At 72.4% G+C, this 115,343-nt stretch carries 69 protein-coding genes, 1 tRNA gene, 3 rRNA genes and 4 pseudogenes (1 of these 77 only partly in view); 17 read left to right on the forward strand and 60 right to left on the reverse strand.

Annotated features, from left to right (window positions below; translation table 11 throughout):
- From OG823_RS08920 to OG823_RS08950, 7 genes and pseudogenes are all read right to left on the reverse strand, one after another.
- Positions 1-591, reverse strand: the beginning of a protein-coding gene (locus OG823_RS08920; protein WP_371478923.1) for an ATP-binding protein. 1,989 nt of this gene lie to the left of the window's left edge; the window shows 591 of its 2,580 coding nt (coding positions 1-591); its start codon is at positions 589-591; its stop codon lies off the left edge, out of view.
- A gap of 171 nt (positions 592-762) precedes the next feature.
- The gene (gene kdpC, locus OG823_RS08925) at positions 763-1,392 is read right to left on the reverse strand and encodes a K(+)-transporting ATPase subunit C (RefSeq protein WP_371478924.1); all 630 of its coding nucleotides are present in this window, start codon (positions 1,390-1,392) and stop codon (positions 763-765) included.
- Positions 1,393-1,411: 19 nt separating this feature from the next.
- Entirely contained in the window at positions 1,412-3,523 is a 2,112-nt protein-coding gene (kdpB, locus tag OG823_RS08930; RefSeq protein ID WP_371478925.1) for a potassium-transporting ATPase subunit KdpB, read from the reverse strand.
- The gene (gene kdpA, locus OG823_RS08935; protein ID WP_371478926.1) at positions 3,523-5,184 is read right to left on the reverse strand and encodes a potassium-transporting ATPase subunit KdpA; all 1,662 of its coding nucleotides are present in this window, start codon (positions 5,182-5,184) and stop codon (positions 3,523-3,525) included. The genes kdpB and kdpA overlap by 1 nt, the downstream gene beginning before the upstream one ends.
- A 2-nt stretch (positions 5,185-5,186) precedes the next feature.
- A complete protein-coding gene (gene kdpF / locus OG823_RS08940) occupies positions 5,187-5,276 on the reverse strand; it encodes a K(+)-transporting ATPase subunit F (protein WP_033822604.1) in 90 nt (29 codons plus the stop codon).
- Positions 5,277-5,607: 331 nt separating this feature from the next.
- Positions 5,608-7,641 (reverse strand): APC family permease, encoded by a 2,034-nt coding sequence (locus OG823_RS08945; RefSeq protein ID WP_371478927.1) that lies wholly within the window; start codon positions 7,639-7,641, stop codon positions 5,608-5,610.
- 227 nt (positions 7,642-7,868) lie between these two features.
- Positions 7,869-9,733: pseudogene (locus tag OG823_RS08950) on the reverse strand (APC family permease).
- Positions 9,734-10,049: 316 nt separating this feature from the next.
- On the opposite strand from OG823_RS08950, the pseudogene OG823_RS08955 reads away from it, so the two are divergent.
- Positions 10,050-11,053: pseudogene (locus OG823_RS08955) on the forward strand (IS5 family transposase).
- 64 nt (positions 11,054-11,117) lie between these two features.
- On the opposite strand, the gene OG823_RS08960 reads toward OG823_RS08955, so the two are convergent.
- Positions 11,118-11,867 (reverse strand): class I SAM-dependent methyltransferase, encoded by a 750-nt coding sequence (locus OG823_RS08960; RefSeq protein ID WP_371478928.1) that lies wholly within the window; start codon positions 11,865-11,867, stop codon positions 11,118-11,120.
- A gap of 317 nt (positions 11,868-12,184) precedes the next feature.
- A complete protein-coding gene (locus OG823_RS08965) occupies positions 12,185-13,432 on the reverse strand; it encodes a hypothetical protein (protein ID WP_371478929.1) in 1,248 nt (415 codons plus the stop codon).
- A 408-nt stretch (positions 13,433-13,840) separates the two neighbouring features.
- Here OG823_RS08965 and OG823_RS08970 point away from each other — a divergent pair, with 408 nt between their 5' ends.
- A complete protein-coding gene (locus OG823_RS08970) occupies positions 13,841-14,425 on the forward strand; it encodes a site-specific integrase (RefSeq protein ID WP_371478930.1) in 585 nt (194 codons plus the stop codon).
- A gap of 175 nt (positions 14,426-14,600) precedes the next feature.
- On the opposite strand, the gene OG823_RS08975 is transcribed toward OG823_RS08970, so the two are convergent.
- From OG823_RS08975 to OG823_RS09005, 7 genes are all read right to left on the reverse strand, one after another.
- Positions 14,601-14,801 carry a hypothetical protein gene (locus OG823_RS08975; RefSeq protein ID WP_371478931.1) on the reverse strand — a complete coding sequence of 67 codons (201 nt, stop codon included), beginning with the start codon at positions 14,799-14,801 and terminating at the stop codon, positions 14,601-14,603.
- Positions 14,801-15,553: an SRPBCC domain-containing protein gene (locus tag OG823_RS08980; protein ID WP_371478932.1), complete on the reverse strand. Its 753-nt coding sequence runs from the start codon at positions 15,551-15,553 to the stop codon at positions 14,801-14,803. The genes OG823_RS08975 and OG823_RS08980 overlap by 1 nt, the downstream gene beginning before the upstream one ends.
- Before the next feature lie 32 nt (positions 15,554-15,585).
- Positions 15,586-16,833 (reverse strand): cytochrome P450, encoded by a 1,248-nt coding sequence (locus tag OG823_RS08985; RefSeq protein WP_371478933.1) that lies wholly within the window; start codon positions 16,831-16,833, stop codon positions 15,586-15,588.
- 10 nt (positions 16,834-16,843) lie between these two features.
- A complete protein-coding gene (locus OG823_RS08990; protein WP_371478934.1) occupies positions 16,844-17,059 on the reverse strand; it encodes an MbtH family protein in 216 nt (71 codons plus the stop codon).
- Positions 17,060-17,062: 3 nt separating this feature from the next.
- Positions 17,063-41,173, reverse strand: a complete 24,111-nt coding sequence (locus OG823_RS08995; protein WP_371478935.1) for a non-ribosomal peptide synthase/polyketide synthase — start codon at positions 41,171-41,173, stop codon at positions 17,063-17,065.
- Positions 41,174-41,277: 104 nt separating this feature from the next.
- The gene (locus OG823_RS09000; protein ID WP_371478936.1) at positions 41,278-43,524 is read right to left on the reverse strand and encodes an ATP-binding cassette domain-containing protein; all 2,247 of its coding nucleotides are present in this window, start codon (positions 43,522-43,524) and stop codon (positions 41,278-41,280) included.
- 244 nt (positions 43,525-43,768) lie between these two features.
- Positions 43,769-44,119, reverse strand: coding sequence for a DUF5132 domain-containing protein (locus OG823_RS09005; RefSeq protein WP_371478937.1), 351 nt, complete (start codon positions 44,117-44,119; stop codon positions 43,769-43,771).
- A 283-nt stretch (positions 44,120-44,402) separates the two neighbouring features.
- On the opposite strand from OG823_RS09005, the gene OG823_RS09010 reads away from it, so the two are divergent.
- The 3 genes from OG823_RS09010 to OG823_RS09020 all read left to right on the forward strand — a co-directional run bounded on the left by OG823_RS09010 (position 44,403) and on the right by OG823_RS09020 (position 47,254).
- Positions 44,403-44,570, forward strand: a complete 168-nt coding sequence (locus OG823_RS09010) for a hypothetical protein (RefSeq protein ID WP_371478938.1) — start codon at positions 44,403-44,405, stop codon at positions 44,568-44,570.
- Positions 44,571-44,726: 156 nt separating this feature from the next.
- Positions 44,727-45,761, forward strand: coding sequence for a 3-oxoacyl-ACP synthase III family protein (locus OG823_RS09015; RefSeq protein WP_371478939.1), 1,035 nt, complete (start codon positions 44,727-44,729; stop codon positions 45,759-45,761).
- A 152-nt stretch (positions 45,762-45,913) separates the two neighbouring features.
- A complete protein-coding gene (locus OG823_RS09020) occupies positions 45,914-47,254 on the forward strand; it encodes a glutamine synthetase (RefSeq protein ID WP_371478940.1) in 1,341 nt (446 codons plus the stop codon).
- 154 nt (positions 47,255-47,408) lie between these two features.
- Here the strand turns inward: OG823_RS09020 and OG823_RS09025 are convergent, their stop codons facing one another.
- Both OG823_RS09025 and OG823_RS09030 read right to left on the reverse strand, forming a co-directional pair.
- Positions 47,409-48,026, reverse strand: a complete 618-nt coding sequence (locus tag OG823_RS09025; RefSeq protein WP_371478941.1) for a GNAT family N-acetyltransferase — start codon at positions 48,024-48,026, stop codon at positions 47,409-47,411.
- Complete coding sequence (locus OG823_RS09030; protein ID WP_371484365.1) at positions 48,023-49,195, reverse strand: type III PLP-dependent enzyme; 1,173 nt, start codon at positions 49,193-49,195, stop codon at positions 48,023-48,025. The genes OG823_RS09025 and OG823_RS09030 overlap by 4 nt, the downstream gene beginning before the upstream one ends.
- Positions 49,196-49,784: 589 nt before the next feature.
- Here OG823_RS09030 and OG823_RS09035 point away from each other — a divergent pair.
- Together OG823_RS09035 and OG823_RS09040 are read left to right on the forward strand one after the other, a co-directional pair.
- Positions 49,785-50,006 (forward strand): hypothetical protein, encoded by a 222-nt coding sequence (locus OG823_RS09035; protein WP_371478942.1) that lies wholly within the window; start codon positions 49,785-49,787, stop codon positions 50,004-50,006.
- A gap of 399 nt (positions 50,007-50,405) precedes the next feature.
- On the forward strand, positions 50,406-51,356 hold the full coding sequence (locus OG823_RS09040) for a tyrosine-type recombinase/integrase (RefSeq protein WP_371478943.1): 951 nt from the start codon (positions 50,406-50,408) through the stop codon (positions 51,354-51,356).
- A gap of 508 nt (positions 51,357-51,864) precedes the next feature.
- On the opposite strand, the gene OG823_RS09045 is transcribed toward OG823_RS09040, so the two are convergent.
- From OG823_RS09045 to OG823_RS09070, 6 genes are all read right to left on the reverse strand, one after another.
- Positions 51,865-51,941: transfer RNA gene (locus tag OG823_RS09045), tRNA-Pro, on the reverse strand.
- Positions 51,942-52,105: 164 nt separating this feature from the next.
- Positions 52,106-53,365 (reverse strand): MFS transporter, encoded by a 1,260-nt coding sequence (locus tag OG823_RS09050; protein WP_371484368.1) that lies wholly within the window; start codon positions 53,363-53,365, stop codon positions 52,106-52,108.
- A 325-nt stretch (positions 53,366-53,690) separates the two neighbouring features.
- Positions 53,691-54,488 carry a DUF1684 domain-containing protein gene (locus tag OG823_RS09055; RefSeq protein WP_371478944.1) on the reverse strand — a complete coding sequence of 266 codons (798 nt, stop codon included), beginning with the start codon at positions 54,486-54,488 and terminating at the stop codon, positions 53,691-53,693.
- A 124-nt stretch (positions 54,489-54,612) separates the two neighbouring features.
- On the reverse strand, positions 54,613-55,473 hold the full coding sequence (locus OG823_RS09060) for an acyl-CoA thioesterase (protein WP_371478945.1): 861 nt from the start codon (positions 55,471-55,473) through the stop codon (positions 54,613-54,615).
- 172 nt (positions 55,474-55,645) lie between these two features.
- Entirely contained in the window at positions 55,646-56,269 is a 624-nt protein-coding gene (locus OG823_RS09065) for a transglycosylase family protein (protein ID WP_371478946.1), read from the reverse strand.
- Between the two features lie 322 nt (positions 56,270-56,591).
- Positions 56,592-57,338, reverse strand: coding sequence for a transglycosylase family protein (locus OG823_RS09070; protein ID WP_371478947.1), 747 nt, complete (start codon positions 57,336-57,338; stop codon positions 56,592-56,594).
- Positions 57,339-57,929: 591 nt separating this feature from the next.
- On the opposite strand from OG823_RS09070, the gene OG823_RS09075 reads away from it, so the two are divergent.
- The gene (locus OG823_RS09075) at positions 57,930-58,874 is read left to right on the forward strand and encodes a hypothetical protein (RefSeq protein ID WP_371478948.1); all 945 of its coding nucleotides are present in this window, start codon (positions 57,930-57,932) and stop codon (positions 58,872-58,874) included.
- A 110-nt stretch (positions 58,875-58,984) separates the two neighbouring features.
- Positions 58,985-59,602, forward strand: a complete 618-nt coding sequence (locus OG823_RS09080; protein WP_371478949.1) for a hypothetical protein — start codon at positions 58,985-58,987, stop codon at positions 59,600-59,602.
- Positions 59,603-59,853: 251 nt separating this feature from the next.
- Here the strand turns inward: OG823_RS09080 and der are convergent, their stop codons facing one another.
- The 3 genes from der to OG823_RS09095 all read right to left on the reverse strand — a co-directional run bounded on the left by der (position 59,854) and on the right by OG823_RS09095 (position 63,709).
- Positions 59,854-61,296 (reverse strand): ribosome biogenesis GTPase Der, encoded by a 1,443-nt coding sequence (gene der, locus OG823_RS09085; RefSeq protein ID WP_371478950.1) that lies wholly within the window; start codon positions 61,294-61,296, stop codon positions 59,854-59,856.
- 289 nt (positions 61,297-61,585) lie between these two features.
- The gene (gene cmk, locus OG823_RS09090; protein ID WP_371478951.1) at positions 61,586-62,299 is read right to left on the reverse strand and encodes a (d)CMP kinase; all 714 of its coding nucleotides are present in this window, start codon (positions 62,297-62,299) and stop codon (positions 61,586-61,588) included.
- Between the two features lie 324 nt (positions 62,300-62,623).
- Positions 62,624-63,709 carry a prephenate dehydrogenase gene (locus tag OG823_RS09095; protein ID WP_371478952.1) on the reverse strand — a complete coding sequence of 362 codons (1,086 nt, stop codon included), beginning with the start codon at positions 63,707-63,709 and terminating at the stop codon, positions 62,624-62,626.
- Between the two features lie 198 nt (positions 63,710-63,907).
- Between OG823_RS09095 and OG823_RS09100 the strand changes: the two genes are divergently transcribed.
- From OG823_RS09100 to OG823_RS09110, 3 genes are all read left to right on the forward strand, one after another.
- Positions 63,908-66,112: a DUF4139 domain-containing protein gene (locus tag OG823_RS09100; protein WP_371478953.1), complete on the forward strand. Its 2,205-nt coding sequence runs from the start codon at positions 63,908-63,910 to the stop codon at positions 66,110-66,112.
- 2 nt (positions 66,113-66,114) lie between these two features.
- A complete protein-coding gene (locus OG823_RS09105) occupies positions 66,115-67,659 on the forward strand; it encodes a mucoidy inhibitor MuiA family protein (protein WP_371478954.1) in 1,545 nt (514 codons plus the stop codon).
- 80 nt (positions 67,660-67,739) lie between these two features.
- Complete coding sequence (locus OG823_RS09110; RefSeq protein WP_371478955.1) at positions 67,740-68,102, forward strand: DUF952 domain-containing protein; 363 nt, start codon at positions 67,740-67,742, stop codon at positions 68,100-68,102.
- A gap of 46 nt (positions 68,103-68,148) precedes the next feature.
- Here the strand turns inward: OG823_RS09110 and OG823_RS09115 are convergent, their stop codons facing one another.
- From OG823_RS09115 to OG823_RS09160, 10 genes and pseudogenes are all read right to left on the reverse strand, one after another.
- Complete coding sequence (locus tag OG823_RS09115) at positions 68,149-69,129, reverse strand: helix-turn-helix domain-containing protein (protein WP_371478956.1); 981 nt, start codon at positions 69,127-69,129, stop codon at positions 68,149-68,151.
- 270 nt (positions 69,130-69,399) lie between these two features.
- Positions 69,400-70,779 (reverse strand): annotated as a pseudogene (locus OG823_RS09120) (pseudouridine synthase); the annotation flags it as partial.
- Between the two features lie 448 nt (positions 70,780-71,227).
- A complete protein-coding gene (locus tag OG823_RS09125) occupies positions 71,228-71,821 on the reverse strand; it encodes an SMC-Scp complex subunit ScpB (protein ID WP_371484369.1) in 594 nt (197 codons plus the stop codon).
- 497 nt (positions 71,822-72,318) lie between these two features.
- On the reverse strand, positions 72,319-73,251 hold the full coding sequence (locus OG823_RS09130) for a ScpA family protein (RefSeq protein WP_371478957.1): 933 nt from the start codon (positions 73,249-73,251) through the stop codon (positions 72,319-72,321).
- A gap of 262 nt (positions 73,252-73,513) precedes the next feature.
- The gene (locus OG823_RS09135; RefSeq protein WP_371478958.1) at positions 73,514-74,044 is read right to left on the reverse strand and encodes a hypothetical protein; all 531 of its coding nucleotides are present in this window, start codon (positions 74,042-74,044) and stop codon (positions 73,514-73,516) included.
- Positions 74,045-74,085: 41 nt separating this feature from the next.
- A complete protein-coding gene (locus tag OG823_RS09140; protein ID WP_371484371.1) occupies positions 74,086-75,144 on the reverse strand; it encodes a ParA family protein in 1,059 nt (352 codons plus the stop codon).
- Between the two features lie 512 nt (positions 75,145-75,656).
- Positions 75,657-76,775, reverse strand: coding sequence for an alanine dehydrogenase (gene ald / locus OG823_RS09145; protein ID WP_371478959.1), 1,119 nt, complete (start codon positions 76,773-76,775; stop codon positions 75,657-75,659).
- Positions 76,776-77,033: 258 nt separating this feature from the next.
- On the reverse strand, positions 77,034-79,331 hold the full coding sequence (locus OG823_RS09150) for an AAA family ATPase (protein WP_371478960.1): 2,298 nt from the start codon (positions 79,329-79,331) through the stop codon (positions 77,034-77,036).
- Positions 79,332-79,535: 204 nt separating this feature from the next.
- On the reverse strand, positions 79,536-80,183 hold the full coding sequence (locus OG823_RS09155) for an NUDIX domain-containing protein (RefSeq protein WP_371478961.1): 648 nt from the start codon (positions 80,181-80,183) through the stop codon (positions 79,536-79,538).
- A gap of 95 nt (positions 80,184-80,278) precedes the next feature.
- Positions 80,279-81,952 carry a CTP synthase gene (locus OG823_RS09160; protein WP_371478962.1) on the reverse strand — a complete coding sequence of 558 codons (1,674 nt, stop codon included), beginning with the start codon at positions 81,950-81,952 and terminating at the stop codon, positions 80,279-80,281.
- A gap of 782 nt (positions 81,953-82,734) precedes the next feature.
- On the opposite strand from OG823_RS09160, the gene OG823_RS09165 reads away from it, so the two are divergent.
- Positions 82,735-84,729 carry a glycoside hydrolase family 15 protein gene (locus tag OG823_RS09165; protein ID WP_371484372.1) on the forward strand — a complete coding sequence of 665 codons (1,995 nt, stop codon included), beginning with the start codon at positions 82,735-82,737 and terminating at the stop codon, positions 84,727-84,729.
- Positions 84,730-84,789: 60 nt separating this feature from the next.
- Here OG823_RS09165 and OG823_RS09170 read toward each other — a convergent pair whose 3' ends face one another.
- The 3 genes from OG823_RS09170 to OG823_RS09180 form a co-directional block, all read right to left on the reverse strand.
- Positions 84,790-85,956 (reverse strand): glycosyltransferase family 4 protein, encoded by a 1,167-nt coding sequence (locus tag OG823_RS09170; protein WP_371478963.1) that lies wholly within the window; start codon positions 85,954-85,956, stop codon positions 84,790-84,792.
- Between the two features lie 364 nt (positions 85,957-86,320).
- Positions 86,321-88,054 (reverse strand): DNA repair protein RecN, encoded by a 1,734-nt coding sequence (recN, locus tag OG823_RS09175; protein WP_371484374.1) that lies wholly within the window; start codon positions 88,052-88,054, stop codon positions 86,321-86,323.
- A gap of 78 nt (positions 88,055-88,132) precedes the next feature.
- On the reverse strand, positions 88,133-88,831 hold the full coding sequence (locus tag OG823_RS09180) for a YitT family protein (protein WP_371478964.1): 699 nt from the start codon (positions 88,829-88,831) through the stop codon (positions 88,133-88,135).
- Between the two features lie 152 nt (positions 88,832-88,983).
- On the opposite strand from OG823_RS09180, the gene OG823_RS09185 reads away from it, so the two are divergent.
- Positions 88,984-90,492 (forward strand): PLP-dependent aminotransferase family protein, encoded by a 1,509-nt coding sequence (locus OG823_RS09185; RefSeq protein ID WP_371478965.1) that lies wholly within the window; start codon positions 88,984-88,986, stop codon positions 90,490-90,492.
- A 107-nt stretch (positions 90,493-90,599) separates the two neighbouring features.
- Here OG823_RS09185 and OG823_RS09190 read toward each other — a convergent pair whose 3' ends face one another.
- The 5 genes from OG823_RS09190 to OG823_RS09210 form a co-directional block, all read right to left on the reverse strand.
- Positions 90,600-91,142, reverse strand: coding sequence for an MOSC domain-containing protein (locus OG823_RS09190; RefSeq protein ID WP_371478966.1), 543 nt, complete (start codon positions 91,140-91,142; stop codon positions 90,600-90,602).
- Between the two features lie 47 nt (positions 91,143-91,189).
- Complete coding sequence (locus tag OG823_RS09195) at positions 91,190-92,092, reverse strand: NAD kinase (RefSeq protein WP_371478967.1); 903 nt, start codon at positions 92,090-92,092, stop codon at positions 91,190-91,192.
- 116 nt (positions 92,093-92,208) lie between these two features.
- Positions 92,209-93,015: a TlyA family RNA methyltransferase gene (locus OG823_RS09200; RefSeq protein WP_371484375.1), complete on the reverse strand. Its 807-nt coding sequence runs from the start codon at positions 93,013-93,015 to the stop codon at positions 92,209-92,211.
- 60 nt (positions 93,016-93,075) lie between these two features.
- Entirely contained in the window at positions 93,076-93,360 is a 285-nt protein-coding gene (locus OG823_RS09205; RefSeq protein ID WP_371478968.1) for a hypothetical protein, read from the reverse strand.
- The gene (locus OG823_RS09210; RefSeq protein ID WP_371478969.1) at positions 93,353-94,381 is read right to left on the reverse strand and encodes a hypothetical protein; all 1,029 of its coding nucleotides are present in this window, start codon (positions 94,379-94,381) and stop codon (positions 93,353-93,355) included. The genes OG823_RS09205 and OG823_RS09210 overlap by 8 nt, the downstream gene beginning before the upstream one ends.
- A 168-nt stretch (positions 94,382-94,549) precedes the next feature.
- Here OG823_RS09210 and OG823_RS09215 point away from each other — a divergent pair, with 168 nt between their 5' ends.
- On the forward strand, positions 94,550-94,897 hold the full coding sequence (locus OG823_RS09215; protein WP_371478970.1) for a sterol-binding protein: 348 nt from the start codon (positions 94,550-94,552) through the stop codon (positions 94,895-94,897).
- Between the two features lie 121 nt (positions 94,898-95,018).
- On the opposite strand, the gene OG823_RS09220 is transcribed toward OG823_RS09215, so the two are convergent.
- Both OG823_RS09220 and OG823_RS09225 read right to left on the reverse strand, forming a co-directional pair.
- A complete protein-coding gene (locus OG823_RS09220) occupies positions 95,019-96,077 on the reverse strand; it encodes an HAD-IIA family hydrolase (protein ID WP_371478971.1) in 1,059 nt (352 codons plus the stop codon).
- A gap of 124 nt (positions 96,078-96,201) precedes the next feature.
- Positions 96,202-96,765: a tetratricopeptide repeat protein gene (locus tag OG823_RS09225; RefSeq protein WP_371478972.1), complete on the reverse strand. Its 564-nt coding sequence runs from the start codon at positions 96,763-96,765 to the stop codon at positions 96,202-96,204.
- Positions 96,766-96,862: 97 nt separating this feature from the next.
- Here OG823_RS09225 and OG823_RS09230 point away from each other — a divergent pair, with 97 nt between their 5' ends.
- Entirely contained in the window at positions 96,863-98,233 is a 1,371-nt protein-coding gene (locus OG823_RS09230) for a DUF1015 family protein (RefSeq protein ID WP_371478973.1), read from the forward strand.
- A 115-nt stretch (positions 98,234-98,348) separates the two neighbouring features.
- Here the strand turns inward: OG823_RS09230 and OG823_RS09235 are convergent, their stop codons facing one another.
- The 6 genes and pseudogenes from OG823_RS09235 to tyrS all read right to left on the reverse strand — a co-directional run bounded on the left by OG823_RS09235 (position 98,349) and on the right by tyrS (position 108,159).
- Positions 98,349-99,233 carry a tetratricopeptide repeat protein gene (locus tag OG823_RS09235; protein WP_371484376.1) on the reverse strand — a complete coding sequence of 295 codons (885 nt, stop codon included), beginning with the start codon at positions 99,231-99,233 and terminating at the stop codon, positions 98,349-98,351.
- 405 nt (positions 99,234-99,638) lie between these two features.
- Positions 99,639-100,580 (reverse strand): annotated as a pseudogene (locus tag OG823_RS09240) (hypothetical protein); the annotation flags it as partial.
- A 506-nt stretch (positions 100,581-101,086) separates the two neighbouring features.
- Positions 101,087-101,203 (reverse strand): 5S ribosomal RNA (gene rrf / locus OG823_RS09245).
- A gap of 134 nt (positions 101,204-101,337) precedes the next feature.
- Positions 101,338-104,459 (reverse strand): 23S ribosomal RNA (locus OG823_RS09250).
- Between the two features lie 285 nt (positions 104,460-104,744).
- Positions 104,745-106,268: ribosomal RNA gene (locus OG823_RS09255) — 16S ribosomal RNA — on the reverse strand.
- The 16S, 23S and 5S rRNA genes sit together here, the layout of an rRNA operon.
- Before the next feature lie 622 nt (positions 106,269-106,890).
- The gene (gene tyrS, locus OG823_RS09260; RefSeq protein ID WP_371484377.1) at positions 106,891-108,159 is read right to left on the reverse strand and encodes a tyrosine--tRNA ligase; all 1,269 of its coding nucleotides are present in this window, start codon (positions 108,157-108,159) and stop codon (positions 106,891-106,893) included.
- A gap of 282 nt (positions 108,160-108,441) precedes the next feature.
- Here tyrS and OG823_RS09265 point away from each other — a divergent pair, with 282 nt between their 5' ends.
- On the forward strand, positions 108,442-108,963 hold the full coding sequence (locus OG823_RS09265) for an HNH endonuclease (RefSeq protein WP_371484378.1): 522 nt from the start codon (positions 108,442-108,444) through the stop codon (positions 108,961-108,963).
- A 67-nt stretch (positions 108,964-109,030) separates the two neighbouring features.
- On the opposite strand, the gene OG823_RS09270 is transcribed toward OG823_RS09265, so the two are convergent.
- The 7 genes from OG823_RS09270 to OG823_RS09300 form a co-directional block, all read right to left on the reverse strand.
- Positions 109,031-111,043: a PQQ-binding-like beta-propeller repeat protein gene (locus OG823_RS09270; RefSeq protein WP_371478974.1), complete on the reverse strand. Its 2,013-nt coding sequence runs from the start codon at positions 111,041-111,043 to the stop codon at positions 109,031-109,033.
- Positions 111,044-111,208: 165 nt separating this feature from the next.
- Complete coding sequence (locus OG823_RS09275; RefSeq protein ID WP_371478975.1) at positions 111,209-111,514, reverse strand: 4a-hydroxytetrahydrobiopterin dehydratase; 306 nt, start codon at positions 111,512-111,514, stop codon at positions 111,209-111,211.
- Positions 111,511-111,717 carry a DUF1272 domain-containing protein gene (locus OG823_RS09280; RefSeq protein ID WP_371478976.1) on the reverse strand — a complete coding sequence of 69 codons (207 nt, stop codon included), beginning with the start codon at positions 111,715-111,717 and terminating at the stop codon, positions 111,511-111,513. Before OG823_RS09280 ends, OG823_RS09275 begins: the two co-directional genes overlap by 4 nt.
- Before the next feature lie 153 nt (positions 111,718-111,870).
- Positions 111,871-112,629 (reverse strand): sulfite exporter TauE/SafE family protein, encoded by a 759-nt coding sequence (locus tag OG823_RS09285; protein ID WP_371478977.1) that lies wholly within the window; start codon positions 112,627-112,629, stop codon positions 111,871-111,873.
- Between the two features lie 209 nt (positions 112,630-112,838).
- Positions 112,839-113,858, reverse strand: a complete 1,020-nt coding sequence (locus OG823_RS09290) for an SPFH domain-containing protein (RefSeq protein ID WP_371478978.1) — start codon at positions 113,856-113,858, stop codon at positions 112,839-112,841.
- 10 nt (positions 113,859-113,868) lie between these two features.
- Complete coding sequence (locus OG823_RS09295) at positions 113,869-114,291, reverse strand: NfeD family protein (RefSeq protein WP_371478979.1); 423 nt, start codon at positions 114,289-114,291, stop codon at positions 113,869-113,871.
- Positions 114,292-114,464: 173 nt separating this feature from the next.
- Positions 114,465-115,256, reverse strand: a complete 792-nt coding sequence (locus OG823_RS09300; RefSeq protein WP_371478980.1) for an ABC transporter ATP-binding protein — start codon at positions 115,254-115,256, stop codon at positions 114,465-114,467.
- Positions 115,257-115,343 lie beyond the last annotated feature (87 nt).

Here is a 115,343-nt window from a genome sequence, read left to right on the forward strand (position 1 = left end):
GAGCGCGGCGTCCACCTTCTCCGCCTTGTAGACGTTCCCGTGCGCCATCCGGCGGCGCAGGGCCTGGGGTGCCATGTCGACGAGTTCGATCTGGTCGGCCCGGCGGACCACCTCGTCGGGGACGGTCTCGCGCTGCGGGATGCCGGTGATCTTCTGGACGACGTCGTTGAGGGATTCGAGGTGCTGGATGTTGACGGTGGTGACGACGTCGATGCCGGCGGCCAGCAACTCCTCGACGTCCTGCCAGCGCTTGGCGTTGCGCCCGCCGGGGATGTTGGTGTGGGCGAGTTCGTCCACCAGTGCCACCGCGGGCTTGCGGGCGAGGATCGCGTCGGTGTGCATCTCGGTGAACTCGGTGTCCCGGTAGGTGCGGGTGAGCCGCGAAACGACGTCCAGGCCTTGGAGCATGTTCTCGGTGTGCCGGCGGCCATGGCACTCGATGTACCCGACCACCACGTCGGCCCCGCGTTCCTGTCTGCGGCGGGCCTCGTCGAGCATCCGGTACGTCTTGCCGACGCCGGGGGCCGAGCCGAGGTAGACCCTCAGCCTGCCGCGGCGGGTTCGGGCGCCGGGTGTGAGGTCGCGGGGCATGGGCGCTGCTCTTTCCTACGAGGGCGGCCTTGGGACGGTGTGTACTGGCAGCACCGGTGCGGTGCAGTGTGTTCCGCTGAGCGGAACACACATGCGGGTGGCCGGCGCGGGCACGGGGGTGTGCTCCCCCGTACCCAGGCCGGCCTGCCTACTCGGTGATCAGATGTAACATCAGTTCTGCTCGCCGATGGCCCTGTTGAGCAGGACGACGTTGACGCCCTCCTGGCCGAGGAAGCCGAGTGAGCGACCCTCGGTGTACTTGGCGACCAGTCCGTTCAGCTTGTCCGCGGGCAGGTTGCGGGCCTTGGCGACCCGGGCGACCTGCTCCTTGGCGTAGGCGGTGGAGATGTGCGGGTCGAGCCCGGAGCCGGAGGCGGTGAGCGCATCCGGCGGGACGGCGGCCGGGTCGACGCCGTCGAAGGCGGCGACGGCGGCGCGGCGCTCCTGCACGGCCTTCAGCAGGTCCTCGTTGTTGGGGCCGAGGTTGGAGGCGCCGGAGCTCTTCGGGTCGTAGGCGTAGGCGGAGGGGCGGGGCTGGAACCACTTGGGGTCCGGCTGCGCCTGCTCGTCAGGATCGTCGGGGTTCTGCTTGGGCAGGTTGTAGTTCTGGCCGAGCAGGCTGGAGCCGATCTCCTTGCCCTGCGAGCTGACGATCGAGCCGTTGGCCTTGTCGCTGAAGGCGACCTGGCTGATGCCGGTGATCAGCAGCGGGTAGGCGAGACCGAGGACGACGGTCATCACCAGCAGCATCCGCAGGGCGGTGAAGTGGGTGCGGACGGATGTGGGCAGTGGCTTGGGCATGATTGCTGTTTCCTCCGTTTCAGCTCAGGCCGGGGATGAACTGGACGATCAGGTCGATCGCCTTGATGCCGACGAATGGCACCACGAGTCCGCCGAAGCCGTAGATCCCGAGGTTGCGGCGCAGGAGGGATCCGGCGTCGGACGGGCGGTACTTGACGCCGCGCAGGGCGAGCGGGATCAGGCCGATGATGACCAGGGCGTTGAAGACGATCGCCGAGGTGATGGCGGAGGTGGGGCTGTGCAGGCCCATGACGTTCAGGTGCCGCAGGCCCGGGTACACGCCGGCGAACATCGCCGGGATGATCGCGAAGTACTTGGCTACGTCGTTGGCGATCGAGAACGTCGTCAACGCACCACGGGTGATGAGGAGTTGCTTGCCGATCTCGACGATCTCGATCAGCTTGGTGGGGTTGGAGTCCAGATCCACCATGTTGCCGGCCTCCTTGGCCGCCATGGTGCCGGTGTTCATCGCCACGCCCACGTCCGCCTGCGCCAGCGCCGGGGCGTCGTTCGTCCCGTCGCCGGTCATCGCGACCAGTTTCCCGCCCTGCTGCTCCTTCTTGATCAGGGCCATCTTGTCCTCGGGAGTGGCCTCGGCGAGGAAGTCGTCCACACCCGCCTCGTCCGCGATCGCCTTGGCGGTCAGCGGGTTGTCGCCCGTGATCATGACGGTGCGGATGCCCATCCGGCGGAGCTCGTCGAAGCGCTCCTTCATGCCTGCCTTGACGACGTCCTTGAGGTAGATGACGCCCAGGGCACGCGGTGTGCCGTTTCCTGTCCGCGAGGCCACCAGCAGCGGGGTGCCGCCGGCGGCGGAGATCCCGTCGACCAGTTCGGCGACATCGCCCCCGACGGTGCCGCCCTGCTCGGTGACCCAGTTGGTGACGGAACCGGCCGCTCCCTTGCGGACCGACTGCAGCACCCCGCCCTCGTCCAGGTCGACACCCGACATCCGGGTCTGGGCGGTGAACGGGACCCAGTTGGCGTGCTCCAACTCGCCCTGGGCGCGGGCCCGCAGACCGTAGCCGGTCTTGGCGAGGACGACGATCGAGCGGCCCTCGGGCGTCTCGTCGGCGAGTGAGGAGAGCTGTGCCGCGTCGGCCAGTTCCTCGACGGTGACGCCGGCGGCGGGCTGGAACTCGGCGGCCTGGCGGTTGCCGAGGGTGATGGTGCCGGTCTTGTCGAGCAGCAGGGTGTTGACGTCCCCGGCGGCCTCGACGGCGCGACCGGACATGGCGAGGACGTTGCGCTGCACCAGCCGGTCCATTCCGGCGATGCCGATCGCGGAGAGCAGTGCTCCGATGGTGGTGGGGATCAGCGCGACGATCAGCGCGACCAGGACGACCATGGGCTGCGGGGCGCCCGCGTAGGTCGCCATCGGCTGCAGGGTCACGACCGCGATCAGGAACACGATCGTGAGCGAGGCCAGCAGGATGTTGAGCGCGATCTCGTTCGGCGTCTTCTGCCGGGCGGCGCCCTCGACCAGGGCGATCATCCGGTCGATGAAGGACTTGCCGGGCTCAGAGGCGATCTTCACCACGATCCGGTCGGACAGCACCCTGGTGCCGCCGGTCACGGCCGAGCGGTCGCCGCCCGACTCGCGGATCACGGGGGCGGACTCGCCGGTGATCGCCGACTCGTCCACCGAGGCGACACCCTCGACGACGTCACCGTCGCCGGGGATGGTCTGCCCGGCCTCGACAACCACGTGGTCACCGAGCCGCAGGGCCGTTCCCGCCACCTCCTCCTCGGCCTGCGAGGCGGGCCAGTCGGTGAGCCGGCGGGCCATCGCCTCGGTCTTCGCCCGGCGCAGGGTCTCCGCCTGCGCCTTGCCGCGACCCTCCGCGACGGCCTCGGCCAGGTTGGCGAAGATCGTGGTCAGCCAGAGCCACACGGTGATCGCCCAGGCGAATACGCTCGGGTCGGCGACGGCGGCCACGGTGGTGACCACCGAGCCGACCTCGACCACGAACATGACCGGGTTCTTGTACATGACGCGCGGGTCGAGCTTGCGCACCGCGTCGGGCAGCGCGGCGACGAGCAGTTTCGGGTCGAGGAGACCACTGGCGACTCTGTGGGGCGCCTGGGTCTCGGTCGTGTCAGCCGGTGCTGGGGTGAGAGTGGACGACATCAGTGCAGACCTTCCGCGATCGGCCCGAGAGCCAGGGCCGGGAAGTAGGTGAGGCCGACGACGATCAGGACGACGCCCGACAGCAGGCCCACGAACAGCGGCTTGTGGGTGGGCAGGGTGCCCGGAGTAGCAGGAACCGGCTGCTGCTGGGCGAGCGAGCCGGCCAGCGCGAGCACGAACACCATCGGCAGGAACCGGCCGAACACCATCGCCAGACCCAGCGCGGTGTCGTACCACTCGGTGTTGACGGTGATGCCGGCGAACGCCGACCCGTTGTTGTTGGCGGCCGACGTGAAGGCGTACAGCACCTCGGAGAAGCCGTGCGGACCGGAGTTGAGCATCCCCGCGCGCTCGCCGGGCAGCGCCATCGCGATGCCCGCGCCGATCAGCACGATGCTCGGAGTGGTGAGGATGTACAGCGAGGCGAACTTCATCTCCCGCCCGCCGAGCTTCTTGCCCAGGTACTCCGGGGTGCGCCCGACCATCAGCCCGGCCACGAAAACCGCGACGATCGCCAGGATCAGCATCCCGTACAGGCCCGAGCCGGTGCCGCCGGGCGCGATCTCGCCGAGCATCATGTTGAAGATCGTCAAGCCACCGCCGAACGGCGTGAACGAGTCGTGGAAGGAGTTCACCGCGCCCGTGGACGTCAACGTCGTCGACGCCGCGAAGAGGCCGGAGGCCGCGATGCCGAGCCGCTGCTCCTTGCCTTCCATCGCCGCACCGGCCGCATTCAGGGCCGTCCCGCTGTGCTGCGCCTCGGCGAAGGTGATCAGCGCCGCGGAGGCGACCCAGAACAGGCCCATCACGGCGACGATCGCGTAGCCCTGGCGGTTGTCGCCGACCATCCGGCCGAAGGCCCGGGGCAGCGCGAAAGGGATCACCAGCAGCAGGAAGATCTCCAGCGCGTTGGTGAAGCCGTTCGGGTTCTCGAAGGGGTGGGCGGAGTTGGCGTTGTAGAAGCCGCCGCCGTTGGTGCCGAGCTCCTTGATGACCTCCTGCGAGGCCACCGGCCCGCCCGGGATCGACTGGGTGCCGCCGCCGAGGGTGGCGACGTCGTGGAAGCCGTGGAAGTTCTGCACCACACCGTTCGCGACCAGGACGAGCGCGAAGACGATCGCCAACGGCAGCAGCAGGCGCAGCACGATCCGGGTCAGGTCGACCCAGAAGTTGCCGACCCGGTCCGTCCTGTTCCGCGTGAACCCGCGGATCAGCGCGGCGACGACTGCGATGCCGACGGCGGCGGAGACGAAGTTCTGCACCGCCAGGCCGGCCATCTGCACCAGGTGGCCCATCGCGGACTCGCCGCTGTAGGACTGCCAGTTGGTGTTGGTGACGAAGGAGATCGCGGTGTTCCAGGCCTGGTGGCTCGCCATCTGCGGGACGCCCAGGTTCAGCAGCAGGTAGGTCTGGAGGCGGATCAGGCCGTAGAGGAAGAGGATCGAGACGGCCGAGAAGGCCAGTACCGACCGCAGGTAGACCGGCCAGCGCTGGTCGGCGTCCCCGTCGACGCCGATGACCTTGTAGAGGCCGCGTTCGACCTTGAGGTGCTTGGCGGTGGTGAGGAGTCTGGCGATGTAGTCGCCGAGAGGGCGGTAGCACAGGGCCAGCGCGCCCACCAGGGCGAGGGCCTGCAGCCAGCCCGCGAGAGTGGATCCCATGATCAGAACTTCTCCGGGTAGATCAGCGCCACGACGAGGTAGCCGACGAGAGCGACGGCGACGATGAGACCTGCGATGTTCTCGACGCTCACAGCTTCTCCACCCCTCGCGCGATCAGGGCGATGACGGCGAACACGGCGACCGTGACACCGACGAAGACGATGTCGGACATGGGCTCCACCAAAGTGGTTCAGGGGCCTGGCCGTACGGGGCCCGGAGCTCCGCACGGCGCCGGGGGAGGTCCGGCGTGGCCAGCAAAGCAGCCGGTCACGACGTTATGAGCCTTCCTGACGGGCTCCATACGGGTGACCCCGCGACATTGACGCGTCCTTGATATCGGCGTCACACAGCTGAGACCAGAGGTCGTCCGGAACGGGTCGGGCCCCGGGCGGCGGAGCTGCCCGGGGCCCGACCCGTGGAACGTCAGACGTTCTCCGGCTCCGGGACGGCCTTCGCCCGGGCCGGCTCGCCACGGCGCATCGCGCCGGGGGCCCGGCGGGCCGGGCGGTCGGCCCTGGGAGCCGAGGACAGCTGCCACGGCACGCTGATCACCATCACTCCGGGGGTGAACAGCAGCCTGCTCTTGAGCCAGAGCGCCGACTGGTTGTGCAGTAGGTTCTCCCACCAGTGGCCGACCACGTACTCCGGGATGAACACGGCCACGGCGTCGCGCGGGTTGCCCTGCCGGACGCCGCGAACATACCCGACGACCGGCTTGGTGATCTCACGGAACGGCGAGTCCAGCACCTTCAGCGGCACGCGGATTCCGAACTCGTCCCACTGAGCCCTCAGCTCATCGGTGGAGTCCTTCTCGACCGCGACGCTGACGGCCTCCAGGGTGTCGGGCCGGAACGCCTCGGCGTAGCCGATCGCCCGCAGGGTGGGCTTGTGCAGCTTGGAGACCAGCACGATGCCGTGAACCCTGGACGGCCGCGCCGACTCGGCGTGCGGGTCGTCGACGGCCAGCTCCTCGGCCACCGCGTCGTAGTGGCGGCGGATGCCGCGCATCATCAGCCAGAGCAGCACGGCCGCGACGACGGCGAGCCAGGCGCCCTGGGTGAACTTGGTGAGCAGGACGATCACCAGCACCAGTGCGGTGGTGACCGCGCCGAAGCCGTTGATGATCCGGGCGCGGTGGGCCGATCCGCGTACCGCACTGTCGGTCTCGGTGGACAGCACTCGGTTCCAGTGCCGGACCATGCCGATCTGGGACAGCGTGAAGGAGGTGAAGACGCCCAGGATGTACAGGTGGATCAGGCTGGTGACGTCCGCCTGGTACAACCAGAGCAGGCCGCCGGCCACCACGGCGAGCGCGATGATGCCGTTGGAGAAGGCCAGCCGGTCGCCGCGGGTGTGCAGTTGGCGGGGCAGGTAGCGGTGCTCGGCGAGGATCGAGGACAGCAGCGGGAACCCGTTGAACGCGGTGTTCGCGGCCAGGATCAGCACCAGCGCGGTGGCGGCCTGGATCACGTAGAAGAGGATGCTGTCGCTGCCGCCGAAGACCGATGCCGCCAGCTGCGCGATCACGGTCTGCTGGGTGTAGCCCGCGCAGTCCCCGGCGAGGCCGGTGAGCTGGCAGGCGTCGTCGACGTAGTGCACCTTCGCGATCAGCGCGAGCGCGGTGACCCCGACGAACATCACGACCGCGGTGATGCCCATGACGGCCATCGTGCTGGCGGCGTTGCGCGACTTGGGCGCCCGGAACGCGGGCACGCCGTTGGATATCGCCTCCACGCCGGTCAGCGCCGTACAGCCGGAGGCGAAGGCCCGCAGGCCGAGCAGCAGCAGGCCGAGGCCGGCCAGGGCGTCCTTGCCGTGCTCCGGTTCGACCCCGAACGCCGCGCTCTCGGCGACCGGCGCGTCCCCGAAGGCCACCCGGACCAGGCCGGTGGCGATCATCAGCAGCATGGCGCCGATGAACAGGTACGTCGGCGCGGCGAACGCGTTGCCCGACTCCCGGACACCCCGCAGGTTCATCGCGGCCAGGATGGCCACGAACCCCACCGCGAGCAGGACCCGGTAGTCGGCCAGGCCGTTGAAGGCCGAGATGATGTTGTCGACGCCGGAGGCCACCGACACCGCGACCGTCATCACGTAGTCGACCAGCAGCGAGGCCGCCACCACCAGACCGGAGTTCGGCCCGAGGTTCTTCGAGACCACCTCGTAGGAGCCGCCGCCGCTCGGGTACGCGTGCACCACCTGGCGGTAGGACATCACCACGACGGCCATCAGCGCGACGACGCCCGCCGCGACCCACGGGGTCAGGTAGAGGAAGGCGGTGCCGCCGACGGTGAGCACCAGCAGGATCTCCTGGGTGGCGTAGGCCACCGAGGAGAGCGGGTCGGACGCGAAGATCGGCAGCGCCAGTCGCTTTGGGAGCAGGGTCTCGCCCAGTTCCTCGCTGCGCATGGCTCTACCGATCACGAGGCGCTTCAGCGCCTGGGGCAGATTGAACACATGGGCGAGCGTAGGCGGATCCGGCGTTAAGACAATGGGTCCGAAATCGGCACACCGAGCCTCCGATGACCTCGCCGACCTGACTGTTTCCGCAGGTCAGAGAGGCCAGCCAGCTTCGACGCGCGAGCCGCCCCGGAGCGTTAATGGGTGCCGTTAAGGGATCGTCAAGATATGCCGATTAAATCGGACATGCCGCCGAAATCGGATAATCCGCCAGGTCTGCCTGCCTACATCCGCATCCGCAGTCGGCACACCACCGCGTCCGTGTGCCGACGCAGTGCGCGGTCGATGACGGCGCCGCGCTGATTCTGCAGGGCGCGCTGCCAGAGCCGGGCCGGCTCGACCTCGGGGATCAGGACGGTGATCCGGTCGTAGGCGTGTTCGGCGGCGAGTTCGTTGACGAAGGCGGCCAGCGGCGGGCCGAGTCGCCGGTGCCCGTCGGGCACCTCGACCAGCGGCACGCCGGGCCGCCACAGTTCCCAGTCGCGACGCAGGGTCTCGGCGGCCTGCCGGTCCTCGCCGTCGGGCGCGGTGTGGACGACGGTGACCGCGAGGACTTCGTCGCCCAGCGAGACGGCGGCGCTCAGGGCGTCCCGGGTGAGCCGGGTGATCACGGTGACCGGGACGACCACCAGCGAGCGCTGGCGGGTGACCGGTCCGGGCACCCGGCCGAGTTCCAGCCGGTCGCCGATCCTGGCGTAGGCGCGGTGGATGGCCTCGAACAGCAGGACGAGCAGCGGCAGCGCGAGGCAGACGCCCCAGGCGCCCTCGGTGAACTTGGTGCCAGTGACGATCAGGGCGGCGACGCCGGTGAGCAGTGCGCCGAAGCCGTTGAGCAGTGCCTTGCCCTGCCAGCCGCGGCCACGCTCCTGGTTCCAGTGCCTGACCATGCCGATCTGGCAGATGGTGAAGCCCACGAAGACACCGATCGCGAAGAGCGGCACCAGGCTGTTCACGTCGCCGCCGGAGCCGATCAGCAGCGCGGCGGAGGCCACCGCGAGGAACAGCACGCCGTGCCGGTGCACCTGGTGGTCGGCGCGCAGCGCGAAGACGTGCGGCAGGTGGTTGCCGCGGGCCAGCAGGCGCAGCAGGACCGGCAGGCCGCCGAAGGAGGTGTTGGCCGCCAAGGCGAGCAGGATCACGGTGGCGAACTGGACCAGGTAGAAGCCGAAGCCGTGGCCGAGCGAGGCGTCCGCCAGTTGTGCGAGGACGGTGACCCCCTCGACCGGCTGGAGGTGGAAGCGGCCGATCAGGACGGCCAGGCCGATCAGCATCACGCCGAGCAGGCCGCCGAGGGCGACCTCGGTGTGCTGGGCGCGTTTCACCCGGGGTGTCCGGAAGGACGGGACGGCGTTGGCGACGGCCTCCACGCCGGTGAGCGCCGAGCAGCCGGCGGCGAACGCCTTGAGCAGCAGCAGCGCGCCGACGGCGGCGGCGTTGCCGGCGAGTGCCGAGCCGTGGCCGGCGGCGGCCTCGGTGCTCACCGGCGCGTCCCGGAACAGGCCGATGACGATGATCGCCAGGATCGAGAGGACGAAGACGGCCGTCGGGGCCATGAACCAGCGCGCGGACTCCGCGATCCCCCGCAGGTTGACGGCGGTGACCACGGCGAGAACCGCCAGGCAGAGCCAGACCCGCTGCTCGTACAGCCCGGACAAGCCGAGGTCAGGGCGGCGACCCCGGCCGTGACGGACACTGCCACGTTGAGGATGTAGTCGATCACGAGGGAGGCGGCGGCCGTCAGTGCGGTCCGTCTGCCGAGGTGGGCCTTGGCGACGGCGTAGGAGCCGCCGCCGTCGGGGAAGGCCGCGATGACCTGCCGGTAGGAGGCGACCAGCACGGCCAGCAGGACGGCGATCGAGACGGTGACCGGGAGGGTGAACCCCAGTCCGTACGAGCCGGCCGCCGCCAGTACCAGGACGATCGACTCGGGTCCGTACGCCACCGAGGCCATCGCGTCCAGTGAGAGGGCCGCCAGGCCGCCGAGTGCGGTCAGCCGGTCGCGCTGCCGCTCCGGCGGTATGCCGGTATCGGGGGGATCCGCCTCGCCGGCGGGGTGGGTGGACGGCTGCGCGTCGGTGGCACCGAACATCGAATGACCTCCGTGGATCGAATGTGCTGCCTGGATGCTGTCCCCTGTTCGGGGTGGCTTCCGACAGCCCATACGGAACCCTGACGTCCGCGCCCGGAGCCCTGACGCGGCCTTGATGTCCGCAGGAATGCCGCTGCCCCGGGGCGCCGTCGGCCTTACGGCCGTAAACGGACAGCACCTCGGGGCAGCGGTTGTGGACACCCGGCGCCGGTGGCACGCGGCGCCGGGTGGATCAGGGGCCTAGGGCGCGTATCGAGTCGTGATCAATCTGCGAGTTTCGCCCTCGTGGCGGTCATGGGCCGGTAGGTCTTGCTGCATGACGCGAGTGCAACTGTCGGATGCTGAGTGGGGGTTCATCGGGCCGTACCTGCCGATCGGTGAGTACGGCCCGTACCCCGAGCGGCTGCGGCAGCAGTTTGAGGGCGTGATCTGGCGGTTTCGGACGGGCGGGCAGTGGCGGGAGATGCCGCAGGAGTTCGGCGCCTGGTCGACCGTGCACAATCGCTTCCGGCAGTGGCGGGACGGAGGCGTCTTCGAGGCCCTGCTGGAGGGCCTGATCGCGGAAGCCGCGAAGCGCGGTGAGGTGGACCTGTCCTTGGTCAGCGTCGACTCCACCACCGCGCGCGCTCACCACGATGCCGCCGGGATGCACCTGGACCAGGATGTCCTCACCGCGCTGGAGAAGGCCGCCGCCGAGGAGGAGAAGGCCAGGTCAAAGGGGGCAGCCTCGGAGAACAAAACGGGCAGGACGCCGAAACCGATCCCGAGCGCGAAGAACGACGACGCGTCCGGCGTCGGCACAAGCTCCGGTTGAAGGCCGCCCTCCTGGGACGCTCCAGGGGCGGGCAAACCAGCAAGGTCCACCTCGCCGCCGACCGCAAGTGCCGCCCGCTGGCGTTCGTCCTGACCGCAGGCCAGGCCGCGGACAGTCCGCAGTTCATCCCCGTGCTCAAGAAAATACGCGTCCGCGGGCCCGTCGGCCGCCCCCGAACCCGGCCGGACGCCGTCGCCGGGGATAAGGCCAACTCGTCCCGAGGCAACCGCGCCCACCTGCGCAGACGCGGCATCAAGGCAGTGATCCCGGAGAAGAGGGACCAGGCCGCCAACCGGAAGAAGAGGGGTTCAAGAGGTGGCCGGCCCGTCAGCCATGACGCCGACCTCTACAAGGAACGGAACACCGTCGAGCGCCTGATCAACAAGCTCAAGGCCTGGCGAGGTATCGCCACCCGATACGACAAGACCCCGGAAAGCTACCTCGCCGGGCTCCACCTACGCGCCTCGATGATCTGGATCAAAGACCTCACCCGCACCGCCCAGTGAGCACAGCTCGATACGCGCCAGTGCCCTGGCAATCACGAGCCGCTGGTGTCGGAGATTCGCCCGGTCAGAGCGGGCTGGCCATCCTGTAGACCGAGACATGGGAGCGCGACTCCGCAGTGAATTCCTCTCCCGTCCAGTCGGCATGCCTGGACTCCAGTGTCATTCCGGCCAGCTCGGCCATCAGGTCAAGTTCAGCCGGCCAGATGTATCGGTGCGGGCTGCGGAACAATCGGGCCTCGCGGCCGGCCTCGGTGTCGAACCGGAAGTGGTGCGAGACGACCTGCTGGCGCAGGACATCGTAGGTATCGAGCCCGATGTAGCCCGTCGCCGACTCCCAGACCACGGCCTGCTGACCTGGTGGCAGCTTGCGAAGTTCGGGGACCCACAGCTCGACGACGAACCGCCCGCCCGGCGCGAGGTGGCGTGCGGCGTTTCGGAAACAGGCAACCTGCTCGGCCTGCGTGAGCAGGTTGGAGATGGTGTTGTAGACGAGATAGACGAGCTGGAACTCGCCCGGAACTCGTGCAGTGGCCATGTCGCCGACGACGACCGGGATGGCCGCGTCGTCTGCCTTGGCGCGGAGCTGATCGATCATCGGCTTCGACAGCTCGATGCCACTGACCGGGACTCCGCGCTCCGCGAGCGGCACTGCCACCCGCCCGGTCCCGATGGCGAACTCCAGCACCCGCCCGCCCTCGGCGAGCTCCACGAGACGATCCACTGTCGGCCCCAGCACCGCCGGCGCGAACATGCCGGTCCCAGGGGCGTCATAGCTCTGAGCGGCCTGGTCATCCCAAATCTCACTTTGAAGCATGAACAGCGATGATTGCCCACCGCCCGAGGAACGGCAACACACTTTTGCCACAGTCAAGATGAGGGTGCGCCGCCCGTTCGAGCTCCGACCTGCCCCCCATGACGGGGGCCCCGAGGAGCACCGGCGGTGATCCATGTTCCGGCCGGGCACGGAACGTGACATGTCCCTATCCCACACTGGCCGGCACCTCAGCGCAGGCCTCAAGAAGTCACATTGATCACTACTCGATACGCGCCCTAGGAGTCGCGCCTCGAACTGGCGAGGCTCCTCTTCGCTGATTTCGATCCATCCGTAGGTTCCTACGCTGGTGCCCACGTTCACTCGCTGGGGGACTCCGTTGCCAGCGGGACACCGCACCGCCAGCAGTCGTTCGCGTGGTCGTCCTGGCAGACGTAGCCGATGGAACCTTCCACGCACCATTCGGCGGCCTCCTCGGACAGCAGGTCGGGCCCGGTAAGGAGCAGCCGACGAAATTCCGTGGTGTCCGCAATGTCGGCCGGGCGGTTGGTGAACCACTCGTCGAACCAAGGCTCGTCCCGGTGCAGGCGCCAGTGCGCATTCTCCCGGTCGTCGACAGCCGTAAGGAAGCGATCGACGATGCGCCCCCAACTCGGAGCTCCGAACCAGCCGTTGTCGGACGCGCAGAAGAATTCGATCAGGGTTCGCAGGCCGAACTCCTTCTCGTGCAGGCGGTACCTTCGCCCCCATGAGATCGCATCCTGTGCCATCTCCGCGAGTTCTTCTCGCGGATCAACCTCGTGCGCCGGGTCGTCAGTGTTGTGGCAGGCCAGCCCGAGCTCGAGCACGGACTGCCCGGTCGGTAGAACCCGAGACGGGTTGACGATCGCGAGACCCACAGCGATCCAGTCGATATGGTCGAACGACAGCATCGAGCGCACGATTCGGGTGGTTGCCACGTTGATCCGCATCATCGTGCCGTCGTGGAGCGGGCTCTTCCCGGCATGCCAGTTCTCGACCGGTGTGTTGCGCCACACAGCGAGCGTGATGCGTGTGGCAGCGAGCCACAGCAGTGCGTCGTCGTCAAGGTGCCCGAACCGGTCGGCACACTCCTGGGCGCCGTAGCGGATCAACTCTCGCGGGTTCGGCCGCGTATGGCTGTCAGACCCTTCAGACTCAGGCACGTACTCGTAGTCGCCGGCGTACTCGTCGAGGATCTCGCTCAACTCGGCTGCGCTGTAAGCCTCGCTGTACTCGGAGCCGTCCGGCCCCTCGACGGTGTACATGTCGTGGTCCCATGACACATACACGTCATCCCAGAGCACGACGTCGTCGCACTCCATGGCGTTATCTGTCACAACCGGCCTGATGGTGATCGGCGCAGTACGCCCGTCGGTTCGCTCGCCGTCCTTCTTGGCGGCCCATGCGGTGATGACCCCGAGCGGTTTCGGGAGGAGAGGGCCGACCTCGGTGATGCTGAACGGCTCGTCGTCGTCATCGGTGTCGATCCGGCTGTTGACGAACGCGACCACCTCGGAGGGCGTGCTGACGATGGACTGGGTACCACTCTCGTTGTCGACCACTCGCCACAACGCGCTGTTCTTCACGATGCTCTCCGATCGCGGTGAGTGCACCCGGGGCGGGTACGACGCGCCGGGTCGCTCGGCGCTGACTCCAATTATGAGCTGATCAACCCGTCCGTAGTCCCGCAGGTGCTTGGCGGCGACGATGCTCGGGACGTTCGTGCGCAACCTGCTCTTCGCGGCCGGCAGCACGGCAGCCGATGGACCGCCAGGAGTGCTACCACCGGGCGGCGTGAATCCCAACCCGTGCGCCCGCCTGGGCGGGTCGTTCCGACCCGCCCAGGCGGGCGGCTGAGCGATCAGGTCCCTGAGCCGGCGTGTAGCGACGTTGGGCAGTGGGGGCAAGGGCCGTCTCCCGTCGTCGGGCCCCTGCCCGGACGTCGGCAGGGGCCCGACGACGGGAGACGGTAGCTCACCGACCTGTTCGAGGTCATGCTCGGCACCGGTATGCGGCGCGGTGAAGTCCTGGGATTGCACTGGGAAGACGTCTACCTCATGGACCGTGCTCTGTTCGTCCGCTTCACCTTGGCTGCGGTCAACAACAGCGGCGTGACCCTTGGCGAGCCCAAGACACCCGCCAGCCTCGCCTGGGTCAGCCTCTCACCCCGCGTCATGAGGGCCCTCCACCGCCAGGCCAGGATTCAGATGGCCGCCCACCCCGAGGGTCGCCTCGAAGGACTCGTCTTCTCCCACGCCGACGGCTCACCGCTGCGGCCGCAGTGGGTGCTGGAGCAACTCCGTAGGCGCACCGCCGAGATCGACCTGCCCCGCATCGGGCTGCACGACCTGCGCCACACCGCCGCCAGCATCATGATCGCCATGGACGTGCCGCTCGCCATCGTCTCCAAAACCCTGCGCCACGCCACCCTCGCCACCACCATCAACCTCTACGGACACCTCTTCAAACACTCCGCCGACGAAGCCGTCCTCGCCCTCGCCAACGCCCTCAACAGTGCGGACCTCGAACGACGGCGCACGGTAGCGGACGGAGACACAGCTGCTCGGCTGGCTGCCTGACGCTCAGCCGATCGGGCTCGACCAACACAGGCCCGCGCGCGACGCCGGGCACTGACTGATCGTGGACAGGAGCCGCCCACGGCAGCAGGACCAGGTCGCGCCGCATCGTCTTGGTGTTGTCCGGGTGCGACGTCGGCCCGGGCGCGGTGGCGCCCGGGCCGACGCACCCGAGCGGCTACCAGCGGCGGCGCGGCGGCGCCGGGTTGAGCTTGGCGGCGAGCGCGGAGAGGAAGGTCGGGAGCTTGTCGACCATGTTCTTGGGGACCGGGGTGGTCTGGACGGTGCCACTCCTCACGTCCTCGACGACGAGGGCGTACGTGCCGTTCTCCTCGACGAGTTCGGCGGCGAAGAGCAGCGTCTGTGTGGAGGTTCCCATCAGAGCTCCCGGGACTGGGTGTCGTTGAGCCAGGCCGTCCACGCCTTGGTGGTCCGCTGCTCGTCGGTGTCCTCCGCGAACAGGTGGTGGCCGAGCCAGATCGGCACGTTCCAGGTGCTGCCGTTGAAGAACCGGTAGAGCGCGTCCGGGCCGCGCAGGCCGAGGAAGTCGGTGCTGATCCAGTCGACGACCACCTCATCGGGGTCCGGGCCGGGGGCGCGAAGGGTGAACCGGTCGCCGACGGTCGCGTCGGCGGGGAGGCCGAGGCGTCGGCACAGGGCGGCGAAGTCGGCCTGGTCGGCGGTGGGTTCGGGCTGCTGAGCCCTGACGTAGACGGCGGGGCGGCCGGCGAAGTTCCGGAGGTACTCGGCGAGGCCGTGCTGGTAGAAGTCGACGTGCTTCTCGGCCGCGTCCGTCTTGGCGTCCCAGGCCCAGGCCTCGTCGACGACGCCCGTGTGCACCCAGTGGATCCCCATCCGCAGGTGGCTGCTTCCGTGGTCGGCCGGTTCGACGTGGTAGCTGAGCGTGTTGGAGAACCCGCCGTCCTGGGTCGCCCGGACGGCGAGGTGCCGCGGCGGTTCCCAGGCCACGACGGTGGCGTCGCCCCGGGTGGCCTTTCCGCCGACGCGCGGCTCGACCTCCATCGGGTAGAGCCAACCCAGGTTGCCGGCGCCGGTGGCCACCGCGTCCCAGACCTGCTGGGTCGTGGCGGGCAGGTCCTGCTCCCGGCGGACCTCGAACTCTCGGGCCATCGTCGGTGCTGCTCCTTCGTCGTGGTTCACGGTCAGTAGGCGATCGGGAGGGTGCACAGCCGCCGTTGCAGCGGGTTGGGCCGCCAGTCCAGCTCCGCCCCGGCGGCGAGCCGCAGTTCGGGCAGCCGGCGGACCAGCGTGCCGACGGCGACCTCCGCCTGGAGTTTGGCCAGCGGGCCGCCGAGACAGAAGTGCGGGCCGTGGCCGAAGCTCAGGTGGCGGTTGCCGCGCCGGGACAGGTCGAGCCGGTCGGGGTTCTCGAAGCGTTCGGGGTCGCGGTTGGTCGCACCGAGGAACAGGTACACCAGCTCGCCCTCCCGCATCGTCCGGCCGCCGATCTCCAGGTCCTGCGCGACGACCCGGACGATCGCCTGGGTGACCGTGTCGTAGCGGGCCAGTTCCTCGACGGCGTCGCGGATCAGGTGCGGGTCCGCGCGCAGCCGGGCCAGCTGGTCCGGGTGGCGCAGCAGGGCCAGCGTGCCGTTGCCGATCAGGTGGGTGGTGGTCTCGTCTCCGGCGGTGATCAGGACGAAGCAGGTGGACAGCAGTTCGGAGTCGGTGAGCCGGTCGTCCTGCGCCTGGGTGGCGACCAGGGCGCTGATCAGGTCGTCGCCCGGCTCACGCCTGCGCTGCCGGACGAGCCCGGACAGGTACTCCTCGTACTCTTCGATCGCCGCCTCGGACCTGTCGATGTCCTCGGCCAGCCGGCCGAACTGCTGGAACCAGCTGTTGACCCGCGGCCGGTCCTCGTCCGGGATGCCGAAGAGCTCGCCGACGACGGACATCGGCAGCGGGGAGGCGACCGCCTGGATCAGGTCCATGGTCGGTCCGGCCGCGACCGCCTCGTCGATGAGCCGGTCGACGATCCGCTGGACGCCGTCGCGCAGGGCGTCGACGCGCCGGGCGGTGAAGGCCCTGTTGGCCAGTTTGCGCAGCCGGGCGTGGTCCGGCGGGTCGGTGTTGGTCATCACCCGGCCGAGTCGGTCGGTGAGCCGGCTGAGTGCTTTGAGGTCACCGCCGAGCGCGGTGAAGGCGCGGGTCATCCGGTCCCGGTCGTTGGACAGCCGCAGGTCGCCCAGTGCGGCCTCGACGTCGGTGTACCGGGTGAGATACCAGATGCCCTGGGCGCTGCGGTGGACCGGGTCCTCGCGCCGCATGCGGGCGTAGAGCGGGTACGGGTCGCGCCGGGCCTCGGGGGTGGACAGGGCTGCGGCGAGGTCGTCCGGCCGGGCGGGGCCCGCGGCGTCGCGGGCCCCGTCCAGGGTGTCGGTGGAGGTCACGTCGGCCGCGCTACCGCTGGGCGTCCATGGCGTCGGCGAGGCTCCTGGGCCGCATGTCGGTCCAGGCCCCCTCGACGTACTCCAGGCAGGCGGCGTGGGTGTCCGGGCCGTGGGTGACGGTCCAGCCGTCCGGGACGTCGGCGAAGTGCGGCCAGAGCGAGTGCTGGTTCTCGTCGTTGACGAGGACGAGAAAGGTGCCGTCCTGGTCGTCGAAGGGGTTGGTCATGGGTCAGTCCTCCTGGTGGGAAAGGGTGGTGTCACCGGTGTCACCGGTGGCCTCGGAGTCGTGGGCGTCGCCGGTGGCCCCGGCGATCCTGGCGGCCAGGACCGGTCCGATCTGGGCCAGCGAGCCCGCCCGGGTCATCTGGTCGTGCCGGGTGGTGATCTCGTGCGATTCGATCCGGCCCGCGATGTACGGCCGCCAGACCTCCGGGCCGGCGTCGTCGTCGCCCCGGCCGATCGTGGAGTTGAACAGCAGCAGGTCCCCGTCGTACCGGCCGGGGACGAAGTCGACCGCCAGCTTCGCGTTGTTGATCATGATCTGGACGATCACCTCGACCTGCCGCTCGTTCAGGCCGGCCAGCGCGCTGCCGCGCCGGTTCAGCACCTCGGCGACCTCGGCGTAGGTGATCTCCCGGTCTCCGAGTTCGTCCGGATCGACGTCGAGCACTCCGACGAGCACGTCCCGCACGGTGGGTACCGGCTCCTCCTCGAACCGCACGTCCTTCACCGGGTAGGCGTCGAGGATCGCCAGCAGTGCGGTCCGCTCGCCGCGCGCCTGGAGTTCGCAGGCCACCGCGTGGGCGATCAGGCCGCCCGCGGACCAGCCGAGCAGCAGGTACGGGCCCTGGGGCTGGATCTTCTGGACGTGGTCGGCGTAGTCGGCCGCCATCTCCTCGTAGGAGGTCGGCAGCGGTTCGGGCCGGCCGAGGCCGCGCGCCTGGAGCGCGTAGACCGGGTGCTGCGGGCCGAGGTGGTTCAGCAGCCCGCTGTAGGACCAGCTGATGCCGCCGCCGGGGTGGACGCAGAACAGCGGAGTGTCCGTTCCGGTCGCTCGCAGCGGCAGCAGCACGTCCAGCGCGTCGGCCGGGTCGTTCATGGCGAGGCGGTCGGTGAGCCCGGCCACGGTCGGCGCCTCGAACAGCATCCGCAGTCCCAGCTCAAGGCCGAGGGTCTCGCGGACCCGGGAGGCCAGCCGGGCGGCCAGCAGCGAGTGCCCGCCCAGGTCGAAGAAGCCGTCGTCGATGCCCACCTGCTCCCGGCCCAGGACCTCGGCGAACAGACCGCACAGCAGTTGCTCCTGCGGCGTCCGGGGGCCGCGTCCGGCGTCCGACGCTCCGTAGTCGGGGGCGGGCAGGGCGGCCCGGTCGAGCTTGCCGTTGGCGGTCAGCGGCAGGGCGTCCAGGACGACGAACGCGGCCGGCACCATGTAGTCGGGCAGGTCGCGGCGCAGCCGGGCGGACAGCTCGGCCGTTTCGGGCCCGCCTTCGGGCGCGGGCACCAGGTAGGCGACCAGCCGCTTGTCGCCCGGCCGGTCCTCGCGGGCGACCACGGCCGCCTGGGCGATGTCGGGGCAGGCCGCCAGGACGGCCTCGATCTCCCCGGGCTCGATCCGCAGACCACGCAGCTTGACCTGGTGGTCGACGCGTCCGGCGAAGTCCAGCGTTCCTCCCCCGGCGCCCCCGGCCATGGGGGTCCCCCCGGCCGAAGTCCCCCAGCCTTCGGCCGGGGGCGCCCCCACGGGGAGGCTGGGAGGTGCTCCCACCGGACGCGGGTGCTCCCGGGGAAGCCACCGGGCGAGGTCGCCGGTGCGGTACATCCGGCTCCCGGCCGGCCCGTACGGGTCGGCCGTGAATCGCTCCGCCGTCAGGCCGGGGCGGCCGAAGTAGCCGCGGGCCACGCCCGTTCCCGCGAGGTACAGCTCGCCGACCATGCCGGTCGGCACCGGCCGCAGCCGGTCGTCGAGCACGTAGGCGCGCATGTTCGCCATCGGGCCGCCGATCGGCACGGTCGCGGCGTTCTCCGCGAGGTCGCGCACCGGGTGGCGGGTGGCCAGGGTGGTGGCCTCGGTGGGGCCGTAGCCGTTGACCACCTCGATGCCGGGGCAGGCCGCGAGCACCCGGGCGGCGGCGGCCGGGGAGACCACGTCGCCGCCGGTCCACACCTCGCGCACCCCGGCGAGCAGGCCCGGCCGTTCCTCGGCGACCAGCCGGAACAGGCCGGCGGTCAGCCAGAGTCCGGTCACGCCGTGGGTGGCGATCGTGTGCTGCAGCAGGTCGAGGTCGAGCTGCTCCGGCGGGGCGACGACGACCCGGCCGCCGCCCAGCAGCGGCACCCACAGCTCGTAGGTCGAGAGGTCGAAGGCCGTCGGGGAGTGCATCAGCACCCGCTCGTGTCCGCCGCCGCGCCATTCGGGGGACAGGGCGAGGCCCGCCACGTCGCGGTGGGTGACGGCCACGCCCTTCGGCCGCCCGGTCGAGCCGGAGGTGTACATGATGTACGCCAGCTGACCCGGCCGACAGGGGACTTCGAAGCCGGACGGGTGGGCGTCCGCGGACTGTTCCAGCGCGGTGAGCACTTCCTTGGTGAGCACCAGGGCGGCTCCGCTCTCCCGCAGGATCAGGTCGATCCGGGAGGAGGGGAAGCGCGGGTCCAGCGGTACGTAGGCGCCGCCGGCCTTGATGATCGCCAGGATCGCCACCACCAGCTCGGCCGAGCGGTCCAGCATGACCGCGACCGGCGTCTCCGGCCGTACGCCGTGGCGGACCAGCGCCGCCGCCAGGCGGTCGGCCCGCTGGTCGAGCTCCGCGTAGGTCAGCTCGGTGCCGCCCGCCACGACCGCGACCGCGTCGGGAGTGGCCCGCACCTGGCGGGTGAACAGCGCCGGCACCGAGGCCGACGGCAGCTCCGCGGCCGTGTCGTTGAATCCGTCCAGCAGCCGCCGGCGCTCGGCGGCGGACATCAGGTCGATCCGGCTGATCGGCCGGTCCGGGTCGGCCGCCGCCGCACGCAGCAGGCGAGCCAAGCGCTCGAACAGCAGCTCCACGGTGGGCGGGTCGAACAGGTCGGTGGCGTACTCCACCGCGCCGACCAGGCCGTCGGCGGTGCCGTCCGGGCGGAACTGCTCGGCCAGGCTGAACGTCAGGTCGACCCTGGAGGTCCCGGTCGGCGCCTCCAGGTGGCCGGTCTCCAGCCCCGGCAGCGCGAACTCGCCGAGCGGCGCGTTCTGCAGGGCCAGCATGACCTGGAACAGCGGGTGGTGAGCCAGCGAGCGCACCGGGTTGGCCACCTCGACCAGGTACTCGAACGGCACGTCCTGGTGGTCGTACGCGGCGAGCGCCTTGTGCCGCACCCGGCCCAGCAGTTCGGCGAAGCCGGGATCGCCGCCGGTGTCGGTGCGCAGCACCAGCGTGTTGACGAAGAAGCCGACGAGCTCGTCCAGCGCCTGGTCGGTGCGGCCGGCGATCGGACTGCCGATCGGGATGTCCGGGCCGGCGCCGAGCCGGGTGAGCAGAGCGGCGAGGCCGGCCTGGAGGACCATGAACATGCTGGCGCCGCGCGCGGCGGCCAGGTCCCGCAGGGCCTGGTGCAGTTCGGGGTCCAGGCGGACCACGACCCGGTCGCCCTGCTGCGAGGCCACCGGCGGCCGGGGCCGGTCGGAGGGCAGCTGCACCTGCTGCGGAATGCCCGTCAGCTCGCTTTTCCAGTAGGCGAGTTGCCGGGCGAACCGGCTGTCCGGGTCGGCGGTGTCGCCGAGCAGGTCGCGTTGCCAGAGCGTGTAGTCGGAGTACTGCACCGGCAGCGGGGACCAGCGCGGCTTCTCGCCCTCGCAGCGTGCCGCGTAGGCCGTCGCCAGGTCGGCGGAGAGCGGTCCCATCGACCAGCCGTCGGCGGCGATGTGGTGCACCACGACCAGCAGCACGTGCCGGTCGGGGGTGAGTGCGTACAGTTCGGCCCGGACCGGAGGCTCTGCGGCCAGGTCGAAGCCGCGCCGGGCGGTGTCGGCCAGCCGCTCGGCCAGCAGTCTCTCGTCGAGCTCGGTCACCGGCAGCGCCGGATGGGCCTGGGCGGCGCTCAGCACGACCTGGTACGGGACCCCGTCGGTCTCGCGGAAGACCGTCCGCAGGCTCTCGTGCCGGGCGATCACGTCCGCGAGCGCGGCGTGCAGGGCCGGTCGGTCGAGGTCGCCGGTCAGGCTCAGCGCGAGCGGCATGTTGTAGGTGGCGCTGGGCCCGTCCATCCGGTGCAGGAACCACAGGCGGCGCTGGGCGAAGGAGAGTTCCACCTGCTCCGGGCGGGGCCGGGCGGTCAGCGCGGGCCGCGCCGTGCCGGAGCTGTCCAGGCGGGCGGCCAGGGCGGCCACGGTCGGGGTCTCGAACAGGGTGCGGACCTCCAGCTCCGCACCGAGGACCGCCCGGACCCGGGAGGCCAGGCGGGTGGCCAGCAGCGAGTGCCCGCCGAGGTCGAAGAAGCTGTCCTCGACCCCGACCTGGGCCAGCCCGAGCACCTCGGCGAACAGCTCGGCGAGGAGCTGCTCCTGCGGGGTGCGCGGTGCCCGCCCGCCCGTCGCCGGGCCGAGGTCGGGGGCGGGCAGGGCCCGGCGGTCGAGCTTGCCGCTGGCGGTCAGCGGCAGCGCGTCCAGCGCCACGAAGGCTGACGGGACCAGGTAGTCGGGCAGCCGCCCGCGCAGCCAGTCGCGGAGTTCGCCGAGGAGGGCGCCGGTGCCCCGGCTGCCGGTCGGACGGTTGGTCAGCGCCGACAGCGCCCGGCCGGAGGTCCCGGCCGACCGGTACGGCTCGACCGCGGAGCCGTGGAGGGCCTGCGGTTCGGCGAGGACGACGTCCACGGCGTCGGCCGTGCTGGACGCCCAGGTGACGGCCACCGTGCGGCCGAACTCCCGCCCGAGGGCGTGGAAGTCCTCCGGGTCGGAGAGGTCCCCGTCCGCCGGGGCGTGCAGCCGTCCCAGCAGCTCGGCGAGCGTCCCGTCCCCGTCCTGCACGGCCCGGGCCAGGGCGGCCTCCCGCGCCACGCGGCGGTTCGGCACCCCGGTGACCCGCAGGACCTCGGCGGTCGGCCGGGCGAGGAGTTCGCGCAGCTCGGCAAGCCCGGTGACCTGCTGTCCCCAGGTCAGTTCGAGGGCCCCGCCCTGGGCCGCCGGGGCGACCGGCGGCTTGTGCAGCGTCACGTCGTAGCGGTAGCGGGTCAGTTCGTTGTGGTGGTGGCCGCGCTTGACCTCCACGGCCACCGCGCCGATGTCCGGGCCGTGCTCGCGCAGGACGGTGAAGAAGTCCGGGTCGACCAGGAGCTCCTTCTCCATCCGGACGGTCTGCTCCACCGCACGGCGCACGGCCGCGAGGTCCGAGCCGTCACCGGTCCGGTGCAGTTGGACGGCGGTGGCCAGCGGGCGCAGCAGCCGCAGGTTGCGGACGTCGCCGACGAAGAGCGCGCCGCCGGGGGCGAGCAGTCGCATCAGCTTCCCGATCACGTCCGCGAGGTAGTCGGCGGTCGGGAAGTACTGCACCACCGAGTTGATCACGATGGTGTCGAACTGCCCGGCCGGCAGCCCGTCGGTGTCGTGGGCCGGCCGGGTCTGCAGCACGACGCGCTCGGCCAGGTCCGGCTGCCGGGAGACCTGCGCGGTCAGCGCGTCGATCGCGGTGGCCGAGAAGTCGGTCGCCCAGTACGACTCGCAGTGCGGTGCGACCTGCGAGAGCAGCAGACCGGTGCCGACGCCGACCTCCAGCACCCGGCGCGGGCGCAGCGCCAGGATGCGGGCCACGGTGGCGTCACGCCACTCCCGCATCTGCTCGACGGGGATCGGACTGGCATCGTAACTACTGTTCCAGCCGACGAAGTTTTGGCCGAAGCCCGCTTCTTCGGGGGTGATGGGCAGGGCGTCGTAGATGTCCTGCCACTCGCCCACGTGGTCCGCTTCCAGTCCGCTGTCCCGGGCCGTGTCCTGGCTCGGGACGACGTAGCCGACGAGCCGGTCGTCCTGGGCGAGGACGGCGGCCTGGGCGATGGCGGGGTGCTCGGCCAGTGCGGCCTCGACCTCGCCGAGCTCGATGCGGAAGCCGCGGACCTTGACCTGCTGGTCGGCGCGGCCGACGTACTCCAGCTCGCCGTCGGTCCGTCGCCGCACCAGGTCGCCGGTGCGGTACATCCGCTCACCAGGGGCGAATGGGCAGGCGATGAACCGTCCGGCGGTCAGGCCGGGCCGGTTCAGGTAGCCGCGTGCCAGACCCGCGCCCGCGACGTACAGCTCTCCCGCCGTGCCCGGTGGCACCGGTCGCAGCCGTTCGTCCAGGACGTACACCCGGGCGTTGGCGATCGGCCGGCCGATCGGCGGCACACCGGAGCCCGGGGACAGTGGGTCGCTCATGGTCGCGCACACGGTGGTCTCGGTCGGGCCGTACGCGTTGATCATCCGGCGTCCGGGCGCCCAGCGTGCCACCAGCTCCGGCGGGCACGCCTCACCCGCCACCACCAGCGTCGACGCGGTCACCGCACCGTCCGGCACGGCGGCGAGGACGGACGGGGGCACGGTCACATGGGTGACGCCGAGACCCGGGTCGGTCAGCGCGGCGAGCGGATCGGCCGCAGAAGGCAGCACCAGGGTGGCTCCGCACAGCAGCGCGGTGTAGATCTCCGACACCGACGCGTCGAAGCTGGGCGAGGCGAACTGGAGCACCCGGCTGGCGGGTTCGATCGCGAAGCGCTCGATCTGGGCGGCGACCAGGCTCGCCACGCCGCCGTGGCCGACCACGACGCCCTTGGGGCGGCCGGTCGAGCCCGAGGTGTAGATGACGTAGGCCGGGTGCCGGATGTCGAGTGCGACCTGTGGGTCGGTGTCCGGCAGGTCGGAAGCCCCGGTCACCATCGCCGGGTCGTCGACCACCACGGCGGGCCTGGCGTCCTCCAGCATGTACGCGATCCGCGCCGCCGGGTACGCCGGGTCCACCGGCAGGTACGCGGCTCCGGCCTTCAGCACGGCCAGGACCGCCACCACCGACTCCACCGACCGCGGCAGCGCCACCGCGACGACCTGCTCCGGGGTCACACCCCGGGCGATCAGCGCGTGCGCGAACCGGTTGGCCTGCGCATCGAGCTGACGATACGTCAACTCCTTGCCATCGCAGACCAGCGCGACCGCGTCCGGTGTCGCTGCCACCTGCGCTGCGAAGGCGTGGGGCACCGGGACGGCGCCCACGTCCCGGGCGGTCGCGTTGCCCTTCTCCAGCAGCCGGTACCGCTCGTCGGCGCCGAGGAGGTCGATCCCTCCGATCGGCTGCCCCGGGTCGGCGGTGACGGCCTCCAGCAGGAGCGTCCAGCGCCGGACCAGGGCGGTGACCGTCGAGCGGTCGAACAGGTCGGTGCTGTACTCGACCGCACCGGCCATCCCGGCCGGGCTCCCGTCCGGGCCGAACTGCTCGACCATGCTCACGCCGAGGTCGAACTTGGCCGTTCCGGTTGCGACCACGTAGGTGGCGACGTCCAGGCCGGGCAGCGAGAACCGGCCCATCGGCGCGTTCTGCACGGCCAGGACGGTCTGGAACAGCGGGTGGTAAGAGAGCGAGCGGGACGGGTTCAGCGCCTCCACCAGGTGCTCGAACGGCACGTCCTGATGCGCGTACGCCGACAGCGCCGTCTCCCGCACCCGGCCGAGCAGTTCGGCGAAGGTCGGGTCCCCGCTGGTGTCGGTTCGCAGCACCAGCGTGTTGACGAAGAAGCCGACCAGGTCGTCCAGGGCCTCGTCGGTGCGCCCGGCGATCGGGCTGCCGATCGGGATGTCGGTGCCCGCGCCCAGCCGGGTGTACAGCGCGGCCAGCGCCGCCTGCAGCACCATGAACAGGCTCGTGCCGGTGCCGCGCGCCAACTCGACCAGGGCGGTGTGCAGTTCGGCGTCGAGCTGCAGGCCGAGATGGTCCCCGTGCCAGCCCGCGACTGCCGGACGGGGCCGGTCGGCGGGCAGCGGGAGCAGCTCCGGCAGGTCGGACAGCTGCCGCTTCCAGTAGTCGAGCTGCTCGGCGAACCGGCTCTGCGGATCGGCGGCGGCGCCGAGCAGCTCGCGCTGCCAGAGCGTGTAGTCGGCGTACTGCACCGGCAGGGCCGGCCGCTCCGCCGTCCGGCTCTCGCAGCGGGCCGCATACGCCTCTGCCAGGTCGCGGGCCAGCGGCCCGGTGGACCAGCCGTCGGCGGCGATGTGATGCATGACCAGCAGCAGCACGTGCTCGTCCGACGCGAGCGCGAACAGCTCCGCCCGCAGCGGCGGCTCCGTCGCCAGGTCGAAGGCCTGCCGGGCGGACTCGGCGAGCCGCTGCGGGAGCTCGTCCTGCGTCACCTTGGTCGGCCGGGCCCGGAGGCGGACCGCGGCCGGGTCCAGCACGCGCTGGCAGGGCACGCCCCCGACTTCGGGGAACACCGTCCGCAGGCTCTCGTGCCGGGTGACCACGTCCGCCAGTGCCCGGTCCAGTGCGGGCCGGTCGAGCGTTCCGGTCAGTTGGAGCGCCAGAGGGATGTGGTAGGTCGCGGCGGCGGCGTCCATCCGGTGCAGGAACCAGAGCCGGCGCTGGGCGAAGGACAGCGGCACCACAGCGGGCCGCTCCTGCGCGGTCAGCGCCGGGCGGGGGCGGCCGGCCCCGGCCAGTGCCCCGGCCAGGCCGGCCACGGTGGGCGCCTGGAAGAGGGCGCGCAGCCCGAGCTCCACCCCGAGCACCGAGCGGACCCTGGCGGCCAGCCGGGTGGCGAGCAGGGAGTGCCCGCCCAGGTCGAAGAAGTCGTCGTCGACCGAGACCCGTGGCACGTCGAGCACCTCGGCGAACAGCTCGCAGAGGATCTGCTCCTGCGGGGTGCGCGGCGCTCGGCCGCTCCCGACCGGGGTGGCTTCGGGCGCGGGTAGTGCCGCCCGGTCCAACTTCCCGTTCGGTGTCAGCGGCAGCGCGTCCAGCACCGTGAAGACGGACGGCACCAGGTAGTCCGGCAGGCGCTCGCGCAGGTGCGCCGCCAACTCCGCCGGGCGGACGGCCGATTCGGGCCGGACCGCCACGTAGCCGACGAGCCGGTCCTCCTGGGCGAGGACGGCGGCCCGGGCGACGGCGGGGTGCTCGGCCAGTGCGGCCTCGACCTCGCCGAGCTCGACCCGGAAGCCGCGGACCTTCACCTGCTGGTCGGCGCGGCCGACGTACTCCAGCTCGCCGTCGGTCCGTCGCCGCACCAGGTCGCCGGTGCGGTACATCCGCTCACCGGCCGGGCCGAACGGGCAGGCGACGAACCGTCCGGCGGTCAGGCCGGGCCGGTTCAGGTAGCCGCGTGCCAGACCCGCACCGGCGACGTACAGCTCCCCCGCCACGCCCGGCGGCACCGGCCTCAGCCGGTCGTCCAGGACGTACACCCGGAAGCCCGCGACCGGCCGGCCGATCGGCGGCACGCCGGAGCCCGGTGCCAGCGGGTCACTCATGGTCGCGCACACCGTCGTCTCGGTCGGACCGTAGGCGTTGATCATCCGACGGCCGGGCGCCCAACGCGCCACCAGCTCCGGCGGGCACGCCTCACCCGCCACCACCAGGGTGGCGGCCGTGAGGTCGGCGCTCTCCAGCGCGGCCAGGGCCGAGGGCGGCAGCGTCACGTGGGTGACGTCCAGCCGACGGTCCGTCAGGGCCTCCAGCGGGGCCTCGGCGGGGGCCAGGACCAGGGCGGCTCCGCTGAGCAGCGCACTGCACAGGTCCCAGAACGACGCGTCGAAGCTGGGCGAGGCGAACTGGAGCACCCGGCTGCCCGGCGCCACGCCGAGCCGTTCGACCTGCGCCGCCACCAGACCCGACACGCCGCTGTGGCTCACCACGACGCCCTTGGGGCGGCCGGTCGACCCCGAGGTGTAGATCACGTACGCCGGGTGCCGGACGTCCACCACGATGCCCGGATCGGTCTCCGGCCACTCCCCCTCGGCCACCGTCGCCGGGTCGTCGACCGTCAGCGCCGGACGGGCGTCCGCCAGCATGAAGTCGATCCGCGACCGCGGGTACGCCGGATCGACCGGCAGGTACGCCGCCCCGGCCTTCAGCACGCCCAGGACCGCCACCACCGACTCCACCGACCGCGGCAACGCCACTGCCACGACCTGCTCCGGCCCCACACCACGTGCCATCAACGCATGCGCGAACCGGTTCGCCCGCGCATCCACCTCCGCGTACGTCAACTCGGCATCACCACAGACCAGCGCGATCGCGTCCGGCATCGCCGCCACCTGCGCCGCGAGCAGCTCCGGCAGGCTCGCCCCTGCCGCCCTGTCCTCGGCGGCGGGCAGCAGCTCGCGGCGTTCCTGGGCGGAGAGCACGTCGATTGCGCCGATCGGCCGGTCGGGCGCGGCGGCGACCGCGGCCAGCAGTCGCAGCCACCGGGCGGCCAGGGCCTCGACCGTCGGGCGGTCGAACAGGTCGGTGCTGTACTCGACCGCGCCGCTGAGCCCGGCCGGCGCGCCGTCGGGCCCGTGCTCCTCCGCGAACCCGAAGGTCAGGTCGAGGCGGGCGGTCCCGGTGAGCACGGCCATCCCGGAGACCTTCAGGCCCGGCAGGTCGAAGTCGCCACCGGGCGCGTTCTGCACGACCAACCCGGTCTGGTACAGCGGGTGGTGGGAGAGCGAGCGGGACGGGTTCAGGGCCTCCACCAGGTGCTCGAACGGCACGTCCTGGTGCGCGTACGCGGCCAGCGCCGTCTCCCGCACCCGGCCCAGCAGCTCGGTGAAGGACGGGTCCCCGCCGGTGTCGGTGCGCAGCACCAGCGTGTTGATGAAGAAGCCGACCAGGTCGTCCAGCGCCTCGTCGGTGCGCCCGGCGACCGGACTGCCGATCGGGATGTCCGTGCCCGCGCCCAGCCGCGTGTACAGCGCCGCGAGCGCCGCCTGCAGCACCATGAACAAGGTCGCCCCCGAGCGCCGCGCCAGCTCCGCCAGTGCGGCGTGCAGTTCGGCGTCGATCCGGAGTTCCAGCAGGTCCCCGCCGTACGACATGGCGGCCGGTCGCGGCCGGTCGACGGGCAGCTGCAGCTGCTCGGGCAGCCCGGCCAGGGCCTGCCTCCAGTAGGCGACCTGGCGGGCGAACACGCTGTCGGTGTCGTGCTCGTCGCCGAGGATCTCGTGCTGCCACAGGGTGTAGTCGCCGTACTGCACCGGCAGGGGCGGCCACGCCGGTGCCCCACCGCGCTGCCGGGCGGTGTAGGCGGCGGCCAGGTCGCGGGCCAACGGGCCCATGGACCAGCCGTCCCCGACGATGTGGTGCATGACCAGCAGCAGCACGTGCTCGTCCGGCGCGAGCTCGAACAGCTCCGCCCGCAGCGGCACGTCCGAGGTCAGGTCGAAGCCGCGCACCGCCGCCTCGCGCAGCAGGGCGGGCACCTGTGCCTCGGCGGCCGCGCGCACGGTCAGCGGGACGGCGGCCTCGGCCGGGTCCAGCACCCGCTGGTGCGGGATTCCGGCGGTGTGCGGGAAAACCGTGCGCAGGGTCTCGTGCCGGGCGACCACGTCCGCGAGCCCGGCGTCCAGCGCGGCCCGGTCGAGGTCGCCGGACAGGCGCAGGGCCAGCGGCATGTGGTAGGTGGCGCCGGGCATCCCGAACTGCTGGAGGAACCAGAGGCGGCGCTGGGCGAACGACAGCGGCATCGGTTCGCGGCGGGGCCGGGGCACCAGGGCCTGCCGGGCGGCGCCGGCGTCGTGCAGTCCGGCCGCCAGCCCGGCGGGGGTCGGGGTGCGGAACAGGGCGCGCAGCTCCAGCTCGACCCCGAGGGTGGCCCGGACGCGGGAGACCAGCCGGGTGGCGAGCAGGGAGTGGCCGCCCAGCGCGAAGAAGTCCTCGTCGACGCCGGCCCGGGCGAGGCCCAGCACCTCGGCGAACAGCTCGCACAGGATCTGCTCCTGCGGCGTGCGCGGCGCCCGGCCACTGCCTGCGGGAGCTGCTTCGGGCTGGGGCAGCGCCGCCCGGTCCAGCTTCCCGTTCGGCGTCAGCGGCAGCGCGTCGAGCAGCACGAACGCGGACGGCACCAGGTGGTCCGGCACCCGCTCGCGCAGGTACGCGGCGAGTGCCGCCACGGTCGTCCCGCTCCCGTCCGGGGGGACGACGTACGCGACGATCCGGGTCTCGCCCGGCAGGTCCTCCAGGGCGAGCACCGCGACCTGGGCGACGCCCGGGTGCGCGGTCAGCTCGGCCTCGATCTCGCCCGGCTCGATCCGGAACCCGCGGACCTTGACCTGGTGGTCGACCCGGCCGGCGAACTCCAGCTCGCGGTCGGCGCGCCAGCGGGCCAGGTCGCCGGTGCGGTACATCAGCGCGCCCGCCGGACCGTACGGGTCCGCCACGAACCGCCCGGCCGTCAGGCCCGGCCGGTTCAGGTAGCCACGCGCCAGGCCCGCTCCGGCCAGGTACAGCTCACCCAGCACGCCGGGGGCCACCGGTCGCAGCGTCGAATCCAGGACGTACACCCGGCAGTTGGCGATCGGGCGGCCGATCGGCACCGGCAGCGGGCAGTCGGCGGGGTCGGCCGGGACCGCGTAAGCGGTGATCACATGGGTCTCGGCGGGCCCGTAGTGGTTGTGCAGTGCCCGGGCCGGTCGGCGGGCCTGGAAGCGGCGCACGGCACCGCTCAGCCGCATCGCCTCGCCGGCCTGGGCGACCAGCCGCAGGTGCGGCAGGTCGAGCCCGGCCTCCTCGGCGGCTTCGGCCAGCGCCTCGACCACCAGGTTCGGCGCGAACAGCTCCTCGACCCGGTGCCGGTCCAGCCAGTGGGCGAACAGTTCGGCGCTGCGGCGCTGCTCCTCGGTCGGCACCACCAGGGTCTTGCCGTACAGCAGCGCGGAGAGCATCTCCTGCACCGAGACGTCGAAGCTGATCGCGGTGAACTGCGCGGTGCGCGCTCCGGGTTCGCCGCCGACGGTCCGGTGGTGCCACGCCAGCAGGTTCAGCAGCCCGGCGGCGGGCATCACCACGGCCTTGGGCCGGCCGGTGGAGCCGGAGGTGTAGATGACGTACGCCGGGTGCCGGGTGTCCACGGGGACGGCCGGGTCGTGCTCCGGCAGGTCCCCGGCCGGGGTGACGGCCGCGAGGTCGTCGAGCACCACGGCCGGACGCGCGTCGTCCAGCATGTACGCGATGCGGGCGGCCGGATAGTCCGGGTCGACCGGCAGGTACGCCGCGCCCGTCTTGAGCACCGCGAGGACGGCGACCACCAACTCGGCGGAGCGCGGCAGCCGCAGCGCGACCACCTGCTCGGGGCCCACCCCGCGCGCGATCAGCGCGTGCGCCAGACGGTTGGCCTTGCGGTTCAGCTCGCGGTAGGTCAGGACGGTGTCCTCGAACAGCACCGCCGGAGCCTGCGGGGTCGCCCGGACCTGCGCCTCGAACAGCGCGGGCAGGGTGGCCTCATGGGCCGGGCAGGCGGTGTCGTTGCGGGCGACCAGCAGTTCGTGACGCTCCTCGGCGGTGAGGACGTCGATCCGGCTCAGCGGCAGGGACGGCTGAGCGACCACGGCTGCCAGCAGCCGCAGCCACCGGGCGACCAGCGTCTCCACCGTGGCGGGGTCGAACAGGTCGGTGCTGTACTCGACCCGCCCGACGATGCCCCCGGCCGGGCCGCCGGCGGCGCCGCGCTCCAGCAGGTGGAAGCCGAGGTCGAACATCGTGGTCGGGGTCCGCACCAGGACGATCTCGGCGGCCAGGCCGTCCAGCGCGAACTCGGTGCCGGGCACGTTCTGCAGCGCGAGCAGCACCTGGAAGAGGGGCTGACGGGCCAGGGACCGGGACGGGTTGAGCGCCTCGACGACATGCTCGAACGGCAGATCCTGATGCGCGTACGCGCCGAACGCGCTCTCCCGGACCCGGCCCAGCAGTTCGGCGAAGGACGGGTCGCCGCTGGTGTCCGCACGGAGCACGAGGGTGTTGACGAAGAACCCGACGAGGTCGTCCAGCGCCTGGTCGGTCCGGCCGGCGATCAGGCTGCCGACCGGGATGTCCGTGCCCGCGCCGAGCTTGTCCAGCAGCGAGGCCAGGGCGGCCTGCATCACCATGTAGACGCTGGCGCCGTGCTCCCGGCCCAGCCCGACCAGTCCGGCGTGCAGGTCGGCGTCCAGTTCGACGGCCAGGTGGCCGCCGTCCTGGGAGGGGATCGCGGGACGGTGCCGGTCGGCGGGGAGGCGGATCTGCTCCGGCAGGTCCGCCAGCGTCTCCGTCCAGTAGGTCGTCTGACGGGCGAACAGGCTGTCCGGGTCAGCCGGGTCGCCGAGCAGCCGGTCCTGCCACAGGGTGTAGTCGGCGTACTGCACGGGCAGCGGCGCCCACTGCGGCTCATCGCCCCGGCGGCGGGCCGCGTACGCGGTGGCCAGGTCGGCGGCCAGCGGGCCCAGCGACCAGCCGTCACCGGCGATGTGGTGCATCACCAGCAACAGCACGTGCTCGTCCGGCGAGAGCTCGAACACCTCGGCGCGCAGCGGCGGTTCGGCCGCGAGGTCGAATCCGCGCGCGGCGGCGCCTGCCAGCAGTCCCGGCAGGTCCGGTTCGTCGGCCTGGGTGACCGCCGGCCCGGGCCGCGCTTCCCCGACGGCCAGCACCTGCTGGTGGGGCACGCCGTCCACGGCCGGGAAGACGGTGCGCAGGGTTTCGTGCCGGTCGGCGAGGTCGCCCAGTGCCGCCTCCAGGGCCGCCAGGTCCAGCGGTCCGGTGAGCCGCCACGCGAGCGGCATGTTGTAGACCGAGTCGGCGCCCTCCAGCTGGCGCAGGAACCACAGCCGCCGCTGGGCGGACGACAGCGGCACCGGCGCGGGCCGCTCCGCCCGCTCCAGGGCGAGCCGGGCTCGGTCCGCGCCGCCAAGCCGGGCCGCCAGCCCGGCCACGGTCGGGGTGCGGAACAGGGCGCGCAGCTCCAGCTCGACCCCGAGGGCCGCCCTGGCCCGGGCGACCAGCCGGGTGGCGAGCAGGGAGTGCCCGCCGAGGTCGAAGAAGTCCTCGTCGACGCCGACCTGCGGCAGGCCCAACACCTCGGCGAACAGCCCGGCGAGCACCTGCTCCTGCGGGGTGTGCGCGGCCCGGCCGACGTGCGGCGCGGTGGACTCGGGCTCGGGCAGCGCGCGCCGGTCCAGTTTGCCGTTCGGGGTCAGCGGCAGGACGTCGAGGCAGACGAAGGCGGCGGGGACCATGTAGTCCGGCAGCCGCTCGCGCAGGTGCGCCCGCAGTTCCTCGGGCCGGGGCTCCGCCCCGGTGGCAGGCTGCAGGTAGGCGACCAGGCGGGGGTCTCGCGCCCGGTCCTTCCGGACGATCGCGGCGGCCCGGGCGACCTGCGGGTGTTCGGTGAGGACGGCCTCGATCTCGCCGAGTTCGATCCGGTACCCGCGGATCTTGACCTGGTCGTCGGTGCGGCCGAGGAACTCCAGGTTCCCGTCCGAATTCCACCGCACCAGGTCGCCGGTCCGGTACATCCGCGAACCGGCCGGACCTGCCGGATCCGCCACGAACCGCCCGGCCGTCAGGCCCGGCCGGTTCAGGTAGCCGCGCGCCAGGCCGGCACCCGCGATGTACAACTCACCCGGCACACCCGCCGGCACCGGCTGCAACGCGCCGTCGAGCACCTGCAGCCGGGTGTTGGCGACGGGTCGGCCGATCACCTGCCGCTGGCTCGACCCCAGCGGCGCGAAGACCGAGTCCACCGTGCACTCGGACGGCCCGTAGTAGTTCAGGGAGAGCACTCCCTCGGCGGCCCGCAGCCGCTCCCACAGCTGCTCGGGGACGGTCTCCCCGCCCAGCCCGATCATCGAGGGGCGCCACTGCGGGTGGTCCAGCAGGCCGTGTTCGACGAGGACCTGCACGTAGGAAGGAGTGCCGCCGACGGTGTCCAGCCCGGCCCGCACCGCGTACGCGAGGTAGGCGTCCGGGTCGGTCCAGGTCGCCTCGTCCAGGACGTGCAGCTCATGGCCCGCGAACAGGGCGAACAGCTGGTCGCAGGAGGCGTCGAAGGACACGGACGTGGTCAGTCCGACCCGCATCCGCTCCCCCGTCGAGAAGACCAGCGGGACCTGGTTGGCGAACAGGTTGAGCAGGCCGCCGTGCGTCACCACGACGCCCTTGGGCCTACCGGTGGAGCCGGAGGTGTAGATGACGTAGACCGGATGGTCGGGACCGACGGCCACCATCGGGTCCGTCGCCGGGCAGGACGCCACCAGGGCGGCCGTCTCCGGGGCGTCGAGCACCAGCCGGTCGAGGGGACCACCGTCGGGCAGCCGGTCCGCGGAGGCGCCGTCGGTCACCACCAGAGCCGCGGACGCGTCCTCCAGGAGGTGGGCGATCCGGGCCGGCGGGTACGCCGGGTCCACCGGGACGTACGCCGCGCCCGTCTTCAGCACCGCCAGGATCGCCACCACCAGCTCCGCCGAACGCGACAGCGCCACCGCCACCAACCGCTCAGGCCCCGCACCCCGCGCGACCAGCGCGTGCGCCAAACGGTTCGCCCGCGCGTCCAGCTCCGCGTACGACAACGACACGTCGCCGCACACCAGCGCGACAAGGTCCGGGGTCGCCCGGACGTGCTCCCGGAACAGTTCCGGCAGGCTCGCATTGAGACCCTGGACCACGGGCCCGGTACCCATCGCCGCCAGCTCTCCGCGCTCCTCGGCGGTGAGCAGGGCGAGCCTGCTGAGCCGCCGCCGGGGGTCGGCGACCGCGGCACGGAGCAGCCGCTCCCACCGCCTGATCATCGACTCGACGGTGGCCGGGTCGTACAGGTCGGTGGTGTACTCGACGGACCCGTCGATCCCCTCCGGAGTACCGTCCTGCGCGTGCCGCTCGGACATGGTGAGGATCAGGTCGAGCTTGGCGGTGGTCGACGCCGACGGCAGGTCCTCGACGCGCAGCCCGGGCGGCGCGAAGTCGGCCCGGGGCACGTTCTGCAGCACCAGCATGACCTGGAACAGCGGGTGGTGCGCCAGCGACCGGGACGGGTTCAGGACCTCGACCAGGTACTCGAACGGGAGGTCCTGGTGGGCGTATCCGGCCAGCGAGGTGTCCCGGACCCGGCCCAGCAGCTCGGCGAACGTCGGATCGCCCGAGGTGTCGGTGCGGACGACCAGGGTGTTGACGAAGTAGCCGACCAGCTCGTCCTGCGCCTGGTCGGTCCGCCCGGCGACCGGACTGCCGACCGGGATGTCGTCGCCCGCGCCGAGCTTGCTCAGCAGCGCCGCCAGCCCGGCCTGTAGCACCATGAACAGACTGGTCCCGTGGGCTCGGGCGAGCTCGCGCAGGCCGCGGTGCAGTTCGGGGTCCAGCTCGGCCCGGACGGAACCGCCCCGGTGCGAGGCGACCACCGGGCGGGGCCGGTCGGTGGGCAGTTGGATCCGCTCCGGCAGGCCGGCCAGTTGCCCGGTCCAGTAGTCCGCCTGGCCGGCGAAGAGGCTGCCCCGGTCGGCCGCGTCGCCGAGCAGTTCGTGCTGCCACAGGGTGTAGTCGGCGTACTGCACCGGCAGTGGCGCCCACCCCGGCTCCTCGCCCCGGCGGCGCGCCGCGTAGGCGGCGGTCAGCCCCTGCACGAGCGGGCCCAGCGACCAGCCGTCACCCGCGATGTGATGGAGCACCACCTGGAGGACGTGCTCCTCCGGCGCCAGCTCGAACAGCTCGGCCCGCAGCGGCACGTCGGCCGCCAGGTCGAACGGGCGGGCCTTCGCCGCCGCCATCAGGGCGGGCAGCTCGGCCTCGGTGCTCCGGTGCACGAGCATCCGCGGGCGGGCCGCCAGCGCGTCCAGCACCCGCTGGTGCGGCACGCCGTCCACCGCCGGGAAGACGGTGCGCAGGCTCTCGTGCCGCTCGACCACGTCCGCCAGGGCCGCCTCCAGGGCCCGCCGGTCCAGGTCTCCGGACAGTCGCCAGGCCAGGGAGATGTGGTAGTTCGCGCCGGCGCCCTCCAGCTGGTGCAGGAACCACAGCCGTCGCTGCGCGAAGGAGAGCGGAACCGTCTCGGGGCGCTCGCGCCGCACCAGGGCGGTCTGGGCCGGCCCGGCTGCCACCAGGGCGACGGCCAGGCCCTCCGGGGTCGGTGCCTCGAACAGGGCGCGCAGCGGCATCTCCACGCCGAGCGTCGCGCGGATCCGGGCGACCAGGCGGGTGGCGAGCAGCGAGTGCCCGCCCAGGTCGAAGAACCCGTCCTCGACGCCGGCCGACGCCACGCCCAGGACCTCGGCGAACAGCTCGCAGAGGATCTGCTCCTGCGGGGTGCGCGGCGGGCGGGAGGAGGCGGCCGGGGCGAGGTCGGCGGCGGGCAGGGCCCGGTGGTCCAGCTTGCCGTTGACGGTCAGCGGCAGCCCGTCCAGCGCGACGAACGCCGACGGCACCATGTACTCCGGCAGTCGCTCGCGCAGGTGCGCCCGCAGCTCGGCCGGGCTCGGCGCGGCGCTCGCGGCCGGCACCAGGTACGCGATCAGCCGGGTGTCGTCGGCCCGGTCCTGCCGCGCCAGGACGGCGACCTGGGCGACGCCCGGGTGGGCGGCCAGCGCCGCCTCGATCTCGCCGAGCTCGATCCGGAAGCCGCGCACCTTCACCTGCTGGTCGGCCCGGCCGACGTAGCGCAGGCCGTAGTCCGCGGTGCGGCGCACCACGTCGCCGCTGCGGTACATCCGCGATCCCGGCGGCCCGAACGGGTCCGCCAGGAACCGCCCGGCGGTCAGGCCGGGCCGGTTGAGGTAGCCGCGTGCCAGGCCCGGGCCCGCGACGTAGAGCTCGCCGGGCACGCCCGGGGCCACCGGCCGCAGGCCGGCGTCGAGCACGTACGCCCGCAGATCCGGGAGGGGCGTGCCGACCTGCCCTGCGGCGGCGACGGAGCGGTCGAGCGCCGCGTACGTGACGTGCACCGTGGTCTCGGTGATGCCGTACATGTTGACCAGCAGCGGCGCGTCCTGCGGGTGCCGCTCGTACCAGCCCTCCAGCCGGGCGTGTTCCAGTGCCTCGCCGCCGAACACCACGGTGCGCAGGGCGAGCCGGCGGCCGGTCTCCGGGGCCTGCGCGTCCGCCTGCATCAGCTGGTAGAAGGCGGACGGCGTCTGGTTGAGCACCGTCACCCGCTCCCGGGCCAGCAACTCCAGGAACCGGCCGGGCGAGCGGCTGGTCTCGTGGTCGACGACCACCAGGCGCCCGCCGTGCAGCAGCGGGCCCCACAGCTCCCACACCGAGAAGTCGAAGGCGTAGGAGTGGAAGAGCGTCCAGACGTCCTCGGCGCAGAAGCCGAACAACTCCCGGGTGGTGTCGAACAGGCGCACCACGTTGCGGTGCGGGACGACCACGCCCTTGGGGTTGCCGGTGGAGCCGGAGGTGTGGATGACGTAGGCGGCGTGGCCGGGGTCGACGGCGACCGCCGGGTCGGTGTCCGGCCGCCCGTCCAGGTCGGCGGTGTCCAGCAGCAGCCGGTCGACGTGCTCCGCCCCCGGAAGTCCGCCGGTGCGGCTCGTCGTCACGAGCAGCGCGGGCCGGGTGTCCTGGAGCAGGTAGGCGATCCGGGCCGCCGGGTACGCCGGGTCCACCGGGACGTACGCGGCGCCGGCCTTGAGCACCGCGAGCACCGCGACGACCAGCTCGGCCGAGCGCGGCAGGGCGAGCGCCACCAACTGCTCGGGCCCCACTCCCCGGTCGATCAGGGCGTGCGCGAGGCGGTTGGCGCGGGAGTTCAACTCGCCGTAAGTCAGGTGGACTTCGCCGTCGGTGAGGGCGGTCGCGGCGGGGTTCGCCCGCACCTGCCGCTCGAACAGCGCGGGCAGTCCGCTCTCCGGGAGCTTCCCGGCCCGGTCGGTGGCGGTCGGCAGCAGGGCCCGGAGTTCGTCGGCGGACAGCACGTCCACCCGGCCGATCCGCCGGCCGGGGTCGGCGGCGACGGCGCGCAGCAGCCGCAGCCACCGCTCGACGATGCCCGTGACGGTGGCCGCGTCGAACAGGTCGGTGCTGTACTCCACCACGCCCGACAGCCCGTCCGCGCCGGGCTGTTCGGCCAGGACGAAGGTCAGGTCGCACTTGGCGGTCCCGGTGGGGACCAGCTCGGCCGCCACCCGCAGCCGCGGCAGGTCGAAGGTGCCGAAGGGCGTGTTCTGCAGGGTGAGCATGGTCTGGAACAGCGGGTGGTGGGCGAGCGTCCGGGTCGGGTTGAGGGCCTCGACGAGGTGCTCGAACGGCACGTCCTGGTGCGCGTACGCGGCCAGCGCGTCGGAGCGCACCCGGCCCAGCAGTTCGGTGAACGACGGGTCGCCGGACAGGTCGGTGCGCAGCACCAGGGTGTTGACGAAGAACCCGACCAGGTCGTCCAGGGCCTCGTCGGTGCGCCCCGCGACCGGCGTGCCGATCGGGACGTCGGTGCCGGCGCCGAGCTTGCCCAGCAGGGCGGCCAGGCCGGCCTGGAGCACCATGAAGAGGCTGGCGCCGCCGTCGCGGGCGAGGGCGCGCAGGCCCTGGTGCAGTTCGGCGTCGATCCGTACCGGCAGCTGGGCTCCCCGGTAGGACATCACCGCGGGCCGGGGCCGATCGAAGGGCAGTTCGACCTGCTCGGGCAGGTCGGCCAGCTGCTTCCGCCAGTAGGCGAGTTGGCCGCTGACCAGGCTGTCCGGGTCAGTGGCGTCGCCCAGCAGTTCCCGCTGCCAGCGGGTGTAGTCGGCGTACTGGACCGGCAGCGGCGACCACTGCGGCTTGGCCCCCTCGCTGCGGGCCGCGTAGGCGGTCGCCAGGTCCCGCGAGAGCGGCCCCGTCGACCAGCCGTCGCCGGCGATGTGGTGCACCACCAGCAGCAGCACGTGCTGCTCGGCGCCGAGTTCGAACAGCTCGGCGCGCAGCGGCGGCTCCTCGGCGAGCTCGAAGCCGTGTCGCGCCGCCTCCGCCAGCCGCTGCGGCAGGTCGCGTTCGCCGGTCGCGGTCACCCGCAGCCGTGGCCGGGCCGCATCGGGGTCGAGCACCCGCTGGCACGGCACGCCGTCGACCACCGGGAAGACGGTGCGCAGGGCCTCGTGCCGCTCGACCACGTCCGTCAGGGCGGTTTGCAGGGCACGCTGGTCCAGGCTTCCGGAGAGCCGGAGTGCCAGCGGGATGTTGTAGGTGGCGCTCGGGCCCTCCATGCGGTGCAGGAACCACAGGCGGCGCTGTGCGAAGGAGAGCGGGACGGTCCCGGGCCGCTCGCTGACCGCGAGCGCGGGCCTGGCCAGGCCCGCGACGTCCACCGCGGCCGCCAGCTCCGCGACCGTCGGCGCGTCGAACAGGTCGCTCAGCCGCAGCTCCACGCCCAGCACCGACCGGGCCCGGGCAACCAGCCGGGTGGCCAGCAGGGAGTGACCGCCCAGCTCGAAGAAGCTGTCGTCCAGCCCGACCCCGGCGACCCCCAGCACCTCGGCGAACAGCCCGGCGAGCAGGTGCTCGACCCCCGTGCGCGGAGCACGGCCCGGTGCGGCGGACTGCCGTTCGGGCGCCGGGAGGGCGCGCCGGTCCAGCTTGCCGTTCGGGGTCAGCGGCAGCGCGTCCAGGACCATCAGCGCGGACGGCACCATGTGGGCGGGCAGCCGCTCACGCAGGTACTCGCGCAGGACGGTTCCGGTCGCAGAGGCGCCGGACACGAGGACGGCGTGGGCGACCAGCCGGGGCTCCTCCTCGGCGCGCACCGTGACGGCGGCCCGGGCGACCTGCGGGTGTTCGGTGAGGACGGCCTCGATCTCGCCGAGTTCGATCCGGTACCCGCGGATCTTGACCTGGTCGTCGGTGCGGCCGAGGAACTCCAGGTTCCCGTCCGAATTCCACCGCACCAGGTCGCCGGTCCGGTACATCCGCGAACCGGCCGGACCTGCCGGATCCGCCACGAACCGCCCGGCCGTCAGGCCCGGCCGGTTCAGGTAGCCGCGCGCCAGGCCGGCACCCGCGATGTACAACTCACCCGGCACACCCGCCGGCACCGGCTGCAACGCGCCGTCGAGCACCTGCAGCCGGGTGTTGGCGACGGGTCGGCCGATGACCGGGCGCGGGCTCGGACCCACGGACGCGATCACCGGGTTGACGGTGCACTCGGACGGCCCGTAGAGGTTGAGGCAGGACACTCCGTCCGCCGCCCGCAGCCGCTCCCACAGCCGCTCCGGGACGGCCTCGCCGCCCGCGGCGACCACCGACGGACGCCACCCCTCCCCGCCCAGCAGCCCGTGCTCCACGAGGTCGTGCAGGTAGGAGGGGGTGGCTTCGACGTAGTCCAGGCCGCAGCGCCGCGCGTAGTCGACGAAGGCGTCCGGGTCGGTCCATGTCGCGTGGTCCAGGACGTGCAGCTCGTGGCCCGCGAACAGGGCGAGCAACTGGTTCCACGACGCGTCGAACGACACCGACGTGGTCAGGGCCACCCGCTGCCGCCGCCGCTCATCGGTCACGGGCGGGAGGTGCACCTGACGGAGTTCGGCGAGTAGGTTGAGCAGGCCGCCGTGCGTCACCGCCACGCCCTTGGGCCTGCCGGTGGATCCGGAGGTGTAGATGACGTACGCCGGGTGCGCCGGATCGACGGCCACCATCGGGTCCGTCGCCGGGCAGGACGCCACCAGGGCGGACATCTCCGGATCGTCCAGCACCAACCTGCCGAACGGACCACCGTCGGGCAGCCGCTCCGCGGACGCGCCGTCGGTCACCACCAGGGCCGGCCCGGCATCCTCCAGCAGGTACCCGATCCGGGCCGGCGGGTACTGCGGGTCCACCGGGACGTACGCCGCACCGGTCTTCAGCACCGCCAGGATCGCCACCACCAGCTCGGCCGACCTCGGCAGCGCCACCGCCACCAACCGCTCCGGGCCCGCACCCCCCGCGACCAGCGCCTGCGCCAGCCGGTTCGCCCGCGCGTCCAGCTCCGCGTACGTCAGCGACGCCTCCGGCCCCACCACCGCGAGGGCGTCCGGGATCGCCTCCACCTGCGCCCGGAACAGCTCCGGCAGGCTCGCACTGAGATCCTGCGCCTGCGGTCCGGCGCCCCACACCGCCAACTCGCCGCGTTCCTCGGCCGTGAGCAGGCCGATCCGGCCGACCGTCTCGTCCGGGTCGCAGTCCGCGACGGCGTCGAGCAGGGTGAGCAGTCGCTGCTGGTGTGCGGCGAGGTCGTCGTCGCCGTACGCCTCCGGCGCGCCGTGCAGCCTGAGCAGCGGGGGGCTGCCGTCCCGGTAGTCGAACACCCAGACGGCCAGGTCGGTGGTCGATCCCGACACGAAGTGGTGCACTGCGGCGGGGTGTCCGGCGAAGCTCGGCCTGGCGTTGAAGGCCATGATGTTGACGATCAGCGGGAAGGCCGTTCCGATGCCGCCGGGCGCGCCGAGGTCGCGCAGCAGGTCCTCGCTGCGGTAGCGCTCGTGTGCGACGGCCGCATCGACCTCCCGCGCCACCCGGGCGACGAGCTCGCCCCACGGCATGTCCGGTCGCACGGTCAGCCGCAGCGGCACCACGTTCGACATCGTTCCGGGCACCGACATCAGGTCGCGTTCGGAGCCCCGGCGGGCGGTGACGGGGAGGGCGAGCACCACGTCCTGCGCGCCGCTCAGCCGGTGGGCGTAGAGCGCCGTCGCCGCGATCACCAGCCGGGACCACCGGACACCGGCCCGGCCTGCCGCAGCCCGCAGCGCCTCGGGGCTGCGCAGTGCCCGTTCCTGGGCCAGGCACAGGGGCCGGTGCGGGTCGGTCACGGAGGTGTCGGTGAGCCGGGTCGGGGCTGGCAGATCGGCGAAGCGCCCGGTCCAGTAGGCACGGTCGGCGGTGAAGTCGGTGGACGAGCGGTAGGCGGCGTCGCTGTCGACCAGGTCCCGGAGCGAGCCGAACGGGCAGGGCGGGACTGCTACGTCCGCGGCCAGCGCCGAGTACACGTCGCCGACCCGCTGCCGGACCATGGAGCTGCTGATCGCGTCCAGCACCACGTGGTGGTAGTTCAGGTACCAGAGGAACTCCGTCGGCGACAGCCGGATCAGCGCGTGGCCGAACAGCGGATCACGGGCGAGGTCCAGCGGGCGGGCCAGGTCCCGTTCCATCCATGCCACGGCCGCGGCCCGGGGGTCCGGCTCCGCGCCGAGGTCGAGGTGCGCGGGCGCCCAGTCCCAGCTCTCGCGGAGAATCTGCCGCGGGCCCTCACCGTCGTCGACGAAGGTCACGTGCAGGGCGTCGACCTCGTCGACCACCCGACGCAGCGCGGCTTCGAACAGCTCCGGATCGACCGGCCCGTGGATCTCCAGGCACTCCCCGACGCGGTAGCCCGGGATCGGCGTCCGGGAGCTCTGCTCGGCGAGCCAGATCTCCCGCTGGGCCGCGGTCAGGGGAAGGAGGTCGCCGTGACGGCGGGGCGGGCGGGACATGGGGGTACCTCTCAGAAGTGTGGGCGGGCAGGCACGCAGGGCATGCCGGGCCTCGCCGACCGCGGTGGTGTCACGCGGTCGGCGGGCGGGGTGGTTCTCCGCGGTCAGGCGGCGAGTTCGCCGGCCTGGAGCTGCCAGAGGGATGCGTAGAGTCCGTGCTGGGCGACGAGTTCGTCGTGGGTGCCCTGTTCGGCGACGGTGCCGCCCTTGTCCATGACGTAGATCCGGTCGGCGTGGCGGACCGTGGAGAGGCGGTGGGCGATGACGACCATCGTCCGGTGGGCCGCGAAGCTGCGCAGTGTGCGCTGGATGGCGGCCTCGGTCTCGTTGTCCACGGCGGAGGTGGCCTCGTCGAGGATGACGACCGGCGAGTCCTTGAGGATCGCGCGCGCCAGGGCGATCCGCTGCCGCTGGCCGCCGGAGAGCGCGGCGCCGCGCTCGCCGATCAGGGTGTCGTAGCCGTCCGGCAGCATCGCGATGAAGGGGTGCGCCTCGGCCATGGCGGCGGCCTGGACCACGGCCTCGTCCGAGGCCCCGAAGCTGCCGTAGCGGATGTTGTCGGCGATGCTGCCGTCGAAGAGGAACGGGTCCTGGGCGACGAAGCCGATGGCGTTGCGCAGCTCGTGCCGCCGCAGGTCCCTGACGTCCTGTCCGTCGAGCAGCACCCGGCCGAACTCCGCGTCCTGGAAGCGCATCAGCAGCTTGGCGATCGTCGTCTTGCCGGAGCCGGTGGCGCCCACCAGGGCGGTCACCTGCCCGGCCGGGATGGTCAATGAGAGGTCCTCCAGCGCCGCCGGCCGGCCGGGGTAGGCGAAGGTGACGCCGTCGAGGAGGATCTCGCCCCGCACCTCGGCGGGCTCGAGCGTCCCGTCACCGCTGTCGGCCTCAACGGGCAGGGCGCGCAGCCGCTGCACCCGGTCGTAGGAGGCGAGGGTGCGCCGGTACTGGTCGGCGATGCCGCCGAGCCGGCTCATCCGCATCAGCAGCATCTGGGGCAGCCCGATCAGCGGGCTGAACACCTCGAAGCGCAGGGTGCCGTTGAGCACCGCGCGGCCGCCGATCAGCAGGGTGCCGGCCATCGACGCGGTGGTGCAGGCCCGGACGGTCTCGGCGTGGCGGATCGTGCTCAGGTCGGTCTGCCGACTGCTCTCCTGGACCTCCTCGCTCAGCCCGTCGATGCGTGCGGCCTCGTAGTCCTCGGTGCAGAAGCTCTTGACGGTCGCACCGGCTTCGAGCGAGTTGATCACCTGGCTGCCCAGCCTGGCCCGGCGCTCGCCAACGGCGGCGTAGTCGGCCGCGACCTTGTCCTGGTGGTGCAGCGACAGCCAGGCGATGACCGGGATCGGCAGGAACGCGATCCAGGCGATCTGCGGTGCCAGCAGGAGGAACGCCGGCACCAGAAGGGCCAGGCTGGTGCCGAGTTGCAGCACGTCGTTGGCCGGGCCGGCGAAGAAGGCGCCCAGCTGACCGACGTCGTTGGTGAGAGTGCCGGCCACCCGGCTGGTCCGCTCGCCCTCCAGGTGCCCCAGTTCGAGGCGCTGGACGTGTCGGTACGTGCGGCTCCGCCAGTCGTGCTCGATGTCCTGGCCGAGTCGGCGCCACCGGAGGTTCGAGACGTACGAGAGGCCCGCCACCGCGGCACAGGAGACGGCCACCAGCCCGGCCAGTCCCCAGAGTTGCGCGGAGGCCGTGGTCAGGCCGAGGCTGACCAGCGGAGCCGCCTCACCCTTGATGAGGACCAGGCCGGTCCAGCCCAGGAAGGTGCCGAGTAGGACTTCCGCGACCTGGCAGGCGACAGACAGGGCGGCGGCCTTGTAGAGGCGGCGGCGGTGCGGTCCGACGATCTCCAGCAGCGCGTGGCGTTCGGTACCGGGCCCGGCCGGGTCCCGGGACGCGTCGGCCGTTCTGTGCCAGGTCTTCCGCAGGACGACGGCGGTCGCCGCGGCGACGCCGCCCACCGCCACCAACTGCCGGCCCAGTGCCGACCCCTTGACCAGCGCGATCCCGGCCGCGACTCCGCCTCCGACGGCCAGCACGGGGCGCACGACCACGCCGCGGCCCGTCTGCGGGGCCGACGCGGGGACGGGCCGGGCCGGGCCCTGGCGTCCAGCCCCGGTCAGATCCTGCGCGACCCGGGTGACGGCCCTGCGGACGATCCGGCCGACGTCCGCAGGGCGCAGCCGCGCGTCGTGCCGGACCAACACCCCGCCGGTGACCGGGTTGGCCCGGGCCTCGGTGATCCCCGGAACGCGGCGCAGCGCGGCGGCGAGGATCTCGGCCGTCCGGGGCCGTCCGAGCACCAGCTCGACGTCCCAGCGCTGGCGGCCCGGGATGACCGAGCGGGGGCTCACGCCCGGTTCCACGGAGCCGGATCCGGCTGCGGCACCCAGTAGCGATGGCATGTGTACGATCACCTGTTCGCGGAGGTCACGGAGAGCTGTCACGGAGACGACGGATCACGGCGACGGAGCGGAGATTGTGGACAGCGGTTCTGTGCGGCCGAACGGCCTGCCTGCGGACGGCCGCCGCCCGAGCGCGTCCGCCGAAATCGACCGGCGTGTGCGCCTGGCGGCGGCCGCGGTTCCTCATGGACCGTCAGTTCGACTTTCCGGCGGGGGCGCCGGCGGCGGCCCGGATCTTCGGGGTCCTCGCGTCCCCGTCGGGGTGGCCGGCAGCCCCCGGCTTGGCGGCGTTCCCGGCGGTGTGCCGGCCGTCGCCGGAGTGGTCCTCGGTCTCACCGGCGGCGATCTGGGAGGCCACCACGTCGGCAGCCACTTCTGCCGCGAGGTCGTGGATGCTCTCCCCGGCCTCGTGGGCCGCCTTCTTCACCTCCATCGCGATGCCGACGGATGTCTTGACGACTCCGCGCACCAGTGGCTTGAGAAGTCGCTTGGCCAGCGGGGCGACGATGAGACCGATCAGGAAGGGGGGAACCAGGGGCGGCATGATGCTCCGTCCTCTCTACGCATACGTATGACAGGGAACCCGGGCACGGCGAACACCGGAGCAGCGCACAGCCGGGCGGATGGAAGCATTCCATCTCGGAATCCGGAATTCACCTAACGAATCGAATTCCCGGACACCGGATCGCGCCGCTCGCTCCCGTGGTCACCGTACTCGAACCACATCGGCCTGAGCCAAATGGATCCGGCCGGGTTCACTCATGTGAGTGGTCCTATGGGATTCCGCGGAACCCGAAGCCCAGCGCACTCGAGCACCATGCAGTGCTATGACCCGACCAAGCGGCTGCGGCGACGGCGCCGCCTCCTCGACGACCACCCCCCTGGCGGACCACGGCACCGCCCGGATCGCGGCGGCCGGCGAGATCCCCGGCCTCGACCCGATTTCCGGCACCGCGACGTCAGGCGATCAGGTGTTCCTCACACCCAGGGATTGAAGAGCGATCTCCTCACCTGTTTTCCGTGAGACGATTCGGCGGCGTCGGAATTTGACCGACCCGGGAGCGCCAGGCCATTCACGGACGACAGTGAAAGGAACGGAATATGGGAGTTCTTCGAGGTGCGCCGGTCGCACCAGGACGGGGCGCCGCGGCATGACCGTGGCCGTGGACCAGACCCTGTTCCATCAGACCGGTGCCGGCCTGTCCGTGCCGTTCTCCATCGCGGGGACGGGGATGCACCTGCCACCGGCGGTCGTCACCAACCAGGAGCTCACCCGCACGCTGGACACCAGCGACGAATGGATCACCAGTCGCACCGGCATCCGCGAACGCCGCCGCCTGGCCCCGCACCTGGCGACCTCCGACATGTGCGTCGCCGCCGCCCACCCGGCCCTGGAGGCCGCCGGCATCGAGCCCGCCCGGCTGGACGCGGTCATCGTCGCCACCTACACCGGGGACCAGCCGCTCGTGTCGACCGCGCTGATCGTCAAGGACGCCCTGGGCGCCCACCGAGCCCTGTCCCTGGACGTCACCCAGGCCGCCTGCGCCTCCGGCATCCAGGCCGTGCTGATCGCCGCCCACCTCCTGCAGAACCCCTCCATCACCACCGTCCTGGTCCTCGCGGCCGACTGCGCCTCCAGGATCACCGACCCCGCCGACCGCACCACCGCCGTCTTCTTCGGGGACGCCGCGGCAGCCGTCGTCCTCACCCGCACCGACACCCCCGGATCGGGCCTGCTCTCCTACGACCTCGGCTCCCAACTCTCCTACGGCGTGCAGATTCCCGCCGGCGGCTCACGGCTGCCCGCCAGCGCAGCCACCGTCGCCGCCGGAGACCACTACCTGTCCATGGACGGTCGCGCCGTCTGGAACGCGGCCACCACCCGCCTGCCCGAGAGCATCACCGGCGCCGCCCGGCGCGCCGACGTACCGATCGACGAGATCCGGTACTTCTTCCTGCACCAGGCCAACCTGAACATCCTGACCGCAACCCTGGCGGCCTTGGGCGTTCCCCGTGAGCGCGTGCCCGTCACCGTCGACCGTCTGGGCAACACCGGATCGGCCGGCCTGTTCACCGCGCTCCACTCCGCCGTCTCCGCAGGCTCCCTGCTCCCGGGAGACACCTACGTGCTGTCCGGGATCGGCGCGGGCTTCCAGTGGGGAACCCTCTGCCTCCGGCACGCCTGAACGGTCCTCCGGACCGACCAGGGCCTCCCCGGCCTCCCTGGCGTCCCCCGCGCCTGCGTCCTGTGTCACGTCGCCGTTTCAGGCGTTCACGAACGAGTGAACCCCCGCCGACTTCTCGGCACCCCGCCGCCGCGAGCACCAGCATGGACGTCATGACCACCACGCGCTCCCGGGCCGAACGGGCCGCCCAGGCCCGGTCGGCCGAAGTCCAGCTCGCTGCCGACGGAATCGACGGGGTGGTGTTCGGCTGGGTCGACAACGCCGGGATCACCCGGGTGAAGTCCGTCCCGCTCAACCAGCTCGAACACGCCGCCGAACACGGCGTCGGCGCCGTACCCTGTTTCGACCTCTCCCTGGTGGACGACTCCTTCACCACCACGCCTTCGAGCACCGGCCCGGTGGGCGACCTGCGGCTCGTCCCCGACCTCGACCGGCTCACCCCGCTCGCCGCCCAGCCCGGCTGGGCCTGGGCCCCGGCCGACCGCCACACCCAGGACGGCACCCCGCACCCCGGCTGCCAGCGCGGCTTCGCCCGCCGGGCCGCCGAGGCCCTGGAGCGACGCGGACTCTCGGTGCAGGCCGGGATCGAGATCGAGTGGGTGGTGGCCGACGCCGCCGGAAATCCCGCGACGGTCGAACCCGGGTACGGGATGGCCCGCTTCATCGAGCACTCCGACTACCTGCGGGCGGTGCTGCGCGCCCTCACCGAACAGGGGCTGGCCGTGCTGCAGATCCACCCCGAGTACGCCGCCGGGCAGTTCGAGGTCTCGGTCGCCGCCGAGGGGCCGGTGGAGGCGGCCGACACCGCGATGCTGGTGCGCCACACCATCCGGGCCGTCTCCGCCCGGCACGGCCTGCGGGTCTCGTACGCGCCCGTCTTCACCAAGGGCGCTATCGGCAACGGCGGCCACCTGCACCTCAGCCTCTGGCGACAGGACCGGAACCTCGGGCACGGCGGCCCCGGCCGCCACGGGCTGCACCCCGAAGCCGAGCAGTTCCTCGCGGGCGCGCTGGCCGAACTGCCCGCCCTGCTCGCCCTCGGCGCACCCAGCGTCGCCTCCTACCTGCGCCTGGTCCCCTCCCACTTCGCCGGGGCCTTCCGTTGTTGGGGCCTGGAGAACCGCGAGGCGGCGCTGCGCCTGATCGCCGGCTCCACCGCCGGGCAGGCCAATGCCGAGTTCAAGTGCTTCGACGCCGCCGCCAACCCGTACCTGGCGATCGGCGGGGTGCTGGCCGCCGGGCTCGCCGGCCTCGACGCCGGCCTGCCCCTCCCGCCCGAGACCCGGAGCGACCCCGCCGCCCTCGGCAGCGCCGAGCGCCTCCCGGCGAGCCTGTCGGAGGCGACCGACGCGTACGAGAAGTCCGCACTGCTGCGGCAGGCACTCGGCCCCGAGCTGTACGAGAACGTGCTGGCCGTACGGCGGGCGGAGGCGGAACTGTTCGCCACACACACGGACGAGGACGTCATCGGGGCCGTCCGCTGGCGGTACTGACCGAGCAGCACCCTCCCTGCCGCGAACACGCACGCGGATCACACCACGACTGGAGCTCGGGAGCTGCGAGGGTGGGCGCCTACAGGGGCTCCGGGCCGGCAGCACAGCACCCGGCCCGGAGCCCCCGGAACGAAGCGGCCGACCGGCCGCACGCTCAGTTCCGCGCCGGCCCGGCAGGCAGCCCCACGCACCCGGTTGCCTGCGGCGCACCCGTCGCGTCCGCGCCGTGCGCCGGACAGCCGGGAGCCGGATCGGTGACAGCCCGCTCCAACGGCTTCGCCATGTAGACCGCCTCGGGGCCGTAGCTCGCGGGCGGCCCGATCTCCGGCCGGGCGCGATAGCCCAGCAGCGTCCACATCGTCCGAGAACCGCGCACGGCGACCAGGGAGAGCGTCCGGTAGCAGGCCGACCGCCCGGTCTCCTCCAGGTGCCTCTGCATCGCGCGGGCCAGGCCCCGGCCACGTACTCGCTCGGCGATCACCAGGTCGTGGAGGTGCAGGTTGCCGCTCCCCTTCGGGTTCTCCCCCACCGTGCCGTCCTCGGCCGGATTCAGGTCCGGACAGTGGAAGAGCGGGTACGGCAGTGCGAGCAGGTAGCCGCCGAAGCCGCCCGCGTACTCCGCCACGAAACAGGTCGAGGGCGAGGCGCGGTGCCGGGAGCGCAGTGCCTCCTCTCCCTCGGACAGGCCGTCCGCCGCGTAGGCGCGTTGCTCCAGCGCGACCAGCTCGTCCCAGTCCTCTTCCTGAAGCAGCCGAATCCGGGTGTCGCTCATGCGGCTCCTCCGTCCGGGGCCGAACCGCCTACGCAGGTGTACGGCAACGGCCGGAAGCCGTTGAACCCCTGGGTGGCGTAGGCGGCGGCGTACGCACCGCAGGAGTGGACCCAGACCGGGTCGCCGGAGGCGATCGTGCGCGGAACCCGCACCAAGCCGTCCTCCTGGGCGTAGGCGTCGTCGCTGTCGCAGGTCGGACCGGCCACCACGGCGTTGACCAGCTGCCCACCGGGATGGGTCGGGAACTCCAGCCGGTACTGCAACTGGTCCATCTCGTACAGGCCGTTGAACTTTCCGCAGCTGAGGTAGAGCCAGTCCTCACGGGTGCCGTCGAGCCGGTGGCGTGAGGTGAGCCGGGCGACGTGGGCACGGATCGCGCCGTGGTCGGCGACCAGGTGGCGGCCGGGCTCCAGCAGGAAGTCCAGCGGGGCGGCGTTGACGGCGCGCAGCCGTTCCATGCCTTCGCCGATCACCGCGAACATCTTGTCCAGCGGCGGTTCCAGCGGTCGGCCGTGCCGGTCGAGGACGCCGAGGGCGGGCAGTCCCCCACCGAGGTTGATCCGGTCCAAGACGATGCCGTACCGGTTGAGCGCCTCCAGCAAGCCGGCCAGCGTCTCGATCGCCTCACCCCAGGCTTCGGCCGTCATCTGCTGGGAACCGACGTGCACCGACAGACCGGAGGGCACCAGTGCGGCGGCCCGGGCGGCGTCGAGCACCCGCAGGGCATCCTCGGGCGAGCAGCCGAACTTGCGGCTCAAACCCCACAACGCGCCGTCGCCGGTGGTCGCGACCCGGCAGAACACCCTTGAGCCGGGGGCGTGTTCGGCGATCGCGGCGACGTCCTCCGGGCTGTCGGTGGCGAAGTCACGCACACCCAGCCGGTAGGCCTCGGCGATGTTGCGGTCGGACTTGACGGTGTTGCCGTAGTGGATCAGTTCGGGGGCCGCCCCGGTGCGCAGCGCCTGGGCGATCTCCTGCGGGCTGGCTGCGTCAAAGCCGGACCCGAGCCTGGCCAGGTGGTCGAGCACCTCGTCCACCGGGCAGGCCTTCATCGCGAACCGGACGGAGACGCCTGGCAGTTCGGCGCACAGGGCGGTGAACTGGCGCCCGATGCCGTCCAGGTCGTAGATGATGGCGTCCTCCGTGGCGGCGGCGAGCGCGGCACGCAGGGCGGAGTGGTCCTGCCGGCCCGGGTGGCTGTACCGACCGGGGAGGAACGCGGTGGAAGGGTGCACGGTGGCCGACGCGGTCAGGGTGCGATGGCCGGTTCTGCCGCAGTCGGCCGGCCGGCGCAGTTCGGTGATCCGACGCGTGTCGGGGGCCTGATGCCTCACGTGTGCACTCCCAATTCCGGCTGGACGATCGGCGCCAAGAACCTGCCGGCGCCAAGAGGTGAGACGAGGGGTCCGAAGGTCGGCCAGGACGCCTGACCCGGATTTCTCCCTCTCCGCACTCTATGTACGGTCGGGGTCCGTTCCTGCGCCTGCTGTGCACCCTGTCCGGCCTGCCGGGCGCTGACGCAGCGCAGCGCAGCGTGGGCTGTATCGCGCCGGAACCGGGCAGTGGGGAACGTCCGGTCCAGCCGACGCACCAGACGTGCAGTGCACGAACGCTTCTGTCGGCGCCGACGAGACGGCAGGACCCGGGAAGCTCCCGGTCCCGTTCCTGCCAGCCCCTGCCGGCAGTTGCAACGGTGCCCTGATGCACCGCTCGACACGCAGAACCACCCGAACGGCAACGGTGCGGCCCCCTACGGCCTTGACGATCAGGTCCCATCGGACGCTGCCGCAGGTCACCGGCATCCACGCCTACAGGTTCCTCCACAGCGAGTACGACGACCTCGACGACGAGGATCCCGGCACCGGCGACGCGGAGAATTGGGACGACGAGCAGTCCGAAGAGCACCAGCACGCCCGCCGCGAACGCTTCGCCCAACTCGCCCGCGAAGCCGCCGCCCACCACCGCGACCGACTGATCTGATCTGCGGCCCCACGGGCGGGACACCCCACCGACCGGCAGGTTCTCCCTTTGCCGCCGGCCAAGGGAGAACCACAAGTTGCATGTTCAGGTGGGGGCTCTCACCAAGAATCAGCAGGTCAGAGCCTGAAGACCGCACTGGTGATCGCATGGTGGTCGCAGCCGGCCGCCCAGGCACAGGACCGATAGCCTCCGCAGCCGATCAAGGAACCATGGCTACGGGAGGCCGAGGAAGTGCGCAGTTCAGGACGGCGTGGACGTGGACGGGTCTACCGCCGGTGCGGATGCCGCGACACGGATCGGCGCCAACTCGGCGCATCGTGCCTGCGTCTGGCCGAGGAGGGGCACGGCACGTGGACGTTCGCCGTCGACATCCCCTCCCTCAGCGGACGGCGGCGCACCGTGCGCCGGGGAGGGTTCGAGGACGCGTGGACGGCGGAGGGCGCGTTGCGGCGCTTCCTCGAAGGCCGCCGACTGGGCTTCGACGCCGCCCCCCACGAGACAGTGGCCGCCTACCTCACCCGGTGGCTGAAGAGCATGGAGTTCCTGCTCAAGCCCACCACCTACGCCCGCTACCGCACCTACGTGCACGGCGAACTCATCCCCGTCTTCGGCGAGATACGCCTGGAGGAGCTGGCCCACGACCACATCGCCGCCTACGCCCACCAGCAGCTCGAAGCCGGCCGCGGGCGCCAGGCCGTCTACCACTGCCTCGCCACCCTCTCCAGTGCCCTGGGCTCAGCAGTGCGCACCCACCGGCTCCCGTTCAACGCCGCCCAGCCCATGCCGATCCGCAGACCCCGCGCGGACGAACGCGTCCCCTGGAGCGCGGAGCAGGCCGTCGAGTTCCTCACCCACTGCCGCGAGGAAGACCCCGCCTTCGCAGATGTCATCGAGGTGATCATCGGCACCGGCCTGCGCAAGGGCGAGGCCCTCGGCCTCCAGCGCGCGTGCGTACGGATCGACGAACGAGTCATGTTCATCCGCCACACGCTCTCCGCGATCGACAACCACGAACTCGTCCTGACCGCACCGAAAACGAAGAAGAGCCGCAACTGGGTACCCCTGTCCGAGCGCGTCGCAGCAGCACTCCAACGCGCCATCGCCAGGAACACCTCCACGGACAACGACCACGTCTTCCAGGACGCCGACGGCAAGCCGCTCCACCCCGCGGCGGTCCGCCGGCGCTTCCACGAACTACGCGAGCAGGCCGGACTGCCCCACGTCACCATCCACGACCTGCGACACCTCGCCGCCACCCTCGCCCTGGAGGGCAACGTCTCATGGCCGTCATCTCCAAGACACTGCGGCATTCCACCCTGTCGACCACGGCGAACATCTACAGCCATCTGACCTGGGACGTCGCAATGGCCGCCGTGCACACCATCGAAGCCAGGCTCTGCCTCGTAGAGGCCCGCGTCCGGTACGGCACCGACGCCCTCGCCCGGAACAGCCCTACGCCGAACCCACTGTTCGGCCACGCAGCCTGACACCTGCACGACTAAAAGCCGCCCAATGCCCACCGATGCCACTCAAGCCGTCCGGCATGACGATCCGTAACTGACACACACCCAGCCACACGGCCCGTCACAACAACTGGAGCCACGGGCCCCACAGCCATGCCCAAATCGAATGACGCCCGCTTCAACAACGAACGAGGCCTCAATCGCCCGACGAACACGCTCAGTCACTACAATCGGGCGAACAAAAGGGCATAAAACGGGCGTGCAGGAATGCGGCGATACGCCGAAAACGCTCCCCAAGGCGACGTGAACGAGCGTTCACGACCACACTGCGACCACCACAGCAAAAAGGCCGCCCTCACCATTTGGCAAGAACGGCCTCCGACCTGCGAAAACGCTGGTCGGGACGACAGGATTTGAACCTGCGACCCCTTGACCCCCAGTCAAGTGCGCTACCAAGCTGCGCCACGTCCCGTGGTCTCGGACCCTCCGGGCAGGTGCCTTGCGGCTCTGCTCTTCGGCTTCTCAACCTTGCCTCCGGTCTCCCGGGCGACGTGCAAAACAATACAGCACGTCGGGGGGTGCTCGCTGCCAGGTTTCCGGGGGTGGCGTGAATGACGCGATGCCGGGTGGCCCAGGTCAGGGTGTGGGGTGGCGGGAGTCGTAGCGGACGAAGGCGGGGCGGCGGGCTGCGAGGAGGAGGATGACGGCGACGCAGGCCAGGCCGCCGGTGACCACGGAGACCGCCGGTGAGGCCAGGGAGGCAACGGCGCCGGATTCGAAGTCGCCGAGACGAGGCCCGCCGGCGACGACCACGATGAAGATGCCCTGCAGTCGGCCGCGCATCTCGTCGGGGGCCGCGACCTGCATCATCGTGTTGCGGAAGATCATGCTGACGGTGTCCGCGCAGCCCGCCACGGCCAGCAGGAGCAGGCCCAGCCACAGATTTCGGGCCAGGCCGAAGGCGGCGATGGCGAGGCCCCATGCGGCCACGGCGACGAGGACGGCGGCGCCCTGGCGGTGGACCCGGCCGATCCAGCCGGAGAACAGGGCGCCGATGAGCGCGCCGACCGCCGGGGCGGAGACCAGCAGGCCGACCGTACGGGCGTCACCGCCGTAGAAGCCGACGGCGATGGCGGGGAAGAGGGCACGTGGCATGCCGAAAATCATGGCGGCCAGGTCGGCCAGGAAGCTGGTGCGCAGGTTGGGCTGCTCCCGCAGGAAGCGGAGCCCGTCCAGGACGGAGGCCCGGCCCTTGCGTTCGCCGAGCGGGCGCATCGCGGGCAGCCGCCACATCGCGTACAGGGTGGCCGTGAAGGCGACGGTGTCGACCAGGTAGGCGGACTGCGCACCGTAGGCGCCGATGAGGACACCGCCGACCATCGGGCCCACCGTGAGGCCCAGGTTCATGCTCACGGTGTTGAGCGCGTTGGCGGCCGGGAGCTGATGGGACGGCACCAGTCGCGGGATCATGGCCGAGCGGGCGGGCGAGCTGATGGCGAAGAAGCCGGCCTGGAAGGCCACCGCCGCGTAGAGCACCAGGACCTGGCCGAGGTCGGCGAGTGCCTGGCCGGCAAGGACGGCCGAGACCAGGGCGAGCCCGGCCGCGCCGATCAGGCCGAGGCGGCGGCGGTCCACCGTGTCGGCGATGGCTCCGCCGTACAGGCCGAAGGCGATCAGCGGGAACAGCGAGCAGAGTCCGACCAGGCCGGTGGCGAAGGTGGATCCGGTCAGCTGGTACACCTGGACCGAGACCGCGACGGCCGTCATCTGCTGGCCGATCGAGGAGACCGCCTGGCCGAACCAGACGCGTCGGTAGTCGGCGTTGTCCCGCAGCGGGCTCAGGTCGGCGAAGGCGCCCCGGGCCGCCCGGCGGTACCAGGGCGCGTCGGTCGGCAGTGCGGTGGGAACACCGGCCGCGTCGGCGGACGAAGGCGCGGCGGGCGAGGAAACGGCGGTGGGCACGGGCCCGGCGGCGGGCGAGGGCGGCGGTTGGCTCGCGGGAGATTGATTCGTGGGCACAGAGACACATGTTCGACGCCGTTCGCTCACGGCCGCCCACCGGGGTAGGTGCAACGCCCACCGGGCCGCCCCGACCACCACTCGTCACCCACTGTCCGCCGCCCACCACCCACAGCCCATCACCCGGCAGCCCATCACCCCGCAGCCCCTCACCCGCAGCCTGCAGCCCCTCGGCCCGGCCTGCAGCCCTCGGCCCGGCCCCCTACCGCGTGAGGACCTGCTTCTCCCCCGCCTCCACCGCGATGGCGAACCGGTTGCCCGGCGGCGGGAAGGGGCAGATGAAGTGGTCGGCGAAGGCGCAGGGCGGCAGGTGGGCCCGGTTGAGGTCGAGGACGGTGAGGCCGCCGGCGTCCGGGGCGGGCAGCGTGATGAAGCGGAAGCGGTAGGTGTCCTTGCCGCTGGTCGCGTCGGCGATCACGCCACTGAGGCCCCCGCTCACGGAGCGGCTGACCGTCAGCGTGTGCGGCTCGCCGGCCAGCGTGAACGCGATCCGGCCGCTGACCGGCAGCGGGCGCTCCCGGCCGTCGACGTTCGGCACCAGCGGCGCCCGGGCCTCCTCGAAGGGGGTGAAGACCGCCGGCACGGCCCAGTCCGGCGCGTACGGGTAGGCCGCGATGCCCGCGAAGGCGGATCGGGCCGGGGAGGCGGGGTCGAAGACCCGCAGGGCGATCTCCCCCTCGCGCTCGATCGGGACGAGCCGCAGGTCGTCGAGGGTGGCCGTGTCCGCGGCGGGGTCGGTGTCGGGGCGCAGCAACACCTCGCCGTCCACCGGCGTGCCCACCCCGGCCGGACCGTCGACGACGATGCCGTCGGCGGCCGCCGCGCGTACCCGGACGCCCTCCGCGTCGCTCCACCAGAGGCCGGGCAGACCCGGCACCTCGGCGGGTTCGGGCTCCAGCCAGTGCGTGCCGGTGAGCGCGAGCTGCCCGTGCGGTGAGCTCACGGTGGCCGCCCGACCGTCGCTCCAGTGCTTCCAGGCCTCGGCGGCAGTGGCTGTCATCGAAACCCCTCCAGTGCGCTAGGTGTCACCACCCTCAACGCCGGGGCCGGGGGTGGATCATTCCCCGCAGGTCGGAGGATCACCGGCCGGACGGTCCCGGGGACCGCCCGGCGCGTGCGGGGCCCTACTCGGGCAGCGGCCGGAACAGTCCCTCCTGGACCACGGACACCACCAGCCGGCCGCTGCTGTCGTAGATCTCGCCCCGGGCGAGACCCCGGGCACCGTGGGCGACGGGTGACTCCTGCTGGTAGAGCAGCCAGTCGTCGGCGCGGAACGGCCGGTGGAACCACATCGCGTGGTCGAGCGACGCCATGTCGAAGTGCCGCCGCCCCCACAGCGGCTCGACCGGCGCGCGGACGGCGTCCAGCAGGGTCATGTCGCTCGCGTAGGTGAGCGCGCAGACGTGGATCAGCGGTTCGTCCGGCAGCGCGCCGTTGGTCCGCAGCCAGACACCGCTGCGGGGCTCCACGCCGGCCAGCTCCTCCTTGGTCCAGCGGAGCCGGTCGACGTAGCGGATGTCGAAGGGCTGGCGGCGGCTGATGAACGGCGGCAGCTCGCCGAGCTTGGAACCGACTTCCTCCAGCGCGGTGGGCAGGCTCTCGGGCGACGGGACGTCCGGCATCGGGCTCTGGTGCTCGATGCCGCCCTTCTCGGGGTGGTGGAAGTCGGCGGTGAGGGCGAAGATCGAGCGGCCCTGCTGGATGCCGAGCACCCGGCGGGTGGTGAAGGAGCGGCCGTCCCTGATCCGGTCCACCTGGTAGACGATCGGTACGCCCGGCACGCCCGGGCGAAGGAAGTAGGCGTGCAGCGAGTGCACCGGGCGGTCCCCGTCCACCGTGCGTCCGGCGGCGACGAGGGCCTGACCGGCGACCTGGCCGCCGAACGTGCGTTGCAACTCCTCCTCGGGGCTGCGGCCGCGGAAGATGTTCAGCTCGATCTGCTCCAGATCGAGGAGCTCGACCAGCTGGTCGACGGGGGTTCCCATGGGTGCGTGTCCTCTCCCGGGCGGTCCCGGGCGGGGTCCTCCGCCCGGCTGTCGCCTTTCGTCCAGTGGAATTCTCCTGCGACCCGGCGAATTCCCGCCGCCCGGGGGTGCCGGGCGGGTGGACGGAAGGCTCCCGGGCCACGGCCGCGCCCGCGGCGCCGCACCCGCGCTCTCAGCTGCGCGCCCGGAGCCGGTCCGGATACATGTCCGGATACGTGTCCGGGCCGGGATTCGGACCGGGCGGGTCGCTGCCGTCGGCCGGATCCGGGTCGGAGGTCAGGACGCCGATCTCCCGGGCACAGTACGGCCAGGCCTCCCAGCCCTGCTGTCGGCGGATCTCCTCGGCGACGGTGATCTGTGCGCGCCGGGTGGCGTGGTCGGGGCGGTCGGCGAAGACCGGCCCGCCGGCTTCGTCCCAGCTGGGGGGCCAGATCTGAAGGCCGCCGTAGTACCCGTTACCGGTGTCGGCCTGCCAGTCGCCGTCGCTCTCGCACTGGGCCAGATCGTCCCAGACCGCGTCGTCGGTACGCCGCAGCACGAAGGCGGCCGGCTCCGCCCGGGGGCTCGGCGCCGCGACTCGGCGAGCCTGCCCGGCCTGGCCCGCACCACCCGCACGGACCCGGTCCGCGGCGGACTGCCCGGCAACGACCGGCAACGGCACGGCCGCGGCGACGGCGGCAACGGCGGCCACGGCGGCCACGGCGGTCAGGACGAGGAACGCCTGCGCGGCCCGGCCGGACGAAAGTGATGCTCGCTTGATCCTAGGAAGGCACAGCAGCCGAGCGTAGGCGGCCACGGCCGCCACCGGCGCCCGCAGGCCCCGACACGCCCCCGCGTACGCCCACCCGGGGACGGCCGGAGAACGGCCGGCAACGGCCGGCAACGGCCGGACAGGACCCGGCCAACAGGCCGCGGCCCCCGCCCGACACCGGCCGCACATCCCGAGCACGGGGACAGCCGGGCGACGGACCCGGAACCGCGTCGCCGCCCTCGGCCGGGAACGCCGCACGGCCGCCCCTCCGAAGAGGAACGGCCGTGCGGTGGTGCGAGCGATCCGGTCGACCGACGGGCGGGCCCGTCGTCGGGGATCAGGAGGAGCGCGAACGCCCTCGGACTGCTCAGACCGTGAGGGTCTGGCCCGGGAAGATCAGGTCGGCGTTGCCGCCGATGACCGTGGCGTTGTTGTTGTACAGGGTGTGCCAGTCGACGCCCTGCGCGGCGGCGATGGTGCTGAGGGTGTCGCCGGCCTTGACGGTGTAGCTGCCGCCGGTGGCCTGCTTGGCCGGGGCCGACTTCCAGGACTTCGCCGAGTCCGAGGACTTCGGGGCGGCGGCCTTCGGGGCCGTGTTGGTGCCGGCCGCGGTGTCCGAGGAGGTGGTGGCCGGCTTGGCGGCCTTCTTCGCCGGGGCGGCGGCCTTCGGGGCCGTGCTGCCGGTGGTGGTGGAGGAGCTGGTGTCGACGGCGGCGGGGGCGCCACCGGCGGTCAGGCCGGCCTTGACGGAGCAGACGGGCCAGGCGCCGGGGCCCTGCGAGGCGAGGACCTTCTCAGCGATGGCGATCTGCTGCGCCTTGGTGGCCTGGTTGGCCTGCGGGGCGAACGCGGTGCCGCCGTAGGCGGCCCAGGTGCTGGAGGTGAACTGCAGGCCGCCGTAGAAGCCGTTGCCGGAGTTGATGCTCCAGTTGCCCGTGCTCTCGCACTGCGCGACCTTGTCCCAGGTCGAAACCGAGGCGGCGGAGGCCGAGTTGGCCGTGACGAGGCCGGCCACCGGCAGGGCCGCGACGGCGCCGGCCATGACGACCATCCGCACGCGGTTGCGCTTGGCGGAGGTGGTGGTGGCAGCGGCGGTCTCGTTACGGAAGGTCATGAGGTTCCTCTCGACAGCCCCGGGCGGGCAGGCGGAACCAGACCCTCGAAGGGCCGGTCTCACTCGCCACACTCAATGAGCGGCCGAGCACGTATAGGACGTGCCGCGCCGCCCCGGCCTACCCCCGGCACGCCTGCGGCCTGTTCGAGACGGCTGCTCCGGCGGGCACGTCCGGCGCCGGTCGAGACCGGCGGGCCGTGCGGTGGGGGTGAACCCGGGTGGTGCTCGTTGCACCGAGAAAGAAGCTACGAGCGCTCCGCCCAGGAACCAAACAGTTTGAGGTCTTCCCAGCTCAGCAAGACGTTACCGGCGGTAACGATCACTATTTCGAGCCCTGATTGTCCGTTTTGACCGTCATTTCCTAGATCAAACCCTCATCGCACGTGGCTCACCTCACAACGCGAGCCGGCCTCATTTCTGTCCGATGTCGACGTGGAGCGATCGAACAGACACGCTCCGAAATCGCACTTGTGCCAGTTCCCGTCAACTCCGGTGCTCACCCGTGACCCCTGCCACAGGAGCCCGTTGGTAATGGCGGCCGGGGGCGCCCCCGCCACCCCCGCAACAACCCGAGGAGTCTTCGTGCCGCACATGCTCGATGTCAGCGACGAGGTTCGATCCGAGATCGGCGACGACGAGGCGGACCGCCTGCTGGGTGGAGCCCACGCGCCCGACACCTACGAGTGCACGTCCTGCCGGACGCCGGGCGACACTCTCCAGGAGCCCACCAGCACCGTCCTGTTCATCGGCGACGAGACGGCGGTGCTGGCCTTCGCGCACTCGCGGTGCATCCCCTCGCAGGTCGTACCGGTCTCCGAGGAGCAGCTGCTCGGCGCGGTGGCCAGCATCAGCCAGGCCCAGGGCGGCGCGCCCGCCCGGGAGCCCGCCGCCGACGCCCCGTACGCCACGCCGCAGGCCTCGCACGCACCGCACGCACCGTACGCGCCGTACGCGCCGTCCGCAGCGGTCGCGGCGGTCGCGGCGGTCGCCCAGCAGCCCGCCGGCTCCGTCCCGTCGGCGGACCCGGGCATGCCCGCTCAGCAGCAGGCGGCCCAGCCCGCCACCGGGCACGCCGTCCTCGGCATCACCTGCGGCATGGTGATGCACGGTTCCACCGGCCACGCGGCCCTGGTCGTCGAGCCGACCGGCCCGGTCGGGCGGCCGGGCAGCATGTCCGGCGAGGACGAGTTCCTCAGCCTGCTGCAGGATGCAGGTTTCCAGCTGCTCACGGACGTCGACGTGACGCCCGCCCAGCTCAACGGCTGGTCGGTGCTGATGGTGATGGGCAAGCTGCACGCCATCCTCCAGCCCGCCGCCGCCGGCGGCAGCACGGGATGGTGGCAGGCCCACCAGCCGCTGCAGGTCACGGACGCCTGGCGGGTGGCGGCCGGCAAGCAGGCCGAGGTCACGATGTACGCCGTCCCGGTCGGCACGATCGGCCGCCAGCCGCGCGAGGACATGCTCCGGGTGGCGCTGGAGCGGGCCGTCGCGCAGGGAAGGGTGGTCGGCGCCTCCCTCCCGCTCGCCGGGACCTGATGCGGAGCACGCCGGGGGCGGCCGCCCTGGGCGGACGCCCCCGGCGCGGACGACGCCCACCGGCCCGGGCCACCCCGCATCCCCCGCCGTTCTCACTCGTTGGCTCCTACGTGTACAGCTACGACGTCGCCGCCGCCCACCGCCAGCCCACCAGCACCGCCGCCTCCGGCCGCCCGATCCCGGCCATGCGTCCGTCGTACGACGCGGAGCACCCCCACTCCGCGACGCCGATCTACGACGAGCTGTACTCCGAGTACCGGCGGCTGTTCCGGGCGCTTCCCGGCGACCGCTCGGGCGAGGAGGATCTCCGCTTCGCCGGATTCGCCGTCCGGGATCCGTACCAGGCGCGTTCCGAGGCCCGGTCGTACCCGCAGCAGCAGCAGGCCTTCCTCACCTACGCGGGACATGCCCTCGGCGCACCGCAGTTCATGCCCGGCCAGCAGAACAGTCAGCACACCAGCCAGCCGGGCGGTCAGCAGAACGGCCGACAGGGCGGCGAGCAGTACGTCCGACCGAGCGGCGAGCAGCACGGCACGCCGAGCGCCGGGAGCCTCGCGGGGCAGATCTCCGGGTCGCAGGGCGGCCAGCAGGGCAACGGCCAGGGCTGGGTGGCGGCCGGCTTCCTCGGCCAGGTCCAGCCCTCGGCGGCCGCAGGGTCCACCGGGACGGGCGGACGGCACCGCAACCGGCTCTCACTCCCGCCGGGGCGGAGCTCGGACGACTCCTGAACACCCCTGGCGTTCGGCGGGCCCCGTGCCCGCGCCCGCCGGAACTCGGCCGGCGCCCGACGGCACCGGCGTTCGGGCGGCTCCCGGAGCCACCGGCCCCCGGCCCGAACCGGAGAGCGGCGAACGGCGAACGGCGAACGGCGAACGGGCGGAGCGAACGGCAACGGTGACGGCAACGGTGACGGCAACGGGCGGAGGCCCTGGCACGCGTGCCAGGGCCTCCGCCCGTACTGCGGACCCGCTGGGCGGGCCTACTTGCGGCGGCGCTTCTCGCGCACCCGCACGGAGATCGAGATCGGCGTCCCGACGAAGCCGAACTCCTCCCGCAGACGGCGCTCGACGAAGCGGCGGTAACCCGCCTCCAGGAAGCCGGAGGCGAAGAGGACGAAGCGCGGCGGGCGGATGCCGGCCTGGGTCCCGAAGAGGATGCGCGGCTGCTTGCCACCACGGATCGGGTGCGGGTGGGCCGCGACCAGCTCGCCGAGGAAGGCGTTCAGCCGTGCGGTCGGGATGCGGGTCTCCCAGCCGGCGAGCGCGGTCTCGATCGCCGGGACGAGCTTCTCCATGTGGCGGCCGGTCAGCGCGGAGACGTTGACCCGGGGCGCCCACTGCACCTGGACGAGATCCTTCTCGATCTCGCGCTCCAGGTAGTAGCGGCGCTCCTCGTCCATCTGGTCCCACTTGTTGTAGGCGATGACGACGGCGCGCCCGGCCTCGACGGCCATCGAGATGATCCGGGTGTCCTGCTCGGCCAGGGTCTCGCTGGCGTCCACCAGGACGACGGCGACCTCGGCCTTCTCCAGCGCGGCCGAGGTGCGCAGCGAGGCGTAGAAGTCGGCGCCCGCGGTGAGGTGGACGCGGCGGCGGATACCGGCCGTGTCGACGAACTTCCAGGTCTTGCCGCCGAGTTCGATCAGCTCGTCGACCGGGTCACGGGTGGTGCCGGCGATCTCGTTGACGACCACCCGCTCCTCGCCGGCGACCTTGTTGAGGAGGCTGGACTTGCCGACGTTCGGGCGGCCGATCAGGGCGACCCGGCGCGGGCCGCCCTGGGCGATGCCGAAGGTCTGCGGCGGGGCCTCGGGCAGCGCGGCCATCACGGCGTCGAGCAGGTCACCGGAGCCGCGGCCGTGCAGGGCCGAGACGGGGTACGGCTCGCCGAGGCCGAGCGACCACAGGTACGCGGCCTCGGCTTCGGTGGACTGGCCGTCGACCTTGTTGGCGCAGAGCACGGTGGGCTTGCCGGCCCGGCGGATCAGCTTGATCAGCGCCTCGTCGGTGTCGGTCGCGCCGACCGTGGCGTCCACCACGAAGAGCACCGCGTCGGCGCTCTCGATGCCGAGCTCGGCCTGCGCCGCCACCATGGCGTCGATGCCGAGGACGTCGAGCTCCCAGCCACCGGTGTCGACCAGCTTGAAGCGACGGCCGTTCCAGGTCGCCTCGTACGAGACGCGGTCGCGGGTGACGCCGGGCTTGTCCTCGACGACGGCCTCGCGGCGGCCGATGATGCGGTTCACCAGGGTCGACTTGCCGACGTTCGGTCGGCCGACGACGGCCAGGATCGGCAGCGGAGCGTGGGCGCCCTCGCCGTCGAAGTCCTCGCCGTCGAAGCCCTCCTCGGCCGCGAGGGCCATGAACTCGGCGTACTCGGCGGCGTCCAGCGTGCCGGAGTCGGCGGTGGTCTCTTCGGTCATGTCCATTGTTCCGTTTCCCGGCCCGGCCCTTCCCAGGGACGTGCCGTGCGTACCTGCCCTCGGTGGGCAGCGCGAAAAATCAGAGGGTGGTGCGGCTCGGCCCTACTGCGGCCGAGCGGGTCCGTCCGGCCGAGGGGTTCCTGCGGCCGAGCGGGTTCGTTGCGGTGCAACGCGGTGCAGTGCGTGCAGTGCGTGCAGTGCAACGCGGTGCAATGCAATGCAGTGCAATGCGGTGCGGTGGTGAGGTGCGATGCGGTGCTTGCCGTGCGCGGGTGGGACGGTGCGGTGGTCAGACCGCGGACATCCCGGCCCGCTCCTCGACCAGCGAGCTGATCGCGGCGATCACCTGGTCGAGGGTCAGCTCGCTGGTGTCGACCAGGACCGCGTCCGCGGCCTGGGTCAGCGGTGCCGTGTCCCGGGAGGAGTCGGCGGCGTCCCGACGTGCGAGGTCGGCCGCCATCGCGGTGATGGTGGCCTCGTCGAGGCCCTTGGCCCGCAGTTCGGCGGCCCGGCGCTCGGCGCGGGCCGTCCCGGATGCGGTGAGGAAGACCTTGACCGTGGCCGCCGGGAACACCACGCTGCCCATGTCCCGGCCCTCGGCGACGATGCCGCGTTCGGCGACCTCGGCGCAGGCCCGCTGCAGCTCCACCAGCCGGGTCCGCACCTGCGGGACGGCGGCGACGGCGCTGACCTGCGAGGTGACCTGCTGTCCCCGGATCGGACCGGAGACGTCCTGGCCGTCGACGGTGATGGTCGGGCCGGCCGCGTCCGTACCGGAGACGATCACCGGCTTGGAGCAGGCGACCGCGACCGCCTCGGCGTCGGTGACGTCCACCTCGTTGGCGAGCATCCACCAGGTCATCGCGCGGTACATCGCGCCGGTGTCCAGAAAGCTCAGTCCCAGCCGGGCGGCGACCGCCCGGGAGACCGTCGACTTGCCGGAGCCGGAGGGTCCGTCGATGGCGACGACGACCGGGGCGTGCGCTCGGTCGGCAGTGTCCACGGGGCGAACCTCTCTCTAAATCTGGGGATGTCCTCCTCAAGGTTAGTCGACCGGCAGGGAAGGCCCCGCCGCTCGCGGGCGTCACCCGCCCGGCCCAGCGGGCGACGGCTCCGTCAGGCGGCGCCCCGAGGCGCTCGCACGCCCCCCGAACGCTCCGCACGCCCGCAGGTCACGCCCCATCTCACACCCGGGAACGACACCCCACGCCCGCGCACCACGCCCGCCCGCCCGCCCGCGTACACATCACGCACCTCGTGTACGCCCCGCACGTCACGCACGTCACGCACGTCGTACGCGCGCTGCCGGAGAGACCAGTCCCGCCCGCTACTCCCGGACGGACCAGCCGTGCCCCCGCAGGGCGGCCGTGAGCGGCTTGACCGCCGCCGGCGCCACCGCGAGCTGGACGAAGCCGACCTGCTGGGCGGTGGAGTGCTCGATGACCACGTCCTCGATGTTGACCCCGGCCGCACCGACCTCGCCGAACAGCCGGCCGAGCTCGCCCGGCTGGTCGCCGAGGACCACCGCGACCGTCTCGTAGCGGGTCGGCGGGGCGCCGTGCTTGCCCGGGATCCGGGCCTGGCCGTGGTTGCCGCGTCGCAGCACGGCCTCGATGCCGGCCGCGCCCGCCCGGCGCTCGCCCTCGTCGGCCGCCTGCAGGGAGCGCAGGGCGGTGACGGTGTCCCCGAGGTCGGCGGCGAGGTCCTCCAGGACGTCGGCGACCACGGCGGCGTTGGCGGAGAGGATGTCGACCCACATCCCCGGGCTGGAGGCCGCGATCCGGGTGACGTCCCGGACGCCCTGGCCGGAGAGCCGCACCGCGGTCTCGTCGGCGTGCTCCAGCCGGGCCGCGACCAGCGAGGAGAGCAGCTGCGGGGCGTGCGAGACGAGCGCGACGGCCCGGTCGTGGGCGGCGGCGTCCATCACGATGGGCATCGCGCCGCAGAGCGCGACGACCTCCAGGACGGCGTTGAGCGCCTCGGTGGAGGTGTCGGCGGTGGGGGTGAGCACCCAGGGCCGGCCCTCGAAGAGGTCGGCGCCGGCGGCCAGCGGGCCCGATCGCTCGCGACCGGCCATCGGGTGGCTGCCGATGTAGCTGGCGGCGTCGCAGCCCAGCGCGGTGATCTCGGCCCTGGGTCCGGCCTTGACGCTGGCGACGTCGGTGTACCAGCGGGCCAGGTCACGGCGCTGGCAGTCGGCGAGCACCTTGCCGACCAGCGCGGGCGGCACCGCGATGATCGCCAGGTCGACCGGTCCGTCGGCCGGCTCGGTGGTGCCGGCGCCGAGCGAGGCCGCGGTGCGGGCGGTGTCCGGGTCGGCGTCCTCCAGGTGGACGGTGATCCCGCGGCCCGTGAGCGCGAGGGCGACGGAGGTGCCGATCAGACCGGTGCCGACGACGGCGACAGTGCGCATGGCGGGATACGTCTCCTGACGGGCTGTCCTGGTGCGGTGCGCCCCCATCCTCTCGCATCCCGGTGGCCGCCCGTCACCGCCGTTCGCCCACCGGGACGCGGGCACACGCCCGGCACAGTGCAAATCCGGGGACAGCGGGCCGGCCGGGCGGCAGACTGTGCGGCCGGGAGCAGCGGTACGGACGAAGGGGAGGCCGGAGTGGCGTTGGAAGCGGTCGGTGGCGGTGCGGTGCGGTTGGACGGGAGCTGGGAGTCGGTCCTCGACTCGGTGGTGGTGTACGCGGTCGGGGCGCTGTGCCGGCGGCGGGCGCGTGGCGTCGTGCCGGCGGACCGGCGGGTACGGCTGACCGGGCTGCCCCAGGTGCTCGACGGCCGGTCGCTGCGGGCCGCCGTGGTCGGCGGCGCCCCCGGCTGGAGCGTGACCGAGGCGCGGCTGGAGCCGCAGGCCGAGGTTCGTGACCGGACGGAGCTGCCCGAGCTGCGGCTGAGGCTGGACGAGGCCCGCGAGCAGGAGAGCGCGGTCCGCGAGCGCCTGCGGCTGGCACGGACCAGGATCGAGGAGACCGCGGCGCTGCGCGCCGTCCCGCCGCCGCGGCACCGCGACGAGCCGCACCGGCGTACGCCGGCCGACGCCTGGCTCGAACTCGCGGACTTCGTGGACGAGCGCCTCACCCGGCTGCACGCCCGCGCCGAGGAGCTCACCGCGCAGCTGGAGCTGGCCGAGCACGCGGCCGAGGTGCTCACCGACCAGCTGCACCGTGCCTCGACGGCCGAGCCCGCCGGGCCGGTCGGCACCGCCGCCACCGTGCTGCTCACCCTCGCCGGGCCCGCCGCCGCGGACGTCCTGCCCGCCGCGGCGGACTCCGCCGACCGGGGCGACCCGCCCGCCGGAGTCGGGGCAGCGAGCGGGGCAGCGGTCGGGGCAACGCCCGGGGCCGAGGTCGAGATCGAGCTGGAGTACGGCGTCCCGGGCGCCCGATGGGTCCCCGCCTACCGGCTGGACCACCGCACCGGCACCGACACGGGCAGCCTGCTGCTGCGGGCCTCGGTGGTGCAGCGCACCGGCGAGGACTGGACGGGTGTGCGGCTGGCGCTCTCCAGTGCCGATCTGCAGCGCCGCACCGATCTGCCCCGGCTGCGCTCGCTGCGGATCGGCCGCAGCCAGCCGGCTCCGCCGGTCACCGGCTGGCGCGAGCCGCCCGGCGGGCTGGCGGAGCTGTTCGCGGCCTTCGACGAGGCGGGTCCGCGCCCGGCCCCGCTCTCGGCCGCCGTGCTGCCGAGGGCCTTCGGGACGCCGAAGGCACTCGGGATGCCGCTGCCGGTCGCGGCCGCACGGTCGGCCGGGCCGGTCCCGCCGGCCGTCGCCGCCCCCGCGCCGTCCGGCCCCAGGCCGGGCGCCGGTGCACCGGCCGCGTTCGCGCCGAGCGCGCCGCCGCCCCCGCCCGGCGGCTACGGCGGAGGGCCCCCGCAGCCGCAGCCGGACGCGGCCCGCTCTCGTCGGAAGGCGGGCCGCCCGCCGGGCGGCGGAACGCCTTCGGCGCCGCCGCCGCAGAGCCCGGCCGCCGGTCCGCCCGCCCCCGACGCCGCTCTCCTCGACTACCCCGCACTGCGGCTGTCCGGCCCCGAACAGGGCGGCTCCCGCCGGGGTGTGCTGCGCACCGCGCCCGAGGGGCCGGGGGGACGCTCGGAGGCGGCCACACGCGGCCGCGCCGAGCGGGTGTCCGAGCTGCCGCTGCCCCGTCACGCGGTGCCCCCGCGCAGGTCGGCCGGTTCGTTCGACCACCGCTTCGACGCCGCCGCACCCGCCGACATCCCCTCCGACGGCGGGTGGCACACCGTCACCGTCGGGGAGGTGCAGGTGTCGCTGCGGCCGGAGTACGTCTGTGTGCCCTCGGTCGAGGAGAAGGTGTACGGCACGCTGCTGGTCGCCAACGGGTCGGCGCAGGCCCTGCTCGCCGGGCCGGTGGAGGTGACGGTGGACGGTGACTACCTGCTCACGGCGGGTCTTCCCTCGCTGCCGCGCGGCGGCACCAGCAGACTGGGTCTGGGGGTGACCGAGAGCATCGAGGTGGCGCGCCGCACCGAACTGCGGGAGTCCACCGCCGGGATGCTCAACAACAGCACCGTGCTGGAGCACACGGTCCACGTCGAGCTGGCCAACCGTCTGGGGCACCCCGTCACGGTGGAGGTGCGCGAACGCGTACCGGTGCCCACCGAGGCCGAGATCAGGATCGACGAGCGGGGCGGCTGGCAGGCGCCGGACGAACCGTCCGACGGCGTCCCGGCGAGCAGCCGGCTGTGGCGGGTCGAGCTGCCCGCGGGCGGCAGCGCCGAGCTGGCCGGCGGCTACGAGATCAGAATCCCGGCCGGCAAGGCCATCGTCGGCGGAAACCGGAGGAACTGACCATGACTTCCCTGATCGAGTTCCCGGTCACCGCGGTGACCTGCCTGGAGGACCGCAGCCAGGTGACCCGCACCGCCGAGGTCGCACTGACGGCCGGTGTCCAGCGCCTGCGGCTCGGCCCGGTCACCGCGTTGACCGTGGACCGGACGCTGCGGGCGCGGAGCGGGCGGGACGGCGTCCGGGTCCTGGACGTACGGGTGGTGCGCGCCTGGACACCACGTACCCCCCGGTCGCCCGGCCCGGCGGACTCGCCGCTGCGCCACCGCCTGCACGAGCTGGACGAGCGGATCCGGGACGACGGCGGTCTGCGCGAGCGGCTGGAGGCCCGGCTCGCGCTGCTGGCGCAGCTCGCCGCCGACCTGCTGCGGGAGATCGGCGAGGGCGCCGGCCGCGGCGAGGTCGAGCGGGTGCGCTGGGCACGTGAGCTGGACCGGGTGGACGCCGACCGGGAGAGCCGGGGCGAGGAGCTGCGGGCCGCCCGTTCGCGACTGGGCGTACTGGAACAGGAGCGTGAGCAGGCCCGCACGGCGCTCGACCTGGCCGAGGAGGAGCCCGCCGAGCTCACCGCCCATCTGGAGCTCACGGTCGAGGCCGCCGAGGCCGGCCCCGCAGCCCTGACGGTCACCCACCTCGTTCCCTGTGCGCTCTGGCGGCCCTCGTACCGGGCGACCCTGTCCGGCGGCTCGCTGCGCCTGGAGTCGGAGGCGGTGGTCTGGCAGCGCACCGGCGAGGACTGGACGGACGTACGGCTCACGCTCTCCACCGCCCGGTCCGCGCTCGCCGGCGATCCGCCCCGGCTCAGCGAGGACCGTCTGACGCTGCGCGAGCGCAGCGCCGAGGAGCGCCGCACGGTCGAGGTCGAGCTGCGTGAGGAGGCGGTCAGCACGCTCGGCCCGTCGGCCGCCGTGCCGGGCGTCGACGACGGCGGCGAGGTCCGGGTGCTGCCCGCCCCGGCGCCGGCCACCGTGCCCTCGGACGGCCGGGCGCACCGGGTGCCGCTGGGCGCCTTCAGCGCGGCGGCCGGCAGCGAGTACGCCTGCGCGCCGGAGCTGTCGCCGCTGGTCACCCAGGTGGTCAGGTTCCGCAACGAGGCCGGTCACGCGTTGCTGGCCGGGCCGGTGGAGCTGGTCAGGGAGAGCGGCTTCACCGGGCGCGGCGAGCTGGCGTTCACCGCGGCCGGAGCCGGCGCCGAGCTGGCCTTCGGCAGTTCGGACGACTACCGCGTGGTGCGCGAGAGCGAGGAGCACGGCTCCACCGCCGGGATCACCCAGCGCCAGACGTCCACCCGGACGGTCCGGCTGTACGTCTCGCGGTTCTCCGGCCCGCAGGAGCACGACACCCGGGTGGTGACGGTCCGCGAGCGGATCCCGGTCTCGGAGGTGTCGGCGGTGGAGGTGAGGCTCCGCAAGGAGAGCTGCACGCCGTCGCCGGACGCCGTCGACGCCGACGGCATCGTCAGATGGGACCTCCCCATGGCACCGGGGGGCCGGCGGATCGTCACGCTGGTGTACGAGATCTCCTCGTCGGCCCGGGTCGCGGGGCTCTGACACCCGGACGGCCGGTGACACCACGCGGCGTACCGCCGTCCGGGGCCGGTTGGGACAGCCGCTCGGGGTAGAACTGGAGGATGATCCTGCACCTCGCACCCCTGGACGACTGGCTCACCGACCCCGGGCGGCCGTACGCCACCGCGTCGCTGCTGACCGACGGGTTCATCCACTGCGCGGCGGACGAGCGGACGGCGCTCGCGGTGGCCAACGCCTTCTTCGCCGACTCCCCCGGCCCGCTCATGGTGCTGCTGGTCGAGGAGTCGCTGGTGGAGCCGATGATCAAGTGGGAGGCCCCGGACGGTGCCCCGCCGCCGGGTGCGACGCCCGGCGTCCTCTTCCCGCACGTGTACGGCCGGCTGAACCGCAGCGCTGTGGTCGGTCTGGAGAAGGTCGAACGCGGCCCGGACGGACGCTGGGCGAGCCTGCTGCCCTGGAGCTGAGGCGTCGGGCCCGGGCCCGCCCCCCGGGACGGGAGGGCCCGGCCCGTCACAGCCAGCCGCGTTCGCGGGCCGCCATCCCGGCCTGGAAGCGGGTGGTGGCGCCCAGCTCGCGCATCAGGCTCTGCAGCCGGCGCTGGGTGGTGCGGGCGCTCCAGCCGAGCGAGCGGGCGATGGACTCGTCGGTGAGGCCGGCCGCGAGCAGGCCGAGCAGTTTGCGGTGGTCGGTCTCCGGCTCCAGCGAGCCGTCGGCGGTGCCGATCGCCGCCTGGAGCTGGATGGCGCGTTCCCACTCCGCCTCGAACAGCGTGTCCAGGGCCTGGAGCAGCGCGGAGGGATGGATCACGTAGGCGGCGTCCAGGACGCTGTCGCCGACGCTGATCGGGACGATCGCCATCCGGTCGTCGGACATGATCATCTTCATCGGGAGGACCGGCCGCACCCGGGCCTCCTCGCCGTCCTCGACGCCGACCAGGATGTTCTTCTCCAGCCGGCCGGGCCAGGCGACCGCCTCCCGGTCGTAGATGGTCCGCAGGCGCAGGCCCTCCTTGAGCCGCCGCCGCTGGACGGGGTTGTCGGCGACCGGATCCTGGATGTACGGGGGGCAGTCGAAGCCGCGCACCTGGTACTGGCTGGTCTCGGTGATGTGCTCCAGCCGCTGCGCGATCGCCTCGCCGCCGGTCAGCACCTCCACCGAGTGCGCCGGGTCGGTGTAGCGGGAGGCCTCCCGGAAGGCGTCCATCAACCGGTGCATCTCGGCCCGGGCATGGCGCAGTTCGGCCTCGCGGTGGCCGATCAGGGTACCGATGGCGACGTCGGGGGCGACCGGCAGGAAGCGCTGGCGGTCCACCGGCGCACGGGTGGCCATCCCGTGCTGCGCCAGCCGGTCGAGGGCCCGGCCGCTCTGCTGGAGGGTCAGGCCGCACTGCTCGGCCAGATCCTCCGCCGTGGACTGCGGGTTGGCCACCAGCGCCGTGTAGATCCGACCGTCCGGCTCTGCCAGACCCAACGCGCTGAGTGCTTCCGACACGACGCCCCTCCCCTTCGCCACTGCGCCCCGCCCTGGGCGCGGTCCCGTGTGGTGCAGTCCCCCGTGGCGCAGTCCCGCCACCCGGCGGGTCGTTCCTCGATGGCAATCCTCTGCCACGGATCATCCGGCTGACAAGGCGGTGCGGCCAGGTTCACACCGAACTCCCGGAACGCGAGAGGGCCTCCCCGCCGTTCAGCGGGGAGGCCCTCATCAGCAGGTATGAGCAGAACCGTCGGTTCTGCCGGTACGCCGCCGCGTCTCAGCCGGGCCCTACAGGCCGACCTCGTGCATCAGCTGGCCGACCTCGGGGTTGGTCAGGCGGCGCAGCCAGCCGGACTTCTGGTCGCCCAGGGCGATCGGGCCGAAGTGGGTGCGGACCAGCTTCTCGACCGGGTAGCCCGCCTCGGCGAGCATCCGGCGGACGATGTGCTTGCGGCCCTCGTGCAGGGTCACCTCGACCAGGTAGTTCTTGCCGACGTTCGAGAGCACCTTGAAGCTGTCGGCACGGGCGAAGCCGTCCTCCAGCTCGATGCCCTGGGCGAGGATCTTGCCCAGGTCACGCGGGATCGGGCCCTGGATCGCCGCCATGTACGTCTTGGTCACGCCGTACTTGGGGTGGGTGAGGCGGTGGGCCAGCTCACCGTGGTTGGTGAGCAGGATGATGCCCTCGGTCTCGGTGTCCAGCCGGCCCACGTGGAACAGCCGGGTCTCCCGGTTGGTCACGTAGTCGCCCAGGCACTGGCGCCCGTCGGGGTCCTCCATGGTGGAGACCACGCCGGCCGGCTTGTTGAGCGCGAAGAACAGGTACGACTGGGTGGCGACGGTCAGGCCGTCGACCTTGATCTCGTCGTGCTGGGCGTCGACCCGCTTGCCCTGCTCGGTCACCAGCTTGCCGTTGACCATGACCCGGCCCTGGGTGACCAGTTCCTCGCACGCCCGGCGGCTGCCCATGCCGGCCCGCGCCAGCACCTTCTGCAGGCGCTCGCCCTCGGGCTCGTCGAAGGTCTTCGGGAGCTTCACGGCCGGCTTGTCGTGCCGGGCCAGCACCGCGTCCTCGATCTTGGCCTGCAGCTCGCGGGAGCGCTGCGGCTGACGGCGCGGGTCGCCCGGAGCGCCCTGGCCCTCCTTGCGCGGTGCCTGGGTGCGCGGACGCTGGCTCTGCGGGAGTGCCTTGCGGGCGCCGTAGTGACCGCCGGAGCCGAACTCGGGGCGGTCGTACTTGCGCTCCTCGGGGCGCAGCGGACGGTCCGGGTACTGCGGGCGGTCGTCGCGGCGGTCGCCCCGGCTGTCCCGGTTGTCCCGGCCGCTGTCCCTGCCACGATCGTCGCGCCGGTCGTCCCGACCGTACGAACCACCGCCGGAGCCACCACGCGAACCGCCACCACCGTACGAACCACCGCCGGAGCCACCGCGAGAACCGCCACCACCGGAGCCACCGCGACCGTACGAACCGCCGCCACCGCTGCCGCCGCCGTAGGAGCCGCCACGGCTCCCGCCCTGGCCGCCACCGGAGCCGCCGCCGTACGAACCACCACCGGAGCCACCGCGCGAACCGCCGCCCCCGTACGAACCACCACCGGAGCCGCCGCCGTACGAACCACCACCGGAGCCGCCACCGGAGCCGCCGCCGTACGAACCACCACCGGAGCCACCGCGCGAACCGCCGCCCCCGTACGAACCACCACCGGAGCCGCCACGCGAACCGCCGCCCCCGGAACCACCGTACGAGCCGCCACCGCTGCCGCCGGAGCCGCCGCCGTAGGAGCCGCCACGGCTCCCGCCCTGGCCGCCACCGGAGCCGCCGCCGTACGAACCACCACCGGAGCCACCGCGCGAACCGCCGCCCCCGTACGAACCACCACCGGAGCCACCGCGCGAACCGCCGCCCCCGTACGAACCGCCGCCGGAGCCGCCGCCGTACGAACCACCACGGCTGCCACCCTGGCCACCGCCCTGCTGGCCTCCGCGGCCCCCGCCCTGTCCGCCTCGGCTGCCGCCGCCGCCGCTGTTCCTGTCGTTGCCACTGCTACGCATCAAAAAGTCCGTACGTCGATTCCGTCTGGGATGTGCAAGTCGTCTCGGCCGACCTCACCGCCCCCTACCGATCAGACGCAGCCTGACCGGCCTCACCGCTGCGGTCCGCAGATTGCGCGGCAGCGGCGGCGACCGCATCCGCGATCGTCGTGCCCTCCAGGGACTCCGCTTCCACGTCGTCGACCTCGGGCAGGAAGGGCGCGAGCTCCGGCAGCTCGTCCAAGCCGCGCAGCCCCATCCGTTCCAGGAAGTAGTTCGTCGTCCGATACAGGATCGCACCTGTTTCGGGCTCGGACCCGGCCTCGTGCACCAGTCCTCGCTGTACCAGGGTACGCATCACGCCGTCACAGTTCACACCACGGACGGCCGATACCCGCGATCTGGACACCGGCTGCCGGTAGGCGATGACCGCCAGGGTCTCCAGTGCGGCCTGGGTCAGCCTGGCCTGCCGGCCGTCCAGGACGAACCTCTCGACGGCCGGTTCGCAGGCCGCCCGACTGTAGTAGCGCCAGCCTCCGGCCACCGGGCGGAGGTCGAAACCGCGGCCCTGCGCGGTGTACTCGGCCGCGAGTTCGCGCAGCGCGAGGGCGACCTCGGCCCGGGGGTACTCCAGCACGTCGGCCAGGTGCGCTTCGGCGACCGGCTCCTCGACGACCATGAGGATCGCCTCCAGCGCGGGCTTCAGCGGGGTCTGCGCCCGGTCCGCCCCGGCCGCCCCGGCGGGCTCCAGCGGCTCCCGGCGCCCGGCCGGCCCCGGCCGGTGGTCAGCGACCGGCGGACCGGCCGGCCGGTCGCCCTGCACCGGGTCGCCCTGCGCCGGGTCGCTCTGGTGCGGCAGCCTGCCGCCGGTCCCGCCCTCCTCGGGCGACTCCGCGGGCTCACCGGGCTCACGGACCGGGGGCGCGGGCTCACGGACCGGCGCCACGGCCTCCCAGGGGCCCGTCCCGGCGTCGTGAGCGGGATCCTGCCACTCCTGGGTGCGGGGACGCCCCGGGAGCCCCAGTGGCCGCCGGGGCGGCTTCCGGGCGCCCGGGAGGGCCGGCTCCCCGGCGGGCTGTCCGGGGCGGTCCCGGGGCGGTCGCTCCCCGGCCGGGGTGTCCGGACCGGGACGGTCCTCCCGGCGCCGCTCGTCGTGGCGCGGGGTCTCGGGCGCGGTCATCGCGGGCCTCCGTCCTTGCGGGCGTCCGTGCGGGCGTCCTCGCGGACGTCCGTGCGGGTACGTTGCTCCGGTTCGCCGGGCGGCCGGTCGAACTCGTCCGTCACCTCGACGCCCGTCCGGTCCGCCGGCGCCACCCAGCGCACCAGCAGCTCCCCCAGCGCCTGCGGCTGCTCGAACGCGAGCACCCGCTCGCGGTAGAGCTCCAGCAGGGCGAGGAACCGCGCGACCACGACGAGGTCGTCGGGCGCGTCGGCGACCAGCTGCTGGAACGAGGCCTCACCGAGCGAGCTGAGCAGCTCCACCACCAGGGCCGCCTGCTCCCGCACGCTGACCGGCGGGGCGTGGATGTGGTCGATGTGGACGACCGGCGCCGGTCGCGGGGTCATCGCCTTCGCCGCCAGCCGGGCCAGCTCCTGCGGCCCGATGCCGAGGACGACCTCCGGCAGCAGCCGCGTGTGCCGCGGCTCCAGGCCCGCCCGCCGGGGGTGGTGCAGCAGCTCGGCGGCCCAGCGCTCGCCGAACACGGCGGCGGCGCGCTTGTAGGCGCGGTACTGGAGCAGTCGGGCGAAGAGCAGGTCGCGGGCCTCCAGCAGGGCGAGGTCCTCCTCGTCCTCGACCTCGGCCCCGGGCAGCAGCCGGGCCGCCTTGAGGTCCAGCAGGGTGGCGGCGACGACCAGGAACTCGGTCGCGGCGTCGAGATCCCAGTCGGGGCCCATCGCGCGGATGTGGGCGACGAACTCGTCGGTGACCCGGGAGAGGGCCACCTCGGTGACGTCCATCCGGTGCTTGGCGATCAGGCCGAGCAGCAGGTCGAACGGGCCCTCGAAGTTGTCCAGCCGCACCCGGAAGCGCCCGTCCCGTTCCGGTGCGGTCGGTGCGGCGGGGTCAGCGGTGGCGACGGCGGTGGGGATCTCGTTCGTGCTCGGCATGACGGTCCATCTTCACCCGACCACGCCGCCCGGCCCGGTCAGGGGGCGGCGACACGCCGCCGCGGCCGACCCGGCTCCCGCCCGGCGGCCGTCCGCCGCCGACGTACCCGGGGCCCGATCCCGGTCCGGCCGTTTCCCGCCCGTCGGGTCCGCCGCCTCCCACGGGACCGTTACGCCGTCCTACCGGGAGGTCGTTCCGCCGCCCGGCGCACGGCCTCCGTCCGCCGGTGCGCGGCCCGGTGCGCGGCCCGGTGCGGGCCGCTCAGCGCCCGCGCAGCCGCCGGACCAGGATGCTGGCCTCACCGCGCTGCTCCAGGTCGGCCAGGACGACCGCGATGGCCTCCCGGACGATCCGGCCGCGGTCGACGGCGAGGCCGTGCTCGCCGCGCAGCACCAGCCTGGCGTGTTCGAGATCCATCAGTTCCTCGGCGGACACGTACACGGTGATCTTCTCGTCGTGCCGCTCGCGGCCGCTGGGCCGCCGTGGGGCCCGGCTGCGCGACCGGGCGCGCCGGGCGGGGTCGGCGCCGCCCTGGTCCTCGGCCGTGCCGTGCTGACGGGCCTGCGCGCCGGCCTGGCCCGGGCCCTGGGCGGGCAGGGTCGGGCCCGGCGCGCCCTGGCCCCGCGGGCCCTGGGCCGGCGCCGGGACACCGGGCCGGTCTCCGGGGTGCTGCTCGGGGCCGGAACGGCCGGCACGGGCGTCCCGGTCGGCGTGCTCGGTTCCGTTGACGTCCCGTGCGGTCTCCGCCCTGGGCGCCTCGGCCGACCGGCCGAGGGAGGGCGAGAGGGCCATCCCCCCGGTGGTCCGGAACAGCTCGTCGGCACCCGGGAGACTCACTCGGCGGGGCGGCACCGGTCGAGCACCTCCCTGGCGAGCTGGCGGTAGGCGGCGGCGCCGACCGAGTTGGTCGCGTACGTCGTGATCGGCTCACCGGCGACGGTGGTCTCCGGGAACCGGACGGTACGGCCGATGACGGTGTGGAAGACGTGCTCGCCGAACGCCTCGACCACCCGCGCGAGCACCTCACGGCTGTGCACCGTGCGGGAGTCGTACATGGTGGCGAGGATGCCGTCCAGGCGCAGCTCGGGGTTGAGCCGCTCGCAGACCTTCTCGATCGTCTCGGTCAGCAGCGCCACCCCGCGCAGCGCGAAGAACTCGCACTCCAGCGGGACGATGACGCTGTGAGCGGCCGTCAGGGCATTGACCGTCAGCAGACCCAGCGAGGGCTGGCAGTCGATGATGACGAAGTCGTAGTCGGGCAGCAGCGGCCTGAGCGCCCGCGCGAGCGCGGACTCCCGGGCCACCTCGCTGACCAGCTGCACCTCGGCGGCCGACAGGTCGATGTTGGAGGGCAGCAGGTCCATGCCGGGCACGGCGGTCTTGAGCAGCACCTCATCGGCCGTCAGCCCGCGCTCCATGAGGAGGTTGTAGACGGTGACGTCGAGCTCCATCGGGTTGACCCCGAGGCCGACGGAGAGGGCGCCCTGCGGGTCGAAGTCGACCAGCAGCACCCGGCGGCCGTACTCGGCCAGCGCGGCTCCCAGGTTGATGGTCGACGTGGTCTTGCCGACGCCGCCCTTCTGGTTGCACATCGCGATGATCTGCGCGGGGCCGTGCTCGGCCAGCGGCGCCGGGATCGGGAAGTAGGGCAGCGGCCGGCCGGTGGGGCCGACCCGCTCGCGGCGCTGACGCGCGGCGTCGGGGGCCAGGGTGGCGGCGTACTCGGGGTCGGGCTCGTACTCGGCGTCCGGGTCGTCGTAGGCGCCGTAGGCGAACTCGCCGTAGACCAGCCCGTGTGACGGCAGGTCGGCGTCGTAGTCGGTGACCGGTGCGGCGGCCTGGCGCGCCTCGAAGGTGCGGACCGCGACCGAGCCGACCTCGACCGAGCCCACGGTGGCCTGGCGGGCCCCGGGCCCCTCACTCGGCTGTCCGGCGGTGTGCCCCGCCAGTCCTGGCTGACCACCCCCGGGAGCAAATGTCGACTCATTCACAAGTCGTCTTACCTCCTTGGGCATCCAGGACTCTATGTCGATTCGTCAGCGTGGCAGCATGCCGACGGTTTGCGACTCTAGGCCGTTCAAGGCATTCGCAGCAACACAATCCACGGTAGTGGGCAGGATGTGTCGACTATCGGGCCACCCGCTGTCAAGGGATGGGCGGCCTCTCGACCCTAACGTTTCTGCGGTCGGGTGACGCGACCCACAGAGATTGACGACACCCGGCCGGTGACCGTCCGGCTACCCTCCGACCCCGCTCCGCGGTGGTCCGCCACCCGCTCCGGAGCCCACCTGCCGGCATGCCCCGGGGCCGGTCCCCAGGGCATGCCGAAGCCCCCGGCCCGAGGGGAGCGGGTCGGGGGCCGACGACCCGCCCCTGCGGGAGGGCGGGCCTGGCTGAGGGAGTGTCAGGCGAGCACGCTGTCCAGGGAGACGGACTCCAGGCCGAAGGCCTCGGCCACACCCGCGAAGGTGATCTGGCCCTCGTGCGCGTTCAGGCCGGTGGCCAGCGCCGGGTCACGGCGCAGGGCGTCCTTCCAGCCGCGGTTGGCCAGCTCCACGATGTACGGCAGCGTGGCGTTGGTCAGCGCGTACGTGGAGGTGTTCGGGACGGCGCCCGGCATGTTCGCCACGCAGTAGAAGACCGAGTTGTGGACCTGGAAGGTCGGCGCGTCGTGCGTGGTGGGACGCGAGTCCTCGAAGCAGCCGCCCTGGTCGATCGCGATGTCGACGAGCACGGAGCCCGGCTTCATCCGGGAGACCAGCTCGTTGGTGACGAGCTTGGGGGCCTTGGCACCGGGGATCAGGACGGCGCCGATCACCAGGTCGGCGTCGAGGACGGCCTTCTCCAGCTCGAACGCGTTGGAGGCGATGGCCTTGATCTTCGTGCCGAAGATCTTGTCGGCCTCGCGCAGCTTGTTGATGTCGCGGTCGAGCAGGGTCACGTCGTAGCCCATGCCGATGGCGATGGTGGCCGCGTGCCAGCCCGAGACGCCGCCGCCGATGACCACGGCCTTCGCCGGGTGGGTGCCGGGCACACCGCCGGGCAGCGTGCCGCGGCCGCCGGCCGGGCGCATCAGGTGGTACGAGCCGACCTGCGGGGCGAGCCGGCCCGCGACCTCGGACATCGGGGCGAGCAGCGGCAGGGCGCCGTTGGCGAGCTGCACCGTCTCGTACGCGATGGCGGTGGTGCCGGACGCGAGCAGCGCGTCGGTGCCGGCCCGGTCGGCCGCCAGGTGCAGGTAGGTGAAGAGGGTCTGGCCCTTGCGCAGCCGGTGGTACTCGGAGGCGATGGGCTCCTTGACCTTCAGCAGCAGGTCGGCGGTGGCCCACACCTCGTCGGCGGTGGGGAGGATGGTGGCACCGGCGGCCACGTACTCCTCGTTGGGGATCGAGGAGCCGAGACCGGCGTTGTCCTCGATGTAGACCTCGTGTCCGTTACGGACCAGCTCATGCACGCCGGCGGGCGTGATGGCCACGCGGTACTCGTGGTTCTTGACCTCGCGGGGGATGCCGACCTTGGTCACGGCTAAACACGTCCCTCTTGCCTGTGGTCCCAACCGGGGGAAGACCGGTGGGCGACGCGCACGGGAAGCCTCCGGACGACACCGGGGCACAGTTCACTGCGCGACTAGGTTCGAGTGTAATGAAGCCCAGTCGGCGTGTCAGCCTTCCAAAGTGGATTAATCAGCGGGAGACATTGGCAGGTTCGTAGGCTTGCATCTTGGATTACCTACCAATACCGTCCAAAAACGGCATCTCCGGCATTACTCCGAAGCCACGCGCTACCAGCCGCCATCGACCTGGGCCCGCAGCTGCTCCAGAGCGACCGTGACCGCCTGCCGGCCCTGCTCGTCGCCGAGCCGGCGCAGCACCGCCAGGGACGCCCGGTACTCCCGCTCCGCCTCCTCGAAACGGCGCTGGGCGGTGTGCGCCTCGGCCACCCGGGCGAACAGCCGGGCCTGCGCGGGGTGATCGCCGAGGGCCTGTCGCAGCCCGAGTGCGCGCCCGTACGCGTCGGCGGCGCGCACCGGGTCCCCGAGGGCGCGGTGGCAGCCGGCCGCGCCCTCCAGGGCGCGCGCGCAGGCGGGTTCGTCCGCCGCCGCCCGGGCGTGCTCCAGGGCCTCCCGGTAGCGGATCGACGCCTGCTCCCAGTGGCCGGCCGCGGCCTGCAGGCCGGCCATGTTCAGCAGCGCGGCGGCCGCCCGACGGGGCGAGCCGTTGCGCTCGGCGACCCGCAGCACCGACGCGTGCAGCTGGTGCAGGTCCGCGGGCGCGGGGGCGCCGGTCAGCGGCAGGGCCCGGAGCAGGGCGGTGACCAGCCTCCCGGCCGTGCCGTCCAGATCTCCCTGGCCGACCGCGTCGGCCACCGCGCCGAGCAGCAGGTCCCGCTCGCCCAGCAGCCACTGCCGGGCCTGGGCGGCGCTGCGCAGGCGCAGCGGCCCCGGCAGCGGATCCGGTCCGGGCCCGTCGGCCGGGTCGAGCAGCGCCCGGGCCGAGTCGACCAGCCGGACGAGCCGCTCCAGCAGCCGGGCCCGCGCCAACTCGGTCTCGGCCGGGCGGTCGGTGGCCTCCCGCAGCTGGACCAGCCGGGGGTAGAGCCGGCCGGGCACCCGGTAGCGCGGGGTGCCGTCCTCGGCCGGCGGCTCCTCGCCGAGAAGTTCCAGCGCGGCGAGCGCGGCCAGCGCGGCGGCCGCCTCCGGCGCCGGGCAGCCGACCAGTGCGGAGGCCGTCCGCAGGTCGGCGATCTGGGCCGGGGCGAGGGTCAGGGTGCGCAGCATCCGCGCCTGGGCGGTCGGCAGCGTGGCGTAGAGCAGGCCGAAGGCGCCGATCAGCGGGTCGTTGTCGGGGACGGGCACCGGCTCGGCCGGTCCCGGGGCCGGCGGTGTCCAGCTCTCGGCCGGCTCCTCGGCAGCGGGGCGCTCCGCGCCCGGCTGCCGCCCGGCGGCCCCGGGGTCCGCCGGGGCCGCGGGCGCCGCCGGGGCCGTGCTGCCCGTCGGCGCCGTGGGGGCCGTGCTGCCCGGCGCCGGCCGGGGCCCGCCCCCGCCCCGCCGGCCACCCGCACCGTCCTTGCCGTCCTCGCCGTTCCTACCGCCCACGCCCGCGGGCCCCGGCGCGGCGCCGGGAGCGTCGCCCTCGCCGCCGGGCCCACCGCGCGAGCCGGCCGTCCCGCCCTCGTCCGCTCCACGGCGGCCGTCCACACCCGGGGCGCCCCCGCCGGGGCCGTCACCACCGCCGGGGCCGTCACCGCGCCGGCCGTCCCCGCGCTTCCGGCCCGCGCCACGGGCGCCTCGCGCGCCCTTCGCGCCGGGGACCCCGCCACCGGGGGGAGCCGCCTCGCCGGTGGCGCGGGCCAGTTCGCGGGCCGCGTCGGTGACCGCCGCCTCGGGGTTGCTCCGCAGCCACCCCGCCATCAGGCGCAGCGCGGCCGGCCGGGAGGCGCAGGCCTCGGCGAGGTCGGCGCCGCCGACCGGGTCGCAGCCGATCCGGTTCCCGCCGACCAGCTCCCCGAGCAGGGCGACCGAGGTCTGTTGCTCCAGGCCGCCGAGAATGCAGGGGTCGATGTCCTCGATCCCGGTGAGCGGGCCGGCCGTCGTCGCCACGACCAGGCAGCCCGGCTCGTCCGCGAGGAGCGGCCAGAGCTGCCCGGCGTCCTTGACGTCGTCCAGCATCAGCAGCACCCGGCGCCCGGCCAGCGCGGCCCGCAGCCGCACGCAGGCGGGATCGTCGCGGCCGTCCGCCCCGACGCCGGGGAGCAGCACCGCGTCGACCGTTCCGCCGAGCTGCTCCAGCAGCCTGCGGGCGACCTGGCCGGGCGGCACCCGGCCGCCGTCGGGGGCGGAGAGGCGGGCGTAGAGGACTCCGTCGGGGTAGTCGGCGGCGACCTCCCGGGCGAACCGCACGGCGAGGGTGGTGCGGCCGGAGCCGGGCCGGCCGGCCAGCACCAGGACGGGGCTGCGGCCGGCGGCCGGCCGGGCCGCGGCGGCCCGCAGCGCGGCGAGTTCGGTGCGCCGTCCGGCGAACACGGAGGGCCCGGCGGGCAACCGGTCCACGGCGCCGTCCGGGGTCGGCCGTGCGTCCATCGTCGCCGTCTTCCTCGCCACCAGCGCCACTCCCGACCTGTCACTCAGCGGAGCCGGCCCGTCATGGGCCACTGTCAGCGAAGCGTAGTTCGACCGTACGGCGCAGCGGGGGTGACATCCGGTCGTACGAACCGGTAAATCACCCCTGTGGATCAACGAGGGCCCCCGGGGCCGCCCGACCGGGGTGCCGGCCCCCCGCCGGGTTCAGTCGAGGTCGAACGGCCTGGCCGGCCAGGGCGCGTCGGCCGGGCGCAGCGCGTCCGTGCCGCCGTCGGAGCGCAGTGCGGCCTGCAGTGCCAGCGAGCCGGTCACCAGGGTCGGGTTGTGCAGCTCGCCGGCCAGGGCCAGGGCGACCACGTCGTCGAGCGGCACCCGGGCCACCTCGATCTCCAGCTCCTCGCCGTGCGCCTCGTAGCGCTCGCCCTCGGCGGCCGCGAGGTCGGTGGCCAGGAAGATCCGCAGTGCCTCGTCCGAGCTGCCGGGCGAGGTGTAGATGTCGACCAGGAGTCTCCACCGCCCCGCCGTGCAGTGCGCCTCCTCGTACAGCTCGCGCTGGGCGGCGTGCAGCGGATTCTCGCCGGGCACGTCGAGCAGCCCGGCGGGCAGCTCCCACAGGCGCTGGTGGACGGGGTGGCGGTACTGGCGCACGACCAGCACCCGCTGCTGCTCGTCGAGGGCGAGGATGGCGACCGACCCCGGGTGGACCTGGTAGTCGCGGCGGGCGCTGGAGCCGTCCGGCATCACCACCTCGTCGGTGCGCACCCCCGTCACCCGGCCGCGGAACGGCTCCTCGCTGTGCAGGACGCGCCACTGCTCGGCGTCGTCGTGGATGGGCCGGCCTGCGTCTGTCATCGCACTCTCCCCTTTTCGTCAGTACGACACTAACCTACGCCGAACGGCGGCCGCGCGGATGTCCGCACGACCGCCGCTCCGTGGCGCGTCGGGTCCTACTCGGCCGTCTTGATCTTGATGGCCGCGGCCACCAGCCCCGCGAACAGCGGGTGCGGGCGGGTCGGGCGGGACTTCAGCTCCGGATGGGCCTGGGTGGCCACCAGGTAGGGGTGCACCTCGCGCGGGTACTCGACGTACTCGACCAGGTCACCCTTGGGCGAGAGCCCCGAGAAGACCAGGCCGGTCTTCTCCAGGTCGGCCCGGTAGGCGTTGTTCACCTCGTAGCGGTGGCGGTGGCGCTCGTCCACGTACTGCTCGCCGCCGTAGACCTCGCGGACGATCGAGCCCTCGGCGAGCTTCGCCGGGTAGAGGCCCAGGCGCATGGTGCCGCCCAGGTCGCCCTTGCCGTCGACGATGGCCAGCTGCTCGGCCATGGTCGAGATGACCGGGTGCTTGGCGGCGGGCTCGAACTCGGTCGAGTTGGCCTCCGGCAGGCCGGCCAGGTTGCGGGCCGCCTCGATGACCACGCACTGCAGGCCGAGGCAGAGGCCCAGCAGCGGCACCCCGTTCTCACGGGCGAAGGTGATCGCGGTGACCTTGCCGGTCACGCCGCGGTCGCCGAAGCCGCCGGGGATGCAGATCGCGTCCACGTCGCCGAGCTGCTCCTGCGCGCCCTCGGGGGTCTCGCAGTCGTCGGAGGTGACCCACTTGATCTCGACCCGGGCGTTGTTCGCGAAGCCGCCGGCCCGCAGCGCCTCGGTGACCGAGAGGTAGGCGTCCGGCAGGTCGATGTACTTGCCGACCAGCGCGACCTTGACGATGTGCTGGGGCTCGTGGACGCGGCGCAGCAGGTCGTCCCAGGTGGTCCAGTCGACGTCGCGGAAGGCCAGGTCCAGGCGGCGCACCACGTACGCGTCCAGGCCCTCGGCGTGCAGCACCTTGGGGATGTCGTAGATCGACTTGGCGTCGATGGCCGCGACCACGGCCTCCTCGTCCACGTCGCACATCAGCGAGATCTTGCGCTTGATGGCCTGCGGCACCTCGCGGTCGGCGCGCAGCACGATCGCGTCCGGCTGGATGCCGATGTTGCGCAGCGCCGCGACCGAGTGCTGGGTCGGCTTGGTCTTGAGCTCGCCCGAGGGGCCGATGTACGGCAGCAGGGAGACGTGCACGAAGAACACGTTGTCCCGGCCGACCTCGTGGCGGACCTGGCGGACGGCCTCCAGGAACGGCAGCGACTCGATGTCGCCGACGGTGCCGCCGACCTCGGTGATCACCACGTCGACGTCCTCGGTCGCCATCCGGCGGATCCGGGACTTGATCTCGTTGGTGATGTGCGGGATGACCTGGACGGTGTCGCCCAGGTACTCGCCGCGCCGCTCCTTGGCGATGACCGTCGAGTACACCTGCCCGGTGGTGACGTTCGCGGAGCCGTGCAGGTTGGTGTCGAGGAAGCGCTCGTAGTGGCCGACGTCCAGGTCCGTCTCGGCGCCGTCGTCGGTGACGAAGACCTCGCCGTGCTGGAACGGGTTCATCGTGCCGGGGTCGACGTTCAGGTACGGGTCGAGCTTCTGCATCGTCACGCGCAGCCCGCGGGCCTTGAGCAGGGCGCCGAGACTGGAGGCGGTGAGGCCCTTGCCGAGCGAGGAGGCCACACCCCCGGTGACGAAGAGGTGCTTGGTCGTCACGGCGCGGCCGTTCGATGCCTTGCCGGAATGGGGCTGTGCCAAGAGGGGGCTCCCGTGGGTCGCGTGTCGAAGTGACTTGGGGCGGGGTCTTCGGCTCGCCTCCCGACGAGGAGCGGACGCTCGGTGAGCGTGCTCGAACCGGGCTCCCAGGGAGCGTCGGCGGGGTCGTCGGGGAGGCTGGTCCTGGGCTTTCGATCCCACCAGTCCACGGGATACCAGGGTATCAGTGCACCGGACCGACTGCGTTCCGGGCCTGCCCGGCCGCCGGGTCGCGGGTCACCCGCCGGACACCTGCCGGCCGTGTTCCGGACCACTCGCGGGCCGCCCCGCGGACCACGCACCGGGTGGGCGCCGGACCACCCGGGCGGCCCCGGACGGCGGCCCGGCAGGGCCAGGGGGCCCGCCCGGAGGGATCAGTTCCGTATGGCCCAAGAGGATGATCCTCTCACCGACAGCGCCGGCAGGCGGCTGATGCACGGCTTTTCTACCGGAATATGACGCCACACGGGCCGCTGTGCGTGTGCTCAGCCCCACAGGCCCGACGTAAGCTTCACGGACGCATCGTCGACAGCAGAGCACGCGGAGGGCGAGGGAGGGGCTGTACGCACCTCTCGGTCCCCGATGCGCGACCGGACCTCCCCATCGCTTCGATCCTCCCCGCCCGCCTGGGGCCCCACCACAGCCCCCTGCGGACACCTTGCCGGTCCCCGCCCCCACCAGGGCGCAGGGGCCCCGGAGTGCCCCGGCGCGGACCAGGACCGGCTCCGCTCCCCGCTCGCTCGAAGCCGTCGACGGTCGCGTCGTGCTCACCTTGCGAACTGGAGATCCACGTGGCCGGCCGTATCGAGGACTACGCACTCATCGGGGACATGCAGACCGCCGCCCTGGTCAGCAGGGACGGAGCGGTCGACTGGCTGTGTCTGCCCCGCTTCGACTCGCCGGCCGTCTTCGCCGGCCTGCTGGGGACCGATGAACACGGGTTCTGGCGGATCGGCCCCGCCGAGGCGGTGACCGGGCCCGCCGCCGACACCCAGGGCCTCGCCGCGCCGCGTACGGGGTTCACCGACACGGGTGATCTCCGCCTCCCGCCGCCCACCGCCGGCGCCCCCGCCCTGCCGGCAGACCGGCGGCGCTACCGGGGCGACTCCCTGGTCCTCGAACAGGAGTGGGACAGCCAGGGCGGCAAGGTCCGGGTGATCGACTTCATGCCGCCCCGCCCGCTGGCGGGCCGTGACGCCGTCCCGCAGATCATCCGGATCGTCGAGGGCCTGGAGGGCACCGTCCGGATGCGCTCCGCGCTGCGGATGCGCTTCAGCTACGGCCGGGTGGTCCCCTGGGTGCACCGGGTCGAGCAGAGCGACGGCGGCCACCGCACGGTCGCCGTGGCCGGCCCCGACTCGGTCTGGCTGGACGGCGCCGCCGAGACCTACGGCCGCGACCTGACGACCTACGCCGACTTCACCGTCACCGCCGGTGAGCGGATCACCTTCGCGTTGACCTGGCAGGCCTCCCACCTGGACGCCCCGAGCCCGCCGGACGCCGAGGAGATGCTCGCCGCCACCGAGGACTTCTGGCGCGAGTGGGCCGGCCAGTGCACCTACCAGGGCCCCTACCGCGAGGCCGTGGTGCGCTCGCTGATCACCCTCAAGGGACTCACCTACGCCCCCACCGGCGGCATCGTCGCCGCCCCCACCACCTCGCTGCCGGAGGACATCGGCGGCGAGCGCAACTGGGACTACCGCTACACCTGGCTGCGGGACGCCGCCATCACGCTCTCCTCGCTGCTGCGCACCGGCTACCGCGACGAGGCGCGCGCCTGGCGCGAGTGGCTGCTGCGGGCCGTCGCCGGGGATCCGGAGAACCTGCAGATCATGTACGGCATCGCGGGAGAGCGCGAGCTGACCGAGTCCTCGCTGGACTGGCTGCCCGGCTACGAGGGCTCCCAGCCCGTCCGGGTCGGCAACGGCGCGGCCGGGCAGCTCCAGCTGGACGTCTACGGCGAGGTGGTCGAGGCGCTGCACCTGGCCCACATGACCGGACTGGCCCGCAACGACCACGCCCACCACCTCCAGCTCAAGCTGATCAGCTACCTGGAGGAGCACTGGACCGAGCCGGACGAGGGCATCTGGGAGGTGCGCGGGCCGCGCCGGCACTTCGTCCACTCCAAGGTGATGGCCTGGGTCGCCGTCGACCGCACCATCAAGATGCTCGAACAGCTCCCCGACGACGAGCGGGCCGACACCCCGCTGGAGCACTGGCACGACCTGCGCGACACCATCCACCGGGACGTCTGCGAGCGCGGCTACGACGCGGAGCGCAACACCTTCACCCAGTACTACGGCGGCAAGGAGCTGGACGCCTCCCTGCTGCTGATCCCCCAGGTCGGCTTCCTGCCGCCGGACGACAAGCGGGTGATCGGCACCATCGAGGCGATCCAGCGCGAGCTCTCCACCGAGGACGGCTTCGTGCTCCGCTACCCCACCCACGACGACGAGGGCAACAACGTCGACGGGCTCTCCGGCCACGAGGGGGCCTTCCTGGCCTGCTCGTTCTGGCTCGCCGACGACCTCGCGATGATCGGGCGGGTGGCGGAGGCACGCGAGCTGTTCGACAAGCTGCTGGCCCTGCGCAACGACGTCGGACTGCTCGCCGAGGAGTGGGACCCCCGGCTCAAGCGGCAGGTCGGCAACTTCCCGCAGGCGTTCAGCCACGTGCCGCTGATCGACACCGCCCTGCGGCTGACCGCCTGCGGCGGCGCCTACCTGGCGCCCCAGCCGGACCGCGCGGCCGCCGACCAGGGCGAGCAGGCCGCCGTCTGAGCCCGGTGGCCCCGGCCCGTCCGGCCGGGGCCACCGTACGCGGCCCGGCCGGACGCCGGATCAGCTGCGCCGGACCAGCTCGTCGTACGTACTGAGCACCTGGGCCACCGTCGCGGCCTCGTCCGGCCAGGTGTCGGCCTGCTGGTGGCCGGCCTTCACCAGCCGGGCCCGGTGCTCCGGATCGGCCAGCAGCTGGCGCACGGCCCGGCCGAGCGCGGCCGCGTCACCGGCCGGGACGAGCACCGCCGCGTCGCCGACCAGCTCCGGGATGCCGCCGACGGCCGTCGAGACCACCGGCACGCCCGCCCGCATCGCCTCCTGCACCACCAGTGAACGGGCCTCCCAGCGACTGCTGACGACCACCAGGTCGGCGGCCGCGAGCAGGTCGGGGATGTCGGTGCGGTAGCCGAGCAGCTCGACCGGCAGGCCCTCGGCGGCGGCCCGCTCGCGCAGCCCGGGGCCCTCCGCGCCCTCCCCCGCGATCACCACCAGCGGCCGCGGGTCGGCGCCGGCCAGCTCGCGGGCGGCGTCCAGCAGCAGCCCGAAGGCCTTCTGCGGGACGAGCCGCCCGACCGCGAGCACCACGGGGCGATCGGAGCGCTCACCGAGCAGGGCGGCGCGGGCGGCCTCCCGGTCCAGGCCGCCGGGCGGCATCGGCGGGGCCGCGACCGGCCCGAGCCGGGCGTCGCCGGCGCCGAGTTCGCGGGCTCTGGCGACCAGGTCCGAGCAGGCGCCGAGCACCAGGTCGGCGGCCCGCGCGACCCGGCGCTCCATCAGGCGCTGGAGCCGGCGCTCCATTCCGGTGGCGAGCATCGCCTGGTGCGAGGTGACCACCAACGGGGTCTCCGGGCGCAGACCGGGGAAGCGGCCCGCCGTACGCAGTGCCAGGTCCGAGAGCAGCCCGGCCCGCAGGCCGTGCGCGTGCACCACGTCCGCGCCGGTGAAGGCACGCCGCAGTTCGCCGATGGCGGTGGCGTCACTGCGGGCGCCGGCGGTGGGGGTGATGTCGACCAGGTGGAACCTGGCGCCCGTCCGGGAGAAGCCGAACAGCGCGTCCGTCCCGGCGGGCGCGCAGACCGTCACGCCCACTCCGTGCGCGACCAGGCCCTGGGCCAGGGAGCGCACGTGCGCGCCGACGCCGCCGGTGCCGGCGGACATCACGAGTACCACGTGCAGCTGCCCCGCTTCGGGGGCGGCCGCCGTGGTCCGGGCGGCGGAATGGTCCACGTCGTCTCACTCCGACTCGATCAGGAATCCGTCAGCTCGCCGCCCGCGCGGCGGTGGTACCGCCGTGCCCGGACCCCTCCGTTCCCGTCCGGCGGCGGGAGCGGTGCCCCTCGGCCCGCTGGTGGCGGGAGCGAGGAGCCGTGGGGCCCGCGAGCGGTGCTCGGGACCGGAAGGCCAGTGTCCAGCGGCCACGATGCCAGGTCGGCGGCCCTCTTGGACAGTCGGCGCCCCCCAGGGCGCGTCGTGGCCGCCGCCGGGCCGCGGCGGCCGCACTACCGGCGGGTACGGCTCCGGCCCGGGCGGCGCGACGGTACGGATGCCGACGGCCCGGGCGGCGCCGGGCTCACCGGGGCCCGGGTCGGGTCTAGCGTCCGCGCGGGGCCCGGGCGGCGGCCAGCAGCTCCTCGGCGTGCGCCCGGCCGAGCTCGGAGTCCTCCAGGCCGGCCAACATCCGGGACAGCTCCCGTACCCGCTCCTCGTCGTTGAGCACCTTGACGCCGCTGCGGGTCACCGTGCCGTCGTTGGTCTTCTCCACCACCAGGTGCCGGTCCGCGAACGCCGCCACCTGCGGGAGGTGGGTGACCACCACGACCTGCGCCGACTCCGCCAGTTTGGCCAGCCGGCGGCCGATCTCCACCGCCGCCTTGCCGCCGACGCCCGCGTCGACCTCGTCGAAGAGGTAGGTGGGCACCGGATCCGCGCCGGCGAAGACCACCTCCACGGCGAGCATCACCCGGGACAACTCGCCGCCCGAGGCGCCCTTGGCGATCGGACGCGGGGAGGCGCCCGGGTGCGGGGCGAGCAGCACCTCGACCTCGTCCACGCCGTGCGTGCCGTAGGCGACGGTGCGGCCGTCGAAGTCCAGGCCGGCCGGGTCGTCGACCTGGCTGATCCGGAAGGTCACCCGGGCGTGCGGCATGGCGAGTTCGGCGAGCTCGGCGGAGACGGCCTCGGCGAAGCGGCCGGCGGCCGCCTGCCGGGCGGCCGACACCTCCACCGCGAGCCCGGCCAGTTCGCCGCGCAGGGCGCTCTCCCGCGCGCCGAGCTCGTCGATCCGCTCGTCGTCGCCGTCCAGTTCGGCGAGCCGGCCGGCGCCCGCCTCGGCCCAGACCAGCACCTCGGCGAGGCTGTTCTCCGGCCCGCCGTACTTGCGCAGCAGCTGGGACAGGACGGCGCGCCGCTCCTCGACCGCCGCCAGCCGGACGGGATCGGCGTCCAGGTCGTCCGCGTACCCGGCCAGGTCACCGGCCACGTCGGCCAGCAGGTACCCGACCTCGTTCAGCCGGTCGGCCAGCGGGGCGAGCCGCTCGTCGTGCGCGCGGACGCCGTCCAGCGCCCGGCGGGCCTGGGCGAGCAGGGTGCCCGCGTCCACCGAGTCGGGCTCGGTGGGGTCGCCCGCCAGGGCGGCGTGGGCGAGCACCGCGGCGGAGGAGAGCGCGTCCGCGTGGCCCAGCCGCTCGGCCTCGGCGGCGAGCTCGGTGTCCTCGCCGGCCACCGGTTCGGCGGCCGCGACCTCGTCCAGGCCGAAGCGCAGCAGATCGGCCTCCTGGGCGCGCTCACGCGCCCGGGTGGTCAGCTCCTCCAGCGTCGTGGAGACCTCCCGCAGGCTGCGGTGCACCTCCCGGTAGCGCTCCAGCGGCCCGGTCAGGCTCTCGCCCGCGTAGCGGTCCAGCGCGCCGCGCTGGCGGGAGGGGCGCAGCAGGCGCTGCTGGTCGGTCTGGCCGTGCACCGCGATCAGGTCCTCGCCGAGTTCGGCGAGCAGGCCGACCGGCACCGACCGACCGCCGACGAAGGCCCGCGAGCGGCCCTCGGCGGAGACGGTACGGCTGATCAGCAGCGCGCCGTCGTCGAGTTCGGCCCCGGCCTCCACCGCCCGGGCCGCCGCCGGGGAGCCGGCGGGCAGCTCGATCCTGCCCTCGACCACCGCCCGCACCGCACCGCCGCGCACCAGGCCCGGGTCGGCGCGGCCGCCGAGCAGCAGGCCGAGGCTGGTCACCACCATGGTCTTGCCCGCACCGGTCTCGCCGGTGACGGCGGTGAATCCCGGTGCCAGTTCGACCACGGCGTCGTCGATGACACCAAGATCTCGTATCCGCATCTCGTCCAACACGGTGACGACCTTACGAGGTTCCACCCCCGCCGCGCGACGAGCGGCAACCCGGCGCCCCCAAGTTCATCAGTTCCGGGGCTTGCCGGAGGGCTCCGGCGGTGCAGCCCCCGCCACCGCGGCGGGCACCGCGCAGTGGCGCAGGAAGTACTGCGCGAGCGGGCCGATGGCCAGTGCGTACGCGACGGTGCCGATCCCGGCGGTGCCGCCCAGCAGCACGCCCACGACCAGCACGGTCAGCTCGATGGCGGTCCGGATCAGCCGCAGTGAGCGGCCGGTGCGCCGGTGCAGGCCGGTCATCAGGCCGTCCCGGGGGCCGGGGCCGAGGCGGGCGCCGATGTAGAGGCCGGTGGCCAGCGCGTTGAGGAGGATGCCGGCGGCGAGCAGGGCGATCCGGGCGGTGAGCGGTCCGGGCGTGCCGACGACCCGCAGGGTGAGGTCCATCGCCACCCCCAGCAGCAGCACGTTGCCGACCGTGCCGACCCCCGGCCGCTGGCGCAGCGGGATCCACAGCAGCAGGACGGCCGCGCCGGTGAGGGTGACCCAGCTGCCCATCGAGAGGCCGAGGTGGCGCAGCAGGCCCTGGTGCAGCACGTCCCACGGGTTGACCCCGAGGGACGCCCGCATCATCAGCGCCATGCTGGAGCCGTAGAGCAGCAGACCGGCCAGCAGCTGCGGCAGGCGGCGGCCGAGGGCCCGGCCGGCCAGGGCGGACGTCAGGGGGGCTCGGGGGCCGTTGGTGGCGGTGGCGGTGGTGCTGGTGGCCATCGGGGTCTCTCCTCAAGGGGCGGCGCGCGGGATCGGTCGGGGCCCGGCGGCGTCGGTGGATCCGGTCGGCGGCGGCCGGGGCCGCAGTGCCATCATGGGAAGTCCAACCGGGCCACTTCCAGGGCCAATTCCGAGCAAGTGGACTGATCCCCATGGCCGAATGGCACACCACCGTCGCCCCGCCCGCGCTCGCCCGGCTGCTGGCGGCGGCCCGGCTGCCGGAGCCGGCCGGCCACCGCCCCGCGTACCGGACGCTGGCCGGGCAGGTCCGCGTGCTGGTCGCCGAGGGCCGGCTGCCGGTCGGCGCCCGGCTGCCCGCCGAGCGTGAGCTCGCCGCCGCACTCTCGCTGAGCCGCACCACGGTCGCCGCCGCGTACGAGTCCCTGCGTGCCGAGGGCTACCTGCGCAGCCGCCGGGGCGCCGGCAGCTGGACCACCCTGCCCGAGGGCGCCCGGCCGCCCGCCGACGCCCTGCACCCGGTGCCCCCGGAGGAGCGGGAGCAGGTCCTGGACCTCGGGGTCGCGGCGCTGCCCGCGCCGCAGCCCCACCTCGGCCGGGCGGCCGCCCTGGCCCTGGAGCAGCTGCCCGCCTACGCGGCCGGGCACGGTTGCTACCCCACCGGCCTGCCGGTGCTCCGGGAGGCCGTCGCCCGGCGCTTCTGCGAACGGGGGCTGGCGACGTCGCCGGAGCAGATCCTGATCACCACCGGTGCGATGAGCGCGCTGTACCTGGTGCACCGAGCCCTGCTGGGGCGCGGCGACCGGGTCGCGGTCGAGGCCCCCACGTACGCGCACACCCTGCAGGCCCTGCGCCTGGGCGGCGCACGGCTGGTCCCGGTCCCGCACGCCTGGCCCGGCGGCCCGCAGCAGCAGCCGCTCTGGGACCTGCCGCAGTGGCGCCGGGTGCTGCGCGGTGCGGCGCCGAAGATCGCCTACGTCATCCCCGACTTCCACAACCCCACCGGCGCCCTGATCCCCGAGGAGCAGCGCCGCGAGCTGCTCGCCGCGGCCCGCGCGGCCGCAACGGTGGTGCTGGCCGACGAGACCACGGCCGAGCTGGACTGGGGCCTGCCGCGGGGCGCCACCCTGCCGCGGCCCACCGCCGCGCTGGACCACGGCGCCCAGGTGGTCACCGTCGGGTCGGCCAGCAAGCTGTTCTGGGGCGGCCTGCGGATCGGCTGGGTGCGGGCGGCTCCGGCCCTGGTGCGCCGCCTCGCGAGCGACCGCGTCTTCACCGACGTGGGGACGCCCGTCCTGGACCAGCTGATCACGGCCGCCCTGCTCGGGGAGCCGCTGGCCGAGGTCCGCGCGGACCGCTCGGCGCGGCTGCGCGCCACCGCGGCCGCCCTCACCACGGAGCTGCGCGAGCGGCTGCCGGGCTGGCGCTTCGCGCAGCCGCCCGGCGGCCTCAGCCTCTGGCTCGCCACCGACGGCGTCTCGGGCTCCGCCCTGGCCGAGGCCGGGGAGCAGGGCGGGGTGCGGATCGCGGCGGGCAGCCGGTTCGGTACGGACGGCGCGTTCGAGGACTTCCTCCGGATCCCGCTGACCGTGCCGGCCGCCGCCGTCCCCGCCGCCGTCGCGCGGCTCGCCGCCGTGGCCGCCCGGGCTGCCGGCGGCGGCCCCTGGCCCTCGGGGGAAGGGCGCCCGGCGCTGGCGGTCTGAGGCCCCCGGGCGGCCCCGCGGGCCTCAGACGGCGGTCCGCCACGGGCGCCCCTGTCGCGGCGCCGTCGCCGCGGTGTGCCCGCCGTCGCGGTCCGCCGGGGCTGCCGCTAGACCCGTTCCAGCGGCTCGTGCGGAGCGTTCGGCAACTCGACCCGGATGCGGTCGCCCGGGCGGACCTCGCCGTCGGCCAGCACGATACCCATGACGCCCGCCTTGCGGACCACGTTGCCGGCCTCGTCCCGGCCGACCACCTGCTTCAGCAGGCCGTCCTGGAAGGCGTCGATCTGCAGGCAGGGATTGCGCAGGCCGGTCACCTCCACGACCGCGTGGTCACCGAGGTGCAGCCGCGTGCCCCGGGGCAGGCCGAGCAGGTCGATCCCCCGGGTGGTGATGTTCTCGCCGAGGTCGCCGGCCGCCACCCGGTGACCGGCCAGCGCCAGCTCCTCGTGCAACTCCGCGTGGATCAGGTGGACCTGACGGAGATTCGGCTGCGTCGGATCCTGGGCGACCCGTGACCGGTGCTGGACGGTCACCCCCAAGTGGGTGTCCCCCTCGACCCCGAGGCCGGCCAGCAGCCGCAGGCTCGGCTCGTTCGGCTTGCTGAACCCGTGCACCGCGCTGCGGCTGACCGCCGCTATCGTCGCGTTCATTCCTGACTCCGTTCCTCCGGACTCCGACCGGCACCGGGCCGGTTCGTTCAGCAGGCTCCCGCCCGGCCGCGCCAACCGGTCACCGGCAGGGCGAACTTGGCCACCAGGCGGTCGGTGAACGGCGCCCGGTGCAGCCGGGCCAGCCGGACCGGTGTCTGGCCCCGGCGGACCTCCACCCGGGCCCCGGCCGGAAGTTCGACCGAACGCCGGCCGTCGCACCAGAGCACGCCGTGCGGCGTCTTCGGCTGCACCTCCACCGCCAGCACCGAGTCGGGCGAGGCCACCAGCGGCCGCGCGAACAGCGCGTGCGCACTGATCGGCACCATCAGCAGCGCCTCCACCTCCGGCCACACCACCGGGCCGCCGCCCGAGAAGGCATAGGCGGTCGAGCCGGTCGGCGTCGCGCAGACCACCCCGTCGCAGCCGAAGTTGGAGACCGGGCGGCCGTCCACCTCGGTCACCACCTCCAGCATCCGCTCCCGGGAGGCCTTCTCGATGGACGCCTCGTTGAGCGCCCAGTCCTGGTGGATCACGTCCCCGTTGGTCCGCACCACCACGTCGAGGGTCATCCGCTCCTCGACCTCGTAGTCGGCGTCGACCACCCGTTCCACGACCACCGCCAGATCGTCGCGCTCGGCCTCCGCCAGGAAACCGACCCGGCCGAGGTTGATGCCGAGCATCGGCAGGCCGTGGTCGCGGGCCAGCTCGGCCCCGCGCAGCAGCGTCCCGTCCCCGCCCGCGACCAGGATCAGCTCGCAGCCGTCCGCCGCGCCCTTGCCGGCGGCCACCTGCTCGACGCCGTCCGGAAGATCCAGGTCGACCGCCTCGGTGGCCAGCAACCGGATCCTGATCCCTGCTTTCAGCAGGCCGTGCACCAGGCTCTCGACACTGCGCAACGCGGTCTCCCGGCCGGTGTGCGCAATCAGGAAGACCGTACGTCCCTCGCTCATGCTGCCCTCTCCCTACGCCTGCCGGGTCGCCGTTCTCTGTCGGGCTCGGCTCGCCTCCGGGCGGTCCGACCCGCTACCGGCGCGACCGCCGCTCGGCCGGACGTCCGCACAGCACCCTATCGGGGCCCCTCGGCGACGGCCCGGTCCGCCTCGGCCGGATCGAGCTCCGGGGCGTCGCGTCGCAGCCAGAGGAAGTACTCGACGTTTCCGGACGGTCCGGGCAGCGGGCTCGCGGTGACCGCCCGCACCCCCAGTCCGAGCGCCCACGCGTGCCCGGCCACCTGACGGACCATCTCCGCCCGCAGTTGCGGGCTGCGCACCACCCCGCCGCTGCCCAGCCGCTCCTTGCCGATCTCGAACTGCGGCTTGACCATCAGCACCAGGTCCGCGTCCGGCGCGCTGCAGGCCGCCAGCGCGGGCAGCACGAGGCCGAGCGAGATGAAGGACAGGTCGCCGACGACCAGATCGACCGGCGCGCCGCCGATCTGCTCCAACCCCAGTTCGCGCACGTTGGTGCGGTCCATCACGGTGACCCGCTCGTCGCTCTGCAGCGACCAGGCCAGCTGGCCGTAGCCGACGTCCACCGCCAGCACGTGCGCGGCGCCGGTCCGCAGCAGGACGTCCGTGAACCCGCCGGTGGACGCGCCGGCGTCCAGGGCCCGCCGCCCCTCCACCACCAGGCCCAGCGGGACGAACGCGGCGAAGGCCCCGGCCAGCTTGTGCCCGCCGCGCGAGACGTAGTCGGGGTCGCTGTCGTCCGTGGCCACCACGACGGCCGCCGCGGTCTCCACCTGGGTCGCCGGCTTGGTCGCCGTGGTGCCGCCGACGGTCACCCGCCCGGCCGCGATCAGTTCGGACGCGTGCTCGCGCGAACGGGCCAGCTTGCGGCGGACCAGCTCCGCGTCGAGTCGGCGTCGTGCCACTGCCACTGCGTTTCAGCTCCTACTGCTGCCTGCCGGGCCGAGCACCGCGTGCGCGGCCGGTCAGGGACGGTCGAGCGCGGCGAGGATGTCGCCGAGCCGCTGGTGAACATCTTCGTACACCGGGACGTGCGCCTCGGCCGGTACCCCGTCCAGTGCCTTCAGGCGGGCCAGCGCGGCGTCCGTGCCCGGGTGCCCGGTCGGGTCGAAGGCCACGCCCAGCGGCCGCACCCGGGGCTCGGGCGCCGGGTCGGTGGCCGGGGACCGGTCCGGCTCGGGCGCCAGGTCGGTGGCCGGGGACCGGTCGACGCCCGCGCCGGGGCCCGGCCCGGGGGTCGCGTCAGGCATCGGGCTTCCTGGTGCTCGTGGTCCTGCGCACGGTCGTCCGCTTGGTGGCGGCCCGCTTGGCGGTCCCGCTCGCGGGCGCGGCCTTCTTCGCCGCCGGCTGGGCGGCGGACGCGGCCCTGGCCACGGTGGTCTTCTTGGCCGCCGCCTTCTTCGGGGCGGCCGACGCGGCGGACGCCTTCTTCGCCGCAGGGCCGTCGGCGGCGGCGTCCTTCGCCGGGGTCCGCTTCGCGGCGGCGGCCTCGTTCGCCGGCGCCTTCTTCGCGGCGGCCTTCTTGGCCGGGGCCTTCTTGGCCGGGGCCTTCCTCGCGGGCGTCCTCTTCGCCGGTGCCTGCCCGGAAGGGGTGCGATCGGCCGGGGTGTGACCGGCCGGGGTGTGACCGGCAGCGGTGCGACCGGCAGCGGCGTCCCCGGCCGCGGCCTTCCTCCCCGACGCCTTCGCGGCGGGTGTCGCCGGCCGCGACGGCGGCTCGGGGACGACCGGTTCCCCGTCCACCGGGGCGTCGTCCGCCGGGCTCTCGTCGACCTCGACCCGCTCCGTCACCACCGGTTCGGCCGTCCGGGCGTCGGCGCCCGTCGATCCGTCCGTCTCCCACCCGTGCCCGAACAGTCCGTCCGCCCGCGCCGCGGCCGCCTCCGCGGGCGACCGCTCCGGCTCGGCGGCCTCCTGCGCGCCCTCCTCCTCGACCTCCCGCAGCAGGTTCTCCAGGTAGGCCAGCACCACGCCGACCTTGGTCACCTGGTCCCCGACCCGCTCGAACGCCTTCTCCACCTCACTGCGCGCCACTCCGGTGGCGAGGTCCAGCCCGGCCCGGCCGGCCGTCACCGCCTCCTCGGCCATGGTCTGCAGCGACTTCACCGACGGCGGGAACCGGCCGGCCTCGCGCGCCCTGCGCTCGACCTCCGCCAGGTCGATGCCACTGCGTTCCATCAGCTCCGCGGTGGTGACCACGACCCGCCTGCCGACCTCCTCGGCCAGCTCGGAGGCGACCGTCACAAATCCCCGCACCGTCTCCCGAAGCATCCGGGTGCCTCCTTCGCGCATCGCTCCGTCGTCGACGGGCCCGACCGGCCCAGGCGTCCAGTGACGACGCTACCGCCAAGGGCCCCTGCCCCGCTGCACCCGATCCTGCCCGTCGTGCTGCGGTAGCGTGGCCCTTCGGACACCGCGGAACGGGAGTGGACAGCAGCCATGGCCAATGCCGAGGAGTGCCGCGAGGCACTGGAGCAGCTCAGCCGGAACATGGCGAAGTCGACCGGCGACGTCCGTAAGGCGGCCGCCATGGACCGCTCCCTCAGCTGCTGGATCACCGACCTGGACGTCACCTTCTCCGGCCGCCTGCGCGAGGGCCGGATCCAGGACGTCACCGAGGCGCCGGGCGCGCCCGCGGAGCGCGCCGAGATCCGACTGACGATGGCCGGTGACGACCTGGTGGACCTGGTCGGCGGCCGGCTCAACTTCGCCTCCGCCTGGGCCGCCGGCCGGGTCAAACTGGAGGCGGGCTTCCGCGACCTGTTCAGGCTGCGCACCCTGCTCTGAGCCGCCGCCGGGCCGAAGGTTCCGGAGCCCGACGGCCCCGGAACCCGACGCACCGAAGTCCTGGACCCCGACGCACCGAAGTCCCGGAGCCCGACGCAGCGGAGTCCCGGGGCCCGGAGCCTCAGAAGCCGAGGTCCGCCAGTGCCTTGCGGCCGTCCACGGCGCCGTCGGCACCCGAGCCCTCGCCCGTGCCGTCCAGAGCCGTCCAGGCCGCCGCGCACAGCGCCCGCAACCCGTCGTAGCGGTCCTCGCCCATCCCGTCCAGCCGCAGCACGCCGTCGCGCACCACGGCCGTCCAGCCGCCGCAGGCGAAGCCCCCGGCGGAGCCGGTCACCTCGGGCTGCGCGAGAAGCAGCCCGCGCAGGTCGGCGGCCAGGTAGGTGGGCCGGTGCTCCGGCGGAGCGGCCAGCAGCTGGGCCGGCGTCGTGACTCCGGTGAAGACCAGCAGACTGTCCACCCCGCCGTTGTGGGCGCCCTCGATGTCGGTGTCGAGGCGGTCGCCGACCACCAGCGGCCGCTCGGCGCCGGTACGCAGCACCGTCTCCCGGTGCATCGGCGGCATCGGCTTCCCCGCGACCTCCGGCTCCGCGCCGGTGGCCGTCCGGACGGCCGCGACCAGCGCCCCGTTCCCGGGCGCGATGCCCCGCGCGGTCGGAATCGTCAGGTCGGTGTTGGAGGCGACCCACGGCAGCCCCCGCTGCACCGCGTAGGCGGCCTCCGCGAGCTGCTGCCAGCCCACCGTCGGGTCGAACCCCTGGACCACCGCGACCGGGTCCTCGTCGAGCGAGCGGACCGGGACGAGCCCGCGCTCCGCGAGCGCCTCCAGCAGCCCGGCGCCACCGATCACCAGCACCTTGGAGCCGGCCGGCACCTTGTCGGCCACCAGCCGGGCAGCCGCCTGCGCCGAGTTGATCACGTCGGAGGCCTCCGCCGGCACACCGAGCTCGGTGAGGTGCTCGGCCACCGCCTTCGGTGGCCGCGAGGCGTTGTTGGTGACGTACGCCAGCCGCATCCCGGCCGTCCGCGCGGCGTCCAGTGACTCCACCGCGTGCTCGATCGCGTCCGGTCCGGCGTAGACGACGCCGTCCAGGTCGAGCAGTGCGGTGTCGTACGCCTCGGTCAGCGGGCGGTCGCTGCCGCCCGGGGAGGTCCGTCGGGTGGTGGTCGCCGTGTCGCTCATTCCTGCTCTTCCTCGCTGTCCGCGGTGCCCGCGCCGGACCCGTGGTCCGGGCCGCGCGGGCCGGAGCCGGCACTGTCGTGCCGGCGGTGACCGTTCAGGGATCTCCGGTCGGGGTGCTGCCGGTTCAGGCCGGGCCCTCACCGGCGCCACCGGAGTCGGCGTCGTCCGGGCGCGTCGTTGCGCCGTCGGCCTGCCGGGGTGGTTCCAGGTAGCCCGGCGCGCCCGGCAGCAGCGGACCGTACGCCCCGGCGCGGGCCGCCAGCGTCGCCCTGGTCTGCCGCAGGGCGGCCCGGTAGTGGGCCGTTTCCGGACTCATCGCCACCGCGAGTGCCAGGTGCTTGGCGGACGCCTCGAAGTCGCCGAGCCTGGCCGCCGAGACGCCCCACCCGAACTGAGCGTAGTCGTCCGACGGATCGGCCGTCGCCACCACCCGGAAGTTCTCCAACGCCGCCGCGTACGAGCCCGCGTCGAACTGCGCCCTGGCCAGCGCCTCGCGGATGCTGTGCGAGTGCGGTTCGGCGGCCGCCGCCCGCACCAGCAACTGCTCCGCCGCCGCCGGATGCTTCTCGGCCAGCAGTCGCACGCCGCGCCGGTACCAGTCGTAGACGTCCCCGGTCGGCTCGCCCGGTCCGCCCCGCTCCGGCACGCCTCCGCCGCCTTCGCCCACCCGCTCCTGCCCACTGCTCATGCCGTCCCTCACTCCCGGTCCGTTCCGCGCACCCGACCCGCCACCCGGCCGGGTGTTCCGATCTCTGAACAACGCGTACCCGATTACGATGCCCAGAATGAGTGCACCCAGTGCAGAGAGCGGAGCGGAGTCTCCGCAGGGCGGCCCCGGCGATCCCGGGCACGTCGCCACCGCAGGGCTGTCCCTGTCCCCCTTCCGCGGCCTGCGGTACGACCCCGACCGGGTCGGCACGCTCGCTGCGGTCACCTCGCCCCCCTACGACGTCGTCGACCCGGGCAGAAGGCTCGACCTGGAGACCGGCGACCCGTACAACGTCGTCCGCCTGATCCTGCCCCGGCCCGATCCCGAGGACGCCGGCGACCGCCCCGACCGGGACACCCGCTACCGACACGCCGCGCGGCTGCTGCGCGCCTGGCGGCGCGAGGGCGTCCTCGTCCCCGACCCCGAGCCCGCGCTGTACGTCTACGAGCAGCGCGCCGCCGACGACGGGCCCGACCGGGGCCGGCTGCAGCGCGGTCTGATCGGCGCCCTCGCGGTGAGCGGCCGGGAGGGCGGCGTGGTCCTGCCGCACGAGGACGTGATGCCCAAGCCGGTCGCCGACCGGGTCGGCCTGATGCGAACCACCCGGGCCAACCTCGAACCGCTGCTGCTCACCTACCGCGGCAACGGCGGCGCGGCCGGCGTCGTCGAACGGGCGGTCCAGGGCGAGCCGTTGCTCACCACGACCACCACCGACGGCACCCACCACCGGCTCTGGGCGGTCACCTCGCCCACCGAGATCGCCGAGGTCTCCCGCGACCTCGCGACCTGCCGGGCTCTGATCGCCGACGGGCACCACCGGTGGGAGATGTACCTGCGCCTGCAGCGCGAGCACCGGCATCTGCCGCGCAGCCCCTGGGACCGGGGCATGGTGCTGCTCGTCGACACCGCCCGGTACCCGCTGCGGGTCCGCGCGATCCATCGCGTGCTCTACCGGTTGCCGGTGGCCCAGGCCCTGGAGCGGTTGCGGGAGCACTGGCAGGTCAAGGAGGCCCAGGGGCCGCTGCCCGCCGCGCTGGAGGCCCTCGGCGAACTGAAGCGGCACGGTGGCAACGGCTTCGTGCTGACCGGCGGCGACGGCACGTACTGGCTGATCGGCGAGCCGGACGAGAAGCTGCTGGAGGCCACCGTGCCCGCCGGGCGACCCGAGGAGTGGCGCCGGTTGGACGCCACCGTCCTGCACGCCACCCTGCTCGACCACCTCTGGCGCATCCCCGACGGCCCCGACGACATCGGCTATCTGCACACCGCCGCCGGCGCCGAGCGCGAGGCCGCCCGGACCGGCGGCACGGCGGTCCTGCTGCACCCCGTCCGGGAGAGCGTCGTGCGGCGGCTGGCCGAACAGGGCGTCACGATGCCCCGCAAGTCCACCTCCTTCGGCCCCAAACCGGCCACCGGCCTGGTGCTCCGCAGCCTCGAACTGGGCTGACCGGACCCCGGGAACGACGAAGGCCCTGCCGTACCCGCGGGTACGACAGGGCCTTCGGTGCGACCTGGACGGTCAGGACGGTGACCGGCTGTGCGGTGACCTGCCCCGGCGGGGGTCAGCCGCGCTCGGGAGCCTTGCCGTCGAACTCCTCGTCGATCTCAAGGTCGTCGTCGTCGTAGTACTCCTCGACGTCTTCCTCGTCCTCGAAGATCTCCCGCTCGTCCGGCGCGCCACCGGCCGAGGAGCCGGCCTTCACGTGCGCGGCACCGCGCTCGGCGGCCGGAGCACCGGCCTCCGAGTCGCCCTCGTCGGCGAGCTCGGGGTCGAGCGCGTCGACGAACTCGAGACCGTCGATCTCGGCCAGCCGCTCGGAGGCGTTGGTCGAACCGTCGGCGTCCGCGTCGGCCGCCTTCGCGAACCAGTCGCGGGCCTCGTCCGCCCGGCCGGCGGCGATCAGCGCCTCGGCGTAGGCGTAACGGAGCCGCGCGCTCCACGGGTGCACGGCGTTGGACGCCAGCTCGGAGCTCTGCAGCGTGACCACCGCGGCGTCGTACTGCTCCATGTCGCCACGGGCACCCGCCGCGACCAGCCGCATCTCGACCTGACCGGCCTTGTCGAGCTGCTTCACCTCGGGCTCGCCGGCCATCGCCAGGGCCCGCTCCGGACGGCCCAGACCGCGCTCGCAGTCGGCCATCACCGGCCACAGGTCCACTCGCCCGGTCATCCGGCGCGAGGCACGGAACTCGGTGAGCGCCTCGGAGTACCGCTGCGTCACGTACGAGGCGAAACCGGCCGCCTCACGGACGGCGGCCACGCGGGACGCCAGCCGCAGCGCGACCCGGGCGTACTGGTACGCCTCCTCCGGCTCGGTGTCCAGCAGACGGGCCACCATCACCAGGTTGCGCGCGACGTCGTCCGCGAGCGTCTTCGGCAGGCTCTTGAGCTCCTGGCGCACATCGGAGTCGATCTCGAAACCGGTGACGTCCTCGGGGATCGGCAGCCGCTTGACCGGCTCGTAGTTGCCACGACGGTCGTCGTAGCCACCCTGGTCGTCCCGGCGGTACTCGTCCCGACGGCCCTCGAAGCGCCCGTCGCCACGGCTCTCGCCCCGGTTCTCGTACGGACGGCCGCCACGGTCGTCGCGACGCGGGCCACGGTCATCGCGGTTGAAGCCACCACCGGACGGGCGGCCACGGTCGAAGCCACCACCGGAGGGGCGGTCGTCGCGGCGCGGGCCACGGTCGTCACGGTTGAAGCCGGACGGGCGGTCGTCACGACGGAAGCCACCACCACTGGGGCGGTCGTCACGGTTGAAACCACCACCGGACGGGCGACCACGATCGAAGCCACCACCGGAGGGGCGGTCGTCGCGGCGCGGGCCACGGTCGTCACGGTTGAAGCCGGAGGGGCGGTCGTCACGACGGAAGCCACCACCACTGGGGCGGTCGTCACGGTTGAAGCCACCACCGGAGGGGCGGTCGTCACGACGGAAGCCACCACCACTGGGGCGGTCGTCACGGTTGAAACCACCACCGGACGGGCGACCACGATCGAAGCCACCACCGGAGGGGCGGTCGTCACGACGCGGACCACGGTCATCGCGGTTGAAGCCACCACCGGAGGGGCGACCACGGTCGAAGCCACCACCGGAGGGCCGGTCGTCACGACGCGGGCCACGGTCGTCACGGTTGAACCCACCACCGGAGGGGCGACCACGATCGAAGCCACCGCCGGAGGGGCGGTCGTCACGACGCGGGCCACGGTCATCGCGGTTGAAGCCGCCGCCGGAGGGGCGGTCGTCACGACGCGGGCCACGGTCATCACGGTTGAACCCACCACCGGACGGGCGACCACGATCGAAGCCACCGCCGGAGGGGCGGTCGTCACGACGCGGGCCACGGTCATCACGGTTGAACCCACCACCGGACGGGCGGTCGTCACGACGCGGACCACGGTCATCACGGTTGAACCCACCACCGGAGGGGCGGTCGTCACGACGCGGGCCACGGTCATCACGGTTGAAGCCACCGCCGGAGGGGCGGTCGTCACGACGCGGGCCACGGTCATCACGGTTGAAGCCGCCGCCGGAGGGGCGGTCGTCACGACGCGGACCACGGTCATCACGGTTGAAGCCACCACCGGACGGACGGCCACGATCGAACCCACCGCCCGAGGGGCGGTCGTCACGACGCGGACCACGGTCATCACGGTTGAACCCACCACCGGACGGACGGCCACGATCGAAGCCACCGCCCGAGGGGCGGTCGTCACGACGCGGACCACGGTCATCACGGTTGTAACCACCGCCCGAGGGGCGGTCGTCACGACGCGGACCACGGTCATCACGGTTGAACCCACCACCGGACGGGCGACCACGATCGAAGCCACCGCCCGAGGGGCGGTCGTCACGACGCGGACCACGGTCATCACGGTTGTAACCACCGCCCGAGGGGCGGTCGTCACGACGCGGACCACGGTCATCACGGTTGAACCCACCACCGGAGGGGCGGTCGTCACGACGCGGACCACGGTCATCACGGTTGAACCCACCGCGGGACCGGGGCTCGTAGCCACGGCCGTCGTCCGGTCGGCGCTCGGGTCGGTCCTGGGGCGGGTTCGACATTGTGGTGACTCCTTCTGCTACTTCAGCTCCACCGCGGCTCGGGCGACACCAGCGCCCTGCGCGGTTCGATGCCGGCCTCGTGGCCGCGCACCATCTCCATTGTCCGGCATCCCTCAGTCCCCCGCGTCTGGGCGGGATGTGATCCGGGCCGGCCGGTCGTGCATACGTTCAGGAAAAACAAAAAGGCCGCGGCCCCAGCGAATCGCTGGGGCCGCGGCCTTTGAATGATTGTTCGGCGGCGTCCTACTCTCCCACAGGGTCCCCCCTGCAGTACCATCGGCGCTACGAGGCTTAGCTTCCGGGTTCGGAATGTAACCGGGCGTTTCCCTCGTGCTATGACCACCGAAACCCTATCGGGTATTCAGCGAAACACACTTTTTAGTTGATAGGTGTTTCTTTATCGTGGCTGGACCGATTAATCGGTCCGTCACCGGCGATAGCTGTTCGCTACCCGGGAACCACACAGTGAACGCGAGCGTCTGAGGACAAGCCCTCGGCCTATTAGTACCGGTCAGCTCCACCCCTTACAGGGCTTCCACATCCGGCCTATCAACCCAGTCGTCTACTGGGAGCCTTACCCTCTCAAGGAGGTGGGAATACTCATCTCGAAGCAGGCTTCCCGCTTAGATGCTTTCAGCGGTTATCCCTCCCGAACGTAGCCAACCAGCCATGCCCTTGGCAGGACAACTGGCACACCAGAGGTTCGTCCGTCCCGGTCCTCTCGTACTAGGGACAGCCCTTCTCAATATTCCTACGCGCACAGCGGATAGGGACCGAACTGTCTCACGACGTTCTAAACCCAGCTCGCGTACCGCTTTAATGGGCGAACAGCCCAACCCTTGGGACCTACTCCAGCCCCAGGATGCGACGAGCCGACATCGAGGTGCCAAACCATCCCGTCGATATGGACTCTTGGGGAAGATCAGCCTGTTATCCCCGGGGTACCTTTTATCCGTTGAGCGACGGCGCTTCCACAAGCCACCGCCGGATCACTAGTCCCTGCTTTCGCACCTGCTCGACCCGTCGGTCTCACAGTCAAGCTCCCTTGTGCACTTACACTCAACACCTGATTGCCAACCAGGCTGAGGGAACCTTTGGGCGCCTCCGTTACTCTTTAGGAGGCAACCGCCCCAGTTAAACTACCCACCAGACACTGTCCCTGATCCGGATCACGGACCCAGGTTAGACATCCAGCACGACCAGAGTGGTATTTCAACGTCGACTCCACAACCACTGGCGTGGCCGCTTCAAAGTCTCCCACCTATCCTACACAAGCCGAACCGAACACCAATATCAAGCTATAGTAAAGGTCCCGGGGTCTTTCCGTCCTGCTGCGCGAAACGAGCATCTTTACTCGTAATGCAATTTCACCGGGCCTATGGTTGAGACAGTCGAGAAGTCGTTACGCCATTCGTGCAGGTCGGAACTTACCCGACAAGGAATTTCGCTACCTTAGGATGGTTATAGTTACCACCGCCGTTTACTGGCGCTTAAGTTCTCAGCTTCGCCGAGACGAATCTCGACTAACCGGTCCCCTTAACGTTCCAGCACCGGGCAGGCGTCAGTCCGTATACATCGCCTTACGGCTTCGCACGGACCTGTGTTTTTAGTAAACAGTCGCTTCTCGCTGGTCTCTGCGGCCGGCCCCAGCTCACGGAGTAAATCCGATCACCAGTTCCGGCCCCCCTTCTCCCGAAGTTACGGGGGCATTTTGCCGAGTTCCTTAACCATAGTTCACCCGAACGCCTCGGTATTCTCTACCTGACCACCTGAGTCGGTTTGGGGTACGGGCCGCCATGAAACTCGCTAGAGGCTTTTCTCGACAGCATAGGATCATCCACTTCACCACAATCGGCTCGGCATCAGGTCTCAGCCTCAATGAGTGACGGATTTGCCTATCACTCGGCCTACACCCTTACCCCGGGACAACCACCGCCCGGGCTGGACTACCTTCCTGCGTCACCCCATCGCTCACCTACTACCCTGTTGGGTCAGCGGCTCCACCACGTCCCTTTGTCCGAAGACTCCGGGCCGGCTTCACGGCTTTAGCATTCAGAGGTTCGACGTTGGCGCTTCAAAGCGGGTACGGGAATATCAACCCGTTGTCCATCGACTACGCCTGTCGGCCTCGCCTTAGGTCCCGACTTACCCTGGGCAGATCAGCTTGACCCAGGAACCCTTGGTCAATCGGCGCAAGAGTTTCTCACTCTTGTATCGCTACTCATGCCTGCATTCTCACTCGTGTCCCGTCCACAACTGGATTCCTCCGCTGCTTCACCCGGAACACGACGCTCCCCTACCCATCACAGCCCCCGTTGGGGGTATTGCTGCAATGACACGACTTCGGTGGTGTGCTTGAGCCCCGCTACATTGTCGGCGCGGAATCACTTGACCAGTGAGCTATTACGCACTCTTTCAAGGGTGGCTGCTTCTAAGCCAACCTCCTGGTTGTCTCTGCGACTCCACATCCTTTCCCACTTAGCACACGCTTAGGGACCTTAGTCGGTGTTCTGGGCTGTTTCCCTCTCGACCATGGAGCTTATCCCCCACAGTCTCACTGCCACGCTCTCACTTACCGGCATTCGGAGTTTGGCTAAGGTCAGTAACCCGTTGAGGCCCATCGCCTATCCAGTGCTCTACCTCCGGCAAGAAACACGTGACGCTGCACCTAAATGCATTTCGGGGAGAACCAGCTATCACGGAGTTTGATTGGCCTTTCACCCCTAACCACAGGTCATCCCCCAGGTTTTCAACCCTGGTGGGTTCGGTCCTCCACGAAGTCTTACCTCCGCTTCAACCTGCCCATGGCTAGATCACTCCGCTTCGGGTCTTGGGCATGCAACTGAAACGCCCTATTCGGACTCGCTTTCGCTACGGCTACCCCACACGGGTTAACCTCGCTACACACCGCAAACTCGCAGGCTCATTCTTCAAAAGGCACGCAGTCACGAGACACACAGCAAGCTGCACGTCCGACGCTCCCACGGCTTGTAGGCACACGGTTTCAGGTACTATTTCACTCCGCTCCCGCGGTACTTTTCACCATTCCCTCACGGTACTATCCGCTATCGGTCACCAGGGAATATTTAGGCTTAGCGGGTGGTCCCGCCAGATTCACACGGAATTTCTCGGGCTCCGTGCTACTTGGGAGAAGCTCAAGTGAGCCGCTGATGTTTCGTCTACGGGGGTCTTACCCTCTACGCCGGACCTTTCGCATGTCCTTCGACTACACCAACGGTTTCTGACTCACCCAGCCGCCGGCAGACGACTGAAGAACTTTCCCACGACCCCTACTACGCAACCCCTGCCGGGTATCACACGTAACAGGTTTAGCCTCATCCGGTTTCGCTCGCCACTACTCCCGGAATCACGGTTGTTTTCTCTTCCTGCGGGTACTGAGATGTTTCACTTCCCCGCGTTCCCTCCACATACCCTATGTGTTCAGGTATGGGTGACAGCCCATGACGACTGCCGGGTTTCCCCATTCGGAAACCCCCGGATCAAAGCCTGGTTGACGGCTCCCCGGGGACTATCGTGGCCTCCCACGTCCTTCATCGGTTCCTGGTGCCAAGGCATCCACCGTGCGCCCTTAAAAACTTGGCCACAGATGCTCGCGTCCACTGTGCAGTTCTCAAACAACGACCAGTCACCCACCATCAACGCGTCACGACGCATCTCAAGTAGGACCGGCACTGAAGCAACGACCATCACGGCCGTTCCTTCAGGACCCAACAACGTGCCCGCCACGACCCAACCCCACCGGATGCTTTCCACGCGCCGAAGCGCAGTACTCGCGGTCGATGAGACCGAACCGTGCCGAATAGTCAACGTTCCACCCATGAGCAACCGTGTGAGACATTCGCTCACATCCGGCTATGTGCTCCTTAGAAAGGAGGTGATCCAGCCGCACCTTCCGGTACGGCTACCTTGTTACGACTTCGTCCCAATCGCTGGTCCCACCTTCGACGGCTCCTCCCCTTACAGGTTAGGCCACCGGCTTCGGGTGTTACCGACTTTCGTGACGTGACGGGCGGTGTGTACAAGGCCCGGGAACGTATTCACCGCAGCATGCTGATCTGCGATTACTAGCAACTCCAACTTCATGGGGTCGAGTTGCAGACCCCAATCCGAACTGAGGCCGGCTTTTTGGGATTCGCTCCGCCTCGCGGCATCGCAGCCCTTTGTACCGACCATTGTAGCACGTGTGCAGCCCAAGACATAAGGGGCATGATGATTTGACGTCGTCCCCACCTTCCTCCGAGTTGACCCCGGCAGTCTCCTGTGAGTCCCCATCACCCCGAAAGGCATGCTGGCAACACAGAACAAGGGTTGCGCTCGTTGCGGGACTTAACCCAACATCTCACGACACGAGCTGACGACAACCATGCACCACCTGTATACCGACCACAAGGGGGCGACCATCTCTGGCCGTTTCCGGTATATGTCAAGCCTTGGTAAGGTTCTTCGCGTTGCGTCGAATTAAGCCACATGCTCCGCTGCTTGTGCGGGCCCCCGTCAATTCCTTTGAGTTTTAGCCTTGCGGCCGTACTCCCCAGGCGGGGAACTTAATGCGTTAGCTGCGGCACCGACGACGTGGAATGTCGCCAACACCTAGTTCCCAACGTTTACGGCGTGGACTACCAGGGTATCTAATCCTGTTCGCTCCCCACGCTTTCGCTCCTCAGCGTCAGTAATGGCCCAGAGATCCGCCTTCGCCACCGGTGTTCCTCCTGATATCTGCGCATTTCACCGCTACACCAGGAATTCCGATCTCCCCTACCACACTCTAGCCTGCCCGTATCGAATGCAGACCCGGGGTTAAGCCCCGGGCTTTCACATCCGACGCGACAGGCCGCCTACGAGCTCTTTACGCCCAATAATTCCGGACAACGCTCGCACCCTACGTATTACCGCGGCTGCTGGCACGTAGTTAGCCGGTGCTTCTTCTGCAGGTACCGTCACTTGCGCTTCTTCCCTGCTGAAAGAGGTTTACAACCCGAAGGCCGTCATCCCTCACGCGGCGTCGCTGCATCAGGCTTTCGCCCATTGTGCAATATTCCCCACTGCTGCCTCCCGTAGGAGTCTGGGCCGTGTCTCAGTCCCAGTGTGGCCGGTCGCCCTCTCAGGCCGGCTACCCGTCGTCGCCTTGGTAGGCCATTACCCCACCAACAAGCTGATAGGCCGCGGGCTCATCCTGCACCGCCGGAGCTTTACACCCACCCCCATGCGGAGGAAGGTCATATCCGGTATTAGACCCCGTTTCCAGGGCTTGTCCCAGAGTGCAGGGCAGATTGCCCACGTGTTACTCACCCGTTCGCCACTGATCCACCCCGAAGGGCTTCACCGTTCGACTTGCATGTGTTAAGCACGCCGCCAGCGTTCGTCCTGAGCCAGGATCAAACTCTCCGTGAATGTCTGCTCGTAATCGAGCGGCCACCCGCGTTGAGCGGCGCGGCGACCCCCGGAATAGGGAAGTCCCGCGCACTGCGTCCTCGCTAGTGTTTTGTTACTAAAGGAATCTCCAACCCGGATCGAACGACCCGGGCCGGGGATGTCAACATATCTGGCGTTGACTTTTGGCACGCTGTTGAGTTCTCAAGGAACGGACACTTCCTTCGAGCCGCTCTCACGGTCTCTCCGGGCGCTTCGTTCTTTCGTGTTTCCAGCTTATCAGATCCGTTCCGCTCCGTTTTCCGGAGTTTCACTTTTCCAACCCTGGCCGGCCAGGTCCGCTTTTCTGCGGCGACCTCCACGTTAGCGCATTTCCGGACGAGTCCGAAATTCACCACGCCGAACCCGAAAATACGCACAGCGCACCCATGGAATGGGATTCGAGTAAGGAGGAGGTGACTGCCAACTGCGACGGTCGCTCCGGTCGGTTCGGTCCCGCCTTTCGGCTTTCCCGTTCACCCGCCCGGTTCTTGCGACTCGTCCAACACTAGGGCACCCACCGGGTCCCGTCAAACACCGAGGGCCGGATCCGTCCGGATCCGGCCCTCGGAGGTCGTCCATGCAGGTCAACCTACGTCTGTTTTCAGCCTGCTGACGTCAGCTCAACTGCGGCGAGGTTGCGCTTGCCGCGGCGCAGGACCAGCCAGCGCCCGTGCAGCAGGTCCGCCGCGACCGGCGTCGCCTCCTCGTCCGTCACCTTCGTGTTGTTGAGGTAGGCGCCGCCCTCCTTCACCGTGCGCCGGGCCGCCGAGCGGCTCGGCGCCAGGCCGACCGCGACCAGCAGGTCGACGATCGGGAGCAACTCGGAGACCTCGGCCTTCGGCACCTCCGCCAGGGCGGCCGCCAGTGTCGGCGGCTCCAGGTCCGCCAGGTCGCCCTGGCCGAACAGGGCCTTGGAGGCGGCCACCGCCCGCTCGTACTGCTCGGCGCCGTGGACGAGGGTGGTGAGCTCCTCGGCCAGCGCACGCTGGGCGAGGCGGGCGGCGGGGCGCTCGACGGTCTCCCGCTCCAGTTCCTCGATCTCCTCCTTCGAGCGGAAGCTGAAGATCCGCAGGAAGGTGGGGATGTCCCGGTCGTCCGCGTTCAGCCAGAACTGGTAGAAGGCGTACGGCGTGGTCAGCTCGGGGTCGAGCCAGACCGTGCCGGACTCCGTCTTGCCGAACTTGGTGCCGTCGGCCTTCACGATCAGCGGCGTGGCGAGGGCGTGCACCGACTTGCCCTCGGCCTTGCGGATCAGGTCGGTGCCGGCGGTGAGGTTGCCCCACTGGTCGCTGCCGCCGGTCTGCAGGGCGCAGCCGTGGCGGCGGTTCAGCTCCAGGAAATCCATGCCCTGGAGAATCTGGTAGCTGAACTCGGTGTAGCTGATGCCGGCGTCGGAGTTGAGCCGTCGGGCGACGGCCTCCTTGGCGATCATGTTGTTGACCCGGAAGTACTTGCCGACGTCGCGCAGCAGGCTGATCGCCGACATGCCGGACGTCCAGTCCAGGTTGTTGACCATGCGGGCCGCGTACTCGCCCTCGAAGTCCAGGAAGCGCGAGATCTGGCCGCGCAGGCGCTCAACCCAGGCGGCCACCGTCTCGGGGTCGTTGAGCACCCGCTCGGAATTCGGCTTGGGATCACCGATCAGGCCGGTGGCGCCGCCGACCAGGCCGAGCGGGAGGTTTCCGGCGTCCTGGATCCGGCGCATGGTGAGGATCTGCACCAGGTTGCCGAGGTGCAGGCTCACGGCCGTCGGGTCGAAGCCGCAATAGAACGTGACCGGGCCGTCCGCGAACGCCTTGCGCAGGGCGTCCTCGTCAGTTGACAGGGCGATCAGCCCGCGCCACTGCAGCTCGTCGACGATGTCCGTCACGGTCACGCTTCTCCTTCGGTCGGGCGTCCGTCCCCCGGGCGGGCCCTGGTCGATCGGGCGCGGGTACGGAGCGGCTCCAGCGTTGTAGAGGGTACGCGGTCGGGGCCGGGGAGTTTTCGCCCAGGCCACGCCGCCGTGCACCCGCTCCCCCGCCGCGACACCGGAAATTCCGTTGTTGGACGGCCCCGGGCCGGTTCAGAGTGGTCCCACCGCCGTCCGGCGGCAGTGACGTGTGGGGAGCCGGTCGTGCCACCCCGGCACGCCCGTAGGGAGGTGGCCGAGGTGCGCAACACGCTGGTGCTGAATGCGAGCTACGAGCCGCTGACGACGGTGTCGTTGCAGCGGGCCGTGGTGCTGGTCCTGCAGGACAAGGCGGTCGTCGAGCACGCCCATCCGCTGCGCACGGTGCGCGGTACGGGTGTGTCGGTGCCACTGCCGCGGGTGATCAGGCTTCAGCGGTACGTCCGGGTGCCGTTCCGACAACGCGCGCCCTGGTCCCGCCGGGGGGTCCTGGTACGTGACCAGCACCTGTGCGCCTACTGCGGGCGGCGGGCGACCACCGTCGACCACCTCCAGCCGAGGTCGCGCGGCGGCGCCGACAGCTGGCTGAACACCGTCGCCGCCTGCGCCGAGGACAACCAGCGCAAGGCGGACCGGACGCCCGAGCAGGCGGGCATGAAGCTGCTGCGCACGCCGTTCGAGCCGACCCCGCAGGCCACGCTGATGCTGGCGCTGGGGCTCCGTGGCTCGGACGTCCGGGAGCTGGCCGCCTGGCTGCCGGCCTCGATGTCCGCGGCGGCCTGAGAACCGCCGGTGGGCCGGCCCGATCGGGGGACCGGCCGGCCCACCGGCCCTCACCGGACCGCCGGGATCAGCTCCTGGCCTGGTACCCGGCGGCGGTGCCGAAGGTGGCCGAGTGCTCGGGCACCGCGACCACCGTGCCGCTGCCGATCAGCACCCGGCCCGCGATCAGCAGCGAGCCGGTGCCCTGCGGGAAGTTCCCGCCCACCGTCTCCTGGCCGCCGGCCAGGGCGAAGCGGCTGAGCCTGGCGGGCTGGCCGAGCCGTTCGTCGGCGGCGAGCAGCAGCGCTCCGTTGTCCAGTCCGACGGCCCTGACCTTGCCCTTCTCGGCGGTCGGGGCCTTCCACAGTTGCTTGCCGGTGGTCACGTCGAACGCGGCGATGCTGAGCGGGCCACCGGACTCCGGCGCCAGCGTGACCGCCATGACGTGGTCCTGGAAGAACATGCCGGGGGTGGCCGAGAAGCTGCCGTGCCCGGCGTCGATCCGGGCGCCGTCGAGCGTCACCGGGATCTCGGCGGCCGGGTCGCCGGCCGTACCCCAGGCGAAGATCCGGTCGTCGGCGGGCCTCTCACCGGTGGTGACGACCACGGCCGGCTCGGCGGAGAGCACCGTGACGGTCTTCGGCTGGTTGTTGAGGCCGCGCCACCAGGAGACCTTGCCGTCGGCCGTGTTCAGCGACACCGCCTGGTCGACCGGGGTGGAGTCGGCGCAGCTGCTGTGCAGCAGGACGGTCTTGCCCTGGACTCCGCCCGACAGGGTGCAGAACTTCCCCTGGCCGGTGTACTGCCAGACGTCCGCGCCGTCCGCGGCCTGCCAGGCGAGCGCCTTGTCGTCGCCGACCGCGATCACTTTGTCCTCGGTGACCCCGACGTGGGCGGTGTACTGGTCCTTGGTGTCGGAGAGGGTCTTGGTCCACGCGGTCCGGCCGGTCCTGGTGTCGACGGCGGCCACCAGCGTGCAGGGGCTCCTCGGGTCGGCCTGGGTCCGGAAGACGGCCGCTCCCAGACCGGCGGCGTTGACCGTCGGGGACAGCCCGCACGGGACGGCGCCGGGCGCGGGCGGCTCCAGCGACCAGGTCGCCTTTCCGTCCGCCAGGCCGTACGCGTGCACTCCGGTGCTCTCCGCCCGCACGACGGCGTCGCCGAGCAGCCAGCTGCCGAGCAGGGTGTCGTCGGCCCCGGCCTGGGGTTCGGCGGCGGGCGTGGCGGTCCAGATCTTGGCGTGGGCGACGGTGAAGCCCTTCTCGCCGGAGGCGGCCGCCGCCACGGACCCGCCGCTCCCGCCGCTCTCACCACTGACCATGACCCCGGCGGTGACCAGGACCGCGAGGGCGGCGACCCCCGCTCCGGCGCGGATCGCGAGGGTGCGCCGGCCGGGCGTGTGATCGGCGGAGACGACGGCGTCGGCGGCGGCCCGGGCCCTGCCGACCAGCGACAGGCGGGTCCGTGCGCCGGGGGCGTCGACCTCGGCGGCCGGGTCGGTGTCGGCGGCGACCGCGTCGGCGGCGGCCCCGCCCGCCGCCTCGGGCTGCTGCTCCCGGACGGGCGGCTCGGGGAGCAGGTAGCCGTCCTGCGGGAGCTCGACACCGGGCGGGGCGTAGAGCTCCTGGCCGCCCTGGTCCTGGTAGCCGCCGTACCCGGAATACCCGCCGTCGGGAACCTGGCTGTACAGGGACTGCCCGTAGGAGGTCTGCTGGTAGGAGGTCTGCTGGTAGCCGGCCTGTCCCTGCGGCTCCTGCCCGTACGAGGACGGCCCGTGGGCATCCCGGCCGTACGGGTCCTGCGCGTACGGGTCCTGGCCGTACGGGACCTGCGCGTACGGAACCTGGCCGTAGGGGTCCTGGCCGTGCTCGGCGACCGGCTGCGGGTGACCGGCCGGATACCCGTCGGGGCCGCGCTGCGGGGGGACGGACTGCTGCCAGGACTGCTCGTAGCCGCCGTCGGCGGGCCACCCGGGCTGGGCGGCCGCCGGGGCCTGGTGGGACTGCTGCTCCGGCAGGCCGTACCCCGGGTACCAGGGCTCCTGTCCGGACGCGGCGTCCGGGTGGCCCTGGCCGAAGGCGGGGGGAGGGTCCTGAGCCATGTGATCCGTCCCTCCCGGCAGCCTGCTGTGCGGCAGACAGCATCTCACGCCGGGCCGAGCGGGCCGCCCGGCCCGGTCGGGGGACGCCGTGACGGGTGTTCAGGCCCCCTCACCGGTGCCGGGCGCGGGCCGCTTCCGGCACACCGACGGCGGTCGGAACCGGTGTCAGGCGGGACCGGTCTCCGCGCGCAGGGCGTCGTCGATGCGGGCCGCCAGTGCGAGGTCCAGGGCGGTGAGGCCGCCGGCGCTGTGGGTGGAGAGCGCGAAGCGCAGGGTGCGCCACCGGATGTCGATGTCGGGGTGGTGGTCCAGCGCCTCGGCGTCCGCCGCCACCGCGACGACCACCCGGATCGCCGCGGGGAAGTCCTCGGCGTCCGCGCTCCGGACGATCGTGTCGCCCTCGCGTGACCAGTGCGGGAGGTCGCGGAGTCCCGCCACGATCTCGTCCTCGGTCAGCCGTGCTCTGCTCATCGGTCCGCTCCAGGGTGCCGGTGGGGTCGGGTGGTGCGACGCGGGCGGGGCACCAGTTCGCCGCCGCAGTTCGGGCAGGTGTCCGCCATCGCTTCGGTGCAGTCAGGACAGAAGGTGCACTCGTAGGAGCATAGGAAGGCGGCGCCGTCCGGGCTCAGCGACACCTCGCAGCGTTCGCAGATCGCACGCATCTCCAGGGCCATCGGGGGCCTCTCCTCTCGTACGGGCACCGGAACGGCGCGGGAACCACCGGCGCGGGAACCACCGGCGCGGGGGAACAGGCGGCGCGGGGACCGGGGTGCGTCCGGGGCGGCGGGCCGGCGGCGGCCGGCCTCGGCCGAGGAGCGGTTTCCGCCTCAGCCGAGGAGCAGTTTGGTGACGGCGGCCAGGCCGACCACCACGATCACGGCCCGCAGCACCGTCGGCCGCAGCCGCCGCCCGACCTTGGCGCCGATCTGCCCCCCGACCACCGAACCGACCGCGATCAGCAGCACCGCCGTCCAGTCGATGGTGGAGGTGAAGAGGAAGAACACCGCGGCGACCGCGTTCACGATCAGCGCCAGGACGTTCTTGGCGGCGTTGATCCGCTGCATGCCGTCCTGCAGCAGCATGCCCATCAACGCGATCAGCAGCACGCCCTGGGCCGCGCCGAAGTAGCCGCCGTAGATGCCGGTCAGGAAGACGCCGGCCAGCAGCAGCAGGCCGCCGTGCGGATCGCCGCCCTCCTTGCGGCGGGCGGCCACCACGCGGGCCACCCGCGGCTGGATCACCACCAGCACCAGGGCCAGCAGGATCAGGGCGGGGACGATCGCGGTGAAGGCGCCGCTCGGCAGCTTCACCAGCAGGACGGCGCCGAGCAGACCGCCGAGCAGCGAGGCGCCGCCCAGCCGGCGAAGCCGGGCGCCCTGGCCGACGAGCTCCCGACGGTAGCCGACCACACCGCTCACCGAGCCGGGGACCAGGCCGAGCGTGTTGGAGACGTTGGCGGTCACCGGCGGCAGACCCAGGGCCAGCAGCACCGGGAAGGTGATCAGCGTGCCCGAGCCGACGATGGCGTTGATGGTTCCGGCGCCGACGCCCGCCACCAGGACGGCGAGGCTCTCCCAGGGTGTCATCCGTCTTCCGTCCGCTCGGTCCTGTCCGATCCGTCCGAGGGCGATCATGCCCGAGGGCGGCCCCGGCTGCCCAGCCGCGGCCCATCATGCGGGACGGCCGGTGCGGCCCGGGGAACGGCCGGGGCCCGCTCCCCGGTGCGGGAGCGGGCCCTCGACGGTGGCTCAGAGGCCGTACGGGCGGGCGCCGGTGGGTACCGGGGCCTGCCCGGTCACTCGGTGTCGATCTTCGGGTACTCGCGGGTCGGGTCGACCCGGGGACGGGCCACGCCCTTGTCGGTGTCGACCGGGCGCGGGCCGGCGCCCGCGTCGAGCGGCACCTGGGTGGCCGGCGGGGCGGCGGCCGCGCCGCCCATGCCGCCGGTCAGGCCGGAGAACGCTCCGCCGAGGCCCTTGAGCGCGTCGCCCACCTCGCTCGGGATGATCCAGAGCTTGTTGGCGTCGCCCTTGGCCAGTTCGGGCAGGGTCTGCAGGTACTGGTAGGCGAGCAGCTTCTGGTCGGGGTTGCCGTCGTGGATGGCCTCGAAGACCGTCCGGATCGCCGCCGCCTCACCGTCGGCGCGCAGCACCGCGGCCTGCGCCTCACCCTCGGCCTTGAGGACGTCGGCCTGCTTCTCGCCCTCGGCACGCAGGATCGCGGCCTGCCGGGCGCCCTCGGCGGTGAGGATGGAGGCACGCTTGTCACGGTCGGCACGCATCTGCTTCTCCATCGAGTCCTGGATGGAGGTCGGCGGGTCGATCGCCTTGAGCTCCACCCGGTTGACCCGGATGCCCCACTTGCCGGTGGCCTCGTCCAGCACGCCGCGCAGGCCGGCGTTGATGACCTCGCGGGAGGTCAGGGTGGATTCGAGGTCCATCGAGCCGATGATGTTGCGCAGTGTGGTGATGACGAGCTGCTCGATCGCCTGGATGTAGCTGGCCACCTCGTAGGTGGCGGCGCGCGCGTCGGTGACCTGGTAGTAGATCACCGTGTCGATGTTGACCACCAGGTTGTCCTGGGTGATCACCGGCTGCGGCGGGAAGGGCACGACCTGCTCGCGCAGGTCGATCCGGTTGCGCACCCGGTCGATGAACGGGACGACGATGTTCAGCCCCGCGTTGAGGGTCCGGGTGTAGCGGCCGAAGCGCTCGACGATGGCCGCGCTGGCCTGCGGGATCACCTGGATCGTCTTGATCAGCGCGATGAAGGCCACCACGACGAGGACGACCAGGACGATAAGGACGGGTTCCACGGAATCTCCCCTAGACGACCAGGGCGGTCGCGCCCTGGATTTCGACGACGTCGACCTGCTGCCCCGGCTCGAACACACGGCCGGGGTCGAGCGCGCGAGCGGACCAGACCTCGCCGTTCAACTTGATCCGCCCGCCCTCCCCGTCGACCTTCTCCGCGACGACCGCGGTGGCGCCCTGAAGCGCCTCGATGCCCATCTTGACCTGGGGGCCCTGCCGGAGCTGCCGGAGGGCGATCGGCCGCACCACGAGCAGCAGCGCGGTGGAGACGGCGACGAATCCGAGGACCTGCCAGACCACCCCCGCCCCGAGGCCGGCGATGCCCGCCGCCGCGGCGGCACCGACCGCGAACATGGCGAATTCCGGCATCGCGGTGAGCACCAGCGGTATGCCGAGGGCAACGGCAGTCAGGAGCCACCAGATCCAGCTGTCCACGAGTCCATCCTAGGGAGCGAAGGGCCTTCTGGCGGAAGGTTCCCGCAGGTGACCAGGTGGAAACCGGCCACGCGTACGACCGGCTCCGGTTCGGTCGGATTCAGGGCGGCCCAGAGTTCGCCGGGTCGGCCGCGACGCGACCGCCCGGGCGGGAGAAGGGGCCTGGGGCCGGGTCAGCCGAGCGGAAGGCCCTGGGCGGACCAGCGGTCGCCGTGACGCTCCAGGGTGAGCGGCAGGCCGAAGCAGAGCGAGAGGTTGCGGGCGGTCAGCTCGGTGTCGATCGGGCCGGCCGTCAGAACCTTGCCCTGACGGATCATCAGGACGTGGGTGAAGCCGGGGGCGATCTCCTCGACGTGGTGGGTGACCATCACCATGGCCGGTGCGAACTCGTCCTGGGCGAGCGCGCCGAGGCGGCGGACCAGGTCCTCCCGGCCGCCGAGATCCAGGCCGGCGGCCGGCTCGTCGAGCAGCAGCAGCTCGGGGTCGGTCATCAGGGCGCGGGCGATCAGGGTGCGCTTGCGCTCACCCTCGGAGAGGGTGCCGAACCTGCGGGTGGTGAAGTCGGCCATACCGAGCCGGTCGAGCAGCGCGAGCGCCCGGGACTCGTCGGTCTCCTCGTACTTCTCGTGCCAGCTGGCGGTCATGCCGTACGCGGCGGTGAGCACCGTCTGCAGGACGCTCTGGTCGGCGGGCAGCTTGTCGATCATGGAGGCGCCGGCCAGGCCGATCCGGGCCCGCAGCTCGAAGACGTCCACCTCGCCGAGCTTCTCTCCGAGCACGGTCACCTTGCCGGTGCTCGGGAAGAGGTAGGTGGAGGCGATCTGCAGCAGGGTGGTCTTCCCGGCGCCGTTGGGGCCGAGGATGACCCAGCGCTCACCCTCCGAGATCGACCAGGAGACCTGGCCGACCAGCTCGCGGCCCTCACGGACCACGGATACGTCCACCAGCTCCAGCACGTCGCTCATGCCTACGCCTTCCCCAATGCAGAATTCGGCCGTCCGAGGCTTCTGACCGAGGTCTTGGCCGTGGGTCCTCGGGGTGCGGTCCACTCG

The organism is Kitasatospora sp. NBC_00315 (assembly GCF_041435095.1).
Taxonomy (GTDB): Bacteria; Actinomycetota; Actinomycetes; order Streptomycetales; family Streptomycetaceae; genus Kitasatospora.

Excerpts from the sequence above, each read along its gene's own strand:
- kdpC (WP_371478924.1), bottom strand. The coding sequence starts at position 1,392 with ATGCCCAAGCCACTGCCCACATCCGTCCGCACCCACTTCACCGCCCTG.
- kdpB (WP_371478925.1), bottom strand. The coding sequence starts at position 3,523 with ATGTCGTCCACTCTCACCCCAGCACCGGCTGACACGACCGAGACCCAG.
- kdpA (WP_371478926.1), bottom strand. The coding sequence starts at position 5,184 with ATGGGATCCACTCTCGCGGGCTGGCTGCAGGCCCTCGCCCTGGTGGGC.
- OG823_RS08960 (WP_371478928.1), bottom strand. The coding sequence starts at position 11,867 with ATGCTTCAAAGTGAGATTTGGGATGACCAGGCCGCTCAGAGCTATGAC.
- OG823_RS08970 (WP_371478930.1), top strand. The coding sequence starts at position 13,841 with ATGCTCGGCACCGGTATGCGGCGCGGTGAAGTCCTGGGATTGCACTGG.
- OG823_RS08975 (WP_371478931.1), bottom strand. The coding sequence starts at position 14,801 with ATGGGAACCTCCACACAGACGCTGCTCTTCGCCGCCGAACTCGTCGAG.
- OG823_RS08980 (WP_371478932.1), bottom strand. The coding sequence starts at position 15,553 with ATGGCCCGAGAGTTCGAGGTCCGCCGGGAGCAGGACCTGCCCGCCACG.
- OG823_RS08990 (WP_371478934.1), bottom strand. The coding sequence starts at position 17,059 with ATGACCAACCCCTTCGACGACCAGGACGGCACCTTTCTCGTCCTCGTC.
- OG823_RS08995 (WP_371478935.1), bottom strand. The coding sequence starts at position 41,173 with ATGTCCCGCCCGCCCCGCCGTCACGGCGACCTCCTTCCCCTGACCGCG.
- OG823_RS09005 (WP_371478937.1), bottom strand. The coding sequence starts at position 44,119 with ATGCCGCCCCTGGTTCCCCCCTTCCTGATCGGTCTCATCGTCGCCCCG.
- OG823_RS09010 (WP_371478938.1), top strand. The coding sequence starts at position 44,403 with ATGACCCGACCAAGCGGCTGCGGCGACGGCGCCGCCTCCTCGACGACC.
- OG823_RS09015 (WP_371478939.1), top strand. The coding sequence starts at position 44,727 with ATGACCGTGGCCGTGGACCAGACCCTGTTCCATCAGACCGGTGCCGGC.
- OG823_RS09020 (WP_371478940.1), top strand. The coding sequence starts at position 45,914 with ATGACCACCACGCGCTCCCGGGCCGAACGGGCCGCCCAGGCCCGGTCG.
- OG823_RS09025 (WP_371478941.1), bottom strand. The coding sequence starts at position 48,026 with ATGAGCGACACCCGGATTCGGCTGCTTCAGGAAGAGGACTGGGACGAG.
- OG823_RS09055 (WP_371478944.1), bottom strand. The coding sequence starts at position 54,488 with ATGACAGCCACTGCCGCCGAGGCCTGGAAGCACTGGAGCGACGGTCGG.
- OG823_RS09060 (WP_371478945.1), bottom strand. The coding sequence starts at position 55,473 with ATGGGAACCCCCGTCGACCAGCTGGTCGAGCTCCTCGATCTGGAGCAG.
- OG823_RS09070 (WP_371478947.1), bottom strand. The coding sequence starts at position 57,338 with ATGACCTTCCGTAACGAGACCGCCGCTGCCACCACCACCTCCGCCAAG.
- OG823_RS09075 (WP_371478948.1), top strand. The coding sequence starts at position 57,930 with ATGCTCGATGTCAGCGACGAGGTTCGATCCGAGATCGGCGACGACGAG.
- der (WP_371478950.1), bottom strand. The coding sequence starts at position 61,296 with ATGACCGAAGAGACCACCGCCGACTCCGGCACGCTGGACGCCGCCGAG.
- OG823_RS09095 (WP_371478952.1), bottom strand. The coding sequence starts at position 63,709 with ATGCGCACTGTCGCCGTCGTCGGCACCGGTCTGATCGGCACCTCCGTC.
- OG823_RS09105 (WP_371478954.1), top strand. The coding sequence starts at position 66,115 with ATGACTTCCCTGATCGAGTTCCCGGTCACCGCGGTGACCTGCCTGGAG.
- OG823_RS09110 (WP_371478955.1), top strand. The coding sequence starts at position 67,740 with ATGATCCTGCACCTCGCACCCCTGGACGACTGGCTCACCGACCCCGGG.
- OG823_RS09125 (WP_371484369.1), bottom strand. The coding sequence starts at position 71,821 with ATGGTCGTCGAGGAGCCGGTCGCCGAAGCGCACCTGGCCGACGTGCTG.
- OG823_RS09130 (WP_371478957.1), bottom strand. The coding sequence starts at position 73,251 with ATGCCGAGCACGAACGAGATCCCCACCGCCGTCGCCACCGCTGACCCC.
- OG823_RS09135 (WP_371478958.1), bottom strand. The coding sequence starts at position 74,044 with ATGGCCCTCTCGCCCTCCCTCGGCCGGTCGGCCGAGGCGCCCAGGGCG.
- OG823_RS09150 (WP_371478960.1), bottom strand. The coding sequence starts at position 79,331 with ATGGACGCACGGCCGACCCCGGACGGCGCCGTGGACCGGTTGCCCGCC.
- OG823_RS09155 (WP_371478961.1), bottom strand. The coding sequence starts at position 80,183 with ATGACAGACGCAGGCCGGCCCATCCACGACGACGCCGAGCAGTGGCGC.
- recN (WP_371484374.1), bottom strand. The coding sequence starts at position 88,054 with ATGCGGATACGAGATCTTGGTGTCATCGACGACGCCGTGGTCGAACTG.
- OG823_RS09180 (WP_371478964.1), bottom strand. The coding sequence starts at position 88,831 with ATGGCCACCAGCACCACCGCCACCGCCACCAACGGCCCCCGAGCCCCC.
- OG823_RS09185 (WP_371478965.1), top strand. The coding sequence starts at position 88,984 with ATGGCCGAATGGCACACCACCGTCGCCCCGCCCGCGCTCGCCCGGCTG.
- OG823_RS09190 (WP_371478966.1), bottom strand. The coding sequence starts at position 91,142 with ATGAACGCGACGATAGCGGCGGTCAGCCGCAGCGCGGTGCACGGGTTC.
- OG823_RS09195 (WP_371478967.1), bottom strand. The coding sequence starts at position 92,092 with ATGAGCGAGGGACGTACGGTCTTCCTGATTGCGCACACCGGCCGGGAG.
- OG823_RS09205 (WP_371478968.1), bottom strand. The coding sequence starts at position 93,360 with ATGCCTGACGCGACCCCCGGGCCGGGCCCCGGCGCGGGCGTCGACCGG.
- OG823_RS09210 (WP_371478969.1), bottom strand. The coding sequence starts at position 94,381 with ATGCTTCGGGAGACGGTGCGGGGATTTGTGACGGTCGCCTCCGAGCTG.
- OG823_RS09215 (WP_371478970.1), top strand. The coding sequence starts at position 94,550 with ATGGCCAATGCCGAGGAGTGCCGCGAGGCACTGGAGCAGCTCAGCCGG.
- OG823_RS09220 (WP_371478971.1), bottom strand. The coding sequence starts at position 96,077 with ATGAGCGACACGGCGACCACCACCCGACGGACCTCCCCGGGCGGCAGC.
- OG823_RS09225 (WP_371478972.1), bottom strand. The coding sequence starts at position 96,765 with ATGAGCAGTGGGCAGGAGCGGGTGGGCGAAGGCGGCGGAGGCGTGCCG.
- OG823_RS09230 (WP_371478973.1), top strand. The coding sequence starts at position 96,863 with ATGAGTGCACCCAGTGCAGAGAGCGGAGCGGAGTCTCCGCAGGGCGGC.
- OG823_RS09270 (WP_371478974.1), bottom strand. The coding sequence starts at position 111,043 with ATGGCTCAGGACCCTCCCCCCGCCTTCGGCCAGGGCCACCCGGACGCC.
- OG823_RS09275 (WP_371478975.1), bottom strand. The coding sequence starts at position 111,514 with ATGAGCAGAGCACGGCTGACCGAGGACGAGATCGTGGCGGGACTCCGC.
- OG823_RS09280 (WP_371478976.1), bottom strand. The coding sequence starts at position 111,717 with ATGGCCCTGGAGATGCGTGCGATCTGCGAACGCTGCGAGGTGTCGCTG.
- OG823_RS09285 (WP_371478977.1), bottom strand. The coding sequence starts at position 112,629 with ATGACACCCTGGGAGAGCCTCGCCGTCCTGGTGGCGGGCGTCGGCGCC.
- OG823_RS09300 (WP_371478980.1), bottom strand. The coding sequence starts at position 115,256 with ATGAGCGACGTGCTGGAGCTGGTGGACGTATCCGTGGTCCGTGAGGGC.